The sequence below is a fragment of the Ramlibacter aurantiacus genome (assembly GCF_016722895.1).
Taxonomy (GTDB): domain Bacteria; phylum Pseudomonadota; class Gammaproteobacteria; order Burkholderiales; family Burkholderiaceae_C; genus Ramlibacter; species Ramlibacter aurantiacus.
In genome coordinates this window covers 165,265-276,532 of the sequence record NZ_JAEQNA010000006.1, presented here as the reverse complement: position 1 = coordinate 276,532, position 111,268 = coordinate 165,265, and the positions used below count along the sequence as shown (strand labels likewise).

General features: G+C 69.7%; 104 protein-coding genes and 1 riboswitch (1 of these 105 cut by a window edge). Of the genes, 22 read left to right on the top strand and 82 right to left on the bottom strand.

The window, feature by feature from the left end; genetic code table 11:
• From hflX to JI739_RS16915, 14 genes are all read right to left on the bottom strand, one after another.
• Positions 1-297, bottom strand: partial view of a GTPase HflX gene (hflX, locus tag JI739_RS16980; protein WP_201685119.1) — the 5' portion only. 885 nt of this gene lie to the left of the window's left edge; 297 of the gene's 1,182 nt are visible here — the first part of the coding sequence; it begins with the start codon at positions 295-297; the stop codon falls past the left edge of the window.
• Between the two features lie 62 nt (positions 298-359).
• On the bottom strand, positions 360-608 hold the full coding sequence (hfq, locus tag JI739_RS16975; RefSeq protein ID WP_435531616.1) for an RNA chaperone Hfq: 249 nt from the start codon (positions 606-608) through the stop codon (positions 360-362).
• A 149-nt stretch (positions 609-757) separates the two neighbouring features.
• On the bottom strand, positions 758-2,098 hold the full coding sequence (gene der / locus JI739_RS16970) for a ribosome biogenesis GTPase Der (protein ID WP_201685118.1): 1,341 nt from the start codon (positions 2,096-2,098) through the stop codon (positions 758-760).
• Entirely contained in the window at positions 2,098-3,252 is a 1,155-nt protein-coding gene (gene bamB / locus JI739_RS16965) for an outer membrane protein assembly factor BamB (RefSeq protein ID WP_201685117.1), read from the bottom strand. The genes der and bamB overlap by 1 nt, the downstream gene beginning before the upstream one ends.
• A complete protein-coding gene (locus JI739_RS16960; protein ID WP_201685116.1) occupies positions 3,249-3,899 on the bottom strand; it encodes a YfgM family protein in 651 nt (216 codons plus the stop codon). Before JI739_RS16960 ends, bamB begins: the two co-directional genes overlap by 4 nt.
• 66 nt (positions 3,900-3,965) lie before the next feature.
• Positions 3,966-5,273, bottom strand: a complete 1,308-nt coding sequence (gene hisS, locus JI739_RS16955; RefSeq protein WP_201685115.1) for a histidine--tRNA ligase — start codon at positions 5,271-5,273, stop codon at positions 3,966-3,968.
• 19 nt (positions 5,274-5,292) lie between these two features.
• Positions 5,293-6,564, bottom strand: coding sequence for a flavodoxin-dependent (E)-4-hydroxy-3-methylbut-2-enyl-diphosphate synthase (ispG, locus tag JI739_RS16950; protein ID WP_201685114.1), 1,272 nt, complete (start codon positions 6,562-6,564; stop codon positions 5,293-5,295).
• The gene (locus JI739_RS16945) at positions 6,564-7,439 is read right to left on the bottom strand and encodes a helix-turn-helix domain-containing protein (RefSeq protein ID WP_201685113.1); all 876 of its coding nucleotides are present in this window, start codon (positions 7,437-7,439) and stop codon (positions 6,564-6,566) included. The genes ispG and JI739_RS16945 overlap by 1 nt, the downstream gene beginning before the upstream one ends.
• Entirely contained in the window at positions 7,432-8,265 is an 834-nt protein-coding gene (gene pilW, locus JI739_RS16940) for a type IV pilus biogenesis/stability protein PilW (protein WP_201685112.1), read from the bottom strand. The genes JI739_RS16945 and pilW overlap by 8 nt, the downstream gene beginning before the upstream one ends.
• On the bottom strand, positions 8,262-9,461 hold the full coding sequence (rlmN, locus tag JI739_RS16935; RefSeq protein ID WP_201685111.1) for a dual-specificity RNA methyltransferase RlmN: 1,200 nt from the start codon (positions 9,459-9,461) through the stop codon (positions 8,262-8,264). Before rlmN ends, pilW begins: the two co-directional genes overlap by 4 nt.
• A 137-nt stretch (positions 9,462-9,598) precedes the next feature.
• Positions 9,599-10,024 carry a nucleoside-diphosphate kinase gene (gene ndk / locus JI739_RS16930; protein ID WP_201685160.1) on the bottom strand — a complete coding sequence of 142 codons (426 nt, stop codon included), beginning with the start codon at positions 10,022-10,024 and terminating at the stop codon, positions 9,599-9,601.
• 175 nt (positions 10,025-10,199) lie between these two features.
• Positions 10,200-11,507 (bottom strand): pseudouridine synthase, encoded by a 1,308-nt coding sequence (locus JI739_RS16925; protein ID WP_201685110.1) that lies wholly within the window; start codon positions 11,505-11,507, stop codon positions 10,200-10,202.
• Positions 11,504-12,130, bottom strand: coding sequence for an SMC-Scp complex subunit ScpB (gene scpB / locus JI739_RS16920; RefSeq protein WP_201685109.1), 627 nt, complete (start codon positions 12,128-12,130; stop codon positions 11,504-11,506). Before scpB ends, JI739_RS16925 begins: the two co-directional genes overlap by 4 nt.
• A gap of 64 nt (positions 12,131-12,194) precedes the next feature.
• Positions 12,195-13,229, bottom strand: coding sequence for an RluA family pseudouridine synthase (locus tag JI739_RS16915; RefSeq protein WP_201685108.1), 1,035 nt, complete (start codon positions 13,227-13,229; stop codon positions 12,195-12,197).
• A 53-nt stretch (positions 13,230-13,282) separates the two neighbouring features.
• On the opposite strand from JI739_RS16915, the gene JI739_RS16910 reads away from it, so the two are divergent.
• On the top strand, positions 13,283-14,086 hold the full coding sequence (locus JI739_RS16910) for an outer membrane protein assembly factor BamD (protein WP_201685159.1): 804 nt from the start codon (positions 13,283-13,285) through the stop codon (positions 14,084-14,086).
• Here the strand turns inward: JI739_RS16910 and yoaA are convergent.
• Entirely contained in the window at positions 14,037-16,088 is a 2,052-nt protein-coding gene (gene yoaA / locus JI739_RS16905) for a DNA repair helicase YoaA (RefSeq protein ID WP_201685107.1), read from the bottom strand. The two genes, JI739_RS16910 and yoaA, sit on opposite strands and share 50 nt — an antisense overlap.
• Positions 16,085-16,288, bottom strand: a complete 204-nt coding sequence (locus JI739_RS16900) for a YdcH family protein (RefSeq protein WP_201685106.1) — start codon at positions 16,286-16,288, stop codon at positions 16,085-16,087. The genes yoaA and JI739_RS16900 overlap by 4 nt, the downstream gene beginning before the upstream one ends.
• A gap of 84 nt (positions 16,289-16,372) precedes the next feature.
• Here JI739_RS16900 and JI739_RS16895 point away from each other — a divergent pair, with 84 nt between their 5' ends.
• Positions 16,373-17,134, top strand: coding sequence for a PP2C family protein-serine/threonine phosphatase (locus JI739_RS16895; protein ID WP_201685105.1), 762 nt, complete (start codon positions 16,373-16,375; stop codon positions 17,132-17,134).
• A 25-nt stretch (positions 17,135-17,159) separates the two neighbouring features.
• Here JI739_RS16895 and JI739_RS16890 read toward each other — a convergent pair whose 3' ends face one another.
• The 7 genes from JI739_RS16890 to JI739_RS16860 form a co-directional block, all read right to left on the bottom strand.
• The gene (locus JI739_RS16890; RefSeq protein ID WP_201685104.1) at positions 17,160-17,723 is read right to left on the bottom strand and encodes a hypothetical protein; all 564 of its coding nucleotides are present in this window, start codon (positions 17,721-17,723) and stop codon (positions 17,160-17,162) included.
• Complete coding sequence (gene zapE, locus JI739_RS16885) at positions 17,720-18,847, bottom strand: cell division protein ZapE (RefSeq protein WP_354003741.1); 1,128 nt, start codon at positions 18,845-18,847, stop codon at positions 17,720-17,722. The genes JI739_RS16890 and zapE overlap by 4 nt, the downstream gene beginning before the upstream one ends.
• 7 nt (positions 18,848-18,854) lie before the next feature.
• Positions 18,855-20,282 carry a dihydrolipoyl dehydrogenase gene (gene lpdA, locus JI739_RS16880; RefSeq protein ID WP_201685102.1) on the bottom strand — a complete coding sequence of 476 codons (1,428 nt, stop codon included), beginning with the start codon at positions 20,280-20,282 and terminating at the stop codon, positions 18,855-18,857.
• Positions 20,283-20,293: 11 nt separating this feature from the next.
• Positions 20,294-21,580, bottom strand: a complete 1,287-nt coding sequence (odhB, locus tag JI739_RS16875) for a 2-oxoglutarate dehydrogenase complex dihydrolipoyllysine-residue succinyltransferase (RefSeq protein ID WP_201685101.1) — start codon at positions 21,578-21,580, stop codon at positions 20,294-20,296.
• A gap of 135 nt (positions 21,581-21,715) precedes the next feature.
• A complete protein-coding gene (locus JI739_RS16870) occupies positions 21,716-24,586 on the bottom strand; it encodes a 2-oxoglutarate dehydrogenase E1 component (RefSeq protein WP_201685100.1) in 2,871 nt (956 codons plus the stop codon).
• 181 nt (positions 24,587-24,767) lie between these two features.
• Positions 24,768-26,663, bottom strand: a complete 1,896-nt coding sequence (locus tag JI739_RS16865) for a propionate--CoA ligase (protein WP_201685099.1) — start codon at positions 26,661-26,663, stop codon at positions 24,768-24,770.
• Between the two features lie 62 nt (positions 26,664-26,725).
• On the bottom strand, positions 26,726-27,325 hold the full coding sequence (locus JI739_RS16860) for an isochorismatase family protein (protein WP_201685098.1): 600 nt from the start codon (positions 27,323-27,325) through the stop codon (positions 26,726-26,728).
• A 464-nt stretch (positions 27,326-27,789) separates the two neighbouring features.
• Here JI739_RS16860 and JI739_RS16855 point away from each other — a divergent pair, with 464 nt between their 5' ends.
• Positions 27,790-28,209, top strand: coding sequence for a C40 family peptidase (locus tag JI739_RS16855; protein ID WP_236589817.1), 420 nt, complete (start codon positions 27,790-27,792; stop codon positions 28,207-28,209).
• Positions 28,210-28,263: 54 nt separating this feature from the next.
• Here JI739_RS16855 and lpdA (JI739_RS16850) read toward each other — a convergent pair whose 3' ends face one another.
• From lpdA (JI739_RS16850) to aceE, 4 genes are read right to left on the bottom strand one after another with little or no spacing between them, the layout of a single operon-like run.
• On the bottom strand, positions 28,264-30,060 hold the full coding sequence (gene lpdA, locus JI739_RS16850) for a dihydrolipoyl dehydrogenase (RefSeq protein WP_201685096.1): 1,797 nt from the start codon (positions 30,058-30,060) through the stop codon (positions 28,264-28,266).
• A complete protein-coding gene (locus JI739_RS16845) occupies positions 30,057-30,650 on the bottom strand; it encodes an Ntn hydrolase family protein (protein WP_201685095.1) in 594 nt (197 codons plus the stop codon). Before JI739_RS16845 ends, lpdA (JI739_RS16850) begins: the two co-directional genes overlap by 4 nt.
• Before the next feature lie 18 nt (positions 30,651-30,668).
• Positions 30,669-32,351, bottom strand: coding sequence for a dihydrolipoyllysine-residue acetyltransferase (aceF, locus tag JI739_RS16840; protein WP_201685094.1), 1,683 nt, complete (start codon positions 32,349-32,351; stop codon positions 30,669-30,671).
• A 40-nt stretch (positions 32,352-32,391) separates the two neighbouring features.
• Positions 32,392-35,100, bottom strand: coding sequence for a pyruvate dehydrogenase (acetyl-transferring), homodimeric type (gene aceE, locus JI739_RS16835; protein ID WP_201685093.1), 2,709 nt, complete (start codon positions 35,098-35,100; stop codon positions 32,392-32,394).
• 187 nt (positions 35,101-35,287) lie between these two features.
• Between aceE and JI739_RS16830 the strand changes: the two genes are divergently transcribed.
• The 6 genes from JI739_RS16830 to JI739_RS16805 all read left to right on the top strand — a co-directional run bounded on the left by JI739_RS16830 (position 35,288) and on the right by JI739_RS16805 (position 42,707).
• Positions 35,288-37,822 carry a PAS domain-containing sensor histidine kinase gene (locus tag JI739_RS16830; protein ID WP_201685092.1) on the top strand — a complete coding sequence of 845 codons (2,535 nt, stop codon included), beginning with the start codon at positions 35,288-35,290 and terminating at the stop codon, positions 37,820-37,822.
• Entirely contained in the window at positions 37,819-38,448 is a 630-nt protein-coding gene (locus tag JI739_RS16825; protein WP_201685091.1) for a response regulator transcription factor, read from the top strand. Before JI739_RS16830 ends, JI739_RS16825 begins: the two co-directional genes overlap by 4 nt.
• Positions 38,449-38,514: 66 nt before the next feature.
• Positions 38,515-39,366 carry a bifunctional methylenetetrahydrofolate dehydrogenase/methenyltetrahydrofolate cyclohydrolase FolD gene (gene folD / locus JI739_RS16820; protein ID WP_201685090.1) on the top strand — a complete coding sequence of 284 codons (852 nt, stop codon included), beginning with the start codon at positions 38,515-38,517 and terminating at the stop codon, positions 39,364-39,366.
• A 69-nt stretch (positions 39,367-39,435) separates the two neighbouring features.
• Positions 39,436-41,466 (top strand): M3 family metallopeptidase, encoded by a 2,031-nt coding sequence (locus JI739_RS16815; RefSeq protein WP_201685089.1) that lies wholly within the window; start codon positions 39,436-39,438, stop codon positions 41,464-41,466.
• Between the two features lie 17 nt (positions 41,467-41,483).
• Entirely contained in the window at positions 41,484-42,122 is a 639-nt protein-coding gene (locus JI739_RS16810) for a glutaredoxin family protein (protein WP_201685088.1), read from the top strand.
• A 102-nt stretch (positions 42,123-42,224) separates the two neighbouring features.
• On the top strand, positions 42,225-42,707 hold the full coding sequence (locus tag JI739_RS16805; RefSeq protein ID WP_201685087.1) for a type III secretion system chaperone: 483 nt from the start codon (positions 42,225-42,227) through the stop codon (positions 42,705-42,707).
• Between the two features lie 31 nt (positions 42,708-42,738).
• On the opposite strand, the gene rpiA is transcribed toward JI739_RS16805, so the two are convergent.
• Entirely contained in the window at positions 42,739-43,410 is a 672-nt protein-coding gene (rpiA, locus tag JI739_RS16800) for a ribose-5-phosphate isomerase RpiA (RefSeq protein ID WP_201685086.1), read from the bottom strand.
• 35 nt (positions 43,411-43,445) lie between these two features.
• Here rpiA and JI739_RS16795 point away from each other — a divergent pair, with 35 nt between their 5' ends.
• Complete coding sequence (locus JI739_RS16795; protein WP_201685085.1) at positions 43,446-44,501, top strand: quinone-dependent dihydroorotate dehydrogenase; 1,056 nt, start codon at positions 43,446-43,448, stop codon at positions 44,499-44,501.
• A 7-nt stretch (positions 44,502-44,508) separates the two neighbouring features.
• On the opposite strand, the gene JI739_RS16790 is transcribed toward JI739_RS16795, so the two are convergent.
• The 11 genes from JI739_RS16790 to JI739_RS16740 form a co-directional block, all read right to left on the bottom strand.
• Positions 44,509-45,624, bottom strand: coding sequence for an NAD(P)/FAD-dependent oxidoreductase (locus JI739_RS16790; RefSeq protein ID WP_201685084.1), 1,116 nt, complete (start codon positions 45,622-45,624; stop codon positions 44,509-44,511).
• Positions 45,624-46,478 carry an N-formylglutamate amidohydrolase gene (locus JI739_RS16785; protein WP_201685083.1) on the bottom strand — a complete coding sequence of 285 codons (855 nt, stop codon included), beginning with the start codon at positions 46,476-46,478 and terminating at the stop codon, positions 45,624-45,626. The genes JI739_RS16790 and JI739_RS16785 overlap by 1 nt, the downstream gene beginning before the upstream one ends.
• 40 nt (positions 46,479-46,518) lie before the next feature.
• Positions 46,519-47,331: a class I SAM-dependent methyltransferase gene (locus JI739_RS16780; RefSeq protein WP_201685082.1), complete on the bottom strand. Its 813-nt coding sequence runs from the start codon at positions 47,329-47,331 to the stop codon at positions 46,519-46,521.
• On the bottom strand, positions 47,328-48,221 hold the full coding sequence (locus tag JI739_RS16775; protein ID WP_201685081.1) for a transporter substrate-binding domain-containing protein: 894 nt from the start codon (positions 48,219-48,221) through the stop codon (positions 47,328-47,330). The genes JI739_RS16780 and JI739_RS16775 overlap by 4 nt, the downstream gene beginning before the upstream one ends.
• Complete coding sequence (locus tag JI739_RS16770; RefSeq protein WP_201685080.1) at positions 48,218-50,242, bottom strand: SpoIIE family protein phosphatase; 2,025 nt, start codon at positions 50,240-50,242, stop codon at positions 48,218-48,220. The genes JI739_RS16775 and JI739_RS16770 overlap by 4 nt, the downstream gene beginning before the upstream one ends.
• An 87-nt stretch (positions 50,243-50,329) precedes the next feature.
• Positions 50,330-51,517, bottom strand: a complete 1,188-nt coding sequence (locus JI739_RS16765; protein WP_201685079.1) for an acetyl-CoA C-acyltransferase family protein — start codon at positions 51,515-51,517, stop codon at positions 50,330-50,332.
• A gap of 59 nt (positions 51,518-51,576) precedes the next feature.
• A complete protein-coding gene (locus tag JI739_RS16760; protein WP_201685078.1) occupies positions 51,577-53,220 on the bottom strand; it encodes an ATP-binding protein in 1,644 nt (547 codons plus the stop codon).
• 158 nt (positions 53,221-53,378) lie between these two features.
• A complete protein-coding gene (locus JI739_RS16755) occupies positions 53,379-54,581 on the bottom strand; it encodes a fimbria/pilus outer membrane usher protein (RefSeq protein WP_201685077.1) in 1,203 nt (400 codons plus the stop codon).
• A gap of 111 nt (positions 54,582-54,692) precedes the next feature.
• Positions 54,693-55,853 (bottom strand): FAD-dependent monooxygenase, encoded by a 1,161-nt coding sequence (locus JI739_RS16750; protein WP_201685076.1) that lies wholly within the window; start codon positions 55,851-55,853, stop codon positions 54,693-54,695.
• A gap of 28 nt (positions 55,854-55,881) precedes the next feature.
• Positions 55,882-57,480 carry a sulfatase family protein gene (locus JI739_RS16745; protein WP_201685075.1) on the bottom strand — a complete coding sequence of 533 codons (1,599 nt, stop codon included), beginning with the start codon at positions 57,478-57,480 and terminating at the stop codon, positions 55,882-55,884.
• Positions 57,481-57,624: 144 nt separating this feature from the next.
• Positions 57,625-58,614, bottom strand: a complete 990-nt coding sequence (locus JI739_RS16740; RefSeq protein ID WP_201685074.1) for a tripartite tricarboxylate transporter substrate-binding protein — start codon at positions 58,612-58,614, stop codon at positions 57,625-57,627.
• Between the two features lie 119 nt (positions 58,615-58,733).
• Here JI739_RS16740 and JI739_RS16735 point away from each other — a divergent pair, with 119 nt between their 5' ends.
• Positions 58,734-59,387 (top strand): TetR/AcrR family transcriptional regulator, encoded by a 654-nt coding sequence (locus JI739_RS16735; protein WP_201685073.1) that lies wholly within the window; start codon positions 58,734-58,736, stop codon positions 59,385-59,387.
• Between the two features lie 2 nt (positions 59,388-59,389).
• Here JI739_RS16735 and JI739_RS16730 read toward each other — a convergent pair whose 3' ends face one another.
• The 14 genes from JI739_RS16730 to JI739_RS16665 all read right to left on the bottom strand — a co-directional run bounded on the left by JI739_RS16730 (position 59,390) and on the right by JI739_RS16665 (position 72,086).
• Positions 59,390-60,169 carry a thiazole synthase gene (locus JI739_RS16730; RefSeq protein WP_201685072.1) on the bottom strand — a complete coding sequence of 260 codons (780 nt, stop codon included), beginning with the start codon at positions 60,167-60,169 and terminating at the stop codon, positions 59,390-59,392.
• A 3-nt stretch (positions 60,170-60,172) separates the two neighbouring features.
• On the bottom strand, positions 60,173-60,373 hold the full coding sequence (gene thiS / locus JI739_RS16725) for a sulfur carrier protein ThiS (protein ID WP_201685071.1): 201 nt from the start codon (positions 60,371-60,373) through the stop codon (positions 60,173-60,175).
• Complete coding sequence (gene thiO / locus JI739_RS16720; protein ID WP_201685070.1) at positions 60,370-61,419, bottom strand: glycine oxidase ThiO; 1,050 nt, start codon at positions 61,417-61,419, stop codon at positions 60,370-60,372. Before thiO ends, thiS begins: the two co-directional genes overlap by 4 nt.
• Positions 61,416-62,468 carry a thiamine phosphate synthase gene (locus tag JI739_RS16715; protein ID WP_201685069.1) on the bottom strand — a complete coding sequence of 351 codons (1,053 nt, stop codon included), beginning with the start codon at positions 62,466-62,468 and terminating at the stop codon, positions 61,416-61,418. Before JI739_RS16715 ends, thiO begins: the two co-directional genes overlap by 4 nt.
• A gap of 8 nt (positions 62,469-62,476) precedes the next feature.
• Positions 62,477-63,244 carry an SDR family oxidoreductase gene (locus JI739_RS16710; protein WP_201685068.1) on the bottom strand — a complete coding sequence of 256 codons (768 nt, stop codon included), beginning with the start codon at positions 63,242-63,244 and terminating at the stop codon, positions 62,477-62,479.
• A gap of 9 nt (positions 63,245-63,253) precedes the next feature.
• Complete coding sequence (locus JI739_RS16705) at positions 63,254-64,276, bottom strand: ABC transporter substrate-binding protein (protein WP_435531615.1); 1,023 nt, start codon at positions 64,274-64,276, stop codon at positions 63,254-63,256.
• A complete protein-coding gene (locus JI739_RS16700; protein ID WP_201685067.1) occupies positions 64,273-65,028 on the bottom strand; it encodes an ABC transporter permease in 756 nt (251 codons plus the stop codon). The genes JI739_RS16705 and JI739_RS16700 overlap by 4 nt, the downstream gene beginning before the upstream one ends.
• Complete coding sequence (locus JI739_RS16695) at positions 65,025-65,792, bottom strand: ABC transporter ATP-binding protein (RefSeq protein ID WP_201685066.1); 768 nt, start codon at positions 65,790-65,792, stop codon at positions 65,025-65,027. Before JI739_RS16695 ends, JI739_RS16700 begins: the two co-directional genes overlap by 4 nt.
• A gap of 243 nt (positions 65,793-66,035) precedes the next feature.
• Positions 66,036-67,484, bottom strand: coding sequence for an acyl-CoA reductase (locus tag JI739_RS16690; RefSeq protein WP_201685065.1), 1,449 nt, complete (start codon positions 67,482-67,484; stop codon positions 66,036-66,038).
• Positions 67,481-68,563 carry a LuxE/PaaK family acyltransferase gene (locus JI739_RS16685; RefSeq protein WP_201685064.1) on the bottom strand — a complete coding sequence of 361 codons (1,083 nt, stop codon included), beginning with the start codon at positions 68,561-68,563 and terminating at the stop codon, positions 67,481-67,483. The genes JI739_RS16690 and JI739_RS16685 overlap by 4 nt, the downstream gene beginning before the upstream one ends.
• A 4-nt stretch (positions 68,564-68,567) precedes the next feature.
• Positions 68,568-69,425, bottom strand: coding sequence for a bifunctional hydroxymethylpyrimidine kinase/phosphomethylpyrimidine kinase (gene thiD / locus JI739_RS16680; RefSeq protein WP_201685063.1), 858 nt, complete (start codon positions 69,423-69,425; stop codon positions 68,568-68,570).
• 80 nt (positions 69,426-69,505) lie between these two features.
• A riboswitch (TPP riboswitch) is annotated at positions 69,506-69,597 on the bottom strand.
• A 40-nt stretch (positions 69,598-69,637) separates the two neighbouring features.
• Positions 69,638-70,630 (bottom strand): Bug family tripartite tricarboxylate transporter substrate binding protein, encoded by a 993-nt coding sequence (locus tag JI739_RS16675; RefSeq protein ID WP_201685062.1) that lies wholly within the window; start codon positions 70,628-70,630, stop codon positions 69,638-69,640.
• A gap of 98 nt (positions 70,631-70,728) precedes the next feature.
• Positions 70,729-71,223, bottom strand: a complete 495-nt coding sequence (locus JI739_RS16670) for a gluconokinase (protein WP_201685061.1) — start codon at positions 71,221-71,223, stop codon at positions 70,729-70,731.
• Positions 71,224-71,228: 5 nt separating this feature from the next.
• A complete protein-coding gene (locus JI739_RS16665) occupies positions 71,229-72,086 on the bottom strand; it encodes a nucleotidyltransferase (RefSeq protein WP_201685060.1) in 858 nt (285 codons plus the stop codon).
• 158 nt (positions 72,087-72,244) lie between these two features.
• On the opposite strand from JI739_RS16665, the gene JI739_RS16660 reads away from it, so the two are divergent.
• On the top strand, positions 72,245-73,006 hold the full coding sequence (locus tag JI739_RS16660; protein ID WP_201685059.1) for a metallophosphoesterase family protein: 762 nt from the start codon (positions 72,245-72,247) through the stop codon (positions 73,004-73,006).
• A gap of 6 nt (positions 73,007-73,012) precedes the next feature.
• Here the strand turns inward: JI739_RS16660 and JI739_RS16655 are convergent, their stop codons facing one another.
• Entirely contained in the window at positions 73,013-73,276 is a 264-nt protein-coding gene (locus JI739_RS16655) for a hypothetical protein (protein ID WP_201685058.1), read from the bottom strand.
• Between the two features lie 222 nt (positions 73,277-73,498).
• On the opposite strand from JI739_RS16655, the gene JI739_RS16650 reads away from it, so the two are divergent.
• Positions 73,499-73,681 (top strand): hypothetical protein, encoded by a 183-nt coding sequence (locus tag JI739_RS16650; RefSeq protein WP_201685057.1) that lies wholly within the window; start codon positions 73,499-73,501, stop codon positions 73,679-73,681.
• An 11-nt stretch (positions 73,682-73,692) separates the two neighbouring features.
• On the opposite strand, the gene JI739_RS16645 is transcribed toward JI739_RS16650, so the two are convergent.
• The 9 genes from JI739_RS16645 to JI739_RS16605 all read right to left on the bottom strand — a co-directional run bounded on the left by JI739_RS16645 (position 73,693) and on the right by JI739_RS16605 (position 82,391).
• The gene (locus tag JI739_RS16645; protein WP_201685056.1) at positions 73,693-74,592 is read right to left on the bottom strand and encodes a DUF4382 domain-containing protein; all 900 of its coding nucleotides are present in this window, start codon (positions 74,590-74,592) and stop codon (positions 73,693-73,695) included.
• Between the two features lie 76 nt (positions 74,593-74,668).
• Positions 74,669-76,027 carry an ATP-binding protein gene (locus tag JI739_RS16640; RefSeq protein WP_201685055.1) on the bottom strand — a complete coding sequence of 453 codons (1,359 nt, stop codon included), beginning with the start codon at positions 76,025-76,027 and terminating at the stop codon, positions 74,669-74,671.
• Positions 76,024-76,695 carry a response regulator transcription factor gene (locus JI739_RS16635; RefSeq protein WP_201685054.1) on the bottom strand — a complete coding sequence of 224 codons (672 nt, stop codon included), beginning with the start codon at positions 76,693-76,695 and terminating at the stop codon, positions 76,024-76,026. Before JI739_RS16635 ends, JI739_RS16640 begins: the two co-directional genes overlap by 4 nt.
• A gap of 10 nt (positions 76,696-76,705) precedes the next feature.
• On the bottom strand, positions 76,706-76,948 hold the full coding sequence (locus JI739_RS16630; RefSeq protein WP_201685053.1) for a PepSY domain-containing protein: 243 nt from the start codon (positions 76,946-76,948) through the stop codon (positions 76,706-76,708).
• Between the two features lie 31 nt (positions 76,949-76,979).
• Positions 76,980-77,516: a glycine zipper 2TM domain-containing protein gene (locus JI739_RS16625; RefSeq protein ID WP_201685052.1), complete on the bottom strand. Its 537-nt coding sequence runs from the start codon at positions 77,514-77,516 to the stop codon at positions 76,980-76,982.
• A gap of 253 nt (positions 77,517-77,769) precedes the next feature.
• Positions 77,770-79,065, bottom strand: coding sequence for a dihydrolipoamide acetyltransferase family protein (locus JI739_RS16620; RefSeq protein ID WP_201685051.1), 1,296 nt, complete (start codon positions 79,063-79,065; stop codon positions 77,770-77,772).
• 4 nt (positions 79,066-79,069) lie between these two features.
• Positions 79,070-80,131 (bottom strand): alpha-ketoacid dehydrogenase subunit beta, encoded by a 1,062-nt coding sequence (locus tag JI739_RS16615; RefSeq protein ID WP_236589795.1) that lies wholly within the window; start codon positions 80,129-80,131, stop codon positions 79,070-79,072.
• 1 nt (position 80,132) lies between these two features.
• Positions 80,133-81,368: a thiamine pyrophosphate-dependent enzyme gene (locus JI739_RS16610; protein ID WP_201685050.1), complete on the bottom strand. Its 1,236-nt coding sequence runs from the start codon at positions 81,366-81,368 to the stop codon at positions 80,133-80,135.
• Between the two features lie 132 nt (positions 81,369-81,500).
• Positions 81,501-82,391: a MerR family transcriptional regulator gene (locus JI739_RS16605; RefSeq protein ID WP_236589794.1), complete on the bottom strand. Its 891-nt coding sequence runs from the start codon at positions 82,389-82,391 to the stop codon at positions 81,501-81,503.
• Positions 82,392-82,545: 154 nt separating this feature from the next.
• On the opposite strand from JI739_RS16605, the gene JI739_RS16600 reads away from it, so the two are divergent.
• Together JI739_RS16600 and JI739_RS16595 are read left to right on the top strand one after the other, a co-directional pair.
• Complete coding sequence (locus tag JI739_RS16600) at positions 82,546-82,998, top strand: fasciclin domain-containing protein (protein WP_201685049.1); 453 nt, start codon at positions 82,546-82,548, stop codon at positions 82,996-82,998.
• Between the two features lie 115 nt (positions 82,999-83,113).
• The gene (locus JI739_RS16595) at positions 83,114-83,662 is read left to right on the top strand and encodes an SRPBCC family protein (protein ID WP_236589792.1); all 549 of its coding nucleotides are present in this window, start codon (positions 83,114-83,116) and stop codon (positions 83,660-83,662) included.
• Positions 83,663-83,699: 37 nt separating this feature from the next.
• Here JI739_RS16595 and JI739_RS16590 read toward each other — a convergent pair whose 3' ends face one another.
• The 9 genes from JI739_RS16590 to JI739_RS16550 all read right to left on the bottom strand — a co-directional run bounded on the left by JI739_RS16590 (position 83,700) and on the right by JI739_RS16550 (position 92,918).
• A complete protein-coding gene (locus JI739_RS16590) occupies positions 83,700-85,061 on the bottom strand; it encodes an acetyl-CoA carboxylase biotin carboxylase subunit (RefSeq protein ID WP_201685048.1) in 1,362 nt (453 codons plus the stop codon).
• 3 nt (positions 85,062-85,064) lie between these two features.
• The gene (locus tag JI739_RS16585) at positions 85,065-85,586 is read right to left on the bottom strand and encodes an acetyl-CoA carboxylase biotin carboxyl carrier protein (protein WP_201685047.1); all 522 of its coding nucleotides are present in this window, start codon (positions 85,584-85,586) and stop codon (positions 85,065-85,067) included.
• A gap of 13 nt (positions 85,587-85,599) precedes the next feature.
• Positions 85,600-87,054, bottom strand: a complete 1,455-nt coding sequence (locus JI739_RS16580; protein WP_201685046.1) for a hydroxymethylglutaryl-CoA lyase-like TIM-barrel protein — start codon at positions 87,052-87,054, stop codon at positions 85,600-85,602.
• A gap of 10 nt (positions 87,055-87,064) precedes the next feature.
• A complete protein-coding gene (locus tag JI739_RS16575; protein ID WP_201685045.1) occupies positions 87,065-88,558 on the bottom strand; it encodes an aldehyde dehydrogenase family protein in 1,494 nt (497 codons plus the stop codon).
• Positions 88,555-89,202 (bottom strand): isochorismatase family protein, encoded by a 648-nt coding sequence (locus JI739_RS16570; RefSeq protein ID WP_201685044.1) that lies wholly within the window; start codon positions 89,200-89,202, stop codon positions 88,555-88,557. The genes JI739_RS16575 and JI739_RS16570 overlap by 4 nt, the downstream gene beginning before the upstream one ends.
• Before the next feature lie 10 nt (positions 89,203-89,212).
• Positions 89,213-90,529 carry a TRAP transporter large permease gene (locus tag JI739_RS16565; RefSeq protein ID WP_354003740.1) on the bottom strand — a complete coding sequence of 439 codons (1,317 nt, stop codon included), beginning with the start codon at positions 90,527-90,529 and terminating at the stop codon, positions 89,213-89,215.
• A gap of 25 nt (positions 90,530-90,554) precedes the next feature.
• Entirely contained in the window at positions 90,555-91,094 is a 540-nt protein-coding gene (locus tag JI739_RS16560) for a TRAP transporter small permease (protein WP_201685043.1), read from the bottom strand.
• A 7-nt stretch (positions 91,095-91,101) separates the two neighbouring features.
• Entirely contained in the window at positions 91,102-92,076 is a 975-nt protein-coding gene (dctP, locus tag JI739_RS16555) for a TRAP transporter substrate-binding protein DctP (protein ID WP_201685042.1), read from the bottom strand.
• Positions 92,077-92,144: 68 nt separating this feature from the next.
• Complete coding sequence (locus JI739_RS16550; protein WP_201685041.1) at positions 92,145-92,918, bottom strand: SDR family NAD(P)-dependent oxidoreductase; 774 nt, start codon at positions 92,916-92,918, stop codon at positions 92,145-92,147.
• 146 nt (positions 92,919-93,064) lie between these two features.
• On the opposite strand from JI739_RS16550, the gene JI739_RS16545 reads away from it, so the two are divergent.
• On the top strand, positions 93,065-94,345 hold the full coding sequence (locus JI739_RS16545; RefSeq protein ID WP_201685040.1) for a citrate synthase family protein: 1,281 nt from the start codon (positions 93,065-93,067) through the stop codon (positions 94,343-94,345).
• A gap of 174 nt (positions 94,346-94,519) precedes the next feature.
• On the opposite strand, the gene JI739_RS16540 is transcribed toward JI739_RS16545, so the two are convergent.
• Entirely contained in the window at positions 94,520-95,128 is a 609-nt protein-coding gene (locus JI739_RS16540; RefSeq protein WP_201685039.1) for an SAM-dependent methyltransferase, read from the bottom strand.
• A complete protein-coding gene (locus JI739_RS16535; protein ID WP_201685038.1) occupies positions 95,128-96,567 on the bottom strand; it encodes an APC family permease in 1,440 nt (479 codons plus the stop codon). Before JI739_RS16535 ends, JI739_RS16540 begins: the two co-directional genes overlap by 1 nt.
• A gap of 341 nt (positions 96,568-96,908) precedes the next feature.
• Between JI739_RS16535 and JI739_RS16530 the strand changes: the two genes are divergently transcribed.
• A complete protein-coding gene (locus JI739_RS16530; RefSeq protein WP_201685037.1) occupies positions 96,909-97,187 on the top strand; it encodes a hypothetical protein in 279 nt (92 codons plus the stop codon).
• Positions 97,184-97,489 (top strand): hypothetical protein, encoded by a 306-nt coding sequence (locus tag JI739_RS16525; protein ID WP_201685036.1) that lies wholly within the window; start codon positions 97,184-97,186, stop codon positions 97,487-97,489. The genes JI739_RS16530 and JI739_RS16525 overlap by 4 nt, the downstream gene beginning before the upstream one ends.
• Before the next feature lie 10 nt (positions 97,490-97,499).
• On the opposite strand, the gene JI739_RS16520 is transcribed toward JI739_RS16525, so the two are convergent.
• The gene (locus JI739_RS16520; protein ID WP_201685035.1) at positions 97,500-99,554 is read right to left on the bottom strand and encodes an ATP-binding protein; all 2,055 of its coding nucleotides are present in this window, start codon (positions 99,552-99,554) and stop codon (positions 97,500-97,502) included.
• A gap of 326 nt (positions 99,555-99,880) precedes the next feature.
• Between JI739_RS16520 and JI739_RS16515 the strand changes: the two genes are divergently transcribed.
• Positions 99,881-102,244, top strand: a complete 2,364-nt coding sequence (locus JI739_RS16515) for a response regulator (protein ID WP_201685034.1) — start codon at positions 99,881-99,883, stop codon at positions 102,242-102,244.
• A 39-nt stretch (positions 102,245-102,283) separates the two neighbouring features.
• On the opposite strand, the gene JI739_RS16510 is transcribed toward JI739_RS16515, so the two are convergent.
• Positions 102,284-102,757, bottom strand: a complete 474-nt coding sequence (locus JI739_RS16510) for a MarR family winged helix-turn-helix transcriptional regulator (RefSeq protein ID WP_201685033.1) — start codon at positions 102,755-102,757, stop codon at positions 102,284-102,286.
• A gap of 37 nt (positions 102,758-102,794) precedes the next feature.
• On the opposite strand from JI739_RS16510, the gene JI739_RS16505 reads away from it, so the two are divergent.
• Entirely contained in the window at positions 102,795-103,529 is a 735-nt protein-coding gene (locus JI739_RS16505; RefSeq protein ID WP_236589790.1) for a siderophore-interacting protein, read from the top strand.
• Positions 103,530-103,685: 156 nt separating this feature from the next.
• A complete protein-coding gene (locus JI739_RS16500) occupies positions 103,686-104,195 on the top strand; it encodes a septal ring lytic transglycosylase RlpA family protein (RefSeq protein WP_201685032.1) in 510 nt (169 codons plus the stop codon).
• A 15-nt stretch (positions 104,196-104,210) separates the two neighbouring features.
• Here the strand turns inward: JI739_RS16500 and JI739_RS16495 are convergent, their stop codons facing one another.
• From JI739_RS16495 to JI739_RS16470, 6 genes are all read right to left on the bottom strand, one after another.
• Positions 104,211-105,188, bottom strand: a complete 978-nt coding sequence (locus tag JI739_RS16495; protein WP_201685031.1) for a Bug family tripartite tricarboxylate transporter substrate binding protein — start codon at positions 105,186-105,188, stop codon at positions 104,211-104,213.
• Positions 105,185-106,246 carry an isopenicillin N synthase family dioxygenase gene (locus JI739_RS16490; protein WP_201685030.1) on the bottom strand — a complete coding sequence of 354 codons (1,062 nt, stop codon included), beginning with the start codon at positions 106,244-106,246 and terminating at the stop codon, positions 105,185-105,187. Before JI739_RS16490 ends, JI739_RS16495 begins: the two co-directional genes overlap by 4 nt.
• Before the next feature lie 105 nt (positions 106,247-106,351).
• Positions 106,352-107,173, bottom strand: a complete 822-nt coding sequence (locus JI739_RS16485; protein WP_201685029.1) for an SDR family NAD(P)-dependent oxidoreductase — start codon at positions 107,171-107,173, stop codon at positions 106,352-106,354.
• 32 nt (positions 107,174-107,205) lie between these two features.
• Positions 107,206-108,174 carry a Bug family tripartite tricarboxylate transporter substrate binding protein gene (locus JI739_RS16480; RefSeq protein WP_201685028.1) on the bottom strand — a complete coding sequence of 323 codons (969 nt, stop codon included), beginning with the start codon at positions 108,172-108,174 and terminating at the stop codon, positions 107,206-107,208.
• 26 nt (positions 108,175-108,200) lie between these two features.
• Positions 108,201-109,184 (bottom strand): substrate-binding domain-containing protein, encoded by a 984-nt coding sequence (locus JI739_RS16475; protein ID WP_201685027.1) that lies wholly within the window; start codon positions 109,182-109,184, stop codon positions 108,201-108,203.
• Positions 109,185-109,219: 35 nt separating this feature from the next.
• A complete protein-coding gene (locus tag JI739_RS16470) occupies positions 109,220-110,035 on the bottom strand; it encodes a class II aldolase/adducin family protein (RefSeq protein ID WP_201685026.1) in 816 nt (271 codons plus the stop codon).
• Positions 110,036-110,275: 240 nt separating this feature from the next.
• Here JI739_RS16470 and JI739_RS16465 point away from each other — a divergent pair, with 240 nt between their 5' ends.
• Positions 110,276-111,178, top strand: coding sequence for a LysR family transcriptional regulator (locus JI739_RS16465; RefSeq protein ID WP_201685025.1), 903 nt, complete (start codon positions 110,276-110,278; stop codon positions 111,176-111,178).
• The last annotated feature ends 90 nt before the right edge of the window (positions 111,179-111,268 follow it).

The following is a 111,268-nucleotide window of genomic DNA, read 5'->3' as shown; positions in this document are numbered from 1 at the left end:
GCCCAGGTGGCGCTCGAGGTTGCGCTGCTGGGCCGGACTTAGCGACTGGTCGAACAACACCTCCGCGGCACCGGAGGCTTCGGCCAGCGCCTTGATCTCATCGGCCTTTCCGCTGCCGATGAACAGCGCCGCATCGGGCGCCTTGCGCTTGCAGGTGAGGCGGGCCACCGGCTCCATGCCGGCGGTCTGGGCCAGCAGGCCGAGCTCTTCCAGCTCGGTGTCAAAGTGGGGCGTACCCAGGTCCACGCCAACGAGCAGGACCGGAGCGACAGGGGTTTGGGAAGGTGTTTCGTGCAAAGAGGAAGTACCCGGATTCAGTGGAATGCAGACCCGGGCGGCGCAACCAGCGCCTGCAAAACCTAGGCTGCAGGGGCTTCGTTGCTTTCTGCCGTCGAAAAGTTCACGGCGCGCCCAGGAACGATGGTGGAGATGGCGTGCTTGTAGACCATCTGGGTGACCGTGTTGCGCAACAGCACGACATACTGGTCGAAAGACTCGATCTGACCCTGCAGCTTGATGCCGTTGACCAAATAGATCGAGACCGGCACGTGCTCGCGGCGCAAGGTATTGAGGAAGGGGTCTTGTAGAAGTTGCCCTTTATTGCTCACGATATTCTCCGTGTTCGGAAGTTCTTTGGAACTGGCACCTTACCACAGCAAGCCGCCGAAGAAGCGCACGTGGCGACCCGTCGAACATGGGTGCGCGGCCATTCAGTTCAAGGGGGACTGGCCAGCCTGCCGAGCGCGGCAGGTAGGCTTCAGTCCTTGTCGCTGTAGGGGTTGGCCGAGGTCTTCATTTCGATGCGCAAGGGCGTGCCGATGAGCTTGAACTCCTTGCGGAAGCGCCCTTCCAGGAAGCGCTTGTACGCATCGGTCACGTGCTCCAGCGAGTTGCCGTGGATCACGATCACCGGGGGATTCATGCCGCCCTGGTGGGCATAACGCAGCTTGGGCCGGAACATGCCGGCGCGCTTGGGCGACTGGAACTGCACCGCCTCCTGCAACAGCCGGGTCAGCTTGGGTGTGGGCATCTTGCACATGGCGGACCGGAAAGCCTCGGCAATGGACGTCCACACCGGCCCCAGACCCTGCCGCTTGCGGGCCGAGATCATGTGCAGGGGCGCGAACTTGAGGAAGGCCAGCCGCGATTCGATCTGCCGCTGCAGCTGCTCGCGCTCATACGCATCCACCGCGTCCCACTTGTTCACCGCGAGCACGACGGCGCGCCCACTTTCCAGGATGTACCCGGCAATATGCGCGTCCTGGTCGGTCACGCCCTGGGTCGCGTCCAGCAGCAGCAGCACGACGTTGGCCGATTCGATCGCCTGCAGCGTCTTGACCACCGAGAACTTCTCGATCGCCTCGAAGACCTTGCCCTTGCGCCGCAAGCCGGCGGTGTCGATCAGCTCGTACTTCTGGCCTGCGCGTTCGAAGGGAACGGTGATCGCGTCGCGCGTGGTGCCGGGCAGGTCGAAAGCCACCAGCCGCTCCTCGCCGAGCCAGGTGTTGATCAGCGTGGACTTGCCCACGTTGGGCCGTCCCGCCACCGCCAGCTTGATCACCCCGGGGTCGGCCTGCGCGCCCTCCTCGTCCTCGGCGTCGGCCAGGACGAGCGCGCCCAGGGCCTCCTCGATCAGGCTGCGGACGCCCTGTCCGTGGGCAGCCGATACCGGCAGCACGTCACCCAGTCCCAGCTCGAAGAACTCGGCCAGCTGCGCCCCTTCGGTCATGCCTTCGGCCTTGTTGGCCACCAGCACCGTCGGCTTGCCGAGCTTGCGCAGGTAGGCCCCGATGTCGTGGTCCTGGGCCGAAACGCCCGCACGAGCGTCCACCACGAACACCACCACGTCGGCTTCGGCGACCGCCTGCCGCGTCTGCTTGGCCATCTCGACATAGATGCCGCTTTCGGCGGTGGGCTCGAAGCCGCCGGTGTCGATGACGATGAACTCGTGCTTGCCCAGGCGCGCGTTGCCGTAGTGCCGGTCACGCGTGAGGCCGGCGAAGTCGGCCACGATCGCATCGCGCGACTTCGTCAGCCGGTTGAACAGCGTCGACTTGCCGACGTTGGGGCGGCCCACCAGGGCGACAACAGGTTTCATCAGTTGGGCACGAAGCCGTAAATACCGCCGTTGCGGGTGACCACGACCAGCGTGTTGCCGGCCAGGACCGGGGCCGCGGCGATGGCCGAGCCGTCGGTGCTGAGCCGGTTCACCAGGCTGCCATCCTCGCGGGAGACCAGGTGCACGAAGCCGTCGGCGTCGCCGAACGCGACCGAGCGGCCGATCGACAGCGGTGCGGTGAGCACACGCCACTTGAACTGGTCGGTCGACCACCCGAGCTCGCCATCGGCGCGGCGCCACGCCAGCAGCCGGCCATCGGCTTCGGTGCCGAACACGTGGCGCTCGTCGCCGCCTACGCCCACCGTGCCTTGCGCACGGCGGCTCCAGAGGGTCTCACCCCGGCCCGCGTCCACGCAGCCCACGGCAGCCTGGAAGGCACGCACGCAGACCGTGTCGCCCACCCGGCTGTACGGCGCGACCAGGTCGACCAGGCGCTCGACCTCGTTGGTGCCGCGCGAGGTGGCGACGGTGGCCTCCCAGCGCACCGCGCCAGTGAGCGGGTCCAGCCCCGCGAGTCGACCGCCTTGGCCCACGACCAGCGTGTCGCCGACGGCGAGCAGGACGCCCGCCTGGCGCAGCACCAGCGGCTCGCCCGGACGCTGCACGAACCACAGCCGGCGACCCGTGGCGCCATCGTGCGCAGACACCGAGCGATCGGCACCCAGCACGAACACGCGTCCGCCGGCCACCAGGGGTGGGGTATGGCTCTGGCCCTGCAGCGTCTGCCGCCAGGCGACTTTCCCGTCCTGGAAGGCGACCAGCTCGTTTTCACGCGTGACCACGGCCGCACGCCGGCCATCACTGCCCACGCCCGCGGAAATGGGACCGCCAGCGGATCCGCGCCACAACTCGGACCCCGTGTCCGCATCGAAGGACGCCACCGTTCCATCGCCGCTGGCCAGCGTGAACTGGCGGTCGTTCACCTGCACGACGAGCGGGAAGCCCACTTCACCGACCTTCGCGGACCAGGCCTGCCGCACCCCGATGAGCGCCGGGTTGGCGGCCAGCTCGGCCGGCTTGGGTCGCTCTGGTCCGCCGCCCAGGAAACTCGGCAGCGCCGAGCACCCGGCCAGCAGCACGCTCAGCCCCAAGGCGAGGCAGCGCCTCGAGAGTCGACCGGGCAAGGCGCTCATGACTTCGCGACCTCGCCGCCCAGGCTGGCGAGCTTGACCTCGACGATGCGCCGGTACTCCGGTTGCTCGGCCAGGCCCGCCCAGGCCTTCTGGTACGCGGCGATGGCCTCGGCCTTCTTGCCCTGGAGCAGGAGGATGTCGCCGCGGCGGTCGGCCGCCAGTGGCTCGAACTCGGCGGGCATGGAGCCGGCCAGCTGCTGCAGGGCATCGTCGTACGATTTCTGGTCGGCCAGCAGCGCCGCCAGCCGCAGCCGCGCGACGGCCTGGTAGCCCGGGTCCCGCGCCTTCCCGGCCACCCACGCAAGCGCCGAGCGAGCCGCGTCAGGCTGCCCGGCTTCATGCCAGGCCTTGGCCGCGAGCAAGGTCGCCTGCTGCGCATAGGCGGTGCGGGCGTACTGCTCCTGGATGTCGGCCGTGGCGCGCTTGATGCGCTCGAGGTCCTTGGCCTGCGCCGCCCGCTCCACCTCTTCGAAGAGCGCCGAAGCCTGCGTGCCCTGGTGGCGCTGCCACCAGTTCCAGCCGTTCCAGGCAGCGATGCCGCCAAAGACGACGATCAGCAGCACCGAGATGAGATTGCCCCACTTGTTCCAGAAATGCTTGAGTTCGGCAAGCTGTTCCTGTTCTTCGAGGTCGAGGTGTTTGGCCATGGATGCAAGGGAAAGGAAGTGGGCGATTGTAGGAGCCGGCTCTGCCGTGCTCCCCCGGTACGCGGGTCAGGCCTTGAGCTGCCGTGCCAGGGCCTCGACGGCATCGAGCGACTGCCGCTGCTGCGCGCCGCTGCCGTCACGCAGCGCCTTCACGGTGAGTTCGCCGGCGGCCAGCTCGTCGGCCCCGAAGATGAGCGCATGCCGTGCGCCACTGGCATCGGCCTTCTTGAACTGCGACTTCATGCTGCCCAGGCCCTCGGCCGAAGCCGCATGCATTTGCACGCCCACGCCGGCCGCACGGAGGGCCTGCAACGCACGCAGCACCTGCGGCATGGCTGAGGCGTCGGGAACGATGGCATAGGCATCCGGCGCCGGCTGGGCGATGGCGGCGCCCTGCTCCCGCACCAGCTCCAGCACCCGCTCAACCCCCAGGGCCCAGCCCACGGCGGGTGCCTGCTTGCCGCCGATCTGCCCGATGAGGTAGTCGTAGCGGCCGCCGGCGCAGATGGTGCCCTGTGCACCCAGGCTGTCGGTGACGAACTCGAACACCGTGAGGTTGTAATAGTCCAGCCCGCGCACCAGCCGTGGATTGATGCGGTAGGCGATGCTATTGGCGTCCAGCGCGTCGGTCACGCCGCGGAAGTGCGCCATCGAGCTCTCCCCCAGGAAGTCGAGCAGGCGCGGCGCACCTTCGACCAGCTGCTGCATCGCGGGGTTCTTGGTGTCCAGCACGCGCAGCGGGTTGGCATGCAGGCGGCGGCGGGCGTCCTCGTCGAGCTGGTCGGCGTGACGCTCCAGGTAGGCGATGAGCTCGGCCCGGTGCTGGCGCCGCTCGTCGGGCTGGCCCAGGCTGTTGATCTCGAGCCGCACGTCGGACAGTCCCAGCTCGCGCCACAACGCGGCCGCCAGGAGGATGATCTCGGCGTCGACATCCGGCCCGGCGAAGCCCAGGGCTTCGGCCCCGATCTGGTGGAACTGGCGGTAGCGCCCACGTTGCGGCCGCTCGTGCCGGAACATCGGTCCCATGTAGTAGAGCCGCTTGCCCCCGTCGTACAGCAGCGAATGTTCGACCACCGCTCGCACCACGCCGGCGGTGTTCTCCGGCCGCAGGGTCAGCTGCTCGCCGTTGAGGCGGTCCTCGAAGGAATACATCTCCTTCTCGACGATGTCGGTGACCTCACCGAGGCTGCGCACGAACAGCGAGGTGGGCTCGACGATGGGCGTGCGCAGGTTGCGATAGGCATAGCGCGCCATGAGCGAGCGCACCTTCTCCTCCAGCCACTCCCATTCGGCCGAGACCGGCGGCAGGATGTCGTTCATGCCCTTGACCGCGGTCAGGGGCTGTGCCTTTGCGGCATTGTTCTTGTCGGCCATGTGCGCGAGGGGGAAAAGATCAGGCCGCTTCGGCGGGCGAGCCGAAGCGCTTCTGGATGTAGTTGTCGACGATCTGGTGGAACTCGGTGGCGATGTTCTCGCCACGCAGCGTGAGCACCTTTTCACCATCGATGAAGACGGGCGCGGCCGGCGCCTCGCCGGTCCCCGGCAGGCTGATGCCGATGTCGGCGTGCTTGCTCTCGCCCGGGCCGTTGACGATGCAGCCCATCACCGCCACCTTGAGCTGCTCGACGCCCGGATAGCGCTCGCGCCACACGGGCATCTGCGCCCGCAGGTAATCGTCGATCCGCTTGGCCAGCTCCTGGAAGGTGGTGCTGGTGGTGCGGCCACAACCCGGGCACGCGGTGACGCTGGGCACGAAGCTGCGCAGGCCCAGGGCCTGCAGGATCTCGGAGGCGATCACCACCTCCTGGGTGCGCGATTCGCCGGGTTGCGGCGTGAGCGACACGCGGATCGTGTCGCCGATGCCCTCCTGCAGCAGGATGCCCATGGCCACGCTGGACGCGACCGTGCCCTTGGTGCCCATGCCGGCCTCGGTCAGGCCCAGGTGCAGCGCGTAATCGCAGCGCCGGGCCAGCTCGCGATAGACGGCAATCAGGTCCTGCACGCCACTGACCTTGCACGACAGCAGGATCTGGTCCGGGTTCATGCCGAGCTCGCCGGCGCGACGCGCGGAGTCGATCGCCGAGGTGATGAGCGCCTCGTACATGACGGCCTTGGCATCCCAGGGCTCGGGTCGGCGGCTGTTCTCGTCCATCAGCTGCGCCAGCAGCTCCTGGTCGAGGCTGCCCCAGTTGACGCCGATGCGCACCGGCCGGTCGTAGCGCATGGCGGCTTCGATCATCTGGGCGAACTGGCGGTCGTGCTTGTCGCCCTTGCCCACGTTGCCGGGATTGATGCGGTACTTGGACAGCGCCTGCGCGCAGTCGGGGAATTCGGTGAGCAGCCGATGGCCGTTGTAGTGGAAGTCGCCCACCAGCGGCACGGCAATGCCCATTCGATCGAGCTGCTCCCGAACGTAGGGGACCTGGCGTGCGGCCTCAGGGGTGTTGACCGTGATGCGGACCAGTTCGGAGCCCGCCTGGGCGAGTTCCTTGACCTGGATGGCCGTGCCTATCGGGTCCTCGGTGTCGGTGTTGGTCATGGACTGCACGCGCACCGGCGCGTCGCCCCCGACCGTCACCACGTGGGAGCCCCAGGCGACGCGGGCCTGGCGCGAGCGCCGCGGCCGTGGCGCGGCGGCAGGAATGGGCTGGCAGGACGGCGTCATCAGCGGACCTCGAAGCGTGCAACGTTGTCGCGCACGTGCGGAGCCAGGTCGAAGCCTTGCCCTCGCACCTGCACCTGCACGGTGTTGGCATTGCCCACCACGACGGTGAGCGGGGTGGCGGCCGAGACGCCCGCCGTTTCGCCCGCCGCCAGTGTCCGGCGCAGGTGCACGGTGCCGCGGCCATCGGTCACCTGCACCCAGGCGGGGTTGGTGGCGCGGAACTCGACCACCTGGGCCGGCGAGGCGGGCGAGCTGGTGCTCGTGCTGGTGCTTGCCGGGACGCTGGGCGACTGGGGCGTGGGCACCAGCGGCACGATCGCCGGCACGGCGGCCACGGGGGCGCCGGCTGGATCTGCCATCAAGCCGGTCGGAGCGGTCGGGACCGGTGCGGCAATCGGCGCCGTCGCGGCGTCCGTTCCAGGCGGCAGGGCCGTGTCGTCGGTGCGGTTCGGGATCAGGGGCAGCAGGAGCAGCACCACCGCGCCGACCAACAGCGCCAACGCCCCCATCACGGGAGGCCGGCCGAGCAGATCACGCCAGCCGCCGCTTCGCGCATCACTCGAGGCGCGGAAGGGAACGTTGATGGGCTCGTCCTTGCCCAGGCGCGAATCGGCGGCCTTGGGCAGGCGCGACAGCACCGATTGCGGATCGATGCGCAGGTTGCGGCAGATGCTGGCCGCCAGCGCCCGTGCGTAGACGACGTCGGGCAGCTGGTCGATCCGGTCCTGCTCCAGGGCTTCGATCTGCCGCTGCGGCACCTTCAGCGCGCCAGCCAGCGCTGCCACGTGCAGGCCGGCGTCTTCGCGCGCCTGTCGCAGCAAGGCTCCCGCGCCGGAACCGGTAGCGGTTTCGATCGGCGCGACCGTGTCACTCATTGAATGCTCCCTTTTCGTAGGCGGCCAGCTCGCGCGACGCCGGGTAGCGCTTGCGCAGCTGTTCGGCCAGCTGCGACATCGCCACCTTGTCCCCGAGGGCCTGCTCGACCCGAATGCCCAGCCACAGCGTCTCGGCGTTCGCGTACTCGCCATTGTTCAACCGCCGGATGTAGAACTGCGCGCGGGTCAGCTCGCCGCGGCGCATCAGCAGGTTGGCGAGGTTGAAGCCGGTGACCGGGTTGCCTGCGTCGAGTTCGTACGAACGGGCCAGGCTGTGCTCGGCGTCTTCCAGCCGGCCCGCGCGCGCCTGGCACAGGCCCAGCGTCATGTAGGTCTTGGCGCGCGCGCCGTAGCTGGGGATTTCGAGGGCGCGGCGAAACGCGCCGAAGGATTCCTCCGAGCGGCCCTGCTGGCAGGCGAACCAGCCGAAGTTGTGCAGCACGTCGCCGTTGCGCGGCTCCAGCGAGAGGGCCCGGCGGAAGCTCTCTTCGGCCTGCCGCGGCTCGTTCATGCGCATGTAGATCAGGCCGCGCAGGTTGTAGGCCGGGCCGAACGAGGCGTCGCTGTTGAGAGCCTGCTTCACTTCGTCCAGCGCGATTTCGGTGCGGCCTTCTTCGTAGTAGCCAACGGCCAGTTCGAGCCGGATCCGGGCCCGCTTGCGCGCCGCCGGCTCGTCGGATTCGGTCAGGATTTCTTCCTGCGCAGCCCCGCCCCCGGCCGGGGTGGCGCAGGCGCCGAGCAGGGCCAGCGCGATGGCCAGCGCCGCCATCAAGCCAAGGCGGCGGCCGGGCAGCGGCTGGTGAGCGCTCGTGTCGCTGCGGGTCATTGCGTCCTCTCGTTGTCGGTAATCGCCGTGTCGTGCACCGGCGTGAGCATCACGGTGCGCTGCCGCGCGATGCGGGAGTCGACCCGGGTGCGATCCCGCACGTCGCCGGCCAGTTGACCGCAGGCGGCGTCGATGTCGTCGCCGCGTGTCTTTCGCACCGTGGTCACGATACCAGCATCGCTGAGCTGCTTCGCGAATGCGAGCACGCGTTGATGCGGCGAACGCGTCAGCCCGGATGCCGGGAACGGATTGAAGGGAATCAGGTTGACCTTGCAGGACACACCGCCACCATGCCCGCGCAGCAGCGCGACGAGTTGGGCCGCGTGCTCCGGCTGGTCGTTGACCCCGTCGAGCATGCAGTACTCGAAGGTGATGAAGTCGCGCGGCGCGAAGGCCAGGTAGCGCCGGCAGGCGTCCAGCAGTTCCGCCAGCGGGTACTTGCGGTTCAAGGGCACGAGGTTGTCGCGCAGCACGTCGGCGGGCGCGTGCAGGGAGACGGCCAAGGCCACGGGGCAGTCCTGCCCCAGCCGGTCCATCATGGGCACCACGCCCGAGGTGGACACGGTCAAGCGGCGTCGCGACAGGCCATAGCCGTGGTCGTCCAGCATGACCCGCAGGGCCGGCACCAGGGCCGAGTAGTTCTGCAGCGGCTCGCCCATGCCCATCATCACCACGTTGGAGATGACGCGTTCGGTCGTAGCCAGGCGCGCACGCAGGAAGTGCTCGGCGAACCAGAGTTGCGCGACGATTTCCCCGGTGGTGAGGTTGCGCGCGAAGCCCTGGTGGCCGGTGGAGCAGAAGCGGCAGCCGACGGCGCAGCCCGCCTGCGAGGAGACGCACAGCGTGGCGCGGTCGTCCTCGGGGATGTAGACGGATTCGACGGCGTTGCCCCCGCCCACGTCGAACAGCCACTTGATGGTGCCGTCGGCCGACTCCTGCTGGCTCAGGACCGTGAGTCCTTCGATGCAGGCCCGCGCCTCGAGCTTGGCGCGCAGCGACTTGGCCAGATCGGACATCTGGCCGAACTCGCGCGCGCCGCGCTGGTGGATCCAGCGAAACAGCTGGGTGGCGCGGAAGCGCTTCTCACCCAGCGATTCGCAATATGCGGCCAATCCCTCCAGGTCGAAGTCGAGAAGGTTGACCCTTCGATCGACCTCGGGACGGACTCCTCGTGTGAGCTCAGGAGGGGTGGTCATCGCATGCGCGGCGCCGGAAGGTTCGAACGAATCGCGACGTGCGCGCCGACGCTGCCTGGAGCATCGCCGCCGGGCAACCATGTGGCGGGCGGCGCAGGCGCAGGGCCGGGGCGCGCAGCAAATTCATTCAAACCTTCTCAACGCGAATAGACGTTCATGCCGGGGAAGAAGAAGCCCACCTCAACCGCTGCCGTTTCGGCGGCGTCGGAGCCATGCACGGCATTGGCATCGATGCTGTCGGCGAAGTCGGCGCGGATGGTGCCCTTCTCGGCCTTCTTGGGATCGGTGGCGCCCATCAGCTCGCGGTTCTTGCCGATGGCGTTCTCGCCCTCGAGCACCTGGATCATGACGGGGCCGGAGATCATGAACTCGACCAGGTCATTGAAGAAGGGACGCGCCTTGTGCACGGCGTAGAACTGCTCGGCCTCCTGGCGGGACAGGTGCGCCATGCGGGCGGCGACAACCTTGAGCCCTGCACCTTCGAAACGGGAATAGATCTGTCCGATGACGTTCTTGGCGACGGCGTCGGGCTTGATGATGGACAGGGTGCGTTCGATGGCCATGTTGTTTTCTTCCTCTGAAGTGGGGTGGTTCTGGTGAATGACTGCGGCCCCGCGGCCCCGCACGTGCGAGTCCGCATGGGCTTCGTTCGACAGCCGCGCCGGAAGTTCGGCAAAGCCGCCAATTTTACCCCGGGGGGCAAACGCCTCCGGCCCTTGCGGCCGGGGCCGTGGATGCTCAGCGGCCGCCGCGGTTGCCGCGGCGAGGCCCGCCCGGACCGCGCGGCGCACCGCCAGGTGCCTGGCGCTGCCGGGTGAAGCTGTCTGCGCCGATGTAGCCCAGCGAGGTCTTCATCGGATCGGGCTGGCCGGCCGGCCCTCGATCGGCCTTGTCGCGCCCTTGCCCGCCGCCGCCAGGCCCCTTCCCCGGTCCCCTGCCCGGACCCTTGTTGCGCCCGGGCTGGCCGCCACCTCCGCGTGAGTCTCCACGGAAGTCACCCCGGCCGCCCTTGCCACCGCGACGCCCCTCGCCGGCGTCGCCCGAAGGCATGCTGGCGCCGGCAGCGTGCATCAACGACTTGATGTCGCGCTCGTCGAGCTCCATCCAGGCGCCGCGCTTGAGCCCCCGCGGCAGGACCATGGCGCCGTAGCGGATGCGGATCAGGCGGCTCACCGCGTGGCCCACGGCCTCGAACAACCGGCGTACTTCGCGGTTGCGCCCCTCGGAGATGGTCACGCGGTACCAGGCGTTGGCACCCTCGCCTCCGCCCTCCTCGATCGAGCCGAACTGGGCACGGCCATCGGCCAGGTCGACACCGTCGACCAAGCGCTGTTTCTCCTCGCCGCTGAGCGCGCCCAGCACCCGCACGGCGTACTCGCGCTCCAGGCCGAAGCGCGGGTGCATCAGCTTGTTGGCCAGCTCGCCGGAACTGGTGAACAGCAGCAGGCCTTCGGTGTTGAGGTCCAGCCGTCCGACCGATTGCCACTTGCCCTGCATGAGCTTGGGCAGCTTGCGGAACACGGTGGGTCGGTTCTGCGGATCATCGTGGGTGACGACTTCACCCACCGGCTTGTGATACGCGATCACCCGCGCCGGTGGCGGCGCGATGCGCACGCGGATCGGCTTGCCGTTGACCTTGATCTGGTCGCCCCACTGGATGCGCTGCCCGATGTGCGCGGGCTCGTTGTTCACGGAGATGCGACCCTCGGTGATCAACTGCTCCATCTCGAGCCGGGAGCCCAGGCCCGCCTGCGCAAGCACCTTGTGCAGCTTGGGGGTTTCGGGCTGGGGGGCCAACACGCGCTTGGGAGGCGCCAGCTCGGCACTCTGCTCCTGTTCGTCGTAACGGCCGGAGACCACGTCCTCGAACCGGATCACGGGCTCGGCTGCGGCGTTCTCGTCCTCGCGGCGAACCGCCGAACCAGGCGCGACCTCGACCGGCGCCTGCGCGGGCTCCGAGGGTTGCCGCTGCTCCTCGTCGAAGGGCGCAGGCATGTCGGATTCGGGAGCGGCCGGAGCGCCGCCTTCAGGGAGGGATGAGGTCATGATGGTTGTGAGCTCGGGCCATCCGGCAGATCCGCCGGGGCATCGCCTTCGATCGCCAGTTCGGGCTGGACCGGGAGGTCGGCCAGCGACTCCAACGCGGCCGCCGCCTGCACCGGGTTGTCCAGGAGCGGCAGCGCGTCGAGCGAGGGAAGGCCCAGGTCGTCGAGGAAGTGGCGGGTGGTGGCGAACAGTGCGGGACGCCCGGGCGCCTCGCGGTGTCCGATCACCTCGACCCAGCCGCGGTCCTCGAGTTGTTTGATGGTGAGGGAATTGACGGTGACGCCGCGGATGTCTTCGATGTCGCCACGGGTGACCGGCTGCCGGTACGCGATGATGGCCAGCGTCTCGAGCGTGGCCCGGGTGTACCGCGGAGGCTTTTCGGGATGCAGCCGATCGAGGTATTCGCGCATCTGCGGACGGCTCTGGAAGCGCCAGCCACTGGCCACGGCCACCAGTTCGACGCCACGCGTCGACCAGTCGTCCTGCAGGTCCTGCAGCAGGGCCTTGATGGTGTCGGCGCCGAGTTCGTCGTTGAACAGCACGCGCAGCTCACGCACCGACAGCGGTTGCGGTGAACAAATCAGGGCCGTCTCCAGGACGCGCTTGGCATCCGAGCTATTCATCGCTTCGTGTCGCAGGAAGGCCGCCTGTGAAGGCGGCTGGCGTAACGGTTGGAACCCGAAGGCTTCAGGGCGGCCCCGCCTGGGGGGCTCGACCGGGACTGCGCGCTGGTGCGCGAGCCGGCGGATTGTATCGCAGGCCCCAGGCGGCCAGAGCCTGCAGGAGGTCCCGCGGCGGGGACGCGTGGAACGCCAGTTCGGCGCCCGAGACGGGGTGGCGGAAAGCGAGGCGATCGGCGTGGAGGGCCTGGCGCTGCATGCCTGCGGCGGGTGCGCCGCCATAGAGTTCGTCGGCCACCAACGGATGACCGATGTGGGCCATGTGCACACGGATCTGATGCGTCCGGCCGGTCTCGAGCGTCGCGCGCACCAGGCAACCGGCGTCGGCATCGGCCAGGTGTTCGAGGTGGGTGCGCGCGGGCTTGCCGGGGTGCCGTTCGAGGTCGACCACGGCCATGCGCAGGCGGTTGGCGGGGTCGCGACCGATCCCGGCGTCGACGTCGCGCAGCGCGGGACCGCTCCAGGACCGATGCGCCAATGCGACGTACTGGCGCGAGACCTCACGCGCCGCGATCAGGCGCACCAGGGCATCCATGGCGGCGCGGTCGCGCGCCACCACCATCAGTCCGCTGGTGTCCTTGTCGAGGCGGTGCACGATGCCGGCTCGAGGCAGCAGCGCCGCGCGCGGATCGCGCGCCAGCAAGCCGTTGAGCAAGGTGCCGCGCCAATTGCCCGGTGCCGGATGCACCACCAGCCCCGCCGGCTTGTCCAGCACCAGCAGGTGGGCATCTTCGTAGATGACCGGCAGGTCCATGGGCTCGGGCACGAAGGCCTGGCTCTGCGGCGTGGGCCGCAGTTCGACCTGGCCCTGGTCACCGGCCTTCACCCGCGCCGCACTGCGGGAAAGCACGCGGCCGTTGAGGCGCACGGCACCGGCATCGATCAGCTGCTGCAGGTAGTTGCGCGAGAACTCGGGCACCAGCGCCGCGAGGGCTCGGTCGAGGCGCTCGCCGTGCAGCGCGGCATCGATGGCGAAGGTGCGCCATTCAGTGTCGGCACCCGGGTCCGGGCCTTCCTCCAGCACCTGTGCCAGCCCGGTCATGGAGAGGTCGGTCGATATAATCAATGCCCTTTCAAGTCAAGAGTGCCTGCGCGATGCTGCGTGCGAAATTATCGGCGGTCGCCCCAGGGCTTCTCGCCTTGAGCGTGGTCCTGCTGTCGGCCTGCTCGTCCATCAACCAGGACCAATCGACCTGGAGCCCCAACCGCCTCTACAGCGAGGCGAAGGACGAAGTCGCCGCCGGCTCCTTCGACAAAGCCATTCCGCTGCTCGAGCGGCTCGAAGGCCGCGCCGCCGGCACGCCGCTGGCGCAGCAGGCGCAGCTCGACAAGGCCTTCGCGCAGTTCAAGGCCGGCGAGAAGGCCGACGCGCTGGCCACCCTCGATCGTTTCCTGCGCCTGCACCCGGCCAGTCCCGCCGCCGACTACGCGCTGTATCTGAAGGGCCTGGTCAACTTCAACGACAACCTCGGGTTGTTCGCGTTCCTCTCGCGCCAGGACCTCAGCGAGCGTGACCAGCAGGCGGCCAAGGAGTCCTACGAATCCTTCCGCGAGCTGATCACCCGCTTCCCCGAGTCCCGCTACGCGGACGATTCGAAGGCCCGCATGACGTACATCGTCAACTCGCTGGCGCAGTACGAGGTGCACGTGGCCCGCTACTACTACCGGCGCGGCGCGTATGTGGCGGCCATCAACCGCGCACAGGCCGCCTTGAACGACTACCGCGAAGTGCCGGCCCTGGAAGAGGCCTTGTTCATCCTGCACCGCTCGTACGCGGCCCTGGGGATGGAGCAGCTGGCCGCCGACACGCGGCGCGTGCTCGAGAAGAACTACCCCGACAGCGAGTTCCTCAGCCGGGGCTTTCGCTCGGCTCAAGGCCCGTGGTGGAAGCTGTGGTAGCCGCCAGCTCCGCCAGCGCCGCCTGAAACGCGGGCGCCCCCTCCAGCCGCCGCATCGGCGGTAACGCCGACAGCAGGCGCCGCCCATACGGCATGCTGGCCAGCCGCGGATCGCACACCACGAGCACGCCGCGGTCGCTCTCGCGGCGGATCAGCCGTCCCGCTCCCTGTTTCAGGGCCACCGCCGCCTCGGGCAGGTGGTAGTCGCCGAAGGGGCTGCGGCCCTGGGCCTCCAGGCGCCGTGAACGCGCCTCCACCAGCGGATCGCCCGGTGGTGGAAAAGGCAACTTGTCCACCACCACCAGCTGCAGCTGGTCACCCGGCACGTCCACACCTTCCCAGAAGGAAGCCGAAGCGACCAGCACGCAGCCGCGACCGCCTGCACTCGAGCCCTCACGGAAACGCTCGATCAGGCGACGCTTGGGCCACTGGCCCTGCACCAGCACTTCAGGGTCGTCGGTCCCTCCGAAGCGCACCTGCAGCGCATCACCGATGGTGCGCAAGGCGCGCAGCGTGGTGGTCAGCACCAGGGTGCGACCGCCCAGCAGCCGCACCGCATCGGCCGCCAGCGCCGCCACCCGGCCACTGTGGGTGGGCTCGTTCGGCCGTGGAAAGTCGCGCGGGATGTACAGGCCTGCCTGCGCCGCGTAATCGAAGGGACTGCCGACGCGCAGTACCTGCGCGTCCTGCAGGCCGCAAGGCTCGGTGAACCAGCTCAGGCGCGCATCGTCACCCAGGGTGGCCGAGGTGAAGATCCAGGCCCGGCCGCTTGCGGGATCCGCCGCCTCGCCTTCGCCCTGCGCGGGCAGTCGCAGCAGCCTCGTGCGCACCGCCTGCGCGATGTCCAGCGGAGATTCGACCAGCCGCAGTTGCAGCCCGACGTCGAGCCACCGCACCGACGCCGGATCGCAGGGCCGCACGAAACGGTCGGCGCGTTCGGCCAGGGTGCGGGCGCGCTCGGCCAGCCGAAGGAAATCCGGCGCCACCTCATGCACCGTCTCCAGGGCCTCGAGTGCCGCATCGCAGGCGCGGGACACCGCATCGAGGGCGGCGTCCCAGTCGCGCGGCGCGACCTGCTCGGGCGCCTCGCCGTCCCACCTCAAGCGGGCACCGGTGGGCGTGCGCCCGGCGGTCAGGCGCAGCTCGCGGGCGGCCTGCTCCACGCCGGCAGCGACCTGCTGCCAGTCGCACATTCCCCGCGCGAGCTGCAGCCCGGCGCCCAGCACGTCGCGTGCGAAGTCGACCAGCTGGCCGGTTCCGAGCTGCACCCCGAGGAACTGGACGCCGGTTTCGTTGAGCTGGTGCGCCTCGTCGAAGATGGCCACGCGCACGGTCGGCAGCAACTCCGCCATGCCCGACTCACGCACGGCCAGGTCGGCGAAGAACAAGTGATGGTTGACCACGACCACGTCGCTGGCGAGCGCCTCGCGCCGGGCATGGTTGACGTGGCAGGCGCGAAACCGCGGGCATTGGGCGCCCAGGCAGTTTTCGCGCGTGGAGGTGACCAGGGGAATCACCGGGGATCGCTCGTCCAGGCCCGGCAGCTCGGCCAGGTCACCGGTGCGCGTCACGTGGGCCCATTCCTCGATCCGCGCCAGGCTGCGCACCGCCTGGCGGTCGGCCAGGGTGGCGTCCTGGCGCGCGAGCTCCATGCGGTGGATGCACAGGTAGCTGGCGCGGCCCTTGAGCAGCGCCGTGCGCACCGGCAAACCCAGCGCCTGCACCAGGCGCGGCAGGTCGCGCCCGAACAGCTGGTCCTGCAGGGTCTTGGTGGCGGTGGACAGCAGCACCTTCTCGCCCGATAGCAACGCGGGCACCAGGTAGGAGAACGTCTTGCCCACGCCGGTGCCGGCTTCGACCACGAGCACCCCACCCTGCTCGATGGTGCGCGCCACGGCCAAGGCCATGTCGGTCTGCCCCTGGCGCGGCTGGAACTGCTCGGCGGCGCGTGACAGCGCACCTTCGGCGCAGAAGACGTCGCGCACCTCGTCGGCAAGGCTCACGCGGGCTCCCGGGGTTCCAGCTGCCGCTGCAGCGCGTCGATGAGGTCGCGCAAGGCCAGGCGGCGCTTCTTCAGGCGCCGCAGCGCGAGTTCGTCGAGGGACTGGTCCAGGCCGGCGCGGTCGATCAGCGCGTCGAGATCGGCATGTTCGATGCGCAGCTCGATGAGGCGTCGCGCGGGGGAGTGCAGGTTCAGGTCCACGGGGGTTCGCCCGGTGCGGAATGAGGGTGGGCGCGGCCGATAATACCGCCCTGTCGCGGGCCCTCGTCCCGCATGGAAACAGGCATGGCCAAGGGCTACCGACTCACCGCATCCACCGGCCTCCACAAGGGCGACCGCGACTACCAACAGGACCAGCTCGCCCTGCTCGCCCATCCCCGCCATCCGGGCTGCGTGCTCGGGGTCATCGCCGACGGCATGGGCGGGCGCAGCGGCGGACGCAAGGCCTCCGACCAGGTGATGCTCACCGCCCGGCAGCTGTTCGAGCGCTACTCACCCGCGCAGGACGACGGCGGCCACATGCTCTCGCAGCTGGTGAAGGACGCGCACCTGGTGATCAAGCTCACCGCGCTCTCGTCCGAGGAGGAGCCGCACAGCACGGTGGCCGCGTTCCTGATCAACCCGGCCGGAGACTGCCACTGGGTCCACGCAGGAGACTCGCGCATCTACCACTTCCACGGGCGTGGGTTGGTCAAGCGCACCCTGGACCATTCCTACGTGCAGATGCTGGTGTCCCAGGGCGAGATCAGCGAGGACGAGGCCAACGACCACCCGCAATCCAACATCCTCATGGGATGCCTGGGCGCCGACGAAGATCCGCCGGCCGCCAGCCATCTCATTCCACAGCTGCGCCCGGGCGATACCCTGCTGGCCTGCAGCGACGGCCTGTGGCACTACTTCACCGACGAGGAGCTGGGCGCGGCCCTGGCCATGCTGTCCCCACGCGAAGCCACGGAGTTCCTGGTGTCCAAGGCACGCGCCCGGGCAGGCGGTGGCGGCGACAACCTGTCGCTGGTGATCGTGAAGCTCGAGCCCCTGGAGGAGTAGCCGACCGGCGTCCGTGCTCAGCTTCTCAGTCCGGAATGGGCAAGGGCGAGGCGGCCGGCTTGGTGCGCCTGGCGTTGCGCTCCAGCACCTTCTGCTTGCGCTCGGCTGCTTCGTCCAGTTTGCGCTGGTGGGCTTGTTCGCGTTCGGACCCGGTGAGCCCTGGAGGTTTGGCGACGGGCTCGCGCGGCAGGTGCACCGGTGACGGCTGCGGAGGTGCCGGCGCCGGTGCGGCCGCTGGCGGGGCCTCACCTTCCAAGGAGCGGCCCTCGCGCGGCGTGGCCGCCTTGTCCGCCAAGGCGCGTCGCCGTTCTTCGGCACGCTGCTGCCGCTCCGCCGCATTCACCGCGAGCTCCTGCTTCCTCAGCTCGGACAAGGCCACTCGGCGGCGGGCCGTACTCTCGCGCACGCAGTCGTTGACCGCGAACCGGGCTCGGCAGGCGACTTCCTCGCGCGCATGTCGGGCCTCGACCGCGGCCCGCTCGGCGGCGATCCGGGCGCGCTCGGCCTGCACCCATTCCGGCCCGGCCGTGCCCTGGGCCAGCGCGGCACCGGCAACGAGCAGCATCCCCAGCAAAGGCAGCTTGTTCATGTGAGGCGAGTGTCCACCGTTCGACGTTCCTGCGCCAGGAACTCGGCCGACTGCATCTCGGTCAGGCGCGAGACCGTGCGATGGAATTCATGTGCCAGTGCACCTTCGGTGTAAAGCTCCTCGGGGCGCACCTCGGCCGACATGATCAGCTTGACGCGGCGGTCATACAGCACGTCCACCAGCCAGGTGAAGCGGCGCGCCTCGGAGGCCATGCGCGCCGACATCTGCGGCACGCTGGACAAGAGCACCGTGTGGAACTGGGTCGCGATCTCCAGGTAGTCGTTCTGCGAGCGAGGTCCGCCGCAGAGGGTCTTGAAGTCGAACCAGACCACGCCACCGGCCTTGCGCCGGGCGCGGATCTCTCGTTGCTCGATGTGCAGCACCGGGTTCTCGTCATGGCTCTCGGCCAGTTCGGTGAACGCCGCGTCCATCTGGGCATCGGCCTCCGGCCCGAGAGGCGAGTGATAGAGCTTCACGTGCTCCAGCGTGCGGCGCCGATAGTCGGTGCCGTTGTCGACGTTGAGCACCTCGAGCCGGTCCTTGAGCAGCGCGATGGCCGGCAATATGCGATCGCGGTGCAGCCCGTTCGGATACAGCTCGTCGGGATGGAAGTTGGAGGTGGTGACGAAGCCCACGCCGTTGTCGAACAGTGCCTGCAGCAGGCGGTGCAGGATCATGGCGTCGGTGATGTCCGCCACGTGGAACTCGTCGAAGCAGATCAGCCGGTAGCGCCGCGCCATGCGCGCGCCCAGCACGTCCAGGGGGTTCACGGTGCCCTGCAGGTCCGCCAGCTCGCGGTGCACTTCGCGCATGAACTCGTGGAAGTGCAGCCGCGTCTTGCGGCGCAGCGGCATGGCGCTGTAGAAGCAATCCATCAGGAAGCTCTTGCCGCGCCCGACCCCGCCGTACATGTAGACCCCGCGCGGGATCTCGGGCCGGTTGATCAGCTTCTTGAAGAGGTTGGAGCGCTGCTCCTTGAACTGCGCCCACTCACGGGCGCAGCGCTCCAGCGCATCGACCGCGCGCAGCTGGGCGGCGTCGGCCGTGTAGCCGCGTGCCGCCAGCTCGGTCTCGTAGGCCTGGCGAACGGATGCGAACGGTCGCTGTTCGCCTTCGTTGCTCACGGGTGCGTCAGAAGTTGAGCGTGCGCTTGTCCACTGCCAGCGCCGCTTCCTTGGTGGCCTCGGACAGCGACGGGTGGGCATGGCAGATGCGGGCGATGTCCTCGCTGGAGGCCTTGAACTCCATCGCCACCACCGCCTCGGAGATGAGCTCGCTGGCCATGGGGCCCACGATGTGCACGCCGAGGATCTCGTCGGTTGCCGCGTCGGCCAGGAACTTCACCATGCCGGTGGTGTCGCCCAGCGCCCGCGCCCGGCCATTGGCCAGGAACGGGAAGGTGCCGGCCTTGTAGGTCACGCCGTCGGCCTTGAGCTGCTGCTCGGTGCGTCCGACCCAGGCGATCTCGGGGCTGGTGTAGATGACCCAGGGAATGGTGTTGAAGTTGACGTGCCCGTGCTGGCCGGCAATGCGCTCGGCCACCGCCACACCCTCCTCCTCGGCCTTGTGCGCGAGCATGGGCCCGCGCACCACGTCGCCCACGGCCCAGATGCCGGGTACGTTGGTGCGGCACTCATCGTCGACCACGATGGCCCCGCGCTCGTCGAGCTGGATGCCTGCAGCCTCGGCGTCCAGGCCCACGGTGTTCGGCACGCGGCCGATGGACACGATCAGCTTGTCCACCTGCAGGGTCTGCGCCTGGCCCTTGGCGTCGGTGTAGGCGATGGACACGCCCTGCTCGCCCTGGTTGCGAACCTCGCCGACCTTCACGCCCAGCTCGATCTTCAGGCCCTGTTTGGTGAAGGCCTTGTGCGCTTCCTTGGCGATCTGCTCGTCGACCGCGCCCAGGAAGGTGGGCAGTCCCTCGAGGATGGTGACCTCGGCGCCCACGCGGCGCCAGACCGAACCCATCTCCAGCCCGATGACGCCGGAGCCGATCAGGCCCAGCTTCTTGGGCACGGCCCCGATGCGCAGCGCGCCGTCGTTGGACAGCACGTTGACCTCGTCGAAGGGCGTGCCGGGCAGCGCGCGGGCGTTGGAGCCGGTGGCGATGATCACGTGCCTGGCCACCAGCGTTTCGTCCTGGCCGGAGACGCGGACTTCGTGCGCGCCCTCGGCAGCCTTCACGAACGAGCCGCGCCCGTGGAAGAAGCTGACCTTGTTCTTCTTGAACAGGTACAGGATGCCGTCGTTGTTCTGCTTCACCACCGCATCCTTGCGGCCGATCATCTTGCCCAGGTCGAGGCCCAGTCCCTGCACCTGGATGCCGTGCTCGCCGAAGTGCTTGCCGGCGTGCTCGAAGTGCTCGGACGACTGAAGCAGCGCCTTGGACGGAATGCAGCCGACGTTGGTGCAGGTGCCGCCCGGCGCCGGGCCGCCCTTGTCGTTCTTCCACTCATCGATGCAGGCGGTGTTGAAGCCCAGTTGCGCTGCCCGGATGGCCGCGATATAGCCACCAGGGCCGCCGCCGATGACGATGACGTCGAATTGCTTGCTCATGGTGGACGGCCTCAGATATCGAACAGCAGGCGCGACGGGTCTTCCAGCGCTTCCTTCATGGCCACCAGGCCCAGCACGGCTTCGCGGCCGTCGATGATGCGGTGGTCGTAGGACATCGCCAGGTAGTTCATCGGGCGCACCACGACCTGGCCGTTTTCCACCACCGCGCGGTCCTTGGTGGCGTGCACGCCCAGGATGGCCGACTGCGGCGGGTTGATGATGGGGGTGGACAGCATGGAGCCGAACACGCCGCCGTTGGAGATGGAGAAGGTGCCGCCGGTCATCTCCTCGATGCCCAGCTTGCCGTCCCGCGCCTTGGCGCCGAACTCGGCGATCTTCTTCTCCACGTCGGCGAAGGACATCTGGTCGGCGTTGCGCAGGATGGGCACCACCAGGCCGCGCGGCGAGCCGACGGCGATGCCGATGTCGAAGTAGCCGTGGTAGATGATGTCGTTGCCATCGACGCTGGCGTTGAGGATGGGGAACTTCTTCAGGGCATGCACGGCCGCCTTGACGAAGAAGCTCATGAAGCCGAGCTTGACGCCGTGCTCCTTCTCGAAGCGCTCCTGGAAGCGCTTGCGCATTTCCATCACCGGGGCCATGTTGACCTCGTTGAAGGTGGTCAGGATGGCATTGGTCTGCTGCGACATCAGCAGGCGCTCGGCGACACGGGCGCGCAGCCGGCTCATGGGCACGCGCTGCTCGGGGCGGGCGCCGAGGTCGGCCGGCGCGGGAGCGCTCACCTGGGGCAGCGGCGCGGCTGCCGGACGGGCGGCCGGCGCGGGAGCAGGAGCCGCCTTGGCGCCGCCGGCGATCGCGCCCAGCACGTCGCCCTTGGTCACGCGGCCGTCGCGGCCCGTGCCCTCGACCGAACCCGCCGCCAGCTGGTTGTCGGCCATGAGCTTGGCGGCCGCCGGCATGGCGACGCCGGCCTTGGCGCCACCGGCCGCGATGGCCGCGGGCGCCCCGGGGGCAGCGGCCGACATGCCGCCGGGCGGCGTCGCCTCGGCCGCGGCGGCCGCCGCGGCAGGCGCCGGTGCCGGCGCGCCGGCCCGGCCTTCGGAGTCGATGCGCGCGATCACCTGGTCGGCCACCACGGTGCTGCCGTCGGCTTCGACCACCTCGGCCAGCACGCCGGCGCTCGGGGCGGGCACTTCGAGCACGACCTTGTCGGTCTCGATCTCGATCAGGATCTCGTCCTGCGCCACGGCTTCGCCGGGCTTCTTCTTCCACTGCAGCAGGGTCGCCTCGGCGACCGATTCGGACAGTTGCGGAACCTTGACTTCAACGATGGACATGTTTGTTCTTTCTGCGGGACTGGAGGGGCCGGGCCCGCGGCCGTATGCCGGCTCGCAGGCTGCTGGCCCGGAATGGGGATGAGGAATCAGGCTTCACGGCGCCGGGCCCTGGGGCGCCGGCGCCGTCCCCGGTCCCTACTTGGTCAGGACGAACCCCTTGAGCTTGCCGAATGCGCCCTCCACCAGGGCCTTCTGCTGCTCCTGGTGCAGGTGCGAATAGCCCACGGCCGGAGATGCCGAGGCGGCGCGGCCGGCATAACCCAGGCGCTGCCCTTCGAGCATGTTCTCGTGGATGTTGTGCTGGATGAAGAACCACGCGCCCTGGTTCTGCGGCTCGTCCTGGCACCACACGAGGTCGGTGGCGTTCGGGTACTTGCGCAGCTCGGCCGCGAACACCTTGTGCGGGAACGGGTAGAGCTGCTCCACGCGCAGGATCGCGACGTCCTCGGCGCCCTTCTCGGCCCGCTTCTTGGCCAGGTCGTAGTACACCTTGCCCGAGCACATGATCACGCGCTTGACCTTTTCGTTGCGCAGCTCCTGCACCTCGGGCAGCACGGTCTGGAAGCCGCCCTTGGTGAACTCGGACAGCGGCGAGGTGGCGTCCTTGTTCCGAAGCAGCGACTTGGGCGTCATGATGACCAGCGGCTTGCGCAGCGGGCGCACCATCTGCCGGCGCAGCAGGTGGAAGATCTGGCTGGCCGTGGTGGGCTGGACCACCTGCATGTTGGTGTCGGCGGCCAGCTGCATGAATCGCTCGAGCCGGGCCGAGCTGTGCTCGGGGCCCTGGCCTTCGTAGCCGTGCGGCAGCATCAAGGTGATGCCATTGACCCGGCCCCACTTCACCTCGCCGGACGCGATGAACTGGTCGATCACCACCTGGGCGCCGTTGGCGAAGTCGCCGAACTGCGCTTCCCAGATCACCAGCGTGTTGGGGTCGTTGGACGCGTAGCCATACTCGAAGCCCAGCACCGCCTCCTCGGACAGGATGGAGTCGATCACGACGAACGGCGCCTGGTTCTCGGCCACGTTCTGCAGCGGGATGTAGGTGCCGACGTCCCAGCGCTCGCGGTTCTGGTCGTGCAGCACGGCGTGGCGGTGCACGAAGGTGCCGCGGCCCACGTCTTCGCCGGACAGGCGCACCGGGTAGCCGCTGGCCACGAGCGAGGCATAAGCCATCTGCTCGCCCATGCCCCAGTCGACGTTGGCCTCGCCGCGGCCCATGGCGGCGCGGTCTTCCAGCACCTTGCGCACCAGCGGGTGCACGGTGAAGTTCTGGGGCACCGTGGTGATGCGCTCGGCCAGGCGCTTCCACTCGGTCAGCGGGATGGCGGTGTCGGCGTTGTCGGTCCACTTCTTGCCCAGGAACGGGCTCCAGTCGACCGCGTACTTGCTCTTGAAGTTGGTCAGGACCGGATCGACGGTGTGGGTGCCGGCGTCCATGGCGGCGCGGTAGGCCTTGGCCATGTCGTCACCGAGGGACTCGCCCAGGCCCTGCGTGGCCAGCTTGTCGGCGTACAGCTTGCGGGTGCCGGGGTGGGCCGCGATCTTCTTGTACATCAGCGGCTGGGTCAGCGAGGGCGTGTCCTGCTCGTTGTGGCCCAGCTTGCGGAAGCAGACGATGTCCACCACCACGTCCTTGCCGAACTCCATGCGGTACTCGACCGCCAGCTGCGTGGCCAGCACCACGGCCTCGGGGTCGTCGGCGTTCACGTGCAGCACCGGCGCCTCGATCATCTTGACCACGTCGGTGCAATACAAGGTGGAGCGGCTGTCGCGCGGGTCGGAGGTGGTGAAGCCGATCTGGTTGTTGATGACGATGTGCACCGTGCCGCCGGTGAAGTATCCGCGCGTCTCGGCCAGGGCCAGGGTTTCCTGCACCACGCCCTGCCCGGCGAAGGCCGCGTCACCGTGCACCAGCACCGGCAGCACCTGCTTGCCCTGGGCATCGGCGCGGCGGTCCATGCGGGCGCGCACGCTGCCCTCGACCACCGGGTTGACGATCTCCAGGTGCGAGGGATTGAAGGCCAGGCTCAGGTGCACCGGGCCGCCGGGGGTGGAGACGTCGGAGCTGAAGCCCTGGTGGTACTTCACGTCGCCGGCCGGCAGGTCTTCCTTGGCGGTGTGCTCGAACTCGGCGAACAGGTCGCGGGGCATCTTGCCCAAGGTGTTGACCAGCACGTTCAGGCGGCCCCGATGGGCCATGCCGATCACGATTTCCTGCACGCCCTTGCTGCCGGCCTCCTGGATCAGCTCGTCCATGGAAGCGATGAAGCTCTCGCCGCCTTCCAGCGAGAAGCGCTTCTGGCCCACGTACTTGGTATGCAGGAAGCGCTCGAGGCCCTCGGCCGCGGTGAGCCGCCCGAGGATGTGCTTTTTCTTCTCGGTCGTGAAGACCGGCTTGCTGCGGATGGTCTCGAGCTTCTGTTGCCACCAGCGCTTGCGCACCTGGTCGGTCATGTACATGTACTCGGCGCCGATGGTGCCGCAGTAGGTCTCGCGCAGGGCGTTCATCAGCTCGCGCAGCGTCATGCTTTCGCGGCCGAAGAAGGTGTTGCTGGTGTTGAACACCGTCTCCTGGTCGGCATCGGTGAAGCCGTAGAAGGACGGGTCGAGCTCAGGGATGTTCTCGCGCTCGGTCCGCTTGAGCGGGTCGAGGTCGGCCCAGCGGGCGCCGACGTTGCGGTAGGCGGCGATCAGCTGCTGGACCGCGGTGCGCTTGCGCCCGAGTTCGGAATCGGCCCCGCTGGCGACCACGATCTGCGTGGGCCCCTGCTTGGCGCGCTGGGCGAAGGCGTTGATGACGGGGATGTGCGGAACGTCCTTGGCCTGGCTGCCATCGACGGCGGGCACGTTCTGCAGCGCGTCGAAGTACTCGCGCCAGTTGTCGGGGACGCTGCCCGGGTTGGAGAGGTAGTTTTCGTACATCTCCTCGACATAGGGGGCATTGCCGCCGAAGAGGTACGAGTTGCCGCGCAGGGCCGTGTAGACGCGTTTCGTCTCACTCATGAGTTTCGCTACTTTCCGCCCCCCTGCAGGGAGCATGGAGCTGGTTAGATCAACCTTCCGCGTCACGGCTGAACCGGTTGGCGGATGCGACAGTGGCTGGAAGGACCGAAGTTGCCGGCGGATTATGACCCAGGAAAACCCTCGTCCCCCGCGAGGTTGAAGTTCTTAATCCGCCCTTGCGTCACGGCTGCAACAGTTCACGGATCTGCTGCAGCGCGCCGGGGTCCTCGATGGTGGTCAGGTCGCCCGGATCCCGCCCCTCGCAGACGGCCTGTATGGCCCGGCGCAACAGCTTGCCGCTGCGGGTCTTGGGCAGCAGCGACACGAAGCGCACCCGCGCCGGCCGGGCCAGCGCACCCAGGCGCTCGTCCACGACCTTCATGATCTCGCCCTCCAGCCGCAGGCGCGAGGCCTCGTCGGCCACGGCACTCGCGTCGCGCGGCACCGCGAAGGCCACGGCCACCTGCCCCTTGAGCGCGTCGGCCACCCCGACCACGGCCACCTCGGCCACGGCCGGGTGACGGCAGATGCATTCCTCGATCTCGCGGGTGCCCAGCCGATGGCCCGCCACGTTGATCACGTCGTCGGTGCGCCCCAGGATGTAGTAGTAGCCGTCGGCGTCGCGGATGGCCCAGTCGAAGGTGCTGTAGACCATCCGCCCCGGAATGGTCTTCCAGTAGGTGTCGACGAAGCGCTCGTCGTCGCGCCACACCGTCTGCATGAAGCCAGGCGGCGTGGGCAGCTCGATGGCGAGCACGCCTTTCTGGTCGGGACCGTCCAGCTCCTCGCCCGAGATCGAATCGAGCAGCTTGACCTTCCAGCCGTACATGGGCACGCCGGGGCTGCCGAGGCGCGAAGGCCGCGGCTCGACGCCGTTCGCGATGGTCAGGATGGGCCAGCCGGTCTCGGTCTGCCAGTAGTTGTCGATCACCGGGACACCCAGCTCGCCGCTGATCCAGCGCGCGGTGGGTTCATCCAGCGGTTCGCCCGCGAGGAACAGCGCGCGCAGGCTGCTCAGGTCGTGCCGCTTCATCAAGGCCGCATCGTGCTTCTTGAGCACGCGAATGGCCGTGGGCGCACTGAACATCACGCCCACGCGATACTTCTCGACGAGGCTCCACCAGATGCCGGCATCGGGACGCACCGGCAGGCCCTCGTACAGGATGGTGGCCATGCCGGCGATCAGCGGGCCATAGACGATGTAGCTGTGCCCGACGACCCAGCCGATATCACTGGTGCAAAAGAAGGTCTGGCCCGCTTCGCCCTGGAAGATGTGCTTCATGCTGGCCGCCAGCGCCACCGCATAGCCACCCACGTCACGCTGCACGCCTTTGGGCCGGCCGGTGGTGCCGCTGGTGTACATGGTGTAGCTCACGTCGGTCGCGTCCAGCCATTCGCAGGCCACCGTGTCGCCCGCGTGGCGCGCGGCCAGGGCGCCCCAGTCATGGTCGCGCCCGGGCACCCGCTCGACCGGCGCCAGGCCGCGGTCGAGCAGCAGGACCGATTCGGGCTTGAAGGTCGACAGGCGGATGGCCTCGTCCAGCAGCGGCTTGTACGCGATGACCTTGCCGCCGCGCGATCCCGCATCGGCACTGACCACCACGCGCGGCGCCGCGTCCTCGATGCGGGTGGCCAGCGAGCCCGACGCGAAGCCGCCGAACACCACCGAATGGATGGCGCCGATGCGGGCACAGGCCAGCATGGCGACCACCGCCTCGGGCACCATGGGCATGTAGATCAGCACGCGGTCGCCCTTGCCCACGCCCAGGCCGCGCAGCATGGCGGCCGACAGCTGCACCTGTTCGTGCAACTGGGCGAACGTGAGGGTCTCCTCGCGCCCGGTTTCGGTGGAGACGTGGATCAGCGCAGGCTGCCCTCCCCGCTCGGCCAGGTGCCGGTCCACCGCGTTGTGGCACAGGTTGGTGCGGCCACCGCCGAACCAGCGCGTGAAGGGCGGGCGGTCGTTGTCGCAGATGCGCCGCGGCGGGGTTTCCCAGTCGATCAGCCGGGCCTGCTCGGCCCAGAACTCATCAGGTTGCTCGATCGAACGTTGATGGAACTCGCGATAGGACGGCATGCCGGCTGTCTCCTGGAGGGGTGTTGAAAGTGTTCGGCAGCTTCGTTGCCCCGGGCGGGGCCTCACTTGATCAAGGTCAGCATCTCCTTGAATCGGGGGTTCGAAGCGTCGCGGATCCACTCGAACGCGACCATCTCCGTGGTGACCAGTTCGGCACCGGCCCCGGCCAGGCGGTCGAAGGCGGCATCGCGGTTGCGCTCGGTGCGCGAGCCGCAGGCGTCGGTGACCACCCAGACGTCGAACTCTTCGTCCAGCAGTTCCAGCGCGGTCTGCAGCAGGCAGATGTGCGCCTCGCAGCCTGCCAGCACCAGGGTGTCGCGACCCGGGGCGGGGGCTGCCGGTTTCTGCAGGTGGCGCGGCAGGCTGCGGGCATTGCCGGCCGCAGGCCGCGGGGCCGGCCGCAACCGGGGCATCAGCGCGGAGGCGGCGCTGAAGGTGGTCTTGGCGACGGCCGGACCGGTGAGTTCGGCCAGTTCGGGCTCGGTGGGACCCAGGCCCTGCGGGTTCTGTTCACTGGCCCACACCGGCACCTGCACCAGCCTGGCAAGCCGGGCCAGCCGCAGCGCGTTGCCGAACACGTTGGCCTGGTCGTGGATGGCCGGCATCAGGCGCTGCTGGTAATCCAGCAGCACGAGTTGGGAGTCTTGGCTGTCTAGGAGCATAGCCAGGGATTATTGATCCCCCCGAAGCGGCCTGGTGGCCGCCTCCCCCCTAGGGGGCGCAACCAGCGGCCCGGCAAAGCCGGTTCCGCGGTTGCCGCTGGGGGGTGCCTACCGCTGCGCGGTGGCCTGGTCGGCGTTCACCCCAAGGTGCGCAACCAGCGGCCCGACGAAGCCGGTTCCGCGGCGGCACGGGAAGGGCCGGCCGCTACGCGGCGGCCTGCGCGGGTCGTCGCGCCTGCGGCCTGTACCGCTGCCCTGGCAGCGTTCACGCCGCCCGGGGAAAACCACGGATGGGCAGGCTGGTAAGCTCCGCCGCCATGTCACCGTCCCGCTGGTTGTGCGCCGCCCTGCTGGCGCTTCCCCTGACCTGCTTCGCCTGGCCTTCTGCCGACGGTGAGCGTGAGCCGCAACCGATCACCGAGCGAAAGCTGCTCGATCGCCTGGAACAGGCCGGTCACACCGTGATGGACAAGGCAGACGCCATGCGCGAGAAGGCCACCGGGCTGGTCGGGCACGCGATGGGGTTCCTGGGAGTGCCCTACCGGCGCGGCGGCGAGTCGGCCGAGGGCGGCTTCGACTGCAGCGGTTTCGTGCGCGCCATCTATGGCCAGACCGTGGGGCTGGTGCTGCCGCGCCGGGCCAAGGAACAGGCGGCGGCCACCCTGGTGATCGACAAGAAGGACCTGCAACCGGGTGACCTGGTGTTCTTCAACACCATGCGCCGGGCGTTCAGCCACGTAGGTATCTACGTGGGCGACGGCAAGTTCATCCATGCCCCGCGGCCGGGCGCGCAGGTGCGTGTGGAAAACATGGCCGGGCGCTACTGGGCCACGCGATTCGATGGAGCGCGTCGGGTCGATGCGGCGGAGAAAGCCGCCGAGTAGATCGGCCGCCCGGACAAGAAAAAGGCCGGCGAACAGCCGGCCTTTTTCTCATGACTATCGCCGCGGTGGCGGCACGTCGGTGCAGGTGCCGTGCGCGATCTCGGCGGCCATGCCGATGCTCTCGCCCAGCGTCGGGTGCGGGTGGATGGTCTTGCCGATATCCAGTTCGTCCGCGCCCATCTCGATGGCCAGGGCCACTTCGCCGATCATGTCGCCGGCATGGGTGCCGACGATGCCGCCACCCAGGATGCGATGCGTCTGCGCATCGAACAGCAACTTCGTGAAGCCTTCGTCGCGCGTGTTGGCGATGGCCCGGCCCGAGGCCGTCCAGGGGAAATGCCCTTTCTTGATGGCGATGCCCTGGGCCTTGGCCTGGTCCTCGGTGAGCCCGACCCACGCCACCTCGGGGTCGGTGTAGGCCACGCTGGGAATGACGCGCGCCTCGAAGGCCGACTTCTCGCCGGCCGCCGCCTCGGCCGCCACGTGGGCTTCGTGCACCGCCTTGTGGGCCAGCATGGGCTGGCCGACGATGTCGCCGATGGCGAAGATGTGCGGCACGTTGGTGCGCATCTGGATGTCCACCGGAATGAAGCCCCGGTCGGTCACCGTGACGCCGGCCTTGTCGGCACCGATCTTGTTGCCGTTGGGCGAACGGCCCACCGCCTGCAGCACCAGGTCATAGAGCTGAGGCTCCTTGGGGGCCTGCTCGCCCTCGAAGCGAACCAGGATGCCGTCGGCCGTAGCCTCGGCGCCCACCGTCTTGGTCTTCAGCATGATGTTGTCGAAGCGCGGCGCGTTCATTTTCTGCCACACCCGCACCAGGTCGCGGTCGGCGCCCTGCATCAGCCCGTCGAGCATCTCCACGACGTCCAGCCGCGCGCCCAGGGTGGAATAGACCGTGCCCATCTCCAGTCCGATGATGCCGCCGCCCAGGATCAGCATGCGCTTGGGATCCGTGGCCAGGTCCAGCGCGCCGGTCGAATCGACGACGCGCGGGTCCGTGGGCATGAAGGGCAGCCGCATGGCCTGCGAACCGGCCGCGATGATCGCGTTCCTGAACTTGATCACCTGCTTCTTGCCGGTGGTCTCGGCGCCGTCGCCGGTGGTTTCCTCGACCTGCACGTGGTGCGGGTCGGCGAAGCTGCCGATGCCCCGGATCACGGTGACCTTGCGCATCTTGGCCATGGCCGAGAGGCCGCCGGTGAGCTTGCCGACCACCTTCTCCTTGTGCGCCCGCAGCTTGGCGCGGTCGATGGTGGGCTTGCCGAAGCTCACGCCCAGCGCATCGAAGTGGCTCACCTCGTCCATCACGGCGGCCACGTGCAGCAGCGCCTTGGATGGGATGCAACCCACATTGAGGCAGACGCCTCCCAGCGTGGCATAGCGCTCGACCAGCACGACCTTCATGCCGAGGTCGGCGGCGCGAAACGCCGCGGAGTAGCCGCCCGGGCCCGCGCCCAGCACCAGCACGTCGCACTCCAGGTCGGCGCCGCCCGCATAGGTGGACGCCACCGGAGCCGGCTGGCTCGGCGCGCTCGCCGCGGGTTGCGCGGCGGGCGCAGCCGACGGTGCCGGTGCCGCGGGGGCCGGTGCCGGTGCCGCGGCGCCAGCTTCGGCGCTTTCCAGTACCAGCAGCACACTGCCTTCGGACACCTTGTCACCGAGATGGACCTTCAACTCCTTGACCACGCCCGCATGCGTGGAAGGGATCTCCATGGAGGCCTTGTCGCTCTCGACGGTGACCAGTGATTGTTCAGCGCGGATGGTGTCGCCGGGCTTGACCAGCACCTCGATCACGGCGACATCCTTGAAGTCGCCGATGTCGGGAACCTTCACATCTACCAGACTCATTTGTTGTTTTCCTTGGTCTTGACGGTGAACACGTCCCAGGGGCCGGCGGAGTTGCGGTCGAATTCGCAGCCGGCTGCAATGCCGGCCTCCGCCACCTCACGCGCGGTCTTGGCCCGGCCGTAGGTGGCGTGCATGGCGCCCAGCGCGAAACTGCGGCCCGAGCCGATGCCCCAGAACTCCTTGAACTCGAAGACCTCGCGATAGCTGTACAGGCCGTAAATGCCGCTGGCGTTGGCGATCACCACGCTGAACTGGCTGGACTCGTACGGATCGCTGTCCTCTTCCTTGGTCTGCAGGAAGAAGTTGTCCTTGAGGTAGGGGTGCAGCTTGGTGAAGGTGTCGAACACCTCGTCCTTGTTGCCCAGTTGCAGGATCTCGCGCGGCATGGTGCCCAGCGCCTTGCGCAGCACGGGAAAGTGCGCCACGGTGCCGGCCATGCCGATGTAGTTGGGTCCGGTGTCGGTGTCGATCCGAAAGATCTTGGTGTTGTCCTCGTATCGATTGGCCAATCGCGTGTCACCGAAGGTCACCAGGGTGTCCGCCGCGATGGCGATCTGTCCCGCTTTCCGCACCACAACCACAGTCGTCATTGAAACCCGCTTTTCTTCTTAAAGGAGGACCCGGCGGAAGTCAGCCAGGATCTGTCCCAAGTAGGCGTTGAACCGGGCCGCCGCGGCGCCGTCGATCACCCGGTGGTCCCACGATAGCGACAGCGGCAGCATCAGCCGAGGCTGGAACTGCTTGCCGTCCCAGACCGGCTCGGTCTGGCTTTTGCAGACGCCGAGGATAGCGACTTCCGGTGCGTTGATGATCGGCGTGAAGTAACGGCCACCGATACCGCCGAGCGACGAGATGGTGAAGGACGCACCCTGCATGTCGGCCGGGCCGAGCTTGCCGTCGCGCGCCTTCTTGGCCATTTCGGCCATCTCCTGGCTGATCTGCATCACGCCCTTCTTGTCGGCGTCCTTGATCACCGGGACGACCAGCCCGTTGGGCGTGTCGGCCGCAAAGCCGATGTGGAAGTACTGCTTGTAGACCAGCTGATCGCCATCGAGCGAGCTGTTGAACTCGGGAAACTTCTTGAGCGCCGCGACGCTGGCCTTGATCAGGAAAGCCAGCATGGTGACCTTCACGCCGCTCTTCTCGTTCTCCTTGTTCAGCTGAACGCGGAAGGCCTCGAGATCGGTGATGTCCGCATCGTCGTGGTTGGTGACGTGCGGGATCATGACCCAGTTTCGATGCAGGTTGGCGCCGCTGATCTTCTTGATCCGGCCCATGTCCTTGCGCTCGACCGGGCCGAACTTCGTGAAGTCGACCTTGGGCCAGGGAATCAGGCCCAGCGCCTCGCCACCCCCGGCCCCCGACGGCGCCTTGGCCGCGGCGGCACGGGTGCTGGCCTGGCCGCTCATCACGGCCTTGGTGAAGGCCTGCACGTCTTCCTGGGTGATGCGGCCCTTTGGCCCGGAGCCCTTGACCTCTTCCAGAGGCACACCGAGTTCGCGCGCGAACTTGCGCACCGAGGGCGACGCGTGCGGCAGCCCGGTGCGCACCTCCGGCTGGTGCGGCGGCAAGGCGGCCGTGGGCGAGACCCGGCCGTGGCCGGCGGCTCCGCTGGCGGCTTCGGGCGCCGGCGTGGTGCTCGCAGGAGCCGGAGCCGGGGCAGCAGCAGCCGGCGCCGGAGCCGGCGATGCGCCGCCCGCGCTTCCCTCCAGCACGGCGATCAGGTCGCCGATGTTGACCTTGTCACCCAGCTTGACCTTGAGCTCGCGCACGGTGCCCGCGGCCGACGACGGGATCTCCATCGAGGCCTTGTCGGATTCGACCGTGATCAGCGATTGCTCTTGCTTGACCGCGTCGCCGGGTTTGACCAGCAGCTCGATCACGGCGACGTCCTTGAAGTCACCGATATCGGGCACCCGCACCTCCACCGGACCTGCCGACGCGGCCGGCGCGGCGGCGGGTGCCGGTGCCGGTGCCGGTGCCGCCGGAGTCGGCGCAGTGGCAACAGGGGCCGGCGCGGCAGCCGCCGGCGCGGGCGCCCCGGCACCCGCGCCTTCGGCTTCGAGCAGCAACAGCACCGTGCCTTCGGCGACCTTGTCCCCGAGCTTGACCCGCAGTTCCTTGACCACGCCGCCCGCCGACGAGGGGATCTCCATCGAGGCCTTGTCGGACTCGACGGTCACCAGCGACTGTTCGGGCTTGATGGTGTCGCCTGGCTTGACCAGGACTTCGATCACCGCGACTTCTTCGAAGTCCCCGATATCGGGCACCTTCACTTCGATCAACGCCATAAGGATTCTTCTCCTGTTCTTGTTGTGGCGCGCCCGGCGATCAGGCGTACAAGGGGTTCACGCGCTCGGTGTCGATGCCGTAGCGCTGGATGGCTTCGGCGACCTTGGCCACCGGCAACTGGCCTTCATCGGCCAGCGCCTTGAGGGCGGCGACGACGATGTAATGGCGATTGACCTCGAAGTGCTCCCGCAGGCGATAGCGGAAGTCGCTGCGGCCGAAGCCGTCGGTGCCCAGCACCTTGTAGGTGCGGCCGCGCGGCATGAACGGGCGGATCTGCTCGGCGTAGGCCTTCATGTAGTCGGTGGAGGCGACCACCGGGCCGGCATGCGGCTCGAGTTGGCGCGTCACGAAGGACACGCGCGGCTGCTCGGTGGGGTGCAGCAGGTTCCAGCGCTCGCAGTCCTGCCCTTCGCGGGTGAGCTCGTTGAAGCTGGGGCAGCTCCAGACATTGGCCGACACCTGCCATTCCTCTTGCAGCAACTCCTGCGCCGCCAGCGACTCGCGCAGGATGCTGCCCGAGCCGAGCAGTTGCACCTGTGCCTTGTTCTGGCCGGCGCCGGGCTTGAGCAGGTACATGCCCTTGATGATCTGTTCCTCGGTGCCCGGCTGCAGGCCCGGCATGGCGTAGTTCTCGTTCAGCAGCGTGAGGTAGTAGAAGACGTTGTCCTGGTTCTCCACCATGCGCTTGAGACCGTGCTGCATGATCACCGCCACCTCGTGGGCGAAAGTGGGGTCGTAGCTCAGGCAATTGGGAATGGTGTTGGCCATGATGTGGCTGTGGCCGTCCTCGTGCTGCAGGCCCTCGCCATTGAGCGTGGTGCGCCCCGAGGTGCCGCCCAGCAGGAAGCCGCGCGCCTGCATGTCGCCCGCCGCCCAGCACAGGTCGCCGACACGCTGCAGTCCGAACATCGAGTAGTAGATGTAGAACGGCACCATGATGCGGTTGTTCGTCGAGTACGAGGTGGCGGCTGCGATCCAGCTGGACATGCCCCCGGCCTCGTTGATGCCCTCCTGCAGGATCTGGCCCGACTGGTCTTCCTTGTAGTAGGAAACCTGGTCGCGATCCTGCGGGGTGTACTTCTGGCCTTCGTGGTTGTAGATGCCGATTTGGCGGAACAGGCCTTCCATGCCGAAGGTGCGGGCCTCGTCCACCAGGATGGGCACCACGCGGGGGCCGAGCTCCTTGTCCCGCAGCAGCACGGTGAGGAAGCGCACGTACGCCTGGGTCGTGCTGATTTCGCGGCCTTCGGCCGTGGGATCGGTCACCGCCTTGAAGGCGTCCAGCGCCGGCACCGGCAGCTTCTCGTCGGCACGCGGACGGCGGCTGGGCAGGTAGCCGCCGAGCGCCTGGCGGCGCGCGTGCAGGTACTGCATCTCGGGCGTGTTGTCGGCGGGCTTGTAGAACGGCAGGTCGTCGAGCTGGTCGTCCGGCACCGGGATGTTGAAGCGGTCGCGGAAGGCGCGGATGTCGTCGTCACCGAGCTTCTTGGCCTGGTGCGCGATGTTGCGGCCCTCGCCGGCCTTGCCCATGCCGAAGCCCTTGACCGTCTTGATCAGCAGCACGGTGGGCTGGCCCTTGTGGTTCACCGCCTCGTGATAGGCGGCGTACACCTTCTGCGGATCGTGGCCGCCACGGTTGAGGCGCCAGATGTCCTCGTCGCTCATGTTCGCGACCATCTCCAGCGCCTTGGGATGGCGGCCGAAGAACTGCTTGCGCACGAAGGCACCGTCGTTGGCCTTCATGGCCTGGTAGTCGCCGTCGAGCGTCTCCATCATGATCTGGCGCAGGATGCCTTCCTTGTCACGGGCCAGCAGCGGATCCCAGTAGCTGCCCCAGATCAGCTTGATCACGTTCCAGCCGGCGCCGCGGAACTCGCCTTCGAGCTCCTGGATGATCTTGCCGTTGCCGCGCACCGGGCCGTCCAGGCGCTGCAGGTTGCAGTTGACCACAAAGATGAGGTTGTCGAGCTTCTCGCGAGCGGCCACGCCGATGGCGCCCAGGCTCTCCACCTCGTCCATCTCGCCGTCACCGCAGAACACCCACACCTTGCGGTTGGCGGTGTCGGCGATGCCGCGTGCATGCAGGTACTTCAGGAACCGTGCCTGGTAGATCGCCATCAGCGGGCCCAGGCCCATCGACACCGTGGGGAACTGCCAGAACTCGGGCATGAGCTTTGGGTGCGGATAGCTGGAGAGCCCCTTGCCCTGCACCTCCTGGCGGAAGTTCAGCAGCTGCTCCTCGGTGATGCGGCCTTCCATGAACGCGCGGGCATAGATGCCGGGCGCACTGTGCCCCTGGAAGAACAACAGGTCACCGCCGTGGTTCTCGCTCTCGGCATGCCAGAAGTGGTTGAAGCCGGCGCCCAGCATGGTGGCCAGCGAGGCGAACGAGCTGATGTGCCCGCCCAGGTCGCCGCCGTCGGGCGGGTTGAGGCGGTTCGCCTTGACCACCATGGCCATCGCGTTCCAGCGCATGTAGGCCCGCAGCCGCTCTTCGACTTCCAGGTTGCCGGGGCAACGCTCCTCGTCCTGCGGCTCGATCGTGTTCACGTATCCCGTGGTCGCCGAGAACGGCATGTCGATGCCCTGCTGCCGCGCTTCCTCGAGCAACTGCTCCAGCAGGAAGTGGCCGCGTTCCCGACCTTCGTTGGCGATGACCGCCGCGAGGGCGTCGATCCACTCACGGGTTTCCTGGGCGTCCGCATCGTTGGCGGCCGTCCCGAACGCACGATCGGGCTGAGCTGACATGGAATGTGTCTCCTTTGGAGGGGGCAGGTTAACGGATGAAAGGGGTGCGCGTGGCGGCGGCGAGTGTGACACATCTCACCGCTTTTTCAAATAGCGCATGGCCGTTCCGCATTATGAGTTCTTGCTGCGACGCAAATACACCCGGCGTGGCCGCCCCGCGGGCACGCCACCTACACTTCCACGCCTTATGCAGGACTCCCCGACGTCGGAATTGCAAGAGGCAGCGCCGCCAGCGCCGTGGCTGCGTCGTTGGTGGCGCCGGCAGCCAGTCAGCCGCCAGGACCGGGTGGCGATGCTGGCTCCGCTGGTCGCCGTGTTCCTCTTCCTGGCGGCCATCGCATCGGCCTTCGCTTACCTGCGGCTGGAGGAACAGGACCGCGAACTGGAAGCCGTCAAGCGCGACGTCGAGTACGCGCAGCAGCGGCTGCGACTGCGCCTGCTGGAGCGCCAGGAGCAGCTCATGCGCATGGCGCGTGACATCGCCAACAAGGAGATCGACAGCGACGAGTTTGTCGGTCGTGCCGAGTCGATGGTGATCCAGTACCCCGAGTTGCAGGCCTTGTCATGGATCGACGAGCGCCGCCGCATCAAGGCCAGCTACTCGGCGCCCAGCCTGGCCAGCTTCCAGCAGCGCCTGCCCGGCGACGTGCTTCGCGCCGGAGAGACCGAGACCATCTTCAGCCTGGCGCGCGACCTGCAGCAGCCGGTCTATTCGCAGCCGGCCGCCCGCTCGGCCAGCAGCGGACTGCTGCAGTTGCATGTGCCGCTGGCCGACCAGGGCCGCTTCGCCGGGGTCATCCTGGGCGAGTACTCGATCGACAGCCTGCTTCGTTACGGCGTGCCCACGGAAGTGGCGGCCAAATACGCCGTCGCCCTGCTCGATGCGAACGGGCAGATGCTCGCCGGCACGGCCGTGCCGGCACGCAGCGCGGCGTCAAGCCTGCTGCCCTGGTTCACGCCGCAGTCCAACAGCTACGAGATACCCGTCTCGCCGGTCGGCAACGGCCTGGTGATCCGGGCGCAGGCGTATCGCACCTCGCTCGGCGTGGTCGGCAGCGGCCTGTTCTGGCTGGTGGGCACCCTCAGCACCATGACCGCCTGGATGTTGATCGGCAACTGGCGCCACGTGAGGAGGCGCCTGCAGGCGCAGCGCGCGCTGGTCGCCGAGACCAACTTCCGCCGCGCGATGGAAAACTCGGTGCTGACCGGCATGCGCGCCATGGACATGCAGGGCCACATCACCTATGTGAACCACGCCTTCTGCCAGATGACCGGATGGAGCGAGGAAGAACTGGTGGGCCGCGGCGCGCCGTTCCCCTACTGGCCCGACGAGGACCGCGACCAGCTCACCGCACGCCTCGAGGACGAACTGCGCAGCCGCACGACTCCAGGCGGCTTCCAGGTCCGGGTCAAGCGCAAGAACGGAACGCTGTTCGACGCGCGCCTGTACGTGTCGCGCCTGATCGACGACAAGGGCCAGCAGACCGGCTGGATGACGTCGATGACCGACATCACCGAGCCCAATCGCATCCGCGAGCAGCTGCAGGCGTCGCACGAGCGCTTCACCACCGTGCTGGAAGCGCTGGACGCCTCGGTGTCGGTGGCTCCGCTCGGCAGCGAGGAGCTGCTGTTCGCCAACAAGATGTACCGGCAGTGGTTCGGCACCACCACCGTGGGCCACCTGCAGATGGTGGCGCAGGCCGGCACGCCGAACCACCACCGGTCGGACGAATCGCTCGACGAAGTCGACTCCTTCGTCGGCCTGCCCACGGGCCAGCTCGACTCCATCCAGAGCGGCAATGCGGAGATCTTCGTGCCGGAGCTGGGCAAGTGGCTCGAGGTGCGTTCGCGCTACCTCAACTGGGTGGACGGGCGCCTGGCGCAGATGGTGATCGCGACCGACATCACGGCACGCCGCCATGCCGAGGAACAGGCGGCCCTGCAGGCCGAGCGCGCGCAATCGGCCAGCCGCCTGATCACGATGGGCGAGATGGCATCGAGCGTGGCGCACGAACTGAACCAGCCCCTCACGGCCATCAACAACTACTGCAACGGCCTGGTCACGCGCATCAAGCGTCGGCAGATCCAGGAGGACGACCTGCTCGCGGCCCTGGAGAAGACCGCGCGCCAGGCGCAGCGGGCCGGACAGATCATCCAGCGCATTCGCAGCTTCGTGAAGCGCAGCGAACCCAATCGCACGCTGTCCGAGGTTCCGCCCATGGTGACCGAGGCGGTGGAACTGGTGGAGATCGAACTGCGCCGGCGCAACGTGAAGCTGTCCCACTACCTGGCCGCGCGGCTGCCCCGGCTGATGGTCGATCCGATCCTGATCGAGCAGGTGCTGGTGAACCTGTTGAAGAACGGCGCCGAGTCGATCGACCTGGCACGGCGCGCCCCCACCAACCGGAGCATCGAGCTGCGCGTGCTTCCCAAGCAGGTGGACGGGCATGACGTGGTCGCCTTCAGCGTGCGCGACTCGGGCCGCGGACTCGCCCCCGAAGTGATGGATCGTCTGTACGAAGCCTTCTTCTCCACCAAGGCCGAAGGCATGGGGATCGGGCTGAACCTGTGCCGCACGATCGTCGAGTCGCACCAGGGAAGAATGCATGCAGAGAACATCTACAATGGCCCGGACGTGGTGGGCTGCGAGTTTTCCTTCTGGATTCCGGTCAATGCCGCGATGAATAACACAGCAGGCAAGGACGCGGGGGTGACAGCATGAGCCTGATTCCAAAAAAGGGCACCGTCTATGTGGTCGACGACGACGAGGCCGTCCGCGACTCCGTCCAGTGGCTGCTCGAAGGCAAGGACTACCGCGTCCGCTGCTTCGATTCCGCCGAGACCTTCCTGGCCCGCTACGACCCGCGCGAAGTCGCTTGCCTCATCGTCGACATCCGCATGGGCGGCATGACCGGCCTCGAACTCCAGGACAAGCTCCTCGAGCGCAAGTCGCCCCTGCCCATCGTCTTCATCACCGGCCATGGCGACGTGCCCATGGCCGTGAACACCATGAAGAAGGGCGCCATGGATTTCATCCAGAAGCCCTTCAAGGAAGAAGAACTCCTCCACCTGGTCGAGCGCATGCTCGATCACGCGCGCGGTTCCTTTGCCGAGTACCAGAGTGCCGCCAGCCGCGACGCGCTGCTGGCCAAGCTCACCTCGCGCGAGGCCCAGGTGCTCGAACGCATCGTCGCCGGTCGCCTGAACAAGCAGATCGCCGACGACTTGGGCATCAGCATCAAGACCGTGGAGGCGCACCGGGCGAACATCATGGAAAAGCTCAACGCCAATACGGTGGCCGACCTGCTCAAGATCGCGCTCGGGCAGAACGCGCAAAAAAGCAGCTGAGGGCGCCGCTCCCCATCGCCATGGCCCGCTGATGCGGGCCGCTTCGTTTCTCGAGAGACCTTCGCCATGACCGCCCAGCTGATCGACGGCAACGCCCTGTCCAAGCAAGTCCGCGCCGAGGTGGCGCACCGCATCGCCGAATTGAAGGCGCGCGGGGTGCAGCCGCGCCTGTCCATCATCCTGGTCGGCGACGATCCGGCCAGCCAGGTCTACACGCGGCACAAGGTGAACGACAGCACCGAGACCGGCCTGGCGGCCACGCTCGAGCGGTACCCCGCCGACCTGAGCGAGGCCGACCTGCTGGCCCGCATCCGCGCGCTCAATGCCGACGACAGCGTGCACGGCATCCTGGTGCAGCTGCCGCTGCCCAGGCACATGGACGCGCACCGGGTGATCGAGACCATCTCGCCCGCCAAGGATGTCGACGGCTTCCACGTCGCCAGTGCGGGTGCGCTGCTGGTGGGCCAGCCGGGGTTCTGGCCCTGCACGCCCTATGGCTGCATGAAGATGCTCGAATCCATCGGCTTCGGGTTGCGCGGCAAGCATGCGGTGGTGATCGGCCGCAGCAACATTGTCGGCAAGCCCATGGCGCTGATGCTGCTGCAGAAGAACGCCACCGTCACCATCTGCCACAGCGCCACGCCCGACCTGGGTGCCTTCACCCGGCAGGCCGACGTGATCGTCGCCGCCGTGGGACGGCGCAACCTGGTCACCGCCGACATGGTCAAGCCGGGCGCGGTGGTGATCGATGTCGGCATGAACCGCGACGACGCCGGCCGGCTGTGCGGCGACGTCGACTTCGAGGGCGTGCGCCAGGTCGCCGGCTGGATCACGCCGGTGCCCGGCGGCGTCGGCCCCATGACCCGGGCCATGCTGCTGGTCAACACCCTGGAAGCGGCCGAGCGCGCCACGGCCTGATCGACGCCATCGGGGGAATCAATCGCCGCCTCCAAGGAGGCGGCGGCGGCTGGCGCACAATCCGCCGTCATGAGCAATCCCCTCCTCGATTTCTCCGATCTCCCGCTCTTCGACCGCATCCGCCCCGAGCACGTGGAGCCGGCGCTCGACACCCTGCTGGCCCAGGCCGAGCAGGCGCTCGAGGCGGTCGTGGCGCCCGACTTCCCCGCCGACTGGACCGCGCTCTCGCGCACCCTGGACACCGCCACCGAGCGCCTGGGCCGCGCCTGGGGCGCCGTGAGCCACCTCAACAGCGTGGCCGACACGCCCGAGCTGCGTGCCGCCTACAACCAGGGGCTGCCGCGCGTGACCGACTTCTGGACCCGGCTGGGCAGCGACGAGCGCCTCTACGCCAAGTACAAGGCGCTCGATCCGTCCCGCCTCACGCCGGAACAACGCCAGGCCCACAAGAACGCCATCCGCAGTTTCGTGCTGGGCGGCGCCGAACTGACCGGCGCGGCCAAGCAGCGCTTCGCCGCGATCCAGGAGCGGCAGGCCGAGCTGAGCCAGAAGTTCAGCGAGAACGCGCTCGACGCCACCGACAGCTACGCCTACTACGCCGGCGCCGACGAGCTCGACGGGGTCCCGGAAGACGTGGTGCAAGCCGCGCGTGCCGCCGCCCAGGCCGAGGGCAAGGACGGCCACAAGCTCACGCTGAAGATGCCGAGCTACCTGCCGGTGATGCAGTTCGCCCGCAGCAGCCAGCTGCGTGAACGGCTCTACCGCGCCTACGTCACGCGCGCCAGCGACCAGGCGCCCGAAGAGGGACGCCGGTTCGACAACACCGACGTGATCCGCGAGATCCTGGCGCTGCGCAAGGAAGAAGCCCAACTGCTGGGGTTCAAGAATTTTGGCGAGGCGTCGCTGGTGCCCAAGATGGCGGACTCGCCGCAGCAGGTCGTGGACTTCCTGCGCACCCTGGCCGCCAAGGCACGTCCCTATGCCGAACGCGACGTCGCGGACATGCGCGCCTTCGCCGCCGAGCACCTGGGCATCGCCGACCCGCAGCCCTGGGACTGGTCCTTCATCGGCGAGAAGCTCAAGGAGGCGCGCTACGCCTTCAGCGAACAGGAGGTCAAGACCTACTTCACCGCGCCCAAGGTCCTGGGGGGCCTGTTCAAGATCGTCGAAACCCTGTTCGAGGTGGCGATCCGCCGGGACCAGGCGCCGGTGTGGCACGAGTGCGTGGAGTTCTACCGCATCGAACGCGCCGGCCAGCTGGTCGGCCAGTTCTACCTCGACCCTTCGGCACGCAACGGCAAGCGCGGCGGCGCCTGGATGGACGACGTGCGGGCGCGCTGGCTGCGCCCCGACAACGGCCAGCTGCAGACGCCGGTGGCGCACCTGGTGTGCAACTTCGCCACGAGCGTGGCCGGCAAGCCGCCCCTGCTCACGCACGACGACGCCACCACCCTCTTCCACGAGGCCGGGCACGGCCTGCACCACATGCTCACGCAGGTCAACGAGCGCGATGTCTCGGGCATCAGCGGCGTCGAGTGGGACGCAGTCGAACTGCCCAGCCAGTTCATGGAGAACTTCTGCTGGGAGTGGAACGTGCTGCGCCACATGACGGCCCACGTGGACACGGGCGCTCCGCTGCCGCGCGGGCTCTTCGACAAGATGGTGGCGGCCCGCAACTTCCAGGCCGGCTTGCAGACGCTGCGCCAGGTCGAGTTCGCCCTGTACGACATGCTGCTGCACACCGAGCACGACCCGGCCGGCGACTTCCTGGCGCTGCTTGCCCAGGTGCGCGACGAGGTGGCCGTGATCAAGCCGCCGGCCTTCAGCCGCACGCCGCACACCTTCAGCCACATCTTCGCGGGCGGTTACGCTGCCGGCTACTACAGCTACAAGTGGGCCGAGGTGCTTTCGGCCGATGCCTGGGCGGCCTTCGAGGACTCGATGGACGAACATGGTGAGCCCAGCCTCGAGACGGGGCGGCGCTATCGGCAGTGCATCCTCGAGGCCGGTGGCAGCCGGCCGGCGATGGAGTCGTTCAAGGCGTTCCGCGGCCGCGAGCCGAGCATCGATGCGCTCCTGCGTCAGCAGGGGATGGCCTGAGGGAAGAGGGGGTGAAGATGAGCGCCCACGGTATCGCACTCGCATTCGTCGCCGCGACCGCCGCATGGGCCGGTCCTGCGCAATCGCAGCAGGTCTGGCGCAGCGTCACGCCCGATGGCCGGGTGATCTTCTCCGACGTGCCGCCGCCGCAGGCCGCATCGCCCGCGCCGACCGCGCCAACCGGGGCCGGCTCGAGTGCCTCCGCCCTGCCCTATGCCTTGCGCCAGGTCGCCGATCGCTATCCGGTCACCCTCTACACCAGCGACAACTGCGCACCTTGCGCGACCGGGCGCAACCTGCTGCGGTCCCGGGGCATCCCCTTCAGCGAGCGCACCATCAGCACGGAGGCCGACGTGCAGGCCCTGCAACGCCTGATGGGCGAGCGCTCCCTGCCCGTGCTCACGATCGGCCGGCAGCAGATCAAGGGCCTCATCGAATCCGAGTGGCAGCAGTACCTGGATGCGGCCGGCTATCCCCGCACCTCGGCCTTGCCGCCCAACTGGCGGCCGGCCGCGCCCATGCCCCTGGTCGCCAGCGCACCGGCTCCTGCCGCAGCACCGCAACCCGCGCCTGCTGCGGCCGCCGACCCGCCGCCAGCGCGTGCCCCCTCGGCGCCCGCGCGAACCGGCGACAACCCGGCGGGCATCCAGTTCTAGCGCCCCGAGCGGCACCCGGCCGGTTCCCACCCTTTCTGGAACCAAGCTGACGGGAAGGTCACTGAGCGGGGCCCCGATCGTGGGCGTGGAACAGGAGCCCTCATGGATAAAAGAAACCTTGCCCAGAAGCTGATCACCAACTTCGGGGCACTGCTGTCACTGCCAGACCTGAAGCTGGACGCCACCACCAACAGCTGCGTGCTGCTCTTCGACAGCGACATCGTGGTCAACATCGAGCTCGACGAACCTACCGGTCAGCTGATCGTCTCGACCTTCCTCGAGGAAATCCCCGTCCATGGCGCCGAGCCCCTGCTGCGCGAGCTGATGATCGCCAACCTGTATTGGCACCGCACCGATGGCGCCACCCTTGGCCTGGAGGACGCGACCAACGGTGTCATCCTGGCGCAGCAACGGAACGTCACCGAACTCGACGACGCCAGCTTCGAGAAAATGGTCGAAGCCTTCGTGAACCAGGCCGAGCGCTGGAAGAAGCACATCGCGCAGGCCCGCAACGGGTCCACGCCGGAACTGAGCCAACCCGCTCTGGCCACCTCGTCGGGCGACGGCCCGCGAATCTTCGGCTGATCGCCCTGCCGCCGGGGCGCTGCCTCGAGGGCTACCAGTTCAGGGTCTGCACGCCCGAGGCGGTCCCCAGCAGACACACCGATGCCTTCTGGTGCGCGAACACCCCCACGGTCACCACACCCGGCCACTGGCTCACCTCGCCCTCGAACCCGAGGGGATCACGGATCTGCAGGCCGATGACATCGAGGATCTGCTGGCCGTTGTCGGTCACGAGCGGATGACCGTCGCGGGTGCGCAGACGGGCCGTTCCGCCCATGCGGGCGAACTGGCGCGTGATGCGGCCCACCGCCATCGGGATGACCTCCACCGGTAGCGGAAACCGCCCCAGCACGGGAACGCGCTTGGACTCGTCGGCGATGCACACGAAGCGCCGTGACTGCGCCGCGACGATCTTCTCGCGGGTGAGCGCCGCACCACCGCCCTTGACCATGTAGCCCTGGTCGTCGATCTCGTCGGCGCCGTCGATATAGACCGACAGCTCCTCGACCTCGTTGGCGTCGAAGACGCGGATGCCCAGGGCCTGCAGGCGCTGGGTGGACGCTTCGGAGCTGGAGACCGCGCCGGGCAGGCGGTCCTTCATCGTGGCCAGCGCATCGATGAACTTGTTGACCGTGGAGCCCGTGCCCACGCCCACGATCTCGCCAGGGACCACGTACTGCAGCGCCGCCTGGCCGACCAGCGCCTTCAATTCATCCTGAGTCACGCGACAATCCTCGACCTGAGAACCCGCGATTATCCATGGCCCTCCTGCCTTACCTGCCCGCCCGATCCCTGTTGTTCAAGCTCGATGCAGAGGCCGCCCACGACCTCACGCTCAGCACCCTCGCCCGCTTGCAGAACACGCCCCTGCAGCGCGGGTGGCAGCAGCCGCAGGTGCCGGACCCGATCGAGATCGCCGGCCTGCACTTTCCCAATCGCGTCGGCCTGGCCGCAGGGCTGGACAAGAACGCGCGCTGCATCGACGCCTTCGCCGCCATGGGATTCGGCTTCGTCGAGGTCGGCACCGTCACCCCGCTGGGCCAGCCGGGCAACCCCAAGCCGCGCATGTTCCGCCTGCCCGAGGCCGAGGCGCTGATCAACCGGCTCGGGTTCAACAACGAAGGGCTCGAATCCTTCATCGCCCATGTGCGCCACAGCCAGGTGCGCCGCATGCCCGGCCGACTGGTGCTGGGGCTGAACATCGGCAAGAACGCGAGCACGCCGATCGAGCGCGCCACCGACGACTACCTGCTCGGGCTGGAGGGCGTGTACCCCCACGCCGACTATGTGACCGTGAACATCTCCAGCCCCAACACGCAGAACCTGCGCAGCCTGCAGTCGGACGAGGCGCTCGATGCCCTGCTGTCCGCGCTCGCCACGCGGCGGTCGCAGCTGCGGGAGCGCCATGGCCGGCAGGTGCCGCTGTTCGTCAAGATCGCGCCCGACCTGGAAGGCGTGCAGGTCCAAGTGATCGCCGCCAGCCTGCGCCGGCACGGCATGGACGGCGTGATCGCCACCAACACCACGCTCGGCCGCGACAGCGTGCGCGGCCTGGCGCATGCGCAGGAGGCGGGTGGGCTGAGCGGCCGACCGGTGTTCGAGGCCAGCAACCGCGTCATCGGCCAGTTGCGCCAGGCGCTGGGGCCGGGCTTTCCCATCATCGGGGTGGGCGGCGTGCTCAGTGGCGCCGACGCAGTGGCCAAGATCGAGGCCGGGGCCGACCTGGTGCAGGTCTACACCGGCCTGATCTACCGCGGCCCCGCGCTGGTCACCGAAGCCGCTCGCGCGTTGAAGGCGATGCCGCGGCGCCGCTGATCTGATCTCAGGCGTCGAGCAGTTCCACCACGTCCTGCGCGATCGCCAGCGAACTGGTCAGGCCGGGCGACTCGATACCGAAGAGGTTGACCAGGCCGCGCACGCCATGCCGGCCCGCGCCATCGATGCGGAAATCCGGCGCGGGCTGGTCGGGTCCGTGGATCTTGGGCCGCACGCCGCTGTAGCTTGGGGCCAGCGCGCCATCGGGCAAGTCGGGCCAGTAGCGGCGCACCTCGGCGTAGAAGCCGTCGGCGCGGCGCGGATCGACGCCGTAATCGATGGCTTCGGGCGAATCGATGTCCAGCCACTGCAGGTCCGGCCCGAAGCGGGCCTGCCCCCCGAGATCCAGCGTGAGGTGAACCCCCAGCCAGGCATCCGCCGGCGCCGGGTAGACCAGCCGCGAGAACGGCGACTTGCCGGCCAGGCTGTAGTAGTTGCCCTTGGCGTATCGAGCCTGCGGCACGTGCTCGGGTGCCAGTCCTTCGAAGCGGCTGGCCAGTTGGCAGGCATGTAGCGAAGCGGCATTCACCAGGTGGTCGGCCGCGATCTCGCTGCCGTCGGCCATGCGCAGCACATGGGGCTCACCCGGACCACCCAGCACCGCGCCAGCCACAGCCGATCCCAGCGCCACCATCCCGCCCGCGCGCTCGAGGTCACCCTGCAGCGCCAGCATCAACCCGTGACTGTCCACGATGCCGGTGGTGGGCGACAGCAGCGCCGCGGTGCAGCGCAGCGCCGGTTCCAGCTCGCGCGCCTGCGCCGCCTCCAGCCACTGCACCGGCACGCCGTTGGCCTGTGCCCGTGCCTGCAGCGCCTTCAGCGCCGACGCCTCCTCATCACTGTTGGCCACGACCAGCTTGCCGCAGCGCCTGTGCTCCACCCCGTGGCTCGCGCACAGGGCATACAGCAGCTCCTTGCCTCGCACGCACAGCCGGGCCTTCAGTGACCCCGGCGTGTAGTACAGCCCGGCGTGGATCACCTCGCTGTTGCGGGAACTCACCCCCTGCCCGATGGCGGGCTCGGCTTCGAGCACCAGGGTCTCGTGCCCCGCCTGCGCGAGCGCCCGGCCCACGGCCAGCCCCACCACGCCCGCGCCGATCACGATGGCGTCGACGCGGTCCATCAGGAGAGACTCCGCGGATCCAGCACCAGCAGGTCCTCGACCAATTCGCGCAAGTGGCCGCGCAGGCGATCGAAACCGTCATGGGGTTCGAGTGTGGCTTCGTCCATGTAGAGCCGGCGATTGATCTCGAGCTGCACGCTATGCCGCTGGCGGGCCGGATCCCCGTAGCGTCGCACCAGCTCCACGCCTTTGTACGGGTGGTTGTACGAGACGCCGTAGCCCTTGGCCCGTAGCTGTTCGCAGATCCACCGCGACACCGCGGGGGACGCCGTGCTGCCGTCCCGGTCGCCCACCACGAAGTCCTCGTGCTCGAGCCCCGGGAACTCGGTCGCGTGGCTGGCGGCCACCGCGGGCATGGAATGGCAATTGACGTGGATGCTGTAGCCGTGCCGCTCGTGGGCATCCGCGATCGCCTGGGCCACCGCCTGGTGATAGGGCTTCCAGCACTGCTCGATGCGCGAGCGCACCTCGGCGACGCTCAGCGGCCGGTCATACAGCGGCACGCCTTCATCGGTGCAGCGCCAGATCAGCCCCTTGCCCAGCCGCACCTTGGCATGGACGGCCGGGTCGGCGCTCAGCCCATCAGGCCAGGGCTCTTGCAGCATCTGCGGGTCGATCTCCCACAGGCCGCGGTTGGCATCCAGGTAGCTGCGCGGAAACAGGGCCTCGATCCAGGCCGCCCCAAGTGCCGGGGCGAAGTCGTACAGCGCCTCCACGTGCGTGTCCTCGGCGCGCCGCAGCAAGGCCGGGTCGCAGCAAAAACGGAAGTCCTCGGGGTAGTTCTTGCCGCTGTGCGGTGAATCGAGCACCAGCGCGGTGGTGCCTGGCAGATAGACGACCTGAGAAGAACGCATGGCGGCCATTTTGGCGCAGCAGCGCCATCGCCGATGCCCTTCAGCCGCAAGGCAGGTCCGAACGGGCCACTGTCGGCCGGGCCACCGCGCGGATGCCGTAGCCGAGGGCTGCCGGTAACCAGGGCTGCAGCGCCGCATCGAAGCGACCGATGGCCGGGTGCTGGGTCAGCAGCCACTCGGGCACCAGGCTTTCGGCCTCCATCGCCTGCACCGTCCAACCCGCATCGCGCAGGTCGTGGCGCAGTCCGGCAGCGGTGTAGAGGTGATAGGCCAGGGTCTGGTCGCGCCGGCAGATGCGGCGCTGGAACTCGATGTCGCCCAGCTGTTCGCGCTGCCCGTGGGCCAGCGAACGCAGCAGCTCCAAGGGGCGGCGGCGCCAGAGGCTGGGCACCGACAGCAGCAAGCGGGCGCCGGGCGTTGCCACTGCGCGCAGCTGGCGCAGCGTGTCCAGCCGCAGCTGGCGCGGTCCGATATGGCTCAGGACACCGAAGAGCATGAGCAGGCAGTCGAAGCGCTCGTTCGGCGGCAGCGCTTCGGCACCTCCCGCCAGGAGCCTCACGCGAGCTTGCGCCGGATGGCCCTGCAGCCGCTGCGCGAACTCGGCCAATGCAGCCTGCGAAATGTCGCAGCCCAGCAGCTCCTGCGCCCCCGCTTCGACCAGCGCCAGCGCGTAGCGGCCGTTGCCGCAGCCCAGGTCCAGCACCCGGGCCGCGCCGCCCGCACCGTGCCTCAGCAGGAAGCGCAGCGTGCCGGGATTGGGGCGCGGATAGCGCTGCCCGTACTCGTGCGAAGAAAAGTACCCATCGTAGAGCTCGCGCAACTGTTCGCGCCGGTTCTGCCAGACGCCGCTCACAGGCAGTCCTCGGGCGTGCCCTTGCCGGCCGAATCGCCGCAGTACCACGCGCCGCCCGGCAGGCGCCGCGTCCAGGCCTCGTGCCGGCGGCGGGTGAAGTCCGATTCCGGAATGCCCCACTTGCGCTGCAGGTCGAGCAGCAGGCCGGTGCGGTGCCAGTCGGCCACCGCATGCGAGACCCGTGCCTCCAGCCGGCCGCCGCCTTCGTCGGGGTGGACGGCAATGGCCCACGGTGCCACGTGCAGCGTGGGCAGGGGCATCTCGAATTCCGCCAGCCAGGCCGGCTCCTGAAGCAGCGCGATGATGTTGATGTCGTCATACAGCACGGCGTCGCAGCGGCCGTCGCGCAGCGCCGCGAGCGCCAGGTGATTGCCGTACACCGCCACCACGTCCACGCCATGGGTCACGGTGATCGCCCGGTTGTAGAACGCGCCGCGGCGTCCGCACACGCGGCGGTTGCGCAGGTCGCTCCAGCGGGTGAAGCCCTTGTCGCGCCGTGCCATCACGTTGGCCCCCGACGCGTAGTAGTGCGGCAGCACCAGTCGCAGCTGCTGGCGCCGGTCCGGCGTGTCGGACAGCGTGGCCACCAGCACGTCGACCTGGCGGCGCGCCACCGCGTCGATGCGCTCGGCGGTCAGCAGCCCCACCAGTTCCAGTCGCACCCCGAGCCGGCGGGCGAGGTCGGCCGCGAGGTCGGGCTCCAGGCCCACGGGCAGGCCGCTGCGCGGATCGAGGTGGCCCCACAGCGGCACATCTTTCTTCACCCCCACGACCAGCCGCCCGCGCCGCTGGATCTCGTCCAGCGCATCGCCCGCGGCGGTCGCGCGCGGCAGCCACGCGACCAGCACCAGCGCCGCCAGCAGCAGATGGAGCAGGTGCCCGCGCCTCATGGCAGCGCCCCATGTCGCAGGCAATGCACCGCCATGCCGGTGATGTCGTCGAACTGCTCGGCTTTTCCGGCGAAGCGGCGCGCCGCTTCGATGATGCGTTGAACCGCCTCCTGCGCACTGGTCGGCGGACGGCCCTCGAACAGCGCCAGCAGGCGCTCGGCACCGAACTGCCGCGTGCTCTCGTCCTCGCCCTCGGTGACACCGTCGGTGTACATCAGCACCGTGTCACCCGGCGCCAGGCTGGCCTGCCGCTGGGTGTACACCAGGTCCTCCATGACCCCGAAAGCCGTCCCGCCGGTGGCGGGCAGCCATTCGCAACGGCCATCGGCGCGGACCAGCAGCGGCGGCGGGTGGCCCGCGTTCACGTAGGCCAAAGACCCCGTCCCGGGGTCGTACTGCAGGTGCACACCGGTCACGAAGGTGCTGTTGTCGTTGTCCACGCACAAGCCGTTGTTCACCTGCGCGGCCACTTCGGCCGGCGAGGTCAGTCGGTGCGTGGCCAGCGAGCGCAGCAGGGTCTTGGCCACCATGGCGAAGAGTCCGGCGGCGATTCCCTTGCCGCTCACATCGGCCACCACCAGGGCACGGCGGCCATCGGCCAGCTCGAAGTGGTCGAAGAAGTCACCGCCGACCTCACGCGCGGGCGCGGTGCTGCCCCAGAGCGAGTAGCGCGTGTCGCTGGGCCACTGGCGCGGCAGGATGGACTGCTGCATGGCCGCGGCGATGTCCAGCTCGTTGCGCAGCGTGCTCAGTTCGACCGAGTGCCGAAAGCCCTGGGTGATGGCCTCGAACCACGGCCGCCAGGCCTTGGGAACCCTGGGCATGGGCCGGGGCTGCAGGCGGGACTCGGCAATCAGGTGCTCCACCAGCCGGGCCGCCGGCGCCACGAACTCGCGCGAGCTGATGGCATAGATCAGCGCCATCATCAGCGCGATGGCCAGCAGGGCCGCGCCCATGGCCGGCGCGCGCTCGGACAACAGGTGCAGCCAGAGATCGGTGCGCGCGACCGCGTAGACCAGTTCCCAGGGGGCCGCCGTGAAGCCGCGCCGGATCACCAGCCAGTCGTCGACGACCGCGGCCTCGCCGTCGGGCAGCGCCCGGAGATCGTCCATGTTCGTGAGCAGCCCGGGCGAGAACAGATGCACCAGGCGGTGCAGCGAGCGCACGGACAACGGATCGCCATAGATGGCGGGATTGGCCAGTACCGAGCCTTCGGAATCGACCACGGCCACGCTGCCCAGCGGATAGCCGAAGCTGGCGTTGACGCGATGCAGGTGGTCCAGGCTCATGTCGAGCGAGACCACGCCCATGAAGCGGGCCTGCTCATACACGGGCGCCGCCACCGGCACCAGCAGGCCGGCTTCATCCCCCGCGAAAAAGCTGGGTCCCCAGAACTTCAGGCGCTCCGGGTTCTGTGCTGGCTGGCCCATGTGCCACACCGGGTCATCGAACACGCGGCCGTCGAAGGGCAGTTCTTCGGAGGGGCGCCAGGGCGACACCAGGTGGAAGCCATGAACCGAGATGAAGCGCGTGCGGGCCGCCTGCGGCCGCTGGAAGGCCAGCGCCTGCAAGCGCGGATCGAGCCCCAGGGCGGAGTCCAGGTCGCAATAGAAGTCGACGTCGCGACCGCGCAGGCCGCCCTGCCCGACCAGGTTGCCACCCGCGTCCAGGTCGGCCAGGGCGTCCCGGTCGAAGCCGCCGTTGGGGCGCTCACGCAAGCCGGCGGCGGCCCACCGTGCCGGCACCGGCCCGCAGCTGCGGGCGGGACGCGGCTCGGCCACCAGCGGCCCCGCCGCCATGCGCAGGGAATCGACCTCGTCGGCCGAGGAGCGCAACACGAACTCGAGGAACTGGTGATGGCGCTGCAGGTGGCCCTGGATGCTCTCGATCTCGTCGGCCATGCTGCGTCGCAGTTGCTGCACGAGAAACACCACCAGCACCAGCAGCAGCACCGCATAGGCCAACCCGATCTTGCGGTTGTAGTTGCGGAAAAAGCGCAGCTCGGGCGCGGGTGCGTTCATTCCACCTCCAAAGGAGAGGCGGAGCATAAACGCTTAAATCCGGCCGGAAGATCAGTTGTTCTACTGAATTCCGGGGGTCAGCCGCGCTCAGGCCCGCTCGAAAATCGCAGCGATGCCCTGTCCGCCGCCGATGCACATCGTGACGAGCGCGTAGCGCCCCTGCACCCGCTGCAGCTCGTAGACCGCCTTGGTGACCAGGATCGCCCCGGTGGCGCCCACCGGGTGCCCCAGTGAAATGCCGGATCCATTGGGGTTGAGCCGAGCGGGGTCGAACCCCAGCTCGCGCGCCACGGCGCAGGCCTGGGCGGCGAAGGCTTCGTTCGACTCGATCACGTCGAGTTGCCCGACCGACAGCCCCGCCTTCTGCAGCGCCACTCGCGTCGCCGGCACCGGTCCGATGCCCATGACCTGCGGATCGACCCCGGCATGCGCGTACGAGACGAGCCGCGCCATCGGGCGCAGCCCGTGGTCGCGCACGCCCTGGGCGCTGGCCAGCACCACGGCCGCAGCGCCGTCGTTGATGCCCGAGGCATTGCCGGCCGTCACCGTGCCGCCCTCCTTGCGGAACGCCGGCTTCATCTGGGCCAGCACCTCCACGCGCGTGTCGGCCTTCACGTGCTCGTCGGTGTCGAACGTCACCTCGCCCTTGCGGCTGGCGATGCGCACCGGCGTGATCTGCTCCTTGAAGCGACCTTCGGCGATGGCCGCGGCCGCGCGTCGATGGCTCTCGGCCGCCAGTTCGTCCATCTGCTGCCGGGTGATGCCGTGGCGCTCGGCCACGTTCTCGGCCGTGACCCCCATGTGGATGCGGTGGAAGGGGTCGTGCAGGATGTTGAGCATGTAGTCCTGCATCTGCATGTCGCCCATGCGCTGGCCCCAGCGCGCGGCGGTGGCCAGGTAGGGCCCGCGCGACATCGACTCGGCCCCGGCGCCAATCGCCACCTGTGCATCGCCCAGCAGCAGGCACTGGGCGGCCGACACCACCGCCTGCAGGCCCGAGCCGCACAGCCGGTTGACGTTGAAGGCCGGCACCTCCTGCGGCAGGCCGGCCTCGATGGCGGCCACGCGGCTCAGGTAGGCGTCGCGCGCGTCGGTCGGCATCACGTTGCCCATGACCAGGTGGCCCACCGCGTCGGCCGGTGCGCCGCTGCGCTCGAGCGCGGCCCGCACGGCGGTGGTGGCGAGCTGCGACAGCGGCACATCCTTCAGGCTGCCGCCGAAAGTGCCGACGGCGGTTCGGGCGGCGGCGACGACGAAGACTTCAGGCAGGGACATGGAGGGCCTCTCGAACAGTGGATGGAGGGCTGGGAGGCTGTGGATGCGTTCGCAGCTTCTCAGGTGGCGCGGCGCACCGCGGCCGGTTCGCCGCGGGTGCCGCCGGACAGCCAGAAATCGAGCACGCCCCCGAGGAGGGCGGCGTCGATGGGTTTGGCCAGGTAGTCGTTCATGCCGCAGGCCAGGCAGCGGTCGCGGTCGTCGCTCACGGCACCGGCGGTGAGCGCCACGATGGGCATGGTGAAGCCGGACGCCCGCAACTGGCGCGTGGCCTCGAAGCCGTCCATCACCGGCATCTGGCAATCCATCAGCACCAGCGCGAAGGACTGCTCGCGGCACAGGCGCAGCGCATCTTCGCCGTGCACCGCCGTGGTCACCTGGGCAAAGCCCAGCTTCTCGAGCAGCGCCCGCGCCACCATCTGGTTGATCGGGTTGTCTTCCACCAGCAGCAGCGGTGCGGTGCTCGCAAGCACGCGTTGGGCCGGCTGGACGACGGGGCCGGTCGCGGCCGGCACCAGCGGGATCTCCAGGGTGAAGGTGGACCCGGAGCCCGGTGCGCTGGACACCCGGATGTCGCCCCCCATCAGCAGCGCCAGGTCGCGCGAGATGGCCAGGCCGAGGCCGCTGCCCTGGAAGCGCCGGGTGCTGGAGGCGTCCACCTGCGAGAAGCGCTGGAACAAGCGCGCCTGGTCCAAGGGCGAGATGCCGATGCCGGTGTCGGTCACGGCGAACAGCAGCGAGCGTTGGCGCGCCAGGCTGCCCATGTCCACCGACAGTGCGAAGCCCCCGCGGTCGGTGAACTTGAGCGCGTTGCCCAGGAGGTTGAGCAGGATCTGGCGAAGCCGCTGCGGGTCGACGGTGACGTACCGCGGCAGCTCGGGCGCTCGGCGCAGCTCGAAGCACACCGACTTGGCGCGGGCGCGGTCCAGGAACAGGCCGCCGATCTCCTCGAGCAAGGCGTGCAGGTCGCACGCCGCCGGCTCCAGCACCATCTGCCCGGCGTCGATCTTGGAGAAATCGAGCACGTCGTTCACCAGCCCGAGCAGCGCGTGCGCACAACTGTTGATCAGGTTCACGTAGCCCGCCTCGCGCGCCGGCAGTTCGGATTCCTGCAGCACCCGCGACAGCCCGATCACGCCGTTGAGCGGGGTGCGGATCTCGTGGCTCATGGTGGCCAGGAAGTCGGCCCGCGCCCGCTTGGCCTGCTCGGCCGCCTCCACGGCGGCCTGCAGTGCGCTCTGGTGGCGCTTGCTCTCGGTGATGTTCTTGGTGGTGCCGATCACATGCAGCACCCGGCCGGCGCCGTCGCGGGCGGTGACCTGCCCCTCGGTCTGCACCCAGATGCGGGCGCCCGAGGCCTTGGTCACCTCGTGCTCGATGCTGAACTGTGCGACGCCCGCGTCGGCCGCCAATGCCAGCAGCGCATCGCGGAAGGCCTCGGCGGTCTCGCCCACGCCCAGGTGCGCCAGCTGCTGCGAAGCCACCGTGCGCGCATCGGGCGAGAAGCCCAGGATCTGCTGCCAGCTGGCCCAGAGCACCACCCGGTCGTCAGCCGGCGTGTACTCCCACAGCCCGAGGCCGCTGGCGCGCAACGCGAGCTCGAGGCGGTCCTCGGCGGACAGCTTGCCGCTGGCGGCGGGCTCGCCCTGGGGCGGCCACGGGGGCTGGATGTCGGCGAGTGGATACAGGGGCTGCGGGATCATGGCGGCGGGTGCGCAGCCCGTACGGCCGCGTAGCGCCGCATGCTAGCACCGGGTTTCAGGCCGCCTGGTACGGCTTGCCAGGGGCTGAAGCCGGCGCGCCACAGGCGGGGGCCACCGCGCCCGGGCGGTGTGTCGGAATCGGCGCGCGCAGCCACACGTCAACGCCCGATGATGTCCAGCGGTACATCCAGCACCAGCCGGTGCTGGAGCGGCGCGCCCAGGCCGGGGCGTTCGCTCAGATCCAGCACCACGCTGCTGCCCTGCGGCAGCGCCAGCCGCAGGTTCAGCGCCAGCACGCGCTCGGACTCCGCGTTCCAGGCGCTTTGTTCGGCCACGGTCAGGCCGGCGCTCAGCTGACGGGTGAGGTCGGCACGGGCGGATGCGCGCAGGCGCGACCGCGGCTGCACTTCGTGGGCGGCCGCGGCGGCCGGTGTCCAGTCGGGTTCGAAGCCGTCCCAGCTCAGGCGCCAGCGGGCACCGAGCGCCTGGCCGGCAACCCGCATGCCGGTACGCAGGCCGCTGCCGCCGTCGGATTCCGAGCGTGCCAGCACCGCAGCGAGATGGGCGCCGTCGGGCCGGCGGTGGGCGATCTCCACCCCGGCGGCCTGCCGGGTTGCGCTCCACTCCGTGCGGGCCTCGACCGTCGTGCGGTGGCCGACGCCGCGCCGGTAGGCGCCCGCCATGAATGCCGGGCCGTAGCGGTCATCCGGCGTGCCCCAGCCGCTGCGCAGGCGACCCAGCTCCAGCTCGTAGTCCCAGGCACCGGGCGCGAGGTCGGCGATGTCGGCCACCGGGGCCACCACCGGCACCGCCGCGACGCCGGGGCCGCGCGCCATCGCCGGCGGCGGCGGGGCGCCGAATCCGAGCGGGGTGACCGGCAGGGCCGCGTGGGCCGTGGGCCGCGCCAGGGCCTCGTGACCCGGCCGCAGGGTCAGGCTGCGGCCCAGCCGCAGGCCACCGAGGCGTACCGGGCGGCTCCAGCCGCCGCCGCTCGCGAGCGTGTCCCCGAGCACCAGCGTCTGCACCGGACCCGGCACCTGCAGCTGCAGTCCGGTGTCCAGCCGCTGCACCCGCCATGCGGGCCCGTCCTCGGGGCTCACACGCACGCTGCTGCGCAGCCTCCAGTCGCCGGTGTCGAGCAGCCCTTCGAGCCGCGCGGGGCTGGCCGCCTCCGTCGGGGTTTCGGGCCGCAGCCGGATTTCCACGCCCGAGGCGGGCCGCACCTCCACCACCGGCAGCGGGACCAACGGCGGCAGCGGCGGCTCCGAGCCGCCCTGCGCCCGCGCCGGCCCAGCATGGCTCAAGACCAGGACGACGGACAGCAGGGGAAAGGACAGCCGGTGCATACGCTCAGCGGCCATGCTAGGCCGGCTGGGCCAAGCTGAACAAAAGACCGGCCGGATGACTCAAGCTTGGGCCGAAGTTGGGCAGGAAGTCACGGCCGGGCTTGGCGGCCCGAGCCCCGCCGGTCTTCAGGCCGTGGCCGCCGCCGGCTCGAGGGGTGCGTGCCACGCGTCGTAGCCATACAGCCAGTCGGCGTTGCCGGGGCCTTTCATCCACTGGTTGCCGCGCGAGCCGAGCTGGATCTGCGCGGTGCGCTCGCGCCGCGTGTCTTCATAGGCCCGCAAGGCTGCCGGTACTTCGGCCGCCGCGACCAACCCGCCGATCGCGCGGCCCAGCACCACGGCGTCTTCGACAGCCTGGCAGGCGCCCTGCGCCATGAACGGCAGCATGGGGTGGCAGGCGTCGCCCAGCAGGGTCACGCAGCCCACCGACCAGCGCGGCAGCGGATCGCGTTCGTACAGCGCGCTCTTGAGCACGGTCTCGCAGGCGTCCAGCAGCTTGCGCGCGTCGGGATGGAAGTCGCGGTACACCTCGCGCAGCTCGTTCACGTCGCCTTCGCTGGTCCAGGACTCCTCGTGCCAGGAGTCCTGCCCGGTGGTGGCGAAAACGAAGGTGTCGCGGCCCTGGTTCAGCGGAAAGGTGACGATCTGGCTTTGCGGATTGGGGCCCCACCACTTGGTGAAGGCCTCGATCTCCGGCACGTCGCGCACGCGCTCGGTGGGTACCACGGCGCGGAACGACACCACGCCGGTGAAGCGCGGCTTCTCCTCGCCGAACAGCGCCGCCCGCACCCGCGAATGGATGCCGTCGGCGCCCACCACCACCTGGTGCTGCGCGCTGCTGCCGTCCTCGAAACCCAGCTCCACCACGCCGCCGCGCTGCACCAGGCTGCGCATCCGGGCGCCGAAGCGCACCCGCTGCGCCGGGAACGCCTCGGTCAGCGCCGCCAGCAGGTCGGCGCGGTGGATGGTGATCTGCGGCGCGCCGTACCGCGCCTCGGCCACGTCGCTCATGCCCAGGCGCGAGGTCTCGCGGCCGGTGTCCCAGTCGCGGCTGATGCGGAAGGTGGGGCGTGCCCCGGCGCGGCGGATGGCCTGGCCCACGCTGGCCCCCAGCCCGTCCAGCGCATGCACCGCGTTGGGCGTGAGGTTGATGTCCGCGCCGACGCGGGCGAAGCGCCCGGCCTGTTCGTACACGGTGACGGCGTGGCCGTGCCGCGCCAGGGTGATGGCCGCGGCGAGGCCGCCGACGCCAGCGCCGACGATGCCGATGTCCAGTCGATTGCTCATGGGATGTCTCCGGTGTGGGGGTGAGGGTTCAGGCCGAGGCCGATGGATAGGGACTGGTCGAGGCGGCACGAGCCATCGTGGCCGCCAGTTGCAGGGCGAGTTCGCCCTTGAGCGGCTGCGCCTCGGGCGCGTGCCACAGGTTGCGCAGCTCCAGCGGGTCGTCGCGCAGGTCCACCAGTTCGCCCCAGGGCTCGTCGGCGTACACGGTCAGGCGATGCCGCCGCGTGAGCAGCGTGCGAAGCCGGGGCCGCTGACGCAGGCCGAAGTCGCGCCGCTGGCCTTCTTCCTCGACGAGCAGCTGCTCGCGCGCCAGCTGCGCCTGGCCTTGCACCAGCGGCAGCAGGGAGCAGCCCTGCATGCCGTTGGCCGGCGCCAGCCCGGCGCGGTCAAGCACGCTGGGGGCGATGTCGATGGTCTGGGCCAGCTCGCTGGTGCGACCCGGCTCGCGCCGGCCGGCGGTGTCGCGCCAGATGAAGGGCACGCGTGTCAGCGACCGGTAGTGCAGGCCGCCCTTGAGCATCAGCCCGCGGTCACCCAGCAGCTCGCCGTGGTCGGCGGTGAACACCAGCACCGTGTCGTCGGCCAGGCCCAGCCGCTCCAGGGTGGCGACCACGCGGCCCACCGCCTCGTCGATGAAGGCGATCGAGCCGTGGTTCAGGGCCAGGGCCTCGCGGATCTCCTGCTCGCTCGCGGCGAAGGCGCCATGGCCGCCCTTGCGGGCCTGTCCGGCGGCCGCCGCCTGGCGCAGCGCCCGCACCGGCGGCGGTGCGTCGTGCAGGTCCGCCGCGAAGCTGTCCGGCAGCGGCACGTCGCCGGGGCGAACCAGGTCCCAGAAGCGGCCCGGCGGCGTGAAGGGATGATGCGGGTCCGGGAACGAGCACTGGATGAAGAAAGGCTGCTCCTGCGCCGCCTGCTGCGCGATCCAGTCGCAGCAGCGGTCGGCGATCCAGCGCGTGGGATGCAGTTCCTCGGGCAGCCGGGTACGCCAGGCCTGGCGCGAGGCGCGCAGAGCAAGGTCCGGCGTGGGCAGCGCGTGGTCCGGGCCGATCAGTCGATCGGCATCAGGCAGCTGCTGGCGCAGCCAGCGGCGCCAGTGACCGTGCTGCTCGTCGGCGTGGCCGATGGTGAGCTGAACATGCTCGAAGCCGTAGTACGGCAGCTGCAGCTCGAAGGCCGGGTCGTCGTTCCAGCGCCGCCACACCTCCTGCCCGTAGGCGCCGGGATGGGCCCGCACCGACTCCAGCGGCAGCCGCTCCTCGCCCGGCCCGGGCCAGGCGGCGGGCGCGTCGGTGATGTTCTGCAGGTGCGACTTGCCCACCAGCGCCGTGCGCCAGCCGGCCTCGCGCAGCATGTCCACGAAGGTGCGCTGCGACAGCGACAACTCGCGCCCGTTGGACAGCACGCCATGCGCGCTGGGCAGGCGGCCCGTCATGAGCGAGGCCCGATTCGGCTGGCAGATCGGCGAGGCGACGTGGAAGTCGTCGAACACCCGTCCGTCGCGCGCCAGGGCGTCGATGCGCGGCGTGGACACCACCCGGTCGCCGTAGCACCCCAGGTGATCGGCCTTGTGCTGGTCGGTCACGAACAGCACGAAGTTCGGCCGACCGCTCTCGCGCGAATGCGCCATCTCAGTTCTCCACAATGCTGCAAATCACCCGCCCGCCCGAGCGAACAGACCGAACACCAGGGCCACCGCGGAACCGGCTTTGCCGGGCCGCTGGTGGCGCCCCCTTGAGGGGGAGGCGCCGCAGGCGCTTCGGGGGTGGGCCGATCAATCCGCCGTGATCGAGAGCTCGCGCGCGATGCGGCCGTAGCGCTCGTGGTCGGCCACCATCGCCGAGCGCAGCTCCTGCGGCGTGCCGCCGGTGACCTCGATGCCGGCGGTCTCCAGCTTCTCGCGCACGTCGGGCATCTTCAGCACGGCATTCACCTCCTGGTTCAGGCGGGCGATGGTCGCGTCGGGCGTGCCGGCGCGCGTGAACAGGCCATACCAGGTGCTGACCACCACGTCCTTCACGCCGGCCTCGGCCAGCGTCGGCACGTCGGGCAGCAGCGTGGTGCGCTTGGGCTCGGTCACGGCGATGGCCACCAGCTTGCCGCTGCGCAACTGCCCCGAGACGCCGCCCAGCGCGCTGACCAACAGCGGCACCTCGCCCGACATGGCCGCCACCACCGACGGCGCGGCACCCTTGTACGGGATATGCATCAGCTTCAGGCCAGTCGACTTCTGCAGCATGGCGCCGGCGAAGTGCATGGGCGAGCCGTTGCCGGCGCTGCCGTAGGCCAGTTCCTTGGTCTTGCCCGCCGCCAGCAGCTGCTGCACGTTGCGGATGCCGGCGTCGGGGTTGGCCACCAGCAGCATGGGCGTGGTGCCCACCTTGAGCACCGGCGCCAGGTCGTTCAGCACGTCGATGCCGCCGCCGGCCCCCTTGGGCAGCACGTGGGGCGAGATGGCCAGCGTGCTCGGCGCCAGCAGCAGCGTGTGCCCGTCGGCGCGGCTGCGCGCCACCACGCCGGCCCCCGCCAGCCCGCCCACGCCGGGGCGGTTCTCCACGATCACGGTCTGCCCGATGCGCGGCCCGAGCTTGTCGGCGATCAGACGCGCCGCCAGGTCGGGGCCGGCACCGGCCGGGAACGGCACCACGATGCTGATGCGCCCGGCGTCGCCCTGCGACCAGGCGGCCAGCGGCGCAGCCACGGCCAGGGCCAGCAGGAGCCGGCGGGTGCCGCTGGGGCGGGAAAAAGCGGTGCGGTCGATCATGGCGAGCCTTTCCAAAATAAAACGGGTGGGAACAACGACCGGCCTTAAATTCCGGCGGTCAGGAATTAAATACGAGAACCGGGATGGGGCGCAAGCCCCTCCCCCTAAACTGCCCGCCCATGAGCCACCTCGAGCCACCCCGCCGCCGCAACGCCGGCCGGCCCAACCTCGGCAGCGCCGTCGGGCGCGAGCGGATCATCGAAGGCACCCGCGAGCTGCTGCGCAGCCATGCGCCCGAGGAGCTCACCCTGGCCGACATCGCCGCCCAGGCCGAGGTCGATCCGGCGCTGGTGCGCTATTACTTCGGGAGCAAGAAGGGGGTCTTTCGCGCCACGGCGAACGCCCTGTTGGCAGACGTGCAGGCACGCAGCGCGCAGGTGTTGTCCGAACAGGGCCCGCTGCGCGAGCGCATCCGCCGGCGGCTGGAGCTGCTGGTGGGCTTCCACGAGGAAAACCCGCGCTTCGTGCAGCTGGTGCTCAAGGAGATCTATGCCGCCCCGCCCGAAGAAGGAAGCGACGGCGAGGACCTGACCGCCATCGCCACCCGCGGGCTGGCGCTCACGCAATCGCTGCTGGGCGATTTGCGCAACGACGCGGGCCACTTGCCCGACCCCCGCTACCTGCACGTGGCGGTGCTGGGGCTCACCACCTTCTTCGTCGATGCCAGGCCGCTGCTGTCGGTGTTGTTCGACGGCGAAGCCGACGAACAGCAGGTCCGCCAGGGGTACATCGACTCGCTGACGGAGTTGCTGGCAAGGGCGCTCGAAGGCTAGAACTACAAGACGAAGGGCCTTCCCGTCACCGGCGTCGTCGGCACCGCCATGTCCTGACGGGCCATGATCCCCGCTTCCCACGCCAGCCTTCCGGCCTCGACCGCCAGGCGGAACGCCCGGGCCATGGCCACCGGGTCGCGCGCTTGCGCCACGGCGCTGTTCAACAGGATGCCGTCGAAGCCCAGCTCCATCGCCTGCACCGCGTCCTTGGGCGAGCCGATGCCGGCGTCGACGATCAGCGGCACGTCGGGCAGGCGGGCGCGCAGGGTGCGCAGCGCCGTCGGGTTGAGCAGGCCCTGGCCCGAGCCGATGGGTGCTCCCCAGGGCATGAGGATGCGGCAGCCCACGTCGAGCAGGCGCTGGCAACTCACGAGGTCGTCGGTGCAGTAGGGAAAGACCTCGAAGCCATCGCGCACCAGGGTGCCGGCGGCCTCGACCAGCTCGAAGGGGTCGGGCTGCAGCGTGTGTTCGTCGCCCACCACTTCGAGCTTGATCCAGTTCGTGCCGAACAGCTCCCGCGCCATGCGCGACAGCGTCACCGCTTCCTGGGCGCTGCGGCAGCCGGCCGTGTTGGGCAGCAGGCGCGCGCCGCTCTCGCGGATCAGGCGGATGAATTCGTTGGGCTTGCCGTCGCCGGCCAGCTGGCGTTTCAGGCCCACGGTGACCACCTGGGTGCCCGAGGCGGCGATGGCCTGCTGCAGGACGGCGGGCGACGGGTAGCCCGCGGTGCCCAGGAAGAAGCGGCTCTCCAGGCGGGCGCCGCCGATCTCGAAAACGGACATGGCTCAGCCTCCGGTGATGGGTTGGAAGGTGAAGACGGCGTCGCCCTCGCGCAGCACGCAGGCATCGCGCGAATCGCGGGCGACGAATTCCTGGTTGACGGCCGTGGCCACCGCCTGCGGTGACTCGGCAATCAGGGCGACCAATTGCGCGAGGGTGCTGCCCTCGGGCAGTTCGCGCGGCTCGCCGTTGAGGGTGATGTTCATGGGGTGGGCATGGAGGAAGACAGCGCCTGTTCGACCAGCGCGGGGCCGATCAGCCAGCCGTGCCGGAACAGGCCATTGATGCGGGTGAGCCCGGGCTCGACGTGCAGCGACGGCAGGTTGTCCGGCAAGGCCGGGCGCAGGTTGGTTTCGGTGTGCACCACGCGCGCCTCGGCCAGGGCCGGCAGCACGCTGTGGGCGGCGGTGAGCAGTTCGACCGTGCTGCGCACGGAAATCGGCGAGCGGTCCTCGCTCTCGATCTCGCTGGCGCCCACCAGGATGCGATCGCCGGGGCGCGGCACGATGTAGACGCGGTGGCGCGGGTGCAGCAGGCGCAGCGGCCGCTGCAATCGGAGCCCGGGCGCGTGCAGGTGCAGGATCTCGCCGCGCACGCCGCGCACCGGAAGCTGCGGCCGGGCGCCGGTGCCGCGCACGTCGAACACGTGGTCGGCCTCGATGCGGCGGCCGCCTTCCAGCTGCAGGTGGCCGGCGCCGGCGGCCACCACGGTCGATCCCCAGTGGAAGCGCGCGCCGGCCTCGGCGGCGGTCTCGGCCAATGCCTGCATGGCCTGCACCGTGTCGATCTGGCCCTCGCCCGGCAGCAGCCAGGCGTTCGGCAGCCGCTGCACCTCGGGTTCCAACTCGCGCAGGCCGGCGCCGTCCAGCACCTGCGGTGCGTGGCCGGACGGCGCCTTGGCGGCCAGCAGGTCCACCACGCGCCGGGCCGCGCCTTCGTCACCGCGATGCGCCAGCAGCAGGCTGCCGTGGAAGCGCAGGTCCACCGGCCGGCCCAGCGCCTGCACGATGCCGGGCCACAGCGCCAACGAGCGCAGCCCCAGGGCGAACACGTGTTCGTCGGCGCATTCGAGTTCGGCCACCGGGCTGAGCATGCCGGCGGCGGTCCAGCCGGCGGCGCCGCGCGCCAGGGGATCGGCGGCGGGGTCGAACACCTGCACCTCGCAGCCGGCACGGGCCAGCTGCGCGGCGAGCAGGCGGCCCAGCAAGCCGGCACCGGCGATGGCGACGCGTTGGGGCGACCGCGCGGTCATGCGCCGTGCTCCGGGGGCAGCGTGGGGTGCGGCCAGTCCGCCGCATGGGCCGTGCGCGCCGCCCGGCCCGCCTCGAAGGCGGCCAGCAGCCCCGGCAACACCTGCCCGGGTTCGGGGCCGAGCCCCCGCACGATGCAGACGCCGGCCGCGCCGGCCGCCGCCGTGTCGCGCACCTGCGCCGCCTGCAGGATGCCGCCGATGGCGACCACCGGGGCGCCGGCCATGCGGCACCACCAGCCCAGGTTGTCCAGGCCCTGCGGGATCCAGGGCATGTCCTTCGTGGTGGTGGGCCACACCGGGCCGCAGGCGATGTAGCGCGGCGACAGGGCGCGGGCGCGGCACAACTCCCAGACGCTGTGCGAACTCAGGCCCAGGGCCACGCCGCTGGCCAGCAGCCGCTCGCGGCCGGCGTCGCCCAGGGCGAGCACGTCCTCCTGGCCCAGGTGGACGCCGGCGGCGCCCAGCTCCAGTGCCAGCTCCCAGTGGTCGTTGACGAACAGCTGTGCGCCGGCCTCGCGGGCCAGCTCGATGCAGCGCGCCACTTCTTGCCGCAGCTCGGCGCGCCAGGCGGCGTCGGGGTGGGCCGGGGTCTTGCGGCGCAACTGCACGGTGCGAACGCCGGCCGCAAGCACCGGCGCCAGCCGCTCGGCGCAATCGACCAGCGCGTAGATGCCGAAGACTTCGGCATCGGCCATCCGCGGCGCGGCGAAGCGCGGCGACTCGCCCCACGACAGGCGCGGCAACACCCATCCCCCTTCCGGCATGCAGGCCAGCAGCAGCGCGTCGGCCCCCACGAAGCCGGCCGCGTTCGCCCGGTCGAAGCCGTCTTGCAGGCGCAGCGGATCGAGGGGCGCGGGCGCCTCGATCCAGCCGCGCGCATGGGCCGCGTCCAGCCAGTGCAGCCGGCCGCCGCCGGCCTGGGGAACGTCCCGCACGCAGACCGTGCCACCGCGCTCGGCGCGGGTCGCGGCCGCCAGGGCCGGCACGCGTGAAGCCGGCATGTCGGGCGCGGTCAGCAGGTGAAGGAAGGAAAGGGGTACAGCAGGCATGCTCGACGTCATTTCATGACCAGCCCGCCGTCCACGAACAGCACCTGGCCGGTCATGAAGGCGCTCCAGTCGGAGGCCAGGAACAGCACCGGCCCGGCGATGTCCTCGGGCCGGGCGATGCGCCGCAGCGGCGTGGCGGCGGCGATGGATTCGCGGAAGGCCGCGCGGGTGGCGGCCGTGGAGGCGGTGGGATACACCAGCCCCGGCGCGACGCAGTTGACCCGCACGCCCACCGGCCCCAGCTCGGCCGCCAGGTTGCGGCTGTAGCCCACCAGGGCCGACTTGGCCGTGGCGTAGTCGTGGTACGGCACCAGCGGATGCTCGACCAGGTTGGTGGCGATGTTGACGATGGCGCCGCGCGAGCGCTGGCGCAGCGCCGGCAGCGCCGCCTGGCACATGTGGTGGGCGGCGCCCACCGCGCCCTCGAACTGCGCCTGGTAGTCGGCCCAGGACAGTTCGTCGGCGCGGCGGCGCTGTTCGGGGTCGAAGGTGTAGGGGCTGAAGGCGTTGTTGACCACCACGTCGAGCCGGCCGAACACCTCCAGCGCCTGCGCCACCAGGTGCCGCGCCCCGTCGGCCGTGCGCACGTCGGCGGCCACCGCCAGGCCGTCACCGCCGGCGCGCCGGCACTCGTCGGCCACCTGTCCGGCCGACTCGGGCTGCCGAAGGTAGTTCACCACCACCGAAGCGCCCTGCCCCGCGAACGCACGGGCCAGGGCCGCGCCGATGCCCCGGCCGGCGCCGGTCACGATCACCACGCGGTCCTTGAAGTCCATGGACCCGCCCTACTCCCGACCCGGCAGCAGGTCGCTGGCCACCACCTCGGCCATGCGCAGCGGCCGCTGGACCAGCCCCAGTTCGCGATAGGCGTCGGCGGCGGCCTGCAGCGAGGCCAGGTCCATGGTGCCCAGTCCCTGGCGCGTGGTCAGCGGCGAGACCGTCGCGGCGTTGCGCAGCTTCACGACCTCGAGGGCCAGCGCCGGGTCGCTGCCGTCGATGGCGCGCACGGCCGCCAGCCGGGCGGCTTCTTCGGGACGGGCGATCATCCAGGCGGCGGCGTCGCGGTAGGCCTTGAGGAAGCGGGCGAGCGCCGGCTTGCGCTGGCGGTATACCTCTTCACGCACCACGAACAGGTCGCTGGAGACGTTGAGCGAGTCGCGCACCTCGATCACGTTCACCTCGCCCAGGCCGCGCCGGCGGCCGATGGCCAGGCCGGTGTCGGTGGCCGCGGTCGCGTCCACCTGCCCTTGCAGCAGCGGCGCGAAATTCAACAGGCCCGTCACGACGATCTGCACGTCGCTCTCCTTCAGGCCGGCTCGGTGCAGCAGCACCAGCAGGTTCTGCCGCGTGCCGCTGGCGAGGCTGTACACCCCGATGCGCTTGCCCTTGAGGTCGGCGGCGCGGGTGATGCCGCTGGACTTGAGCGCCACCACGTTGAAGACGTTCTGCGGGTAGATGTCGTACACCGCGCGCAGCTTTTCGCCCTTGTCCAGCGCGGCGAACAGCGAGCCCGGATCGGCGAAGGCCAGGTCGGCCTGGCCGCTGAGGATGTTGCGGATGGCATCGCCGCCGCCGGCCCCGGGCAGGTAGGCCAGCTCGATGCCCTGGGCCTTGTAGAAGCCCTTGTCGGGTTCGACCAGCAGCGGCATGACCTCGGTGATGGCCTTGCTCCAGCCGGCCACGGTGATTTTCTCCAGGCCTTGCGGCTGCGCGCGCAAGGCCGCAGGAAAGGCCATCAGGGCGGCGGCCTGCAGCAGCTGGCGGCGGTGGAAGCTCGGGTGCGTCATGGTCGTTTTCTCCTGGTTCATGCGATTCGTGTGTAGGGCCGCAGCAGCCAGCGCTCCAGCCAGAGGGTGAGCTGGTAGGCCACCAGGCCCAGGCCCGCGATCAGGGCCAGCACGGCGAACATCAGCGGCGTGTCCATGGTTCCCTGGGCGGCGATCACGAGAGCCCCCAGGCCCCGGTTGGCGCCCATGAACTCGCCGACCACGGCCCCGACCAGCGCCAGCATCACCGCCACCCGCAGGCCGGCCAGGATGCCGGGCAGGCCGGTGGGCAGCTTCAGGCGCCACAGCACCTGCGAGCGCGAGGCGCCCAGCATGCGAAACAGCTCCAGCCGTTCCGGCGGCACCTGCTGCAAGCTGGTCAGCGTGGTCTCCAGCAGCGGAAAGAAACAGATCAGCGCGGTGATGACCACGGTGGAGGTCATGCCGAAGCCGAACCACAGGATGAACAGCGGCATGAGCGCCAGCTTGGGCACCACCTGGCTGACCACCACGTAGGGCATGAACAGCCCGCGCAGCACGCGCGATTCGGCCATGGCCACGCCGGCGGCGAAGCCGATGCCGCACCCCAGCAGCACGCCCGCGGCCAGCGCGCTCGCGGTCGCCATCACGTGCGGCCACAGGTAGCCCGACGCCAGCCCGCCGCCCAGCGCCCGCACCACCTGTGAAGGCGCCGGCAGCACCAGGGCCGACAGGCCGAGCGTGCGCGAAGCCCACTCCCACGCCCCCACCAGCAGCACCAGCAGCAGGGCCGAAGCGAACGCGATCGGCTTCATGGGGCGCACTCCGCGACGGCGTCGGCCATCGCTTCGCCGACCGGCAGGTGCATGGCCTGGCGCAGCTGGGCCCAGGCGGCGGCGAAGGCGGGGCTGGCGCGGTCATGCAGGCCGGCCACCGGCAGCTGCCGCACGATGCGGCCCGCATCCATCACCGTCACCCGGTCGCCCAGGAACACCGCCTCGGCGATGTCGTGCGTGACGAACAGCACCGTCGTGCCTTCGCTGCGGCACATGCGCAGCAGGTCGGCCTGCAGCTCCTCGCGGGTGATCGCGTCGAGCGCGGCGAAGGGCTCGTCCAGCAGCAGCAGCGAGGGCCCGAGCACCAGCGCCCGGGCCAATGCCACGCGGCTTTGCTGGCCGCCCGAGAGCTGTCGCGGGTAGCGCTGCGCGTAGTCACCGAGGCCGAGCCGGGCCAGCAGCTGCCGGGCCTGTTCGACATCGCGCGCCCCGGGACGCCGTTGCAGGGACACCGGCAGCAGCACGTTGTCCAGCACGGGCAGCCATTCCAGCAGCGTCGGCGCCTGGAACACGAAGCCGATGTCGCTGCGGGCCTGTTCGGGCGCCACGCCACCCACGCTCACCTGGCCCGCCTGCGGCTGCAGCAGCCCGGCGGCCAGCCGCAGCAGCGTGGTCTTGCCGCAGCCGCTGCGGCCCACGATGCAGTGGATCTCGCCGCGCGCCAGCTCCAGGTCGAGCCCATGCAGCAGCGGCGTGCCGTCCGCGAAGCCGAAGTCCACCGCATGCAAACACAAGAAGCTCATGTCAGTTCCCCTGCACGGAAGGAATGCTTCCAGGCCGCCGCGCAGCGGCCGGCCACTGCAGTGCCACCGCGGAACCGGCTTCGCCGGGCCGCTGGTGGCGCCCCCCCCGCGCGGAAGGAATGCTCCCCTCCCCAGGCCGCCGCGCAGCGGCCGGCCATTCCAGTGCCACCGCGGAACCGGCTTCGCCGGGCCGCTGGTGGGGCCCCCCTTGGGGGGAGGCGGCGAAGCCGCTTCGGGGGGGGCTCATGTCTCCTCCTGCGCGTAGGGCGCGTAGCGCTCGGCCGATCGTTCGGCGCCTTGCTCGATCTCCACCATGCGCACCAGGTCCAGCAGGTTGAAGCGGCCATCGTGGTGCCAGCCGGCCTCGGGCGCCGTCATGCCGCCCAGCGCGCAGATGCGGGTGGCGCCGGCCGCGGCCAGCCGTTCGGACAGCGGCAGCAGCGCGGCCGGCTCGACCGCGACACCGACCGTCTGCAGGAACGGGGCGTGCGGCGCCAGGGCATCCACCGCCTGGTCGAGCGATTCCACCGCGACCACCTGCACGCAGCGCTGACCCGCCGTGGGGGCCAGGGGCCGGAACGAGTCGGCGTACGACACCGCCCAGGCTCCCCGCTCGTCCGCGATCCAGGCGTCGCCCTCGCCCAGCCCCGCCTGCCCGGCGTCGCGCCAGCGCGCCACGGCGGCGGCCTCCTCCAGCGCCAGCGTGCGGCGCGGGTACCGCTGCTGCAGGTTGGCCAGCTCGCCCGCCAGGTGCTGCGCGAACTCGCGCGGCGCCAGGCGCCCGCCCCGTTCGACATAGAACACATGCGGCGAGTAGCAACCCTGCTGCTCATAGCGCGCCACGTCGTGCGCAGCCAGCCGGGCGGTGGCCGGGCCGCGCTGCGCATCCAGCGCCTGGCGACCCACCAGGCCCAGCGCCAGCTTGTGGCCGAAGGCCAGCAGACGGGTGTGGGGCGGCACCTGGACGCGCAGCTGGCGCATCGTCTCGGTGCCGCCATAGGCCAGCACGGTGTCGGCCTCGGCGTAAAGCGTGGCGGCCGGCTCGGGCTCGCCACCCGGCCACCAGAGCACGGCCAGGCACCCGGCCCAGGGCGGATGCACCTCGGCCAGCAGGCGCGCGAACAGCGACGCGAACACCGGCTCGGCGCTGGGCAGCTTGCCGATGGCCGGGGCCTTGACCAGCAGACCGCAGGCCAGGCTCCACAGCGGCAGGCCGGGCACGTTGCCGGCCCAGCTGTGCGCCAGCAGGCGCGGCCCCAGGGCTCGCACCAGGCCACCCTTGACCGCCGGCTGGAACTCGTCGAGCACCTTGGGATTGGCGAAGTCCTCGGCCACGAAGCGATGCAGCTGCGGCGCGCGGAAGGTCTTGAGGTAACCGGTGAGCGCCAGCGACACCATGCCGGCGTCCAGGCCGGTCACGCGGGGCAGCAGCGCATCGGCCTCGCGCCGATACGGGTCCTGCGGATCGAGCAGCCGCGCGACCGCCCGGTCGACGTGGCCGATGACGGTGGACACGGCCAGCGGCTTCAGGTGCTCGCGCCCGGCGGCGGCGACATGGCGCGCCAGCTCGCGCATGGCCGGCGCGTCCAGCCGGGGCACCTCGACCTGCAGGTCGCCGAAAGCCAGCGTGTGCCAGCGCGCCTCGCGCGCGAACGCGGGCGGCAGGTGGCCGGCGACCCAGCGTGTGGTCATCGCTGCGCCTGCACGAAAGCCTCGGCGGCCAGCGAGCAGCCCTTGGCCTGCACCCCCTCGGCCCGGCCCAGCAACTGGAAGCCCCCGGGCACGGCCACGCCCACGTCCTCGGTGAGGATGGCGATGGTCGAGTTGAAGCTGGCCAGGTCGCAGTGCACCAGGACGCCGCGCTCGCCCGCCGGCACCTCGGCGCCCGTCAGCGGGTCCACCACGCGGGTGCGGATCCAGTGCGGGCCCGACTTGACCGATGGCAGCACCGCGTTGCCGTCGTCATAGAACTGCGTGCTGAGCTCGGTCATTCCATACATGTTGATGCAGCGCTCGCGCGGCACGCCCAGCGCGGCCGAGAGCGCGGCGTAGAAGCCCTCCAGCGGCAGCTCGCGCGAGCGGCCCTTGTAGCCCCCGGTGTCCAGGATGCGGCTGCCCTCGGGCAGCCGGAACGACTCGCCGTCCTGGCGCAGCACCTCCAGCAGGTGCACGAAGCTGTAGCTGGCACCCAGCAAGGCAAAGGGCGTTCCGCTGGCCTGCGCTGCGCGCATCGCCCCGCGCAGGCCCTCCACGTCCATGCCCTCGGTGCGCACCCACCAGGCGCTGCCCTCACCGCCGAAAACCTCCACCGCCTGCGCGAGATAGCGCGCGAGCGAGGAGTTGCGCAGCTCGGTTTCCGGCGGAAAGAGCACGGCCATGGGCAGGCGCGGCGTGCCCTGCATGAAGCGGCGCGCGAAGTTGCGGCGCATGGAGGCGTCCCACACCGCGATGGTCGGGTGGTAGTGCCGGCCCCGGGTTTCGGCGCGGGTGGTGCCGCTGGTCATGAACACGCGCTCGCAGGCCTCGGGCGGCACGCAGCTGAGCGTGGATTCCTTGAAGGCGCTGATCGGCACGGCCGGCACCTCGCGCCAGCTGCGCACGCGGCGCGGGGTGATGCCGCGGGCCTGGCAGAAGCGCCGCAGCGCCTCGTTGCGCGCGTGCTGGTGCGCGAACAGGCGCAGCGCCATCGCGTCGAACTGGGCATCGGTGCAGCCGTCCTGCGCGATGAAATCGAGCAGGTCGCGCACCAGGCCGGCCGTGGTCGCGTCCATTCGATTACTCCAGCGGAAAGCGGCGCGTGGGCTGCGGATTCCAGCCATGGTCCAGCGGACCGCTGCCGGCGCCGGTGCGCACCGCCGCCCCGGCCTCCAGCGCACCGCGCACGTACTCGCGCGCCGCCTGCACGGCCTGCATCAGCTCGTCGCCGATCGCCAGCCGCGCGGCGATGGCGCTGGAGAGCGTGCAGCCCGTGCCATGGGTGTTGTCGGTGGCGATGCGCGCGGACCGCAGCAGCTGCGCCGGCTGCCCCGCCACCTGCAGCACGTCGCACACGCCCGCGCCGGCCAGGTGGCCGCCCTTGACCAGCACGGCGCGCGCGCCCATGCCGATCAGCGCCTGCGCGGCTTCCCGCATGTCGTCCTCGCTGGCCAGGGCACGCCCCACCAGCAGCGCGGCTTCGTCGAGGTTGGGGGTGACCAGCGCAGCGCGCGGGAACAGTTCGCGCACCAGCACCGCCACCGCCTGCTGGTCGATCAGGCGCGCGCCGCTGGTGGCCACCATCACCGGATCGAGCACCACGCGGGCCAGCGCATGCCGGTCGATGGCCTGGGCCACCGTGATCACCGTCTCGGACGAATGCAGCATGCCCACCTTCACCGCGTCGGCACCGATGTCCTCGATCACCGCATCGATCTGCGCCCGCAGCATCTCCACCGGCACCGAGTGGATGGCGCGCACGCCCAGCGTGTTCTGCGCCGTGAGCGCGGTGATGGCGCTCATGCCGTAGCAGCCGAGCGCGGCGAAGGTCTTGAGGTCGGCCTGGATGCCCGCGCCGCCCCCGCTGTCGGAGCCGGCGATGGACAGCACGCGGGCGTAGCGCTGGCGGCGTGCCGGGGCGGTGGTGGGATGGTTCATCAGGTCTCCTTCGCAAGGCACGTGTGCAACGGTGCTCCGAAGGAGAGTCCTGCGCCCGGCCGCAGGACGGGGCCAGGTGGCGGGCTTCTTACGGCTCTTCTTACGCCGGCATGAACCGGATCAAGTTCGCGGGTCTGGATCTCAGCACTTGCGTGCACCCCGGAGCGGCGGCGATTGTCTCATAGCACGTGGGCCGCACCGGGCGCGTGGCCTCACTCAGGCTGGAGCCCGGCCGCCAGCACCGCCTTGCGGTTCTGCTCGATGTCGCGCCGCAGGTAGGTGCGGAAGGCCTCGGGGCCGGTGGCCTGCGGCACCGCGCCGTTGGTGTCGTAGGCCTTGTGCACCTCGGGGCGCTGCAGGGCCGCGGTGGTGGCGCGGGCGATCGCGTCGATGGCCGCGGCCGGGGTTCCCTTGGGCGCCATGAGGCCGATCCAGCCGGAGAACTCGAAGCCGGGCACCGTGGCGTCCAGCGCCGGCGTATGGCCGATCGGCTGGGTGTTGCCGGGCATGCTGTGCCCCAGCAGGCGCAATCGACCGCCCTGCACCAGGGACATGGCGGCCGGTGCCGGCGTGAGGACCCAGTCGGTCTCGCCCGAGACCACCGACGCCACCCCCTGGGCGCCCCCCTTGTAGGGCACGTGCAGGGCCTTGAAGCCGGCCGCGCTCTGGAAGGCCAGGCCGGCCAGGTGGCTGGCCGAGCCGATGCCGGCGGAGGCCATGTGGGCGTTGCCGCCCTTGGACCTGCACCACTCGATGAGCTGCTGGGTGTTCTGCACCGGCAGCTGCGGGTTGCACACCAGCACGTTGGGCAGCAGCGCCATCAGCGACACCATCTCGAAATCACGAAGGCCGTCATAGGTGACGGCCTTCTGGAGCATGGGCGCGACGGAAATGGCGCTGCTCGAGCCGACCAGCAGCGTGTAGGCGTCCGCCCCCGCGGTGCGCACGGCCTCGACACCGATCGCGCCGGCAGCGCCGGTTCGGTTGTCGATCACCATCGGCTGGCCCAGCAGGCGGGACATCTCCGTGCAGGTGACGCGGCCGATGGTGTCGACCGAGCTGCCGGGGCCGTTCGGCACCACCACGCGGATCGGGCGCTCGGGATAGCGCGACTGGGCGAATGCCGCGGGTGCGAGCAGCAGCGAGCCGGTGGCGGCAAGCGCCGCGCGGCGATCGAGCACGAGGGAAGCATGGCGGGCGGGCATGTCGTCTCCTGGTTATTGATGACCCAGGGCCATCCTAGGAAACGCCGCAGCGCTTGGGAAGCCAGGCCGGTGGATAGCGTGAATCCACGCGCTGGATATCAGCCGGCGATCCGCAGGGCCGCTTCGACCACCGCCGGCAGCGGCCGCGAGACGTCCAGCACGTCCACGCCCGCCTCCCCCACGGGAGGCTCCAGGTCGGCGAACTGGCTTCGCAACAAGCCCGCCTTCATGAAGTGGTCTCGCCGGGCGTCGAGCCGGGCATGCAGCAGGTCCGGCCCGGCCTGCAGGAACAGCACCCGCAGCCCCGGCAAGCGCTCGCGGAGCAAGTCCCGGTAGCCGCGCTTGAGGGCCGAGCAAGCGATCACCACCGGCCGGGTGTCGACCCGGGTGGCCGCCTCGGCCACCGCCGCCAGCCAGGGCCAGCGGTCGGCATCGGCAAGCGCCTTGCCCTGGCTCATGAGCTCGATGTTGCGGCGCGGGTGGTAGTCGTCGCCTTCGATGAAGGCGCCGCCCAGGTGCTCGGCCAGCGCCCGGGCCACGGTGGACTTGCCGGAGCCGGACACGCCCATCACGAGCCAGAACGGCGCCGCCATCGGCCCTACTCCCGCGCCTGGTTCGCCGCCTGCGTCGATGGTTGCTGCCGGCCGGGAATGCTGCGCGTCCACACGGCCAGCTGCTCCGGGGTCATGCGGCTGACCGGCGTGAGCCGACCATCGACATAGCCCAGTTCCTCCACGTCATGCAGGTACTGTTCGCGCGAGAGCAAGGTGCCGGCGCACACATGCGGGTCTTCGCGCGGTGGCCGGCGGTTCTCGATCGCCAGCCGCTCGGTGAGGGTGTCCATCGCCCACTGCGGGATGCGGTGGCGCTCGCCCGGGTAGATGTAGCCGAACAAGGTGAGGTGCGCCAGCAGCACGCGCCAGTGCGGCCCGAAACGCTCGATCAGCGACGCCCAGTCCAGCTGCTCGGCGTTGGCATGGATCAGATGGGCCACGTCGGCGCCGTCGAATCGCTCGCGCTCCATGATGAAGGCCTTGGACAGCAAGCCGTCCTCGGCGTTGGACAGTCGCACCGGCACGCCCAGGATCTCGGCTTCCGTGTTGTCGTGGAACCAGTGCTCGTCCACCGGCATGACCCCGTTGCCGGTGTTGAAGATCAGGTCGATGAACTCCACGCCGCAATAGGCCTTGGCCAGCCAGTGCGGATAGGTCAGCTCCACCCGCCAGCCTTCGGCCTGCATCACCTCGGCGATGCGCTCGTAATCCTCGCGGCGGATGAACAGGTCCAGGTCCTTGGTCGATCGCCGGATGCCGGTGAAGCAGGCATGGGCGAAGGCGCCGCCGACCAGGAAGGGCAGCTGCGCCTCGTTCAGCGCCAGCAGCGCGCGGCGGTAGAACGCGGCCGTCTCGGGCTCGATCTCTTGGTCCAGCGAAGGCGCGGTGGGCAGGGCAGACATCGAAGGGCTCGGCTCGGTTTCGGGGGAGGTCAGCCTAACCGGGGGCCCTGGGCAGCCTGCGAGGACAACAGGCCTTCCGGATCGTCGGTGCCGGCCTACAGCCCGGCAGGACACGGCGGCGCTACCCCGGCGGTCGGCGGCTGGCAGCATGTAGGTCCATGCCCAAATCCGCCCAATGCCTCCGCTTCGCCGCCGTCGGCGATACCCACGTCACCAAGGATTCCGCCGGCCAGCTGCGCGCCTTCTTCAAACAGGCCTCCGAGGCCGCCGACGCCCTGCTGCTGTGCGGGGACCTCACCGACTACGGCACCGCCGACGAGGCCAAGGTGCTGGCCGACGAGCTGGGCGGCGTGTCGATCCCGATGGTGGCCGTGCTCGGCAACCACGACTACGAGTCGGGCACGCCCGAGGTGGTGACGGAGATCCTCACCGAGGCCGGGGTGCGCGTGCTCGATGGCGAGGCCTGCGAGATCGAGGGCGTGGGCATCGCCGGCACCAAGGGCTTCGCCGGCGGTTTCGGACGTGCATCGCTGGGCGCCTGGGGCGAAGCCGCGATCAAGAGCTTCGTGCAGGAGGCGCTGCACGAGGCCATGAAGCTGGAATCGGCGCTGGCCAAGCTGCGCACGCCGCGGCGCATCGCGCTGCTGCACTACTCGCCGATCGCCGGCACCGTGCAGGGGGAACCGGCCGAGATCTTTCCTTTCCTGGGAAGCAGCCGGCTGGAGGAGCCGCTGCTGCGCTATCCGGTGGACGCGGTCTTCCATGGCCACGCGCACCGCGGCACCCCGGAGGCGCGCACGATCAGCGGCGTGCCGGTGTTCAACGTCGCGCGCCCGCTGCTGCTGCGCACGCGGCCCGACCAGCCGGCGTTCAAGTTGTTCGAGCTGCCGATGGACGCGGAGAACGACAGGGGCGGGTAGGACCTTTCAGTCGATGGAGTCGATGTCGACGCTGGTCTGCGTACTGCGGTAGCGTCGGCCGCTCTGCACCTCGATGAAAGCGCCATCGGCCGTGGCGCGCAGGTAATCACCCGTGCCCATGACCTTCACGTAGCGGCGCAACGGCATGACCTGGAAGGGCGGCAGGTCGTCGTCGGACAGGCTCGCCGCCCAGTATTCGACGACCGGCAGGTGGCGGCCCTGGTCGTCGATCACTGTGAAGTACCTGCGGCTTTGCGATGACCCGTCCATCGTTGCCTCCTTGCTGGGATGCTGCATTGCAACATTATGCGGAAAGCAGCGTCCCCGTGAGCGGGATTGCCCGAGTGTTGCAAAGCACCCACCCAAGCGGTGCAACCGTCCGGCGGCTGCACGCCTCGGCCTGATGTCCTACACCGGGAACGGAATCCGTAGCGCAGAGCAATTCCGGCGGGCTGGCCAACCTGTGGACTCAACCCGACAGGAGAGACATGCATGGCAACTCCCGCCCCTGGACCGGCCGCCCCGGCCCATCCCGGCACGGACGAGGAGGTGGTCCAGCCCACGCCCGTACCCGATGAGGATGGGCCGCACGACGTGCCCGACGAAACCGTCATCGAACATACCCTGCCCTCCCGCCCCGCCACCGGCCCCGGCAAGATGCCGATGGCCGACTGACGGGCGATGCCTCAGAACGCGACCTGCGCCGTGCCGTCGACGGCGACCGTCACGTTGCGGGTGCCCTGGAACACCAGCGTCTGGCTGGTCTCCGGCTCGTCGGCACCGGCCTGGCAGGTGAAGGCCACGGTGTACTCACCCGCCATCAGGTAGGCGGCACGGAAGCTCCACGCCCCGTCGGTGCCCGCGGTGACAGCGGCCGTGGTCACCGGCTCGACGCCGGCGCGGTCGATGTCGTCGGGCGTGACCCCCGGACCGGCGAAGACGTAGACCGCATGGGCGCGGTTCGGCGTGTTGCAGCTCGCATGGGTGAGAGCCGCCTGGCCGACCGTGCCGGCGATCGTGCCCACCTGCGCGTTGTCGACCACCCGCAGCACCGGCTTGAGGTAGATGTCCTCGGCGGCGTTCTGCGGATCGACCAGCGACTTGCGCAGGTCGAAGTCGATGGTGAAGGAGGCCGAGCCGTTGACCGGCACGATGAAGCCCCGGGTCAGCTTCAGGCCGCTTTGCTCGCCGCTGGGCACGAACAGCGACCGCTGGCTGCCGTCCAGGGCCGTGAGATAGGAGTCGATCACGCCGCGCTCGGCTTGGACCAGCAGGCGCATGCCGTCGTACAGGCCGGCGGGGAGTGGGTGGCCTTCGAGCAGCGACGCGGCCGCACCGCGTTGCAGCGCCAGCAGGTCGATGGTGCGCGGGGCATCGAAGGTGATGACCTGCTCGGGGCCGTTGGCCGGCTTCAGGGCCACGCCGGTGAAGCGCACGTTGACCGAACTGGCGGAGTCCACCGGGGCGTCGGTGATCTTCAGGCTCAAGGTGCCGACGCCGCCCTCATCGCCGCCGCCGCCGCAGGCGGACAGGACGGCCAGCGCCGCGGCGGACAGGAGGGTGGCGAGGGGTTTCTTCAGGTTCATTGCTCTTCTCTCCATCGTTATTCAAGGGAACGGCAGAGCTTGCACCAGCTGCGCGGCCGTTCCCGGGCACAGGGTGTTAGGCCTGTGTCGATGCGTAAGCCGCACGGGCGGGCAAGGCGATGTCGACCCACGCGCCACCCAGGGACCCGCGTGAGAGGGTCAGCGTGCCGCCGTGGCTGTCCACCAGGTCCTTGACCACCGCCAGCCCCACGCCATGCCCAGGCACTCGTTCGTCGCCGCGCACGTGCAGCTGCAGCACGCGTTCGTGGTCGCTGAACCCGGGGCCGTCGTCCTCGACCTGGATGCGAAGCCGCGGTCCGGCCTCGCGCCGCACCCGCAGCACCACCTGCCGGCGCGCCCACTTGGCCGCGTTGTCCAGGGTGTTGCCCAGCATCTCGAAGGCGTCGCCTTCGTCCAGGCGCCAGCTCAGGTCCGGCGGGCAGTCGATGGTGAAGCTGAGGCCGCGCTCGGCATAGATCTTCGCCAGCGAGTCGACGATGCGCTGCGCCACCGGGGCCAGGGCCAGCGGCGCGACGAAGGCCGCCGACCCACTGGCGGCCGCCCGGCCCAGCTGGTGCTGCACGATGTGGTCCATGCGTTCGACCTGCTCGGTCACCGCGGCCGGCAGCCGCTGCGGATCGGCCAGCGCGGTGCGCAACACCGCCAGCGGCGTCTTCAGGCTGTGCGCGAGGAAGCTCAGGGCCTCGCGGTAGCGGGTCTGGCGCACCCGCTCCTGCTGGATCAGCGTGTTGAGGTTGCCGGTGAGTGCCGCCAGTTCGGCGGGGTAGGCCTGCTCGATGGCCGCCTGTTCGCCGCTCTCGATGCGCCGCACCTCCTGCGCCACCCGCCGCAGCGGTGACAGCGCCCAGTCGAGCAGCAGCGTCTGCGCCAGCAGCAGCAGCACCGCGGCGCCACCCAGCCAGGTCCATAGCGTGCGGTCGAAGGCCGCCAGCTCGCGCGCCAGGGTGGCGCTGTCCTCCACCACCGACAGCACCAGGCGCGCCTGGCTGCCGCGCCCCGCCCAGCGCACGCCGTAGTGCGCGCCCAGGTAGCTGCGGCCCGCGGCGTCGATGGTCTCGAAGCGCCACTCGCCCACCGCCTGCTCGCGACGGAACGGCGGCTCGCGCCCCACGGCCGACGCCGATCGCCAGGACTGGCCACTGTCCACCTGCCGGATGCTGGCGTACAGCCCCGACCCCGGCAGCGACAGCCGGGGCTCGGCCAGGCCCTCGGGCATGACCAGGGCGCCCTGCGCGTCGAGCTCGGCCGCTGCCAGCAGCAGGTACACGGTGGATTGCAGGCGGGCGTAGTGCGCCGCGCGAACGCTGTCGGCATGGGCCCGCTGCACCGCGAGTCCGGCGCCCACGAGAAAGGCCAGCAGCAGCGCGCCGGCCCACAGGATCAGCCGGGCGCGGATGGAGCCCGGCGCCTTCATGCCCACTTGAAGCGGTAGCCGCGCCCGCGAAGCGTCTCGATGGGCTGGCGGTCGCCGGCCGGGTCGAGCTTGCGGCGCAGGCGGCCGATCAGCACCTCCAGCACATTGCTCTCGCGGTCCTGGTCGTGCGGGTACAGGTAGTCGGACAGCTCCAGCTTGGTGACCACGCGCTCGCGGTGCTGCACCAGGTATTCCAGCAGGCGGTATTCGAAGGCCGTGAGGTCCAGCGGCTGGCCCTCCAGGCGCGCCGTTTGAGCGGCCACGTCGATGGCCAGGGGCCCCAGCGTAAGCACGTTGGAGGCCGCCTGCATCGACCGCCGCAGCAGCGCCCGCACGCGGGCCGCCAGCTCGGGGTACTCGAAGGGCTTGACCAGGTAGTCATCGGCGCCGGCTTCCAGGCCCTGCACCTTGTCCTGCCAGTTGCCGCGCGCGGTGAGGACCAGGATGGGCGTGCGCCGGCCGTCGGCGCGCAGCTTCTGCACCAGCTGCAGGCCGCCCAGGCGCGGCAGCCCCAGATCGACGATCAACAGGTCCACCGGGTACTCGCGCGCCTGGAACAGGCCGTCTTCGCCGTCGCCGGCCTGGTCGACGCGCCAGCCGTCGGCTTGCAGTTGCCGCGCGAGTCCCTCGCGGAGGGCGGCGTCGTCCTCGATCAACAGCAATCGCATGGGATGCCTTTCAGCGCAGTTGGCCGCTGGCCGCGTCCACCAGGACCACCCGCACTTCGCCGCGCGGCGTGACCACCTTGACGCGCCAGACCGGCCGGCCGCCCACCTCCGAGCTTTCGACCTGCAGCACGCGGCCACCGGTGGCCCGCTGCGCCATCGCGGCGGCGGCATCGCGACTGACCTGCGCCCATGCGGGCTGCGCGCAGGCCAGGCACAGCGCGCAGGCGAGTCGGACGAGGAGTTGGCGAGGCATGGCGGACAGCCGGCGATGCTACTACCGCCGACTACCGCTGCACCGGCTCGACCGACACGCGCACCGGCAGGCGCTGCCCCGGGTGCTCGCGCAGCAGCGCGGTGTGGACCTGGCCGCGGTAGTCGTACTGGACCTGGTAGCCCGACACACGCGACTGCTGGTCGTAGACCGTGCGGCACTGGCGCACCTCGCGCTGCTGGTATTGCTGCGGCTGAGGCGCATAGCGGTTGCCGTGGGCGATGCGGTCGCCGGCATACGCCCCGGCTACCACGCCCAGCACGGTGGCGATGTCGCGCCCCGTGCCCTTGCCCACCTGCCGGCCCGCGGCCGCCCCGACGGCGCCGCCGATCAGCGCGGGTCCGTACTCCTGGATCACGCCACCAGAAGCCTGCGCCTGCGGCACGGCTTCGGTGACCCACTGGCTGGTGCATTCCTCGCGCGGAACCGAGACCGTCTCGTATTGCGGCTGCACGTGGCGCACCCGGGCGTCGTCGACGAAGGTCTGGGCCTGCGCGGCCGAGGCGGCGGCGCTGGCGGCGATGAGGACGGTGGCGGCGATGCGATTCATGGAAAGCTCCTCTCGGGGTTGGATGGGAGCAAGGATGCAATTGCCGAGGTGAACGGTCGCTGAACGGTCCGCTGGCCGCACGCTGCGGGAGGTGAAGGAGGTGTCAAGGCGCTGTGGGTGCAGTATCTCGATCCCGCATCGCCGGCATCAGTGTCGTCCCTCTCGACACGGGGCCGCTCCTGCCCCGTTCACCCTGGGCCCGAACGGGTGGGGGAGAGCCTGTCGCGAGGCGCCTCCATCAAAGCCCCTCCCCCTACCCCACCAGCAACAGCGCCGGCCGCTCCAGCAGACCCCGCACGGCCTGGATGAAGCGGGCGGCGTCCATGCCGTCGACCACCCGGTGGTCGAAGGAGGACGACAGGTTCATCAACAGGCGCGGCACGACCGCCGCGCCCTGGAACATGGGGCGCTGGACCACCCGGTTGACGCCCACGATGGCCACCTCGGGATGGTTGATGACCGGCGTGCTGGCAATGCCGCCCAGCGGCCCCAGGCTGGTGATGCTCAGCGTGGAGCCGCCGAGTTCTTCGCGGCTGGCCTTGCCGCTGCGCGCGGCCTTGGCCAGGCGGGCGATCTCGCCGGCCAGCCCCCACAAGCCCTGCGCCTCGGCGTGGCGGACCACCGGCACCATCAAGCCGGCCTCGGTCTGGGTGGCGATGCCCAGGTGCACCGGCTGGAAGCGCGTGACCACGCCGGCCTCGCCGGCCTCGTCGTCGAAGCGCGCGTTGACCTGCGGAAACTCCTCCACCGCCCGCACGACCGCGCGGCAGATGAAGGGCAGGAGCGTGAGCTTGCCGCGCGTGGCGGCATAGCGTTCGTTGAGCTGCGCGCGCAGCGCCTCCAGCTCGGTGACGTCCACCTCCTCCACGTAGCTGAAGTGCGGGATGCGCCGATGGGCTTCCTGCATCTTCTGCGCGATGCGCCGGCGAAGCCCGGTCACCGGCACGGCCTCATCGCCCTGCCGCTGTCGCGACCCCGACGGCCGTTCCTTGCGCGGTGGCTGGCCGCGCGACGCCTGGTACACGTCCAGGTCCTCATGCAGGATGCGCCCGGCCGGCCCGCTGCCATGCACGAAGGACAGCTCGATGCCCAGCTCCCAGGCCCGGCGACGCACGGCAGGCGACGCGATGGGCCGATCACCGGGCGCGCGGGCCGCCGGTTCCTGCACCGGCACATGCAAGGGTTGACGCACCTGCGTCTCGGCTGGCGGCACGTGCGCGGGCGCGGCCGTAGCGTCTGCGGCCAGGGTCGCCTCCTCGCGCCCCGCCGGCACCGCCTCGGCGGCCTCGCCCTTGCCGTTGCCCTCGCCCGCCACCTCCAGGCGGATCAGCTCGGCGCCCACCGCCAGCACCTGTCCCGGCTCGCCGCCCAAGGCCTGCACCCTGCCCTGCACCGGCGAAGGAATCTCCACCGTCGCCTTGTCCGTCATCACGTCGGCCAGCACCTGGTCTTCGGCCACTTCATCGCCCGGCTGCACGCGCCAGGCCACCAGTTCGACTTCGGCGATGCCTTCGCCGATGTCGGGCATCTTGATCGAGTAGGTCCCCATGGCTTCAGTCCTCCAGGGCACGGCGGAAGGCGGCACCCACCCGCGCCGGCCCAGGGAAATATGCCCACTCCTGCGCATGCGGGTACGGCGTGTCCCAGCCCGTGACGCGTTCGATGGGCGACTCCAGGTGGTAGAAGCAGTGCTCCTGCACCAGCGCCGCCAGTTCGGCGCCGAAACCGCTGGTGCGGGTGGCCTCGTGCACCACCACGCAGCGGCCGGTCTTCTTCACCGAGGCCACCACCGTGTCCAGGTCCATGGGCCACAGCGATCGCAAGTCGATGATCTCGGCGTCGATGCCGGTCTCCTCGGCCGCGCACTGGGACACCCACACCATCGTTCCATAAGTCAGAACGGTGAGCTGCGATCCCGGGCGGAAAATGGCGGCCGATTCGAGGGGCACCGTGTAGTAGCCCTCGGGCACGTTGCCCGTGGCATGGCGCGACCAGGGCACCACCGGCCGGTCGTGGTGGCCGTCGAAGGGGCCGTTGTACAGGCGCTTGGGCTCCAGGAAGATCACCGGGTCCTCGCACTCGATGGCCGCGATCAGCAGGCCCTTGGCGTCGTAGGGGTTGCTGGGCATCACCGTGCGCAAGCCGCACACGTGGGTGAACAGCGCCTCCGGGCTCTGGCTGTGGGTCTGGCCGCCGTAGATGCCGCCGCCGCAGGGCATGCGGATGGTCAGCGGGCAGGTGAAGTCGCCCGCCGTGCGGTAGCGCAAGCGCGCGGCCTCCGAGACGATCTGGTCCGAGGCCGGATAGAAGTAGTCGGCGAACTGGATCTCGGCCACCGGCTTCAGGCCGTAGGCCGCCATGCCCACCGCCACGCCGACGATGCCGCCCTCGCTGATCGGCGCATCGAAGCAGCGCGAGGTGCCGTACTTCGCCTGCAGGCCCTCGGTGACGCGGAACACGCCGCCGAAATAGCCCACGTCCTGGCCGAACACGACCACGTTGTCGTCGCGTTCCATCATCACGTCCATGGCCGAACGAAGGGCCTGGATCATGGTCATGGGCCGCGCTTCGCCGGCGGCGCTGGGCACATCGACTCCCTGTGTCTTGGTGAGCATGTCAGACCCCTAACTGTTGGCGTTGCCGGCGCAGGTGGGCCGGCATCGTCGCGTACACGTCCTCGAACATGGACGCGGCGCTGGGGATGTGCCCGTCAAGCAGCGTGCCGTGGCTCTCGGCCTCCTTGAGCGCGGCGGCCACCTCGGCCTCCAGTTCCAGCCGCACCTGCTCATGCTCGGCGTCCGACCAGGCCCCCAGGCCCACCAGATGCGCCTTGAGCCGCTCGATCGGATCGCCCAGCGGGAAACGCTCCCAGTCGTCCGCCGGCCGGTACTTGGACGGGTCGTCCGAGGTCGAATGGGCGCCGGCGCGCAAGGTCACCCACTCGATCAGCGTCGGCCCCAGGTTGGAGCGCGCCCGCTCGGCGGCCCAGCACGAGGCCGCCAGCACCGCCAGGAAGTCGTTGCCGTCCACCCGCAGCGAGGCGATGCCGCAGCCCACCCCGCGCGCCGCGAAGGTGGTGGACTCGCCCCCGGCGATGGTCTGGAAGCTGGAGATGGCCCACTGGTTGTTCACCACGTTCAGCACCACCGGCGCCCGGTACACATGGGCGAAGGTCAGTGCGGTGTGGAAGTCGGCCTCGGCCGTGGCGCCGTCGCCGATCCAGCCCGAGGCGATGCGCGTGTCGCCCTTGATCGCCGAGGCCATGGCCCAGCCCACCGCCTGGATGAACTGCGTGGCCAGGTTGCCCGAGATGCTGAAGAAGCCGGCCCGCTTGTACGAGTACATCACCGGCAGTTGCCGCCCCTTGTTCGGGTCGCGCTCGTTGCTCATGAGCTGGCAGATCAGCTCGCTCATCGGAACGTCGTCGCGGGCCAGCAGCAGCCCCTGCTGGCGGTAGGTGGGAAAGCACATGTCGCCGGACTCCAGCGCCTGCGCATGCGCCACCGCGATCGCCTCCTCGCCCAGGCACTGCATGTAGAACGAGATCTTCTTCTGCCGCTGCGCGATCAGCATGCGCGCGTCGAACACGCGGGTGCGCATCATCGCGCGCAGCCCCTTGCGCAGCTGCGCCGTGCTGACCGGCGGCGCCCACGGCCCCACCGCCTGCCCGTCGTCATCGAGCACCCGCACCAGGCCATAGGCCAGGTCGGCGGTGTCGAAGTGGGAGGTGTCCACCGGTGGCCTGCGCATGGCGCCGGCCCCGGACAGGTGGAGGTACGAGAAATCGGTGTGGCGTCCGGGCCGCCCCGAGGGCTCCGGCACGTGCAGGCGCAGCGCCTGTCGTTCACTCATGCATCGCTCCCGCGCAAGGGTCTTGCGCCAAGGTGGACGAACGGCACGAGCCGGCGGGTGGGCCGGCTGCGCCGGAACGGGCCGCGGGTGGGCGGCCGGTTCAGTCTACGGCGAACGACGCGCGCGTGGGGGTCAGCCAGCCGCGCGTCGCGGCAAGGTGGCGAGTGCCGCCACCGCGTCGTCCAGGCTGCCCAGCAGGCTCACGCCCTCGGGCGCCGGCGTGCGGCGCACGCCGGCGCCGCCCGCCCAGAGCGCGATGGTGCCGGGCAGCAGCTTGCGCAGCTGCTGCAGCAAGGGCGCGACCTGCCGCGAAGGGAACGCCCCCGAAAACGACAGCGCCACCAGCTGCGCCCCCTGGACCTGCGCCGCCTGCGCGATCTCCAGCAAAGGGGTCTGCGTGCCCAGCGACACGCAGTCGGCACCCTCCAGCGTCAGCATGGCTTCCAGCATCAGCAGCCCCAGGCCGTGCGGTTCGTCGGGGACCGTGGTCAACAGCACGCGCGGCCACTGGCCGGCGGGCACCGCCGCGATGGCGCGGCGCAACAGGCGCGCCAGCAGTTCGGTGAACAGGTGCTCCTCGAAGACCTGCAGCCGCCCGTGCTCCCATTCCTGTCCCAGCCAGACCGCGACCGGGCCGACCGTGTCCAGGACAAGACGCGCCAGGCCTTGCTGCGCCAGGCGCTGCTGCATGGCGCGCTCGAAGCCCGCCAGGTCGTGCGCCCGAACGGCGGCCAGCAGCGGTTCGAGCTGGGCCGTGGCCGCCTCGTCCACCTCGGCGACCGCCGCGGACGGCTGCTTCAGCAGCGCCTGCAGGTCATCGGGCGCCATCGCGAACAGGCGCCCCGGCCGCCAGCCGCCGTCCATCAGGCGCTTGATATGGCGCAGCCGGTGGACCTGCTCGGCCGAGTAGGTGCGTTCGCCGTGGGCATCGCGGCTGGGCACCGGGAACCCGTAACGCCGCTCCCACACACGCAGCACGTCCTTGGACAAGCCGACCTCACGCTCGACAGCGGAGATCGACAATTCGGGTTCTTTGGTCTTTTTGTCCAAGACAACACCTTGACAACGGTTTGGGGTCACGAGTATTCTGAGGCCGCATTCTATTTTGTCCACGACAAATCTCGTCGGTGAACGGAGTAGATCGCAGACCCCGCCCACCACCGTCAAAGGAACCATCGTGAAAAAAGCCATCCTGATCTCCGCCCTCGCCGTCGCTGCGTTCAGCGCCCAAGCGAAGGACATCGTCGACACCGCCGTTGCCGCCGGCGACTTCAAGACGCTGGCCGCAGCGCTGCAGAAGGCCGGCCTCGTCGACACCCTCAAGGGCAAGGGACCGTTCACCGTGTTCGCTCCCACCGATGCCGCGTTCGCCAAGGTGCCCAAGGCCCAGCTCGACGCGCTGCTGAACGACAAGGACAAACTCACCGCCGTGCTGACCTACCACGTCGTGCCGGGCACCGTGATGGCCAAGGACGTCAAGGCCGGCAAGGTCAAGACCGTGCAGGGCAGCGAGCTCACCGTGAGCACCAGCGGCGGCGTGAAGGTCGACAACGCCAACGTCGTGAAGACCGACATCAAGGCCGACAACGGCGTCATCCACGTCATCGACAGCGTGGTGATGCCCAAGTAAGAAGAAGAAGGGGGCCTGGCCCCCTTCTTCCATGGGTGATTGCGTGCGCTTTTTCACTCTGTTGCGCCCAGCCTGGAAGAGCGATTGCAAGATGGCTTTTTTAGATGGAGAAGCCATGCAAATGCCCGGAAAGCTCGTCACCATGGCCGCTCTGGCGGTCGGTGGAATGCTCCTGTCCAAGCAGATGAAGAAGCGCGGCGGTTCGCGCTCGAGCTCGGTTGAGGAATCGATCGAGGTGAACGTACCTGCCAGCACCGCCTACAACCAGTGGACGCAGTTCGAGGAATTTCCGAAGTTCATGAGCCACCTCGAAGAGGTCAGGCAGCTCGACGACACGCATCTGCGCTGGCGCGCCAGCGTGGGCGGCAAGCGCAAGGAGTGGGTCTCCGAGATCACCGAGCAGGTGCCCGACAAGCGCATCGCCTGGCGCAGCACGGAAGGCATTCCCAACTCGGGCGTCGTGACCTTCCACCACCTCACCGACACGAGCTGCAAGATCATGCTGCAGCTCGACTACGAACCCGGCTCGGTCGACGAGCAGCTCGCGGATGCGATCGGCGGCGTGCGCCAGATGGCCCGCGCCAACCTCAAGAAGTTCAAGCAGCTGATCGAGGAGCGCGGGGTGGAGACCGGGGCCTGGCGCGGGACGGTGACGCAGCACTGAAGAAGGCGTCAGGGGCTGGGGTGAGGGAAGCAGCCCTTCAGGCCCCGGTCCTTCTCTCTTCAAGCACTTCCTCAACCAACCTTGTGTTGACCTCGCCTTTGGCGAACCTCGGCTGGGTGATGAGGAACTTCTGGAATTCGATGGTGGTGGCGATGCCTTCCACCTCGAACATCTCCAGCGCGCGCTCCATGCGCATCAGCGCTTCGGCGCGGTCAGCGCCGTACACGATCAGCTTGCCGATCATCGAGTCGTAGTAGATCGGCACGCGGTAGCCGGCGTGGCAGTGGCTGTCCAGGCGGATGTTCGGGCCTTCGGGCGGTGACCAGCGCGTGATGAGTCCGGGGCTGGGGCGGAAGCCCTCCCCCACCTGCTCGGCATTGATGCGGCATTCGATGGCGTGGCCGCGAAAGCACACGTCCTGCTGCCTGAAGCGCAGGGGTTCGCCGCGCGCGACGCGCAACTGCTCCTGCACCAGGTCGATGCCGGTGACCATCTCGGTGACCGGGTGCTCGACCTGGATGCGCGTGTTCATCTCCAGGAAGAAGAAGGCCTGCGCGTCGGCATCGACGATGAATTCCACCGTGCCGGCGTTCTCATAGCCGAAGCCCTGTGCCAGCCGCACGCCGGCTTCGCGGATGGCCTGTCGCAGCGCCTCGGGGATGCGGGGCGCGGGGGCTTCCTCCACCAGCTTCTGGTGGCGGCGCTGCAGCGAGCAATCACGCTCGCCCAGGTGGATGACGTGCCCGTGTCGGTCGCCCAGCACCTGCACCTCGATGTGGCGCGCGTTGCGGATGTAGCGCTCCAGGTAGAGCGTGCCGTCACCGAAAGCGGCACGCGCCTCGTTGGACGCGGCGGTGAAGGCCCCGGGCAGGTCCTCCAGGCGCTCGATGATCTTCATCCCGCGCCCACCGCCGCCGGCCGCGGCCTTGATGATCACGGGCATGCCCAGGCCACGGGCGATCTCCACGGCCTGGTCGGGCGTTTCCACGCGGGTCGAACCCGGCAGCGTGGGCAGGCCGAGTTCGGCGGCCAGCACGCGGGCTCGGATCTTGTTGCCCATCTGAGCGATCTGCTCGGGCAGGGGCCCGACGAAGGTGATGCCGTGGTCGGCGCACAGCTGCGCCAGTTCGGCCGACTCGGCCAGGAAGCCGTAGCCGGGATGCAGCGCGTCGCAGTCCGTGGACAGGGCCGCGTTCACCAGCAGGCGCGCATCGAGGTAGCTCTGCGTGGCGCTGGCCGGGCCGATGCAGACCGCCCGGCCGGCGATGCGCGCGCCCAGGCTGTCACGGTCGGCCTCGGAGCAGGCGAGCACGGTCTCGATGCCGAGTTGCTGGCAGGCACGGATGATGCGGACGGCGATCTCGCCGCGATTGGCGACCAGGACGCGGTTGACGGGCATGCCTCAGGGCTTCACGTAGAACAGGACCTGGCCGAACTCGACCACCTCGGCGTCCTGCACGCACACCTGCGCGATGGTGCCGGCCACGCCGGCCGGGATGGCGTTGAACAGCTTCATCACCTCGATCAGGCAGACGGTGGAATCGGCCGTGACGGTGTCGCCCACCGAGACATACGGCGGCGAGGACGGGTCGGGCCGGCTGTAGAAGCGGCCCATGGTGGTGGCGGTGATCGGGGCCCAGCCGGCCTCTGGCGCGGCAGCACGGGGCTGCGCGGCAGGCGAAGGCGACGGCGTGGCCGGAGCGGCGGCCGGTGCGGCGGTGGCGGGCGCCGGCGCGGCGATGGTGGGTGCGGCCATCGGCGCCGCGACTGCCCCGCCGGTGGGCAAGGCGCCCTTGCCGATGGTCACCTTCAGCTCGCCGATGTCGATCTGGAAGTAATCGAAATTGGAGCGATCCAGGGTCTCCACCAGGCGGTTGATCTGGCGCACGTCGTTGTCGCTGAGGAAGTCGAGGGTGTGGCTCATACGGGAAGGGGTTTCAGGCTTGCATGGCGACGGACTGGCCGCCGCGACGGATCAGGACATGGCGCACGCTGCGTGCTTCGCCCAGCTTGGCGATCAGGGCCTGCAGCCCGTGGCTGCCCTCGGACCCCGCACGCTCGGCGCGGGCACGGCGCATCTGCGCCACCTGCTGCGCGTCGGTGAAGAAGTTCAGCAGCAGGTCGTCGTCGGACACGCCCGGGCCGCCCCAGCGTTCGCGCACCTGCGCGAGGGTGGGCTGTCCGGGCTTCACGCGGGCCAGCGCCTCGGCGCGCGGGCGCGAAAGAATCTTCTCGCGCACCTCGGGCACGATCGACTCGGCCTCCTCGCGGCCCCAGCCGCCCAGCGCGTACTGGATGATCTCGTCCGAGACCTGCCGATAGCGCTCGCCGGCGATCACGTTCATCACCGCCTGCGCGCCGACGAACTGCGAGTACGGCGTGACCATGATGGGGAAGCCGAAGTCCCGCCGCACCTGCGCGATCTCCTCCAGCACCGCCGGCAGCCGGTCGGCCAGACCCGCGGCGCCGAGCTGGAAGCGCAGGTTGGAGATCATTCCGCCGGGCACCTGGTGCTGGTAGTGCTGAAGGTCGTAGGCCGCCGGCGCACCCTCGGGCAGGCCTTCGCGGCGGGCCACCTCGCGCAGGTGCGCCTCCACCGGGCGCAGCACGTTCTCATCGAGCGCCGTGGAGTGCCCCATGGCCCGCGCGTTGCGCGCCACGTCGAACACCGACGGGTTGGAGGACGACTCGGCCAGCGGCGGAATGGCGGCGTTGACGATGTGGATGCCCTGGCGGATCGCCTCCAGGCTGCTCAACAGGCCCAGGCCGGTGTTGCAGTGGGTGTGGAACTCCACCGGAATGCCCTGCGCGTTCGCCAGCACCACCGGCGCCAGCGTGCGCACCCGCTCCGGCGTGAGCAGCGCGCCGGGGTCCTTGAGGCAGATGCGGTGCGGCTTCAGCGCCGCCGCCGCGCGCGCCCGCTCGGCGTAGTAGCCGTCGGTGTGCTTTTCCGACAGCGAGAAGATCAGGTTGATCACCACGTCGATGCCGACGTTCCGCGCGCGGGCCACGTGCGGGCGCCAGCCCTCGGGCGTGTTCGACGAATCCGACAGCCGGATCTGGCCGATTCCCATGGCGGCCATGCGCTCGTACCACAGCTCCTCGACAGCCTCGGGCGTGATCTGGAAGGCCGCCAGCTGGCGGCCGCGGATCATGCGCAGCGGCGTGCGGGTGATGCGCTTGCGCACCTCGGCGATGCGCTCCCAGGGGTCCTCCTGCAGGTCGCGGATCATCTTCTTCTCGAAGCTGGTGGCCATGATCTCCACCGCGTCGAAGCCGGCCTCGTCGAGCCGGTCCGCGATGGGCAGGATGTCGGCGGTGCGCAGGCCGATGGCCCACAGGCTCTGCGAGCCATCACGGACGGTCGTGTCGACGAATCGGATCTCGCTCATATCCGCTCCTTCACTGCAGCGAGACGTTCACGTTCTTGACCTGCGTGAACTCGAACAGCTCGTCCTTCGATTCCTCGCGGCCCAGGCCCGACTGCTTGTAGCCGCCGAAGGGCGCGCCGATGAAGTGCGACGAGCAGTCGTTGACCCACACGTACCCGGCCTCCACGCGCGCCGCCGCGCGATGCGCGGTGACCAGGTCGCGCGTCCAGATGGAGGCGGTGAGGCCCAGCTCGGTGCCGTTGACGGCGGAATACAAGTCGTCTTCGCCGCTCCAGCGCAGCACCGACAGCACCGGGCCGAACACTTCCTCGCGTGCCAGGCGCATGGCCGGCGTGACGCCGGTGAACACGGTGGGCTCGATGAAGAAGCCCTTGGCCAGCGCCGCGTCCTTGGGGTGCGCGCCCCCGGTGGCCAACCTGGCGCCCTCCTCCCGGGCCGAGGCGATGAAGCCCAGGCTGCGCTCGTACTGCGTGCGGTTGATCAGCGCGCCCATGGTGGTGTCCATGTGCGTGGCCAGCCCGGGCCGATGGCGCTGCGCCAGCAGGGCCACCATCTGCTCGACGAAGCGGTCGTGCACGCTCTCGTGCAGGAACAGCCGGCTGGTCGAGCCGCAGGACTGGCCGCACCAGGTGAAGTTCATGCCGCGCACGGCCCCATCGACCGCACGCTCGAGGTCGGCGTCGGGGTAGATCACCATCGCGTTCTTGCCACCCAGTTCGAGCAGCGTGCGCTTCATGGTGTCGGCCGCGCCGTGGAGCACCGCCTTGCCGGCCGGCACGCTGCCGATCAGGCCGACGGCCGCCACCTGCGGATGGCTCACCAGCGCCGCGCCGATGTCGCGCGCGCCGACCACGCAATTGAGCACGCCGGGCGGGAACAGGTCGGCCAGCAGTTCCATCAGGCGCAGCGTGGACAGCGGCGCCTGCTCGGGCGGCTTGATCACCACCGTGTTGCCCGCGGCCAGCGGCGCCGCGATCTTGCCGGCGGCGAACATGAAGGGATGGTTGAACGGGAAGATCCGGGCCACCACGCCCAGCGGCTCGCGCCGCGTGTAGTTGAGCGAACCGTTGGCGGTGGGGAGGGTCTCGCCCTTGATCTCCAGCACCAGCCCGGCGAAGAACTCCAGCTGCGTGGCCGCGATCTCGGCGTCGAACAGCATGGCCTTGACCGGATTGCCGCAATCGGCGGCATCGAGCAGCGCCAGGTCGGCCGCGTTGGCCCGGATGCGGGCCGCGGCTTCGCGCAGCCGGCGCGCGCGCTCCAGCGGCGGCGTGGCGGCCCACGCGGGAAAGGCTTCGCGGGCGCTGCGCACGGCGGCATCGACATCGTCGGTGGTGGCCAGCTGCACGCGGGCCAGCACCTCGCCGGTGGAAGGGTTGATGCTGTCCAGCATCTGCGCCCCGGCGCGGGCGTGCCACTGGCCGCCCCAGAACTGGCCCTGCTGCGTGGGCAGGATGGAAGGCACGCGGGAGGAAAGATCGGCTTGCATGGTGGTCGTCGTCATCGCGGTGGGCGGGGTGTGGTTTCGAGATAGCGGCAGGCGTCGTCGAGGCCGACCACGTCGGCGTACTTGGCTTGCAGGTCGAACAGGCTCTGCTCGTGTGCGGCGCGCGAGCGGTCGCCCACGCACTCGCGCACCACCATGGGCCTGAAGCCGTTCTGGCAGGCATCGACGGCGGTGGCGCGCACGCAGCCGCTGGTGGTGCAGCCGGCCAGCAGCAGGGTGTCCACCCCGCGCGACACCAGCCGCGACGGCAGGTCGGTGCCGAAGAAGCACGAGGCGTATTTCTTCACCAGCCAGCTGTCGCCGGGCTCGCGCGTCAGGCGCGGGTCGAGCTCGACTTCGGGCGTGCCCGCGCGCAGCGTCATCACGCCCTTTTGCTTCAGGGCCCAGATGCCGGCGTCCTTGAAGTCGAGGTCGTCGTAGGCCACGGTGGAGAAGATCACCGGCCAGCCGGCCTTGCGGGCGGCGGCCAGCAGCGTGCGCGTGGCGGCGATCTCGTCGTCCAGGTTGGCGCCCAGCATCATGGCCGGGTCGCTGAAGGCGCGGATCATGTCGATCACCAGCACGGCCGGGCTGCGGCCGAAGCCGATGGCCTGGCCGAAGCCGCGCGCGCGGAAGAAGTCCTGTTCGCTTTGGTTCGTCATCTCACGCCCTTCAACCCAGCAGATTGGGCAACCAGGTGGCAATGGGGCTGTAGAAGAAGACGGCCACCAGCATCAGCACACCGATGGCCACAAACGGAAGCGCCGAACGGAACACCTGCGGCAGGCTGATGTGCGAGGGCACCACGCTCTTCATCGTGAACAGCAGCAGCCCGAATGGCGGCGTCATCAGCCCCAGCTGCATGGAGATCAGGAACAACACGCCGAACCAGATGGTGTCGATCTGCGCGCCCAGCACCAGCGGCATGAAGAACGGCAGCGTGAGCAGCATCATGCTGACCTGATCGACGAAGCAGCCCAGCACGATCAGCACCACGATCATGGACAGCAGCAGCATGTTCGTCGACAGCTCCATCTTGCCGATGGCGCCGAGAAAGCCGTTGGTCGCACCGGAAAATCCGAGCAGCTGCGAGAACGCCGTAGCGCCCACGATGATGAACAGCACGATGCCCGAGATCTGCACCGTGCCCTTGAGCGACGAGAGCATGTTCTGCCAGGTCAGCGCGCGGTAGCACGCCGCCAGCAGCACGGTGGCCGCCGCGCCCAGTGCCGCTGCCTCGGTGGGCGTGGAAATGCCGGTGGACATGGCCCCGATCACGACCACGAAGATCGACATCAGCGGCAGCACATACACGACCAGCGGCCGCCACTTCTGCCAGCCGTGATAGCGCGTGCCCTCATCGTCCTTGGGAGAGCTGCCAGGCACCAGCAGCGCGTATCCCACGATGTAGGCCACGAACGCGACGGACAGCAGCAGCCCCGGCACGATGCCGGCGAACAGCAGCTTGGTGATGGAGATGTTGGCGAGGCTGCCGAACAGCACGATCAGCGCCGACGGCGGGATCAGCATGTCCACCCCGCCGATGGCGATGATGGGCCCCATGGCCAGCGACGGGTGGTAGTTCTTCTCCAGCATCAGCGGCGTCATCGAGCGGCCCAGCATCGCCGTGGTGGCGATGGTCGAGCCCGACACGGCCGAGAACGCGGTGCCCGCCACGACCGAGACCACCGGCAGCCGCGCCGGCACTTTGTGGATGATGCGGTCGAAGCCGTCGATCACCTTCAGCGCCAGGCCGGTCTGGAACAGCACCTCGCCCATCAGGATGAACAGCGGAATGGGCGTGAGCGACAGGCTGATCACCGAGGCGATCGAGTTGCGCGCGAGCTGGTCGACGCCGGCCACCCCGCCCATGAAGATGAAGGCGCCGATGACGTTGGTCACCAGGAAGGCCAATGCGACCGGCAGCCCGATCATCATCAGCAGCATCACCGATCCGAGCAGCAGGCTCAGGCTCAGGGTCCAGTCCACCGGGGGCCTTTCGTTGGGGGGTTCATCAGGCCACCGAGGTGGCTTCCTCGCGCACGGTGCGCGGGCCCAGCCACTGGCGGCGCATGCGCAAGGCGAATTCGACGGCCAGCACACCGAAGATCACGGCGGCCGGCGCCAGCAGCCACCATTCGGGAAACACGAAGATCTTGAAGATCAGCGAACCCTGGCGCGCACTGGCCAGGACCGCGTTGCCGCTGGCCACCATCAGGGTGAGGCTGGCGAGGATGCCGATCGCATCGGCCACCAGCTCCAGCACCCAGGCCATGCCCGAAGGCAGCGCCTTGAGCACCATGTCCATCCGCACATGCGCCCCCTGGCGCAGCAACCAGGGAGCGGCCAGGAAGGTGGACAGGTACAGGGTGTACTCGGCCACCTCGGGCGCCCAGGGCACGTTGCCCAGGCGGAGGTTGCGCACCGCCACGTCGGCGCAGATCACGATGACCATCACCGCGATCAGCGCGCAGGCGACCAGGCCCAGCGCGGTGAGCAGGTGACCCCAGCCGCGGTCGAAGCGATTGGCCAGGCCAGTGGCGGGTGCGTTCATGCGGCGATCAGCGGGTCAGCAGCTGGCGCAGCTTGGGGCCGTGCTCGGGGCTGCGCTGGTTGATGCTGCTCCAGATGGTCTCGGTGGCGCGCTTGGAATAGGCGGCCGCCTCGGCCGGCGGGAACTCGATCGCCTTGATGCCGGCCTCGGCCTGCTTCTTCTTCTCCGCTTCCCACATCTTGGCGTTGTCGAGGTTGAGGTTCTCCATCCAGACTGCGGCGTCGGTCAGCACCTGCTTCTGCTTGGCGTTCAGGCGGTTCCAGGTGTTGAGGTTCACCAGCACGCCGACTTCGGTGTTGTAGAAGCCGGGCTCGACGCGGAAGCGCGTGTGCTCCTGCAGGCTCAGGTCGAAGATGCCCGAGACCGGCCAGCCGTAGCCGTCGATCACGCCGCGCTCCAGCGCGGTGTAGGTCTCGCCCGGCGGGATCGTGAGCACGGTGCCGCCCATGCTCTGGAAGAACTCCCGGTAGATCGGGATGCCGCGCAGGCGCATGCCCGAGAGGTCGGGCTTGCTCACCGGCTTCTTCAGGAACAGGTGGTAGGGCATGTTGTCGATGGCGCGGCCCAGGTAATGGGCATTGAGCTTCTGGCCCCACAGCTTGTTGATGTAGTCGTAGGCACCGTTCTTGCGCCACTCCTGCACGGGCACCGTGCTCACCGACAGCGCGTCCGACTCGGGCAGCAGGTTGGTGTAGAAGTTGCCGGTCACGTTGGCCATGTCGACCACGCCGGACTTGATGGCGTTGCCCACCTCGAACGGAGGCATGACCTTCTGGCCGCCGCCGAGATAGTTGATCTTGATGACGCCCTTGCCCTGCTCGTTCACGCGCTGGATGAACTTCTCGAAGTTCATCGAGAAGAAGTTGCCTTCGGGCCAGGCGCTCACCGCGCGGATGGTGGCCTCCTGCGCGGCGGCCTGGCCGATGCCGGCGGCCAGCGTGCAGGCGAGCGCGACGCGCCCGAGTTGCTTGAACATCTTCATGCTGCTTGTCTCCTGGAGTGGGATGCGAAAGGGGCGCCGCATCGACGGCGGCGCTTGGGGGGAACGAATCAGAGGAAGCTCAGGCCGCCGTCGACCACCAGCGACTGGCCGGTGACGAAGCCGCTGTCGTCCGAAGCCAGGAAGGCCACCACGCCTTCCAGGTCCTGCGGGCCTTCCTCGCGCGGGATGCTGCGCATCGCGATCTGCGCCTGCTTCTGCGCGGGCGTCACCGTCTCGCGCGGCACCTCGGTGTCGGTGGCACCCGGCAGCAGCGCGTTCACGGTGATGCCGTCGGCGCCGAGCTCGCGCGCCATCGACCGGGTCATGCCGATCAGGGCCGCCTTGGAGGTGGTGTAGTGCAGGTAGTGCGCCCGCCCCATGGCCACGGCGGCCGAGGACACGTGGATCACGCGGCCCCAGCGGTTGCGGCGCATCAGCGGCACCAGGGCGCGGGTCATGAGGAAGGTGCCGGTGATGTTCACGTGCAGCACGCGCATCCACTCGTCCAGCGGGATCTGCTCGAACGGGCGCATTTTGATGGTGGAGAAGATGGCCGCGTTGTTCACCAGCACATCGCAGCGGCCGAAGCGCTCGTCGATGCGGCGGGCCGCATCGGCCACGCTGGCCTCGTCACCGATGTCGGCCGTGAGGGCCAGGCACTCGCCGCCGGCGGCCTCGATCTCGGCCGCCACCCGCTGCACCGCCTCGCCGTGGATGTCCAGGGCGACGACGCGATGGCCCTCGCGCCCGAAGCGCAACGCATAGGCCCGGCCCAGGCCCTGGGCGGCGCCGGTGATCACGATCACGCGCGAGGTGCGTGGCTGATGGGATGGCTGGTTCAAGAGCGGGTCTCCTTGTCGTTGGGCGGTGGCTTGCGCATTGACGCCACGCCTGTCTCGCGGCTAGTCTAGGACCTGTCGATATCGGATCAATCTCGATTCGATGATCGATCTACGTAAACCCCTAGCCCCTTGCCGGCCCTGCCTCCATGTCGCCTGATCCCTCGCCCTCGCCGGACCGAAAAGACCTCCTGAGCTCGCAGGAGGCGAGTGTCGTGCTGGGCATCAAGCCGGCCACGCTCTACACCTACGTCAGCCGCGGCCTGCTCAAGCCGGTGCGCCTGTCGCAGCAGAAGGAGAACCGCTACCTGCGGGAAGACGTGGAGGGCTTGCGCATCCGCAGCAGCGCCCGCCAGGGCCACGGCGCGGTGGCCGCCACGGCCATGCGCTGGGGCCAGCCGGTGATGACGACCAGCGTGTGCGAGATCAGTGAAGCCGGGCCGAGTTACCGCGGCCACCTGGCCACCGACCTCGTGCGGCATCCGGGCGTGTTCGAGAGCGTGGCGGAGCTGCTGTGGACGGGCGTGCTGCCCGACGGCGCCCACACCTGGCCGGTGGAGCCGCCGCACGTGGACCTGACTCGGGCGCTCGACGGCATGCTGCAGGACGGCCGGGTCAAGCCGCGGATGATGCGCGTGTTCTCCATCGCGGCCACGGCTTTGGGCGGCGGCTCGCTGGCCGAGGAGCTGCGCAGCAACTCCACCATGCGTTTCGCGCGTCAGATGCTGTTCGCCTTCGCCGGCTGCTGCGGCATCCTGGGGCCGCAGCGGCGCTTCGCGCCGGTCGACGGCGACCGGCCGCTGGCCCAGCACATCCTGCGTTCGTTGCAGGTGCGCGTGACCGACCCCGCCGAGCAGGCGATCCAGGCGGCCCTCATCCTGGGCGCCGACCATGAGCTGTCGTCGAGCACCTTCGCCGCCCGCATCGCGGCGTCCACCGGCGCCACGCTGCACGCCTGCGTGGTCGCGGCCCTGGCGGCCCACCAGGGCACCCAGCTCGCGGGTGGGTGCGACGCGGCTGAAGACCTGATCTGCGGCCTGGGCACCGTGGCTGAGATCGACCAGCGCCTGGCCGACGCCGAGATGCGCCGCGAACGCCTGCCCGGCTTCGCGCTGCAGATCTACCCGCGGGGCGATCCGCGCGCGTCATGCCTGATCGAGCTGACGAAACGCATCGCACCCAAGTCCCGCCCGGCCGACCTGGCCTACCGCTTCGTCGATCGTGCGCGCGAGCGGCTGGGCATCGAGCCCAACATCGAACTGGCGCTGGTGGTGATGGCGATCGCCTGGCAGATGCCCGCGCGCACGGCCAGCGCGCTCTGGGGCATCGGCCGCACGGCCGGCTGGATCGCGCATGTGATGGAACAGCGCCTGGCGGGCTTCCCGATACGGCCGCGGGGGCAATACCAAGGCTTGGGGGCCAGGGGCTAGGGGCGGCTAGGAGGCGTGCCCCATGGCCTCCCGCTCCGACCCTGGATCTTGGATCGGCCGCTCACGCGGCCACTGGTTGCCAGCTCGTTGCCAGCAGCGGCATCAGGTCGGCGTACTGGTGGCTCGTCAGCCGGACCTCCGCAGCAGAAGGCGGCGCCTTCTTCCGCCCGCGACTTACGCCCTCTTCTTGTGCTCTTCCTTGATCGTCCAGTAGTAGACGGTCCGGTGGTCCACCTGCTCGGTGCGCTCGGGCGGCCACTCGTCGCCCATGTCGAAGGCATGCGAGACCACGCGCGTGCCCACGCGCAGCTGGCGCCACAGCTGCGGGCGCAGCTTGCGGTTGATGGTGGGCAGCAGGTAGAGCGTGACCACGCTGGCGGGTGAGACGTCGGTCTCGAAGATGTTGGCCACGCGCAGCTGCACCTTGTCGGTCACGCCGGCGCTCTTCGCGTTGGCCTGGGCCTCCTGGATGCGCACCGGGTTCAGGTCCACGCCCACGCCGCGCGCGCCGTGCACCTTGGCCGCCGTGATCACGATGCGGCCGTCGCCGCAGCCCAGGTCGTACACGACGTCGCTGGAACCGACCTTGGCCATCTCGAGCATCTTGTCCACCACCGGCTGCGGCGTCGGCACGTAGGGCACGTCCAGGGCCGGCGTCTGGTCGCTGCGCTGGGACCAGCCCAGCTGGGGAAGCGCCAGCAAGGCGGCCCCGGCGAACAGCGCACGCCGCCGTTCGAGTCCCACGGGATGCAGCACGCCATGGGCGGATTCACGAAACTCCATCACGATCTCCTTTCAGAAATGGCTCCACGGGCGGCGGGGCCCGGCTGGCCGGTGCCGATGAACCACATCAGCACGACCCCGACCGCCAGCACCACCACGCCGGTCCAGGCGGCGTTCACGCCGCCCAGCGTCTGGGTGGACACGTACGAGAGGCTGGACCACAGCATGTAGGCGCAGGTCAGGCAGAAGATCGCCGGCAGCAGCGGATAGAGCGGCACCCGGAACGGATTCGGCGCCGCCGGCTCGTGGCCGCGCAGGATGAACAGCGCGATGCCGGTCAGCAGGAAGAAGAGCCAGAACACCGGCGCGGTGAACTCGACCATCGAACGAAAGCCGTTGCCGCTCCACGCGCCCAGCCCGATCAGCAGCAGCGCCAGCACGTTCTGCACCGCCAGGGCGGTGGTGGGCGTGCTGCGGCCGTGGTCCCAGCGCGCCAGCCGGTCGAGCGCGGCCCAGTCGCAGCCGACGGCGTAGTTGGTGCGCGCGCCCACGATCATGGTGGCGTTGATGGAGCTGAGCGCCGCGATGGCGACCAGCACGGAGATCAAGGTCTGGCCGCCGGTGCCGAAGACCCGGTTCATCACGTCGGCGGCGACGGCCTCCGACTTGCCCATGCCTTCCAGGCCGAGCACCCGCCAGTACGCCCAGGTGACGCCCACGTACAGCACGGTGATGACCAGGATGGACGCGACCAGCGCCCGAACCATGTTGCGCCGGTTGTCCTTGAGCTCTGCGCTGATGTAGCCGGCCTCGTTCCAGCCGCCGTAGGCCAGCAGCACGAAGACCATCGCCAGCCCGAAGCCCGCCAGGCTGGGCGTGGCGCCGAACATCGCGGGCTGCGGCGCGGCGCTGCCCGCGGCCGCGGGCACGCCGCCGGCCACCCAGTACAGAGCCGCCGCCACCACCAGCAGGAGCCCACCGACCTCGACCACCGTGAGCCAGGTCTGCGCCGAGGCTCCCGCCAGGATGCCGCGCGAGTTGACGATCCACAGGGCCACGACGACCGCCGTGGCCCAGAGGGCCGAGCCCAGCGCCCCGTTGGCATGGAGCGGCAGCACCTGGTGCATGTAGTCACCGAATACGAACGCGAGCAACGCGATCGACCCCGTGGTGATGACCGAGAACCGCGCCCAGGCGAACAGGAAGGAGATGCGACGCCCGTAGGCCCGGTGCAGGAAGTGGTAGTCGCCTCCCACGCTGGGGTAGGCGGTGGCGAGTTCGGCATAGCAGAGCACGCCAACCAGCGACACCAGGCCTCCCAGCAGCCAGGCGGTGAACATCCATCCGACGCTGCCGGTCATCTGCGCCACCAGCGACGGCACCTTGAAGATGCCGGCGCCCACCACCACCCCGACGATGAGGACCAGTGCATGGCGCAGCGTGAGCACGGCGGCGGGTGAGCGGTTGGCCGCAGTGGGCTGCGCGGGGCTGGAACTCATGGCTGGTCTTCTTCCGTGGCCGATCAGGTGACTGGGATGGTCCGGATCCGCGGAAAGGATGAAGAGCCAGCGGCCCCGGACCCGCCGCATCCTACAAGCGCTCTTTGAAAAGCGGCAAGCGCGCTGACCCCTGCTTACCCTCATGCGGCGTCGTGGCGGGCCGAAACCGGCTCGGCCATTAGAACCTTTCCATCATGTCAATCTGGGTGGCCGCAGCCGGCACCGGCTCGGCGAGTCAGGCGGCGCGGCGTCGGAGATCGCCTACGCGCGCCCCGGACGATGCCCCTCCCGCCCGGGCCGGCCGGCGCGGAACAATCGTTCCCCATGCTCAGGAGATGACCATGGGTCTTTGGGTCAACAACTCGAACGCGGACCTGCCGATCGTGACCGTGTTCGGGCGGCTGGAGAACGGCAGCTACGCCGCCGAGGTGATGCGCGAGGAGCAGGTGCCCTACCAGCCGAAGTGGGCGGACGCGGTGGACCAGAAGATGGTCTACATCTGGCCGGAGGGCGACCAGCTCCAGCGGATCGTGCAGGCGCTCAACGACGGCCGCCTCGACTACGGCACGCTGCAGGACTATGGCGGGCACGACGGCGGCCGCTCGGAGTTCCCGATATGAGCCGTTGCGCACCCGGCGACCTGGCCATCGTCGTGCGGGCCGAGATCGAGGCCAACCTCGGGCGCATCGTGCGCGTGCTGCACCTGCACGACGGCCGCGGCGACCTGGTGCTGCGCCATGCCGGCGACGCGGTCTGGTGGGTCGAGGCGGCCGCGCCGCTGACCTGGGCGCGCAATGGACAGCGCATCTGCCGCACCAACGGGCCGGTCCCCGACGGATACCTCATGCCTATCAAGGGCGACGGCGCCGACGACGCCGAATCGCTCGACGTCGACCAGCTGGCGACCGCCCAGGCGTCGTAGGACGATCGCCCTACTCCGACTCCACCTGCAGCCGTGCCAGCACGTCGGCCAGCTTGTCGGTGTTGGCGGGCTTGACGAAGTGCTCGTCGAAGCCGGCGGCCCGGGCGTTGGCCACGTCCTGCGGCTGCCCGTAGCCGGTCACGGCGATCAGCACGGTGCGCTCGCCCCCCGGCAGGGCGCGGATGCGCCGCGCGAGTTCGTAGCCGTCCATCTCGGGCAAGCCGATGTCCAGCAGGCAGGCGTCCGGCTGCACGGCCGAGAAGCGCGCCAGCCCGCTGCGTGGGTGGAACTCCACCAGCGCCTCGATGCCCATCGATTCGAGCAGCATGGCCAGCGTGAGCGCCGCGTCCTGGTTGTCGTCCACCACCAGCACCCGCAGCTTCGCGGGCGCGTCCAGCTCCGCCACCGGCCCGGATCGGCCCACGCCGGACGCGTCCCGGTCGACCTGCGGCAGGCCCACCGTGAATCGGCTGCCGCGTCCGGGGCCGCGGCTCGCGGCCCTGACCCAGCCTCCGTGCAACTGCACCAGGCTCTTGACCAGCGACAGCCCGATGCCCAGCCCGCCCTGGGCGCGCTCGGCCGTCCGCTCGGCCTGCACGAAGAGGTCGAAGCAGCGCTCGACCAGCTCGGGCGACATGCCGATGCCGTCGTCCTCCACGCTCACCTCCACCGTCTGGCCGTCCGCCGTGACGGACACGGCGAGGTTCCCGCCCTCGGGCGTGTACTTGGCGGCGTTGGTCAGGAGGTTGGTGACGACCTGCACCACGCGCTTGGCGTCACCGCGCACCAGCGTCGCTTCGCTGCTGCGCGAGACGCTCAGCTGGTGATGGCGCTCGTCCAGCATGGGCCGCACCTGCTCCAGCGCCTCGTCGATCATCCGACCGATGTCCAGCACCTCGCGCTCGAGCACGACCTGCCCGCGCGTCACCCGCGAGACGTCCAGGAGGTCATCGACCAGCCCGTTCAGGTGCCGCACCTGCCGTCCGATGATTCCGCTGGCACGCCGGACGCGGCTGCCATCCAGCCCGGACAACTGCAGCAGGTCGGCCGCGGCGACGATGGGCGCGAGCGGATTGCGCAGCTCGTGCGCCAGCATGGCCAGGAACTCGTCCTTGCGCCGCACCGTCTCCCGCAGGGCCTGCTCGGCCGCCACCCGGGCGGTGACGTCGATGACCACGCTCACCGCGCCCGATACCGCCCCGTCGGGCTCCAGCAGCGGCGCCGCCGAGATCAGTACGACCTGGCGATCCCCCGTCCCGTCCCCCTGGCCGACCGCCACCGGCATGCCGGTGACCGGCTCGCCTCGCAAAGCCCGCGCCAGCGGCCATTCGTCCGGCGCGATGCGCTGGCCATGCCGTGCCGAGCCGTCGGCCCAGTAACCCCGGCGGCTGGCGAAGGGAATGGGCTCGCCGACCGCGGCCGGGGCACCGTCCCCCCACAGGCGCCGGGCCTCGGGGTTGGAGCGCAGCAGCCGGGCCTGGCGGTCCACCACCAGGATGCCCACCGGCGCGTGGCTCAGCACCGCGTCCATCAGCCGCCGCTCGACCTCGGCCGCGCGCAGGGCCGCCGAGGCTTCCTGCTGCCGGGCCCGGATCTCCTGCGCCTGCGCCGCGATGGTCGACTCCCCTCGGGCAGCGAGTGACTCGACGCGGACCCGTTCCGTGACGTCCTCCACCCGGTGCACGAGCGCCTGCACCTTGCCTTGCGCGTCGAGCACGGGCGCGTTCACCGGGGTCCAGTAGCGTTCCTCGAATCCGGCCGGCGTGCGCACGTCGTAGCGCTGCACGGGCATGGTGTCGGCCTGTCCGGTCGCCAGCACGCGCTCCAGCGAAGCGCGCAGGTGGCGCACGCCGCTGGTTTCAAGGTCGTCCGGGTTGTCCGGGAAGGAGTCGAACAGCGCGCGCCCCAGCAGCTCGCCGCGCGAGCGGCCGGTCGCCTGCACGTAGGCCTCGCTGACCGCAAGGATCGTGAAGCTGGCCGACAAGAGCAGCAGTGGAGTGGGAACAGCCTCGAAGATGGTGCGGTAGTCGAGTGCGCCGGCTGTCTCGGTGGCGTCTTCGTTCATTTGCGGTCGATCTTCACCCTCCGGGCCGAGCGGCTGTGTAGGTCTGGCCCGCACCCGGCCCGAAGCCCAAGCCGACTCGAGCGCGGGCCATGGCATGCGCAATTGCCTGCGGCGACGGCTGGCACGGCCCAGGAGGCAGCCATCGCGGCATCCGCGACCGCCTGCGGCGCCATGCCAGTCCAGGCTGGCTCCAGCGGCGACCACGAGGGCGTCCGCCTGCCGCAGCCGCTGGGCGGCCTGTCGAATGGCGAATGACGAATGGCGGGGGTCGCGCAGGCCGGGCTCCTAGAATGCCGCACCGCATTTCGCCCCCCGACCTCCAGCGCATGAAGTTCCCCCGGCCCCTGCTGGCCTGCTGGCTCGCTGTCCTCATGCTCGTGTTCGCCGTCACTGAGGCGCCTGCTGCACACCCATCTCCCCCCGCGACGCAAGGCCGGCTGGAGCTGGCCGGCCCCATCGACAAGCCGGTACCGCTGCAGGGCGAATGGGGCTTCGCCTGGCACCGGTTCGTCGATCCGGCCTGGCAGTCGCTGCCCACGGCGGCCGTGGCCACGGTCCCCGAGGCCTGGAACGACCTCACGGCCGACGGCAAGCCGCCTGGCCGCCACGGGTGGGGCAGCTACGTGCTGCAGGTGGACTGCCCGGCGGGCCAGTCGCTCGCCGTGGAAGCCGATGGCCAGCGCACCGCATCGCGCCTGTTCGTGAACGGCCGGCGGGTGGCCGGCCACGGCGAACCCGGCTCTTCGGCGGCGACCACGCGGGCGGCGGTGGGCCAGCGGGTGCCGATCACGCCCGAGTTCGCCTGCCCGCTGCGCCTGACCCTGCACATCGCCAACTTCGACCACCGCGCCGGGGGCTTCGTGCGGGCGATGGCGGTGGGGCCGGCCGACGTGCTGGCGCGCGCCCGCGAATCCCGGGTGGTCTACCAGACCGCCCTCCTCTCGGCCTACCTGCTCACCGCCCTGGTGGCCCTGATCTTCTTCGCCGTGCGCCCGCAGGACCGCGTGTCGCTCACCTATGGCCTGTTCTGCCTGGCGATGGCCGTCTACACGGACCTGCTGGGCGAGCGCCTGTTCCTGCGCTTGTGGGCCGGCCCCGAAGTCGACTGGTGGAGCTTCATGCGCCTGGAGTACCTGGCGTGGATCGCCGCCATGGCCCTGTTCACCGTGACCCTGCGCGGCCTGTTCCCGGCCGCGATCCGCCGGCGCGCGGTGGGGGTGGTCATGGCGCTGCTGGCGATGGGCGCGGCCAGCGCGACGCTGTTGCCCCCCGACCTGTATTCGCACATCACCGGGCCCGGACAGGCCACGGCCATCGTGGTGGCGCTGGTGCTCGCCGCCGCGCTGCTGCGCCCGGGCCAGGCCGACCAGGCCGACGCACGGATCGTGCTGGGCGGCATGCTTGCCATCGTGGTCGCGCTCGTCGCCGACCTGGCGCTGATGGACGTGGCCGAGCCGGACCACAAGCTCGCGCCCATCGGCTTCGCGCTCTTCATGCTGTCGCCCGCCCTGGTGATCGCGCGGCGCATGAGCCACGCCTTGAACGCCGAGGTGCGCAACCGCACCCTCGAGGAAAACGCGCGGCTGCGCGAAGACGTGGAGCGCATCTCGCGGCACGACCTGAAGGCGCCCCTGAGCGGCATCCTCGGCGCCGCCCGGCTGCTGCAGTCGGACAGCCGGCTCGATGGCGAGCAGCGCGCGCTGGTCAAGCTGCTGCAACGCGCCGCCTTGCGCATGCTGGAAATGGTCAACCTCTCGCTGCACCTCTACAAGATGGAAACCGGCACCTACACCCTCCAGCCGGAAACCGTGGACCTGCGCGAGGTGCTGGCCCGGGTGCTGGTGGACCTTCGCGGCTACGCCAAGGCGCGCGGCGTGCGCCTGCGCACCGAGGCACCGGACCATCTGCCGGTGTGGGTGCGGGCCGAGGAACTGCTTTGCTACTCCATCCTGGCCAACCTGGTGAAGAACGCCGTCGAGGCGAGCGCCGCCGGTCAGGAGGTGGTGGCTTCGCTGCACCGTGGCGACCCCGTGCGCCTGGCCGTCCACAACCGCGCCGAGGTGCCGCCCCACATCGAGGCCCGCATGTTCCAGAAGTACGTCACGAGCCGCCCGGGCCAGGGCGGCACCGGCCTGGGCACCTACTCGGCGCGGCTGATGGCGCGGGCCCAGCAGGGCGACCTGCAGGTGCGCACCGGACCTGCCGAGGGCACCACCTTCACGCTCAGCCTGCAACCCGCCGCCGGCCAGCCGCCCACCGCGGCGCCGGCCCGGGCCATTCCCAGGACGCTGCCCCCGCGCCACCTGCTGCTGGTCGACGACGACGACATCAGCCGCATGGTGGTCTCGCACCTGGTGCCGCAGCCGCCATTCACCGTCGAGACGGCCCCCGACGGCCAGGCGGCCACGCAAGCCATGGTCGAACGCTGGCCCGACCATGTGCTGCTCGACATGGAAATGCCGCTGATGGACGGCCTGGCGACGCTGCAGTGGATCCGCTCCCAGGAAGCCGCGCACGGCCGCCGCCGCTGCCACGTGGTGATGCTGTCCGGCCACGACGACGAGGCGTCCGCGGCCCGCGCCCTGGAGGCCGGCGCCGACCGCTTCCTGTCGAAACCGGTGGACCGCGACGAGCTGGTCGCCACGCTCGAGGAACTGGATCACCTGGGCGGGGAGCCGCAGTCGGCCTGAAGAAAGACAGGCGAACAGCGGCGATCCGGACAAGCTGGCTCAATCTTCCGCCTGCCCCAGGTTCTCCAGCAGCCGGTCCAGCAGCCCCGCCAACCGCCCCCGCTCCGTTTCGCTCAACCCCTTCACCGCCACCGCCGCCAGCTTGCGGCCCTGGCGACGCAGCACCTGCCAAGCCTGCTGCCCCGGCTCGGTCAGGAACAGGCGCTGGATCCGCCGGTCGCTCTCGTCCGCCCGGGCCTCGAGCAGCCCGCGCTCCCGCAGCCCCGCCACCAGCCGAGCCAGCTGGCCCTTGTCACGCCCCGAATGCGCCACCAGTTCGCTCTGCCCGGCCCCCGGGTGCCGGGCGAAGAATCCCAGCACGCGCATTTCAAGATGCGTCACGCCTTCCCCCCCGTCGCGCAAGGCGCGATGCTGCCGGGACCGGTACAGGTGCATCACGGCATGGATGCGTTCGATCACGTCGTCGGCCGACGCGACGGGCGGTTGGTTGACATCATCAACTGTATGGCGCATGATGCCTGACATTATCAACCATATTCCCTGGCACACCTTGACCTCCACCCCCACCCAGCGCCGCGTGCAGCGCGTGCGCCACGAACTCAAGCGGCGCGAGCTCCGGCTCGTGCGCATCACGCCGCTCGGCGCCCACCAGATCGACCTGACCTTCGCCGGCGACGAGCTGGCCGACTTCGTCTCCGCCTCCTTCGACGACCACGTGAAGTTCATCGTCACCGACGACGCCGGGCAGCCCGTGCGGCGCGACTACACCCCCAAGCATTTCGACGCCGCGGCCCGCGAGCTCACCATCGAGTTCGCCATCCACGGCGACGGCCCGGCGTCCCGCTGGGCCCGCCGGGCCGTGGTCGGACAGACCGCCACCGTCGGGGGCCCGCGCGGCTCCATGATCATCCCCGTCGACTACGACTGGCACCTGCTCGCCGGCGATGCCACCGCCCTGCCCGCGGTCCAGCGTCGCCTGGCCGAACTGCCGGCCCGGGCCCGGGTCATCGTGCTGCTGCAAGTGCCCGAAGCCGATCGACGCCCGCTGGCCAGCAGCGCCGAGCTCGAGCTGCACTGGCTGGACACGCCCGACGAGCTGCCGGCAGCCATCGCGGCCCTGCAACTGCCCCCGGGAGAGGGCTTCGCCTGGGGCGCGGGCGAGGCGTCGGTCATGGCCCGCGTGCGGCGTGTGCTGCTCGACCAGAAGCACCATCCGCGCGAAGCCATGCGCGTATCGGCCTACTGGAAGCAAGGCGCGTCGGAACACCACGAAGACCTGGCTTGACAAAGTCCGACAAGGCCACCGCCAAAGGCCGAGTCATGGGGCGTGCGAAGACACGCGACGGGCGCCTGTTCCTACCCGCGATGCCTGCAAGCGCGCACAGCCTCCTCCCGCCGCCGAGGCCAAAGAATCGGGGAAATTCGTTTCAGGGGTTCGACCATGAAGTCCGCTCGTTTTCTTGTACCGATTTTGCTGGCGGGTCCGCTCGCCGCCGCCTCCGCGTGGGGCCATGAACGCGAGCGCCATGCCGCGTCGACACCGTCCGAACCGAAAGCCGAGGCGGCCAGCAAGAAGAAGAAGCTGGACCACTCCGGACGGCGCCAGGTCGGCAAGGCGAGCTTCTATCACGACCGTTTCGGCGGCCGCAAGATGGCCAACGGCGAACCCATGGAACTCGACGGCGACAACGCCGCCAGCCGCACCCTGCCCCTGGGCACGACAGCCCGCGTGACCAACCTGGAGACCGGCCAGAGCACCGTCGTGACCATCGAAGACCGCGGGCCCTACGTGGATGGCCGCATCGTCGACCTGTCGCCGGCCAGCGCCGATGAAATCGGCCTCAGCCGCGAACAAGGCCTGGCCGAGGTGGAAGTGGCCCCGATCGAAGTGCCCATGCCGGACGGCACCACGCGCATGGGTGCCGGTGCGGCCCCGGAACGAGGCAACTGAAGCGCCTCGGCCCCGCTACTCGAGCTTCAGGTTCAGCGGCTCGATCGCCTTCTTCCACAGCGCGCTGTCGTCGGCGATCAGCTTGCCGAACTGCGCCGGGCTGATGGGCAATGGCCGCGTGCCGCCTGCGGCCATGCTGGCCACGATGTCGGGCGTGGCCATCACCTTGTTGAACACCGTGTTCAGCGCCTGCACCACATCGGCCGGCGTGCCGGCCGGCGCCACCACGCCGTACCACACCGATAGCGACAGGTCCGGGTAGCCGGCCTCGGCCACGGTGGGCAGGTTGGGCATGGCCGGCACGCGCTCCCGGCTGGTGACCGCGAGGCCCCTGAGTTCGCCGTTCTTCACGCGCGGCACCGAGGTGGAGATGCCGTCGAAATAGAACTGGATGTCGTTGCGCATCAGCGCCAGCATGGCCGGCGCGCCGCTGTTGTAGTGCACCGGGCTGAGCTCGACGTTCGCACGCTTGGCCAAGGTCCCGCCCAGCACATGGTTGGAGCTGCCGATACCCAGCGTGCCGTAGAACACCTGCCCCTGGCGCTGCTGCCCCATCTGCACCAACTCACGCAGCGAGCCGGCCGGCGAGTCCTTGGGCACGACCAGCATGAAGGGGACGGATTCCAGGACGGCCACGGGCGCGAAGTCGTCGGCCTTGTACGGCAGGTTGCTGCGCAAGATCGGGTTCACGCACAGCGTGGTGGAGGTCGCCAGCAGCAGCGTGTAGCCATCGGCCGGCGACCGGGCCACGAACTGGGCGGCCACCGCCGTGCCCGCGCCCGGCCGGTTCTCCACGATGACCGGCTGGTCGAAGTGCTGCTTGGCCCCTTCCGCGAGCTTGCGCGCGATGAGGTCGGCCCCACCGCCGGCGGCGAACGGCACCACCAGGCGGATCGGCTTGGCGGGCTTCCAGTCGGCCCTGGCCTCCTGCAGGGGCGCCACGGCGAACGTCATCGCCAGGGCCATGAAGGCCAGCTTGTTCTTCATCGTCATTGCAGCTCCTGGGTTCGGGAGGGGGCCGACTCGGCGGGCGCCTCGGTGGCCGGGTCCACCGAGTACACCTTGACATAGCGGTTGGACAGCATGGAGCCCGAGGTGATGGGCGGGTACTTCGCGCCCTCGTGCGCGCAGCTCGGGACACACTCGATCACCGCGTCGTAGTTGGGCATGCAGAAGTACGGAATGGACATCCGCGCGGCGCGGGCCGCCACCTCCGGCGGCGGGTTGGCCACGCGATGCATGGTGGACACGAACCGGTCGTTGGTCCACCGCATCATGATGTCGCCGATGTTGACGATGTAGGTGTCGGGGACCTTCACCACGTCGATCCAGCCGCCGCCGGGCCGCTGCACCTGCAGCCCGCCCGGTGCGTCGTCGATGCGCAGGATGGTGATGGCCGTGGTGTCGGTGTGCGCGGCGGCGCGCTCCTCGCCGGCCTGCGGCTCGCGATGCAGCGCCGGGTAGTGCATCACGCGCAGGATGCTGTTGTGCCGCGCCACGCGCTCCAGGAAGTACGAATGCGGCACGTCGAGTGCGTCCGCGAAGATGCTGAGGATCTCGCGCGCCAGCCGCTCCATCTCGCGGTAGTACGCGGTCAGGGCCGGCTTCAGCGCGGGCGGTCGTTCCGGCCACAGGTTGGGCCTGAAGCTGATGCCCGCGGCCTCGCCGTGGAAGTACGGGCCGTCGCCGATGTCCAGCGGCCCGATGGCGAAGCTCTCGTGCAGCGAGGGCTTGAGCGTGGCGTCGCGGTCGCGGCCGATGGTCTTCACGCCCTGCGGCGAATAGCCGCGGAAATCGGTGCCCTTGGGCTTCTCGACCCGCAGCTTCTCCTCGTCGGGCAGCGCGAAGAACGCGCGCAGCTGCGAGAACACCTCCTCGACCAACGCTGGCGGGACCTGGTGCCCGCGCAGTACGAGGAAGCCGATGCTTTCACACGCGTCCTTGACCTCCTGGACCACCCGGCGGCTGCGCACGGGGTCCCGGGCGATGAAGGGGGCGATGTCGATCACGGGGATCTCGGTCGCGCCCGAAGCCTTGGAAGGGGTATGCACCCGGAACCTCCAGTCGATTTGATTCAGTGAATCCTACACAGGGGGTCCAGCAGCCGCAACGAAGGCGAAGGTATGCATCGCCACCAACTGGCGCGCGTCCCGGGGTCAACCCTGGTGGTCGCGCGCCGGCCCCACCAGCGTCTGCCCGCCGTCCACCACCAGCACCTGGCCCGTGATGAACCGGGCCTGCTGCGAAAGCAGGAAGCGCACCGCCATGCCCACGTCCCAGCCATTGCCCTCGACGCCGAGGACCGAGGCCTTGCGGCGCTGCTCGCGGGCCTGCTCGCTCATGCCACCCCCGTAGGACAGCGGCGTGTACACCGCGCCGGGCAGCACGCAGTTGACGCGCACGTGCTCGGGCCCATGGTCCACGGCCATCGCCCGCGTCAGCGAGATCACGCCACCCTTGCTCACCGCGTATGAAGTCATGCCGCGCGGGCGCAGCGCGGAGATGGACGAGACGTTCACGATGGCGCCACCGCCGGCGGTCTCGCGCATCGCCGGAATGGCGTGGCGCGAGGCCAGGAACATCGAGTCGAGGTTGGTGCGCAGCACCCGCTGCCAGTCGCCGAGTGGCTCCTGCGTCACCGGCCCCTTGCTGCCGATGCCGACGTTGTTGACCAGGAAGTCGACGCGGCCGAAGCCGGCGCGCGCGGCCGCGACCATGGCCTTGCAGGTGTCGTCGTCGGTCACGTCCCCAGTGAAGGCCCGGGCCTGCCCGCCCTCGGCCGCGATCATGGCCACGGTGCGCCCGGCCAGCGCGCCGTCACGATCGACCACCAGCACCTTCACACCCCGCCGAGCCAGCAGGATGCATGCGGCCCGGCCGTTGCCGATGCCGTCGCCGGCGGCGCCGCCACCGGTGACGATGGCCGCGCGGCCGGTCAGGCCATCGTCGTCCAACGGATCACGCGCGCTGGAATCCATCGTCAGGGGGCCTCCAGGTCGACGAGCCCGACTCAGTCGATCTTGAGCCCGATCTCCTTCACGGCCTTGCCGTACTTGGCCAGGTCGCTCTTGATCACCTCGTCCAGCTCCCTGGGCGTGGCGATCCAGGTGTCCAGCCCGCCCGCGGTGTTGAAGCGCTCCTTCACGGCAGGCAGCTGCAGCACCTTGTGGGTCTCCTCGCGCAGCCGGTCGATCACCGGCTGCGGCGTGCCGGCCGGGGCGAACAGGGCCAGCCAGATCTTGGCCTCGAAGCCGGGGAACATCTCGGCGATGGCCGGCAGCTCGGGGTAATCGTCGGCGCGCTTGCTGCTGGTGACCGCGATGGGGCGCAGCTTGCCGGTCTTGATCTGCCCGGCGTTCGAGCTGCCGGCGAACATGACCGAGGTCTCACCCGAGACCGTGGCCAGCGTGGCCGGCGAGCCGCCCTTGTAGGGCACGTGGTCCATGCGGATGCCGGCGCGCTGCTTGAGCATTTCCATCATCAGGTGATGCTGGCTGCCATTGCCGCCCGAGGCGTAGTGGATGGGCGGGTTGGCCTTGCGCGCGTACTCGACGAACTCCTGCAGGTTCTTGACCGGCAGCTGCGGGTTGACCGTCAGCACGAACTTGTTGGAGCCGATGCTCGACACCGGCACCAGGTCGGTCTGCGGGTTGAAGGGCATCCGGGCGAAGAGGTGCGGATTGATCACGATGGCGCTGTCCATCGAGAGCAGCAGCGTATGCCCGTCGGCGGGCGCCTTGGCCACCAAGTCGGCGGCGATGTTGCCGTTGCTGCCCGGCTTGTTCTCGACCACCACCGGCTGCTTCAGCGCCTCGCCCAGGTACTGCCCCACCACGCGGGCCGCGATATCCGGCGCCCCGCCCGGCGGGATCGGCACCACCAGGCGTATCGGCTTGCTCGGGAACGGCTGTGCGCCCGCCAGGCCGGCCCCCACCAGCGCCATCGCGCCGATCAAATGCTTGAACCAATTGGCTTTCATGTCTCTGTCTCGTTTTCCAATGAACCTCAGACTTTGAAGGTGCTGCGCACCTGCTCCGGGAACAACTCATCGACGCTCACGCGCCGATGGCACACGCCCTGTTCATGGGCGAAATCGACGAAGGCCTGCAGCGTGCGGCGGTTCGGCTCGATGCCGTAGGGCCAGGGATCGGCGCCGAACAGCGCCCGGGAGTCCTCGATGGCATCGGGAATCCACGGCAGCGGGAAGTGCGAGCAGGTGATGTCGAGCGCACGCTCGATGCTGCGCTCCTTGGCTTCGGTGAAGGCCTTGACCAGGTTCATCGCCACCCAGGGATGGCGGTCCAGCACCTCCTTGCGCATCGCGACCACATGCATGATGGGGAAGATGCCGGTGCTCTCGAAATAGCGGCGCTCCACCTCGCGGGGCGATGCGAACAGCCGTTCGATGCGCCCCTCGGCCAGGCCGCGCGGCGGGCGTGCCGACATGATGGCGTCGATGTCGCCGGCCAGCAGCATCTCGTCGAGGCAGCGGTCCGGCACCGGCGTGAGGCGGATGCCGGCCGGCAGTTTCAGGGCCACCTTCTCGGCGCGGCCGGCGTCGTTCACGCCCGCCTGCACCCAGTCGATGTCCGTGAGCGCAATGCCCACGGTGTGGGCCAGCCAGCCACGGCTGTAGATGGACGCCGTCTGCGCCCACTCGGGCACGCCGACGCGCTTGCCCGCCAGCCACTCGGGTCCGGCAGGCCGCTCGCCGGCTCGCACGTAGAACGAAGACTGGCGGAACACGCGCGAGGGGAACACCGGGATCGCCACGTACCTGCCGGCGTCCTGCGACACGAAGGACACGTACTTGCCGAAGGACATCTCCGAGATGTCCCACTCGCGGAACTTGGTGAAGCGGTAGAAGATTTCCTCCACCGGCAGGTTGGTCGGCAGCAGGTCGATGCCTTCGGCGCGCACGCGTCCCGACACCAGGTCGCGCACGTGGTCGTAGTCGCCGATGGCGAGCGAAAGGGAGAGCTTGTTCACGGTGAAACGATGAAGGTCTTGAAGGCCGCGGCGGGTCAGGGCTGCTGCATCGCCTGCTGCTGCTCGGCGAAGGCCCGCGCGGTGGCGGTGGCCTTGAGCTTCCAGAAATTCCAGGCGCGCATGACCTGCGTCTCGATCACGCGCACGGTCTCGGCGATCTCGCCCTCGGACAGGAACTCCACCTCGCCCAGCGCCATGGCCGACGACTGGATCTTGGCGTTGACCTCGGTGTACACGGCGCGGTACACGGCGCGCTTGAGGTCGTCGGCGACCACGGTGGAACCGTGGCCGCGCATCAGCACCAGCGAGCGCTGGCCCAGCACCTCGGCCAGGCCCCGGCCCAGCTCGTTATCGGTGATCAGCAGGCTGTTGGTGTCGCCCGCGTACTTGCGGATCTCGAAGATCGGCGTGCCCAGGCCGATGAAGCCGGCCATGTGGCAAGTGGCCCGCAGCGTGGAGGTCTTGGACACGCTGAACGGAACGACCGCCGGCGAGTGGCTGTGCACCACGGCCATCACGTCGGGGCGGGCCTTGTAGATCTCGCCGTGGATGAAGCGCTCGAGGTAGATGCCCCGGCCGGCCGCATCGACGGGCTGGCCGTCCAGGTCGAACTGGATGATGTCCGCGGCGCCGACCAGGCCGGGCGCCATGTTGCGGGCCAGCAGGAAGCGGTCGGGCCGGCGGCTGTCACGCACGCTCACGTGGCCGAAGGAATCGAGCACGCCCTGGTCGAACAGGATGTGGTTGGCCGTGACCAGGTCGCCGATGAGGTTGGTGTCGGGCTGGTGGCCATCGGCGGCAAGGTCCTGCGCCTGCTGCGTGAAGTCGCGCTCGGGGGTGGGGATATTCATGGTTGTCTCTCTTTGCAAGCGTAGGCACCGGGACGACGGGCGCCGTCAATGCAAGCCTTCCTTGTTCTTGAACCAGGGCCGGTCTGGCTTCGGAAAGAATTCGTCATTCGACCCGATGGGTACCCTCCCTGGGCGGCGCCCATTCTTGTAAGCCACCGCCGGCCGGTCAAATCAAGCGCCCGATCAGGCGTATTGCGTTTTGCAATAATCCGCGGCCTTTTGCAAGGGGAACAGGAAGACATGGCCAAGCTGGATGTCGAATGGCTCGCCGTCTTCGACCGCATCTACACCACCGGCAGCGTGTCGCGCAGCGCGGAGGAGCTGGGCGTGGCGCAGGCGACGGCCAGCATCGCGTTGAACAAGCTGCGCACGCATTTCGGCGACCCGCTGTTCATCCGCACGTCCCGCGGCATGGAACCGACCCCGCGCGCGCAGCAGCTGCAGCCGCAACTGCGCCTGGTCCTCGACACCCTCGAGGCCGCGCGCGGCGCATCGGCCGAGTTCGACCCGCTGCGCGCCCGGCGCGCCTTCCGCCTGTGCATGGCCGACATCTCCGACGTGGTGATCCTGCCGACGCTGCTGAACCACCTGCGGCGCGTCGCGCCCGGCATCTGCATCGAGTCGGAGAAGATCACGCCGGACGCCCCCAAGCGGCTCGAATCGGGCGAGATCCACCTGGCCCTGGGCTTCATGCCGCACCTGGAGGCGGGCTTCTACCAGCAGACGCTGTTCATGCAGCGCTTCGTCGGCCTGGCGGCCAGGGACCACCCGCGCATCGGCGACCGGCTCACATGGGATGCCTTCCAGTCCGAACAGCACATCCTGGTGGACATGCCCGGTACGGGCCACTCGATCATCGATCGCGTGCTGTCCCTGCAGGGCGTGCAGCGCAACATCGCCTTGCGCGTGTCGAGCTACCTGGGCGTGGCGCGGATCGTGGCCCAGACCGAACTGATGGTGATCGTGCCCGACCGCCTGGGCGAAGCCATGGGCACGCAGGAGCAGGTGCGCCTGCTGGAGCTGCCCTGCGAACTGCCGCGGTACGCGGTCAAGCAGCACTGGCACGCACGCTTCCACGCCGACCCGGCCAACATCTGGTTGCGCCGGACGATCGCGGAGCTGTTCGGCGGGTCGGGCGACTGAGGCCTGCCCGCGGGCCCGTCCGCCCGCACCGATTTACAAGCGGGCGTTGATGCTGATCCAAGCGCCGCCCGGCTACCGGCGCGCACGTGC

What these genes read in the sequence shown, in the direction of transcription:
- thiS (WP_201685071.1), bottom strand. Translation starts at nt 60,373, where the DNA reads ATGAACATCACCCTCAACGGCGAGCCGCGCGAACTGCCCGAGGGCAGC.
- scpB (WP_201685109.1), bottom strand. Translation starts at nt 12,130, where the DNA reads ATGAATAGCTCGGATGCCAAGCGCGTCCTGGAGACGGCCCTGATTTGT.
- JI739_RS16755 (WP_201685077.1), bottom strand. Translation starts at nt 54,581, where the DNA reads ATGGCCGCTGAGCGTATGCACCGGCTGTCCTTTCCCCTGCTGTCCGTC.
- thiO (WP_201685070.1), bottom strand. Translation starts at nt 61,419, where the DNA reads ATGACCGCGCGGTCGCCCCAACGCGTCGCCATCGCCGGTGCCGGCTTG.
- JI739_RS16815 (WP_201685089.1), top strand. Translation starts at nt 39,436, where the DNA reads ATGAGCAATCCCCTCCTCGATTTCTCCGATCTCCCGCTCTTCGACCGC.
- JI739_RS16790 (WP_201685084.1), bottom strand. Translation starts at nt 45,624, where the DNA reads ATGGACCGCGTCGACGCCATCGTGATCGGCGCGGGCGTGGTGGGGCTG.
- JI739_RS16620 (WP_201685051.1), bottom strand. Translation starts at nt 79,065, where the DNA reads ATGGGGACCTACTCGATCAAGATGCCCGACATCGGCGAAGGCATCGCC.
- JI739_RS16695 (WP_201685066.1), bottom strand. Translation starts at nt 65,792, where the DNA reads ATGAGCTTCTTGTGTTTGCATGCGGTGGACTTCGGCTTCGCGGACGGC.
- JI739_RS16825 (WP_201685091.1), top strand. Translation starts at nt 37,819, where the DNA reads ATGAGCCTGATTCCAAAAAAGGGCACCGTCTATGTGGTCGACGACGAC.
- JI739_RS16745 (WP_201685075.1), bottom strand. Translation starts at nt 57,480, where the DNA reads ATGGCGCATTCGCGCGAGAGCGGTCGGCCGAACTTCGTGCTGTTCGTG.
- JI739_RS16545 (WP_201685040.1), top strand. Translation starts at nt 93,065, where the DNA reads ATGTCGCCTGATCCCTCGCCCTCGCCGGACCGAAAAGACCTCCTGAGC.
- JI739_RS16715 (WP_201685069.1), bottom strand. Translation starts at nt 62,468, where the DNA reads ATGCCTGCTGTACCCCTTTCCTTCCTTCACCTGCTGACCGCGCCCGAC.
- JI739_RS16535 (WP_201685038.1), bottom strand. Translation starts at nt 96,567, where the DNA reads ATGAGTTCCAGCCCCGCGCAGCCCACTGCGGCCAACCGCTCACCCGCC.
- JI739_RS16625 (WP_201685052.1), bottom strand. Translation starts at nt 77,516, where the DNA reads ATGAATCGCATCGCCGCCACCGTCCTCATCGCCGCCAGCGCCGCCGCC.
- JI739_RS16830 (WP_201685092.1), top strand. Translation starts at nt 35,288, where the DNA reads ATGCAGGACTCCCCGACGTCGGAATTGCAAGAGGCAGCGCCGCCAGCG.
- pilW (WP_201685112.1), bottom strand. Translation starts at nt 8,265, where the DNA reads ATGACCCGCAGCGACACGAGCGCTCACCAGCCGCTGCCCGGCCGCCGC.
- JI739_RS16735 (WP_201685073.1), top strand. Translation starts at nt 58,734, where the DNA reads ATGAGCCACCTCGAGCCACCCCGCCGCCGCAACGCCGGCCGGCCCAAC.
- JI739_RS16580 (WP_201685046.1), bottom strand. Translation starts at nt 87,054, where the DNA reads ATGAGCGAGATCCGATTCGTCGACACGACCGTCCGTGATGGCTCGCAG.
- lpdA (WP_201685102.1), bottom strand. Translation starts at nt 20,282, where the DNA reads ATGAGCAAGCAATTCGACGTCATCGTCATCGGCGGCGGCCCTGGTGGC.
- JI739_RS16525 (WP_201685036.1), top strand. Translation starts at nt 97,184, where the DNA reads ATGAGCCGTTGCGCACCCGGCGACCTGGCCATCGTCGTGCGGGCCGAG.
- JI739_RS16575 (WP_201685045.1), bottom strand. Translation starts at nt 88,558, where the DNA reads ATGACGACGACCACCATGCAAGCCGATCTTTCCTCCCGCGTGCCTTCC.
- JI739_RS16910 (WP_201685159.1), top strand. Translation starts at nt 13,283, where the DNA reads ATGCTGCGTGCGAAATTATCGGCGGTCGCCCCAGGGCTTCTCGCCTTG.
- ispG (WP_201685114.1), bottom strand. Translation starts at nt 6,564, where the DNA reads ATGACGCCGTCCTGCCAGCCCATTCCTGCCGCCGCGCCACGGCCGCGG.
- JI739_RS16860 (WP_201685098.1), bottom strand. Translation starts at nt 27,325, where the DNA reads ATGCTCCTAGACAGCCAAGACTCCCAACTCGTGCTGCTGGATTACCAG.
- JI739_RS16915 (WP_201685108.1), bottom strand. Translation starts at nt 13,229, where the DNA reads ATGACCGGGCTGGCACAGGTGCTGGAGGAAGGCCCGGACCCGGGTGCC.
- JI739_RS16615 (WP_236589795.1), bottom strand. Translation starts at nt 80,131, where the DNA reads ATGCTCACCAAGACACAGGGAGTCGATGTGCCCAGCGCCGCCGGCGAA.
- JI739_RS16710 (WP_201685068.1), bottom strand. Translation starts at nt 63,244, where the DNA reads ATGGACTTCAAGGACCGCGTGGTGATCGTGACCGGCGCCGGCCGGGGC.
- JI739_RS16515 (WP_201685034.1), top strand. Translation starts at nt 99,881, where the DNA reads ATGAAGTTCCCCCGGCCCCTGCTGGCCTGCTGGCTCGCTGTCCTCATG.
- JI739_RS16845 (WP_201685095.1), bottom strand. Translation starts at nt 30,650, where the DNA reads ATGACGACTGTGGTTGTGGTGCGGAAAGCGGGACAGATCGCCATCGCG.
- JI739_RS16590 (WP_201685048.1), bottom strand. Translation starts at nt 85,061, where the DNA reads ATGCCCGTCAACCGCGTCCTGGTCGCCAATCGCGGCGAGATCGCCGTC.
- JI739_RS16530 (WP_201685037.1), top strand. Translation starts at nt 96,909, where the DNA reads ATGGGTCTTTGGGTCAACAACTCGAACGCGGACCTGCCGATCGTGACC.
- JI739_RS16560 (WP_201685043.1), bottom strand. Translation starts at nt 91,094, where the DNA reads ATGAACGCACCCGCCACTGGCCTGGCCAATCGCTTCGACCGCGGCTGG.
- der (WP_201685118.1), bottom strand. Translation starts at nt 2,098, where the DNA reads ATGAAACCTGTTGTCGCCCTGGTGGGCCGCCCCAACGTCGGCAAGTCG.
- JI739_RS16480 (WP_201685028.1), bottom strand. Translation starts at nt 108,174, where the DNA reads ATGAAAGCCAATTGGTTCAAGCATTTGATCGGCGCGATGGCGCTGGTG.
- JI739_RS16655 (WP_201685058.1), bottom strand. Translation starts at nt 73,276, where the DNA reads ATGGACGGGTCATCGCAAAGCCGCAGGTACTTCACAGTGATCGACGAC.
- JI739_RS16865 (WP_201685099.1), bottom strand. Translation starts at nt 26,663, where the DNA reads ATGCCGTCCTATCGCGAGTTCCATCAACGTTCGATCGAGCAACCTGAT.
- JI739_RS16730 (WP_201685072.1), bottom strand. Translation starts at nt 60,169, where the DNA reads ATGTCCGTTTTCGAGATCGGCGGCGCCCGCCTGGAGAGCCGCTTCTTC.
- JI739_RS16855 (WP_236589817.1), top strand. Translation starts at nt 27,790, where the DNA reads ATGGACAAGGCAGACGCCATGCGCGAGAAGGCCACCGGGCTGGTCGGG.
- JI739_RS16810 (WP_201685088.1), top strand. Translation starts at nt 41,484, where the DNA reads ATGAGCGCCCACGGTATCGCACTCGCATTCGTCGCCGCGACCGCCGCA.
- JI739_RS16500 (WP_201685032.1), top strand. Translation starts at nt 103,686, where the DNA reads ATGAAGTCCGCTCGTTTTCTTGTACCGATTTTGCTGGCGGGTCCGCTC.
- aceF (WP_201685094.1), bottom strand. Translation starts at nt 32,351, where the DNA reads ATGGCGTTGATCGAAGTGAAGGTGCCCGATATCGGGGACTTCGAAGAA.
- bamB (WP_201685117.1), bottom strand. Translation starts at nt 3,252, where the DNA reads ATGAGCGCCTTGCCCGGTCGACTCTCGAGGCGCTGCCTCGCCTTGGGG.
- JI739_RS16495 (WP_201685031.1), bottom strand. Translation starts at nt 105,188, where the DNA reads ATGACGATGAAGAACAAGCTGGCCTTCATGGCCCTGGCGATGACGTTC.
- JI739_RS16670 (WP_201685061.1), bottom strand. Translation starts at nt 71,223, where the DNA reads ATGGCGGCGCCGTTCTGGCTCGTGATGGGCGTGTCCGGCTCCGGCAAG.
- JI739_RS16520 (WP_201685035.1), bottom strand. Translation starts at nt 99,554, where the DNA reads ATGAACGAAGACGCCACCGAGACAGCCGGCGCACTCGACTACCGCACC.
- lpdA (WP_201685096.1), bottom strand. Translation starts at nt 30,060, where the DNA reads ATGAGTCTGGTAGATGTGAAGGTTCCCGACATCGGCGACTTCAAGGAT.
- JI739_RS16895 (WP_201685105.1), top strand. Translation starts at nt 16,373, where the DNA reads ATGGCCAAGGGCTACCGACTCACCGCATCCACCGGCCTCCACAAGGGC.
- JI739_RS16685 (WP_201685064.1), bottom strand. Translation starts at nt 68,563, where the DNA reads ATGGACGCGACCACGGCCGGCCTGGTGCGCGACCTGCTCGATTTCATC.
- JI739_RS16805 (WP_201685087.1), top strand. Translation starts at nt 42,225, where the DNA reads ATGGATAAAAGAAACCTTGCCCAGAAGCTGATCACCAACTTCGGGGCA.
- JI739_RS16610 (WP_201685050.1), bottom strand. Translation starts at nt 81,368, where the DNA reads ATGAGTGAACGACAGGCGCTGCGCCTGCACGTGCCGGAGCCCTCGGGG.
- JI739_RS16635 (WP_201685054.1), bottom strand. Translation starts at nt 76,695, where the DNA reads ATGCGATTGCTGTTGATCGAGGACGACGCCGCCCTCCGCGAGGGACTC.
- dctP (WP_201685042.1), bottom strand. Translation starts at nt 92,076, where the DNA reads ATGAAGATGTTCAAGCAACTCGGGCGCGTCGCGCTCGCCTGCACGCTG.
- JI739_RS16640 (WP_201685055.1), bottom strand. Translation starts at nt 76,027, where the DNA reads ATGAAGGCGCCGGGCTCCATCCGCGCCCGGCTGATCCTGTGGGCCGGC.
- JI739_RS16485 (WP_201685029.1), bottom strand. Translation starts at nt 107,173, where the DNA reads ATGGATTCCAGCGCGCGTGATCCGTTGGACGACGATGGCCTGACCGGC.
- JI739_RS16645 (WP_201685056.1), bottom strand. Translation starts at nt 74,592, where the DNA reads ATGAACCTGAAGAAACCCCTCGCCACCCTCCTGTCCGCCGCGGCGCTG.
- JI739_RS16510 (WP_201685033.1), bottom strand. Translation starts at nt 102,757, where the DNA reads ATGCGCCATACAGTTGATGATGTCAACCAACCGCCCGTCGCGTCGGCC.
- JI739_RS16470 (WP_201685026.1), bottom strand. Translation starts at nt 110,035, where the DNA reads ATGAATATCCCCACCCCCGAGCGCGACTTCACGCAGCAGGCGCAGGAC.
- JI739_RS16775 (WP_201685081.1), bottom strand. Translation starts at nt 48,221, where the DNA reads ATGAGGCGCGGGCACCTGCTCCATCTGCTGCTGGCGGCGCTGGTGCTG.
- JI739_RS16765 (WP_201685079.1), bottom strand. Translation starts at nt 51,517, where the DNA reads ATGTCCCTGCCTGAAGTCTTCGTCGTCGCCGCCGCCCGAACCGCCGTC.
- rlmN (WP_201685111.1), bottom strand. Translation starts at nt 9,461, where the DNA reads ATGACCACCCCTCCTGAGCTCACACGAGGAGTCCGTCCCGAGGTCGAT.
- JI739_RS16700 (WP_201685067.1), bottom strand. Translation starts at nt 65,028, where the DNA reads ATGAAGCCGATCGCGTTCGCTTCGGCCCTGCTGCTGGTGCTGCTGGTG.
- JI739_RS16540 (WP_201685039.1), bottom strand. Translation starts at nt 95,128, where the DNA reads ATGGAGTTTCGTGAATCCGCCCATGGCGTGCTGCATCCCGTGGGACTC.
- JI739_RS16750 (WP_201685076.1), bottom strand. Translation starts at nt 55,853, where the DNA reads ATGAGCAATCGACTGGACATCGGCATCGTCGGCGCTGGCGTCGGCGGC.
- JI739_RS16570 (WP_201685044.1), bottom strand. Translation starts at nt 89,202, where the DNA reads ATGACGAACCAAAGCGAACAGGACTTCTTCCGCGCGCGCGGCTTCGGC.
- JI739_RS16660 (WP_201685059.1), top strand. Translation starts at nt 72,245, where the DNA reads ATGCCCAAATCCGCCCAATGCCTCCGCTTCGCCGCCGTCGGCGATACC.
- JI739_RS16925 (WP_201685110.1), bottom strand. Translation starts at nt 11,507, where the DNA reads ATGACCTCATCCCTCCCTGAAGGCGGCGCTCCGGCCGCTCCCGAATCC.
- JI739_RS16890 (WP_201685104.1), bottom strand. Translation starts at nt 17,723, where the DNA reads ATGAACAAGCTGCCTTTGCTGGGGATGCTGCTCGTTGCCGGTGCCGCG.
- thiD (WP_201685063.1), bottom strand. Translation starts at nt 69,425, where the DNA reads ATGAACCATCCCACCACCGCCCCGGCACGCCGCCAGCGCTACGCCCGC.
- JI739_RS16665 (WP_201685060.1), bottom strand. Translation starts at nt 72,086, where the DNA reads ATGTCTGCCCTGCCCACCGCGCCTTCGCTGGACCAAGAGATCGAGCCC.
- JI739_RS16585 (WP_201685047.1), bottom strand. Translation starts at nt 85,586, where the DNA reads ATGAGCCACACCCTCGACTTCCTCAGCGACAACGACGTGCGCCAGATC.
- JI739_RS16675 (WP_201685062.1), bottom strand. Translation starts at nt 70,630, where the DNA reads ATGCCCGCCCGCCATGCTTCCCTCGTGCTCGATCGCCGCGCGGCGCTT.
- odhB (WP_201685101.1), bottom strand. Translation starts at nt 21,580, where the DNA reads ATGTCCATCGTTGAAGTCAAGGTTCCGCAACTGTCCGAATCGGTCGCC.
- JI739_RS16960 (WP_201685116.1), bottom strand. Translation starts at nt 3,899, where the DNA reads ATGGCCAAACACCTCGACCTCGAAGAACAGGAACAGCTTGCCGAACTC.
- JI739_RS16630 (WP_201685053.1), bottom strand. Translation starts at nt 76,948, where the DNA reads ATGCCTCGCCAACTCCTCGTCCGACTCGCCTGCGCGCTGTGCCTGGCC.
- JI739_RS16945 (WP_201685113.1), bottom strand. Translation starts at nt 7,439, where the DNA reads ATGAGTGACACGGTCGCGCCGATCGAAACCGCTACCGGTTCCGGCGCG.
- JI739_RS16760 (WP_201685078.1), bottom strand. Translation starts at nt 53,220, where the DNA reads ATGATCCCGCAGCCCCTGTATCCACTCGCCGACATCCAGCCCCCGTGG.
- ndk (WP_201685160.1), bottom strand. Translation starts at nt 10,024, where the DNA reads ATGGCCATCGAACGCACCCTGTCCATCATCAAGCCCGACGCCGTCGCC.
- JI739_RS16690 (WP_201685065.1), bottom strand. Translation starts at nt 67,484, where the DNA reads ATGACCACACGCTGGGTCGCCGGCCACCTGCCGCCCGCGTTCGCGCGC.
- JI739_RS16705 (WP_435531615.1), bottom strand. Translation starts at nt 64,276, where the DNA reads ATGAACCAGGAGAAAACGACCATGACGCACCCGAGCTTCCACCGCCGC.
- folD (WP_201685090.1), top strand. Translation starts at nt 38,515, where the DNA reads ATGACCGCCCAGCTGATCGACGGCAACGCCCTGTCCAAGCAAGTCCGC.
- JI739_RS16740 (WP_201685074.1), bottom strand. Translation starts at nt 58,614, where the DNA reads ATGATCGACCGCACCGCTTTTTCCCGCCCCAGCGGCACCCGCCGGCTC.
- hisS (WP_201685115.1), bottom strand. Translation starts at nt 5,273, where the DNA reads ATGGCCGACAAGAACAATGCCGCAAAGGCACAGCCCCTGACCGCGGTC.
- aceE (WP_201685093.1), bottom strand. Translation starts at nt 35,100, where the DNA reads ATGTCAGCTCAGCCCGATCGTGCGTTCGGGACGGCCGCCAACGATGCG.
- JI739_RS16595 (WP_236589792.1), top strand. Translation starts at nt 83,114, where the DNA reads ATGCAAATGCCCGGAAAGCTCGTCACCATGGCCGCTCTGGCGGTCGGT.
- JI739_RS16795 (WP_201685085.1), top strand. Translation starts at nt 43,446, where the DNA reads ATGGCCCTCCTGCCTTACCTGCCCGCCCGATCCCTGTTGTTCAAGCTC.
- JI739_RS16650 (WP_201685057.1), top strand. Translation starts at nt 73,499, where the DNA reads ATGGCAACTCCCGCCCCTGGACCGGCCGCCCCGGCCCATCCCGGCACG.
- JI739_RS16785 (WP_201685083.1), bottom strand. Translation starts at nt 46,478, where the DNA reads ATGCGTTCTTCTCAGGTCGTCTATCTGCCAGGCACCACCGCGCTGGTG.
- JI739_RS16870 (WP_201685100.1), bottom strand. Translation starts at nt 24,586, where the DNA reads ATGAGTGAGACGAAACGCGTCTACACGGCCCTGCGCGGCAACTCGTAC.
- JI739_RS16770 (WP_201685080.1), bottom strand. Translation starts at nt 50,242, where the DNA reads ATGAACGCACCCGCGCCCGAGCTGCGCTTTTTCCGCAACTACAACCGC.
- JI739_RS16465 (WP_201685025.1), top strand. Translation starts at nt 110,276, where the DNA reads ATGGCCAAGCTGGATGTCGAATGGCTCGCCGTCTTCGACCGCATCTAC.